The organism is Secundilactobacillus odoratitofui DSM 19909 = JCM 15043, assembly GCF_001434895.1.
In the GTDB taxonomy this organism is placed as follows: Bacteria; Bacillota; Bacilli; order Lactobacillales; family Lactobacillaceae; genus Secundilactobacillus; species Secundilactobacillus odoratitofui.
The window spans coordinates 150,844-245,250 of sequence record NZ_AZEE01000027.1; the positions used below are offsets into that span (position 1 = coordinate 150,844).

The 94,407-nt window shown below is 44.9% G+C and carries 69 protein-coding genes (1 of these 69 only partly in view); 23 read left to right on the forward strand and 46 right to left on the reverse strand.

The window, feature by feature from the left end; translation table 11 throughout:
• Nucleotides 1-736: the 3' portion of an undecaprenyl-diphosphate phosphatase gene (locus tag FD04_RS03180; protein ID WP_054699456.1), read on the forward strand. Its footprint begins 95 nt before the window's first position; the window shows 736 of its 831 coding nt (coding positions 96-831); the start codon falls outside the window, past its left edge; its stop codon occupies nt 734-736.
• Nucleotides 737-1,107: 371 nt separating this feature from the next.
• Nucleotides 1,108-2,115, forward strand: coding sequence for an aspartate--ammonia ligase (gene asnA / locus FD04_RS03185; protein ID WP_056946940.1), 1,008 nt, complete (start codon nt 1,108-1,110; stop codon nt 2,113-2,115).
• A gap of 224 nt (nt 2,116-2,339) precedes the next feature.
• Here the strand turns inward: asnA and FD04_RS03190 are convergent, their stop codons facing one another.
• The gene (locus FD04_RS03190; protein WP_082603099.1) at nt 2,340-3,167 is read right to left on the reverse strand and encodes an alpha/beta hydrolase; all 828 of its coding nucleotides are present in this window, start codon (nt 3,165-3,167) and stop codon (nt 2,340-2,342) included.
• A 477-nt stretch (nt 3,168-3,644) separates the two neighbouring features.
• Here FD04_RS03190 and FD04_RS03195 point away from each other — a divergent pair, with 477 nt between their 5' ends.
• The 5 genes from FD04_RS03195 (at nt 3,645) to FD04_RS03215 (ending at nt 7,374) form a co-directional block, all read left to right on the forward strand.
• Entirely contained in the window at nt 3,645-4,523 is an 879-nt protein-coding gene (locus FD04_RS03195) for a hypothetical protein (RefSeq protein WP_056946943.1), read from the forward strand.
• Between the two features lie 173 nt (nt 4,524-4,696).
• The gene (locus FD04_RS03200) at nt 4,697-6,082 is read left to right on the forward strand and encodes an MFS transporter (protein ID WP_056946945.1); all 1,386 of its coding nucleotides are present in this window, start codon (nt 4,697-4,699) and stop codon (nt 6,080-6,082) included.
• Between the two features lie 4 nt (nt 6,083-6,086).
• Nucleotides 6,087-6,524, forward strand: a complete 438-nt coding sequence (locus tag FD04_RS03205; protein ID WP_054699443.1) for a MarR family winged helix-turn-helix transcriptional regulator — start codon at nt 6,087-6,089, stop codon at nt 6,522-6,524.
• Nucleotides 6,525-6,553: 29 nt separating this feature from the next.
• Nucleotides 6,554-7,141: a hypothetical protein gene (locus FD04_RS03210; protein WP_056946948.1), complete on the forward strand. Its 588-nt coding sequence runs from the start codon at nt 6,554-6,556 to the stop codon at nt 7,139-7,141.
• Between the two features lie 11 nt (nt 7,142-7,152).
• Entirely contained in the window at nt 7,153-7,374 is a 222-nt protein-coding gene (locus FD04_RS03215) for a hypothetical protein (protein WP_054699442.1), read from the forward strand.
• A gap of 115 nt (nt 7,375-7,489) precedes the next feature.
• Here the strand turns inward: FD04_RS03215 and FD04_RS03220 are convergent, their stop codons facing one another.
• Together FD04_RS03220 and murI are read right to left on the reverse strand one after the other, a co-directional pair.
• A complete protein-coding gene (locus tag FD04_RS03220) occupies nt 7,490-8,272 on the reverse strand; it encodes an SDR family NAD(P)-dependent oxidoreductase (RefSeq protein WP_235805635.1) in 783 nt (260 codons plus the stop codon).
• 136 nt (nt 8,273-8,408) lie between these two features.
• Nucleotides 8,409-9,176: a glutamate racemase gene (murI, locus tag FD04_RS03225; protein WP_054699441.1), complete on the reverse strand. Its 768-nt coding sequence runs from the start codon at nt 9,174-9,176 to the stop codon at nt 8,409-8,411.
• 158 nt (nt 9,177-9,334) lie between these two features.
• Between murI and FD04_RS03230 the strand changes: the two genes are divergently transcribed.
• Nucleotides 9,335-10,051, forward strand: a complete 717-nt coding sequence (locus FD04_RS03230) for a DUF2087 domain-containing protein (RefSeq protein WP_054699440.1) — start codon at nt 9,335-9,337, stop codon at nt 10,049-10,051.
• A gap of 20 nt (nt 10,052-10,071) precedes the next feature.
• The gene (locus tag FD04_RS03235; protein WP_054699439.1) at nt 10,072-10,731 is read left to right on the forward strand and encodes a chloramphenicol acetyltransferase; all 660 of its coding nucleotides are present in this window, start codon (nt 10,072-10,074) and stop codon (nt 10,729-10,731) included.
• A 412-nt stretch (nt 10,732-11,143) separates the two neighbouring features.
• Here FD04_RS03235 and FD04_RS03240 read toward each other — a convergent pair whose 3' ends face one another.
• Nucleotides 11,144-13,240, reverse strand: a complete 2,097-nt coding sequence (locus FD04_RS03240; protein WP_056946954.1) for an ABC transporter ATP-binding protein — start codon at nt 13,238-13,240, stop codon at nt 11,144-11,146.
• Complete coding sequence (locus tag FD04_RS03245; RefSeq protein ID WP_056946956.1) at nt 13,241-14,980, reverse strand: ABC transporter ATP-binding protein; 1,740 nt, start codon at nt 14,978-14,980, stop codon at nt 13,241-13,243. It abuts the gene before it with no gap.
• Between the two features lie 522 nt (nt 14,981-15,502).
• On the opposite strand from FD04_RS03245, the gene FD04_RS03250 reads away from it, so the two are divergent.
• Nucleotides 15,503-16,543: a zinc-binding dehydrogenase gene (locus FD04_RS03250; protein WP_054699438.1), complete on the forward strand. Its 1,041-nt coding sequence runs from the start codon at nt 15,503-15,505 to the stop codon at nt 16,541-16,543.
• 108 nt (nt 16,544-16,651) lie between these two features.
• On the opposite strand, the gene FD04_RS03255 is transcribed toward FD04_RS03250, so the two are convergent.
• The 12 genes from FD04_RS03255 to FD04_RS03310 form a co-directional block, all read right to left on the reverse strand.
• A complete protein-coding gene (locus FD04_RS03255; RefSeq protein ID WP_056946958.1) occupies nt 16,652-18,043 on the reverse strand; it encodes an MFS transporter in 1,392 nt (463 codons plus the stop codon).
• A 227-nt stretch (nt 18,044-18,270) separates the two neighbouring features.
• The gene (locus tag FD04_RS03260; protein WP_056946961.1) at nt 18,271-18,915 is read right to left on the reverse strand and encodes a TetR/AcrR family transcriptional regulator; all 645 of its coding nucleotides are present in this window, start codon (nt 18,913-18,915) and stop codon (nt 18,271-18,273) included.
• A 13-nt stretch (nt 18,916-18,928) separates the two neighbouring features.
• A complete protein-coding gene (locus FD04_RS03265; RefSeq protein WP_056946964.1) occupies nt 18,929-20,074 on the reverse strand; it encodes an ABC transporter permease in 1,146 nt (381 codons plus the stop codon).
• On the reverse strand, nt 20,071-20,796 hold the full coding sequence (locus FD04_RS03270; protein WP_056946966.1) for an ABC transporter ATP-binding protein: 726 nt from the start codon (nt 20,794-20,796) through the stop codon (nt 20,071-20,073). The genes FD04_RS03265 and FD04_RS03270 overlap by 4 nt, the downstream gene beginning before the upstream one ends.
• 146 nt (nt 20,797-20,942) lie before the next feature.
• Nucleotides 20,943-23,186: a ribonucleoside-triphosphate reductase, adenosylcobalamin-dependent gene (gene nrdJ, locus FD04_RS03275; RefSeq protein ID WP_054699433.1), complete on the reverse strand. Its 2,244-nt coding sequence runs from the start codon at nt 23,184-23,186 to the stop codon at nt 20,943-20,945.
• A 351-nt stretch (nt 23,187-23,537) separates the two neighbouring features.
• Nucleotides 23,538-24,260: an ECF transporter S component gene (locus tag FD04_RS03280; RefSeq protein ID WP_235805636.1), complete on the reverse strand. Its 723-nt coding sequence runs from the start codon at nt 24,258-24,260 to the stop codon at nt 23,538-23,540.
• Entirely contained in the window at nt 24,253-25,905 is a 1,653-nt protein-coding gene (locus FD04_RS03285; protein WP_191981747.1) for an ABC transporter ATP-binding protein, read from the reverse strand. The genes FD04_RS03280 and FD04_RS03285 overlap by 8 nt, the downstream gene beginning before the upstream one ends.
• Nucleotides 25,875-26,804, reverse strand: a complete 930-nt coding sequence (locus FD04_RS03290; RefSeq protein WP_235805637.1) for an energy-coupling factor transporter transmembrane component T — start codon at nt 26,802-26,804, stop codon at nt 25,875-25,877. Before FD04_RS03290 ends, FD04_RS03285 begins: the two co-directional genes overlap by 31 nt.
• Nucleotides 26,771-27,550 carry a DUF4430 domain-containing protein gene (locus FD04_RS03295; protein ID WP_056946969.1) on the reverse strand — a complete coding sequence of 260 codons (780 nt, stop codon included), beginning with the start codon at nt 27,548-27,550 and terminating at the stop codon, nt 26,771-26,773. The genes FD04_RS03290 and FD04_RS03295 overlap by 34 nt, the downstream gene beginning before the upstream one ends.
• 21 nt (nt 27,551-27,571) lie before the next feature.
• Nucleotides 27,572-28,537: a hypothetical protein gene (locus FD04_RS03300; RefSeq protein ID WP_056946972.1), complete on the reverse strand. Its 966-nt coding sequence runs from the start codon at nt 28,535-28,537 to the stop codon at nt 27,572-27,574.
• 74 nt (nt 28,538-28,611) lie between these two features.
• A complete protein-coding gene (locus FD04_RS03305; RefSeq protein WP_056946974.1) occupies nt 28,612-29,355 on the reverse strand; it encodes a DUF4430 domain-containing protein in 744 nt (247 codons plus the stop codon).
• Between the two features lie 22 nt (nt 29,356-29,377).
• Nucleotides 29,378-31,495, reverse strand: coding sequence for a DUF5776 domain-containing protein (locus tag FD04_RS03310; protein ID WP_056946977.1), 2,118 nt, complete (start codon nt 31,493-31,495; stop codon nt 29,378-29,380).
• Nucleotides 31,496-31,912: 417 nt separating this feature from the next.
• Between FD04_RS03310 and FD04_RS03315 the strand changes: the two genes are divergently transcribed.
• Nucleotides 31,913-32,491, forward strand: a complete 579-nt coding sequence (locus FD04_RS03315) for a cob(I)yrinic acid a,c-diamide adenosyltransferase (RefSeq protein WP_056946980.1) — start codon at nt 31,913-31,915, stop codon at nt 32,489-32,491.
• 171 nt (nt 32,492-32,662) lie between these two features.
• Complete coding sequence (locus tag FD04_RS03320) at nt 32,663-33,892, forward strand: MFS transporter (protein WP_235805638.1); 1,230 nt, start codon at nt 32,663-32,665, stop codon at nt 33,890-33,892.
• On the opposite strand, the gene FD04_RS03325 is transcribed toward FD04_RS03320, so the two are convergent.
• Nucleotides 33,889-35,292, reverse strand: coding sequence for an MFS transporter (locus tag FD04_RS03325; protein ID WP_054699412.1), 1,404 nt, complete (start codon nt 35,290-35,292; stop codon nt 33,889-33,891). The genes FD04_RS03320 and FD04_RS03325 overlap by 4 nt on opposite strands.
• Before the next feature lie 128 nt (nt 35,293-35,420).
• Between FD04_RS03325 and FD04_RS03330 the strand changes: the two genes are divergently transcribed.
• Nucleotides 35,421-36,089 (forward strand): type 1 glutamine amidotransferase, encoded by a 669-nt coding sequence (locus FD04_RS03330; protein ID WP_054699410.1) that lies wholly within the window; start codon nt 35,421-35,423, stop codon nt 36,087-36,089.
• A 56-nt stretch (nt 36,090-36,145) separates the two neighbouring features.
• Here FD04_RS03330 and FD04_RS03335 read toward each other — a convergent pair whose 3' ends face one another.
• Nucleotides 36,146-36,574, reverse strand: a complete 429-nt coding sequence (locus FD04_RS03335; protein WP_082603101.1) for a winged helix-turn-helix transcriptional regulator — start codon at nt 36,572-36,574, stop codon at nt 36,146-36,148.
• A 128-nt stretch (nt 36,575-36,702) separates the two neighbouring features.
• Between FD04_RS03335 and FD04_RS03340 the strand changes: the two genes are divergently transcribed.
• On the forward strand, nt 36,703-37,875 hold the full coding sequence (locus FD04_RS03340) for an NADH-dependent flavin oxidoreductase (protein ID WP_056946982.1): 1,173 nt from the start codon (nt 36,703-36,705) through the stop codon (nt 37,873-37,875).
• A 521-nt stretch (nt 37,876-38,396) separates the two neighbouring features.
• Here the strand turns inward: FD04_RS03340 and FD04_RS03345 are convergent.
• Entirely contained in the window at nt 38,397-40,856 is a 2,460-nt protein-coding gene (locus FD04_RS03345) for a phosphoketolase family protein (protein ID WP_056946985.1), read from the reverse strand.
• Between the two features lie 48 nt (nt 40,857-40,904).
• A complete protein-coding gene (locus FD04_RS12765) occupies nt 40,905-41,138 on the reverse strand; it encodes a hypothetical protein (protein ID WP_054699407.1) in 234 nt (77 codons plus the stop codon).
• Nucleotides 41,139-41,256: 118 nt separating this feature from the next.
• Between FD04_RS12765 and FD04_RS03350 the strand changes: the two genes are divergently transcribed.
• Nucleotides 41,257-42,765 (forward strand): CPBP family intramembrane glutamic endopeptidase, encoded by a 1,509-nt coding sequence (locus FD04_RS03350; RefSeq protein WP_056946987.1) that lies wholly within the window; start codon nt 41,257-41,259, stop codon nt 42,763-42,765.
• 110 nt (nt 42,766-42,875) lie between these two features.
• Here FD04_RS03350 and FD04_RS03355 read toward each other — a convergent pair whose 3' ends face one another.
• Together FD04_RS03355 and FD04_RS03360 are read right to left on the reverse strand one after the other, a co-directional pair.
• The gene (locus FD04_RS03355; RefSeq protein WP_054699400.1) at nt 42,876-43,478 is read right to left on the reverse strand and encodes a PepSY domain-containing protein; all 603 of its coding nucleotides are present in this window, start codon (nt 43,476-43,478) and stop codon (nt 42,876-42,878) included.
• 207 nt (nt 43,479-43,685) lie between these two features.
• Entirely contained in the window at nt 43,686-44,003 is a 318-nt protein-coding gene (locus tag FD04_RS03360) for a HesB/YadR/YfhF family protein (protein ID WP_054699398.1), read from the reverse strand.
• A gap of 360 nt (nt 44,004-44,363) precedes the next feature.
• On the opposite strand from FD04_RS03360, the gene FD04_RS03365 reads away from it, so the two are divergent.
• Nucleotides 44,364-45,677, forward strand: coding sequence for an MFS transporter (locus FD04_RS03365; RefSeq protein ID WP_056946991.1), 1,314 nt, complete (start codon nt 44,364-44,366; stop codon nt 45,675-45,677).
• 93 nt (nt 45,678-45,770) lie between these two features.
• On the opposite strand, the gene FD04_RS03370 is transcribed toward FD04_RS03365, so the two are convergent.
• The 3 genes from FD04_RS03370 to FD04_RS03380 form a co-directional block, all read right to left on the reverse strand.
• Entirely contained in the window at nt 45,771-53,657 is a 7,887-nt protein-coding gene (locus FD04_RS03370; RefSeq protein WP_056946994.1) for a mucin-binding protein, read from the reverse strand.
• Nucleotides 53,658-54,215: 558 nt separating this feature from the next.
• Nucleotides 54,216-54,854 (reverse strand): FusB/FusC family EF-G-binding protein, encoded by a 639-nt coding sequence (locus FD04_RS03375; RefSeq protein ID WP_056946997.1) that lies wholly within the window; start codon nt 54,852-54,854, stop codon nt 54,216-54,218.
• A gap of 188 nt (nt 54,855-55,042) precedes the next feature.
• Complete coding sequence (locus FD04_RS03380) at nt 55,043-55,606, reverse strand: TetR/AcrR family transcriptional regulator (protein WP_056947000.1); 564 nt, start codon at nt 55,604-55,606, stop codon at nt 55,043-55,045.
• 111 nt (nt 55,607-55,717) lie between these two features.
• On the opposite strand from FD04_RS03380, the gene FD04_RS03385 reads away from it, so the two are divergent.
• The 3 genes from FD04_RS03385 to FD04_RS03395 all read left to right on the forward strand — a co-directional run bounded on the left by FD04_RS03385 (nt 55,718) and on the right by FD04_RS03395 (nt 58,676).
• Nucleotides 55,718-56,746, forward strand: coding sequence for an SDR family oxidoreductase (locus FD04_RS03385; RefSeq protein WP_056947003.1), 1,029 nt, complete (start codon nt 55,718-55,720; stop codon nt 56,744-56,746).
• A gap of 90 nt (nt 56,747-56,836) precedes the next feature.
• The gene (locus FD04_RS03390) at nt 56,837-57,265 is read left to right on the forward strand and encodes a MarR family winged helix-turn-helix transcriptional regulator (RefSeq protein WP_054699388.1); all 429 of its coding nucleotides are present in this window, start codon (nt 56,837-56,839) and stop codon (nt 57,263-57,265) included.
• A gap of 61 nt (nt 57,266-57,326) precedes the next feature.
• Nucleotides 57,327-58,676, forward strand: coding sequence for a dihydrolipoyl dehydrogenase family protein (locus tag FD04_RS03395; protein ID WP_056947006.1), 1,350 nt, complete (start codon nt 57,327-57,329; stop codon nt 58,674-58,676).
• Nucleotides 58,677-58,810: 134 nt separating this feature from the next.
• Here the strand turns inward: FD04_RS03395 and FD04_RS03400 are convergent, their stop codons facing one another.
• On the reverse strand, nt 58,811-62,413 hold the full coding sequence (locus FD04_RS03400; protein WP_056947009.1) for a hypothetical protein: 3,603 nt from the start codon (nt 62,411-62,413) through the stop codon (nt 58,811-58,813).
• Nucleotides 62,414-63,091: 678 nt separating this feature from the next.
• On the reverse strand, nt 63,092-66,949 hold the full coding sequence (locus tag FD04_RS03405) for a mucin-binding protein (RefSeq protein ID WP_056947012.1): 3,858 nt from the start codon (nt 66,947-66,949) through the stop codon (nt 63,092-63,094).
• Nucleotides 66,950-67,288: 339 nt separating this feature from the next.
• Here FD04_RS03405 and FD04_RS03410 point away from each other — a divergent pair, with 339 nt between their 5' ends.
• Entirely contained in the window at nt 67,289-67,903 is a 615-nt protein-coding gene (locus tag FD04_RS03410; protein ID WP_056947015.1) for a pentapeptide repeat-containing protein, read from the forward strand.
• A gap of 73 nt (nt 67,904-67,976) precedes the next feature.
• Here the strand turns inward: FD04_RS03410 and FD04_RS03415 are convergent, their stop codons facing one another.
• From FD04_RS03415 to FD04_RS03430, 4 genes are all read right to left on the reverse strand, one after another.
• Nucleotides 67,977-68,798, reverse strand: a complete 822-nt coding sequence (locus FD04_RS03415) for a Cof-type HAD-IIB family hydrolase (protein WP_056947018.1) — start codon at nt 68,796-68,798, stop codon at nt 67,977-67,979.
• 89 nt (nt 68,799-68,887) lie between these two features.
• Nucleotides 68,888-70,429, reverse strand: a complete 1,542-nt coding sequence (locus FD04_RS03420; RefSeq protein WP_056947020.1) for an FGGY-family carbohydrate kinase — start codon at nt 70,427-70,429, stop codon at nt 68,888-68,890.
• Nucleotides 70,430-70,473: 44 nt separating this feature from the next.
• Nucleotides 70,474-71,250: an SDR family oxidoreductase gene (locus tag FD04_RS03425; protein ID WP_054699371.1), complete on the reverse strand. Its 777-nt coding sequence runs from the start codon at nt 71,248-71,250 to the stop codon at nt 70,474-70,476.
• A 125-nt stretch (nt 71,251-71,375) separates the two neighbouring features.
• Nucleotides 71,376-72,815: a glycoside-pentoside-hexuronide (GPH):cation symporter gene (locus FD04_RS03430; RefSeq protein WP_054699367.1), complete on the reverse strand. Its 1,440-nt coding sequence runs from the start codon at nt 72,813-72,815 to the stop codon at nt 71,376-71,378.
• 368 nt (nt 72,816-73,183) lie between these two features.
• Here FD04_RS03430 and FD04_RS03435 point away from each other — a divergent pair, with 368 nt between their 5' ends.
• A complete protein-coding gene (locus tag FD04_RS03435) occupies nt 73,184-74,302 on the forward strand; it encodes an ROK family transcriptional regulator (protein WP_191981748.1) in 1,119 nt (372 codons plus the stop codon).
• Between the two features lie 448 nt (nt 74,303-74,750).
• On the opposite strand, the gene FD04_RS03440 is transcribed toward FD04_RS03435, so the two are convergent.
• From FD04_RS03440 to FD04_RS03450, 3 genes are all read right to left on the reverse strand, one after another.
• Nucleotides 74,751-79,073 (reverse strand): mucin-binding protein, encoded by a 4,323-nt coding sequence (locus tag FD04_RS03440; protein WP_056947024.1) that lies wholly within the window; start codon nt 79,071-79,073, stop codon nt 74,751-74,753.
• Nucleotides 79,074-79,461: 388 nt separating this feature from the next.
• Complete coding sequence (locus FD04_RS03445) at nt 79,462-79,935, reverse strand: MerR family transcriptional regulator (RefSeq protein ID WP_056947028.1); 474 nt, start codon at nt 79,933-79,935, stop codon at nt 79,462-79,464.
• Nucleotides 79,936-79,949: 14 nt separating this feature from the next.
• Complete coding sequence (locus FD04_RS03450) at nt 79,950-81,101, reverse strand: MFS transporter (protein WP_056947032.1); 1,152 nt, start codon at nt 81,099-81,101, stop codon at nt 79,950-79,952.
• A 166-nt stretch (nt 81,102-81,267) separates the two neighbouring features.
• Between FD04_RS03450 and FD04_RS03455 the strand changes: the two genes are divergently transcribed.
• A complete protein-coding gene (locus FD04_RS03455; protein WP_056947035.1) occupies nt 81,268-82,080 on the forward strand; it encodes a Cof-type HAD-IIB family hydrolase in 813 nt (270 codons plus the stop codon).
• A gap of 56 nt (nt 82,081-82,136) precedes the next feature.
• Here the strand turns inward: FD04_RS03455 and FD04_RS03460 are convergent, their stop codons facing one another.
• From FD04_RS03460 to FD04_RS03480, 5 genes are all read right to left on the reverse strand, one after another.
• On the reverse strand, nt 82,137-85,430 hold the full coding sequence (locus FD04_RS03460) for a MucBP domain-containing protein (RefSeq protein WP_056947039.1): 3,294 nt from the start codon (nt 85,428-85,430) through the stop codon (nt 82,137-82,139).
• 262 nt (nt 85,431-85,692) lie between these two features.
• Nucleotides 85,693-86,664, reverse strand: a complete 972-nt coding sequence (locus tag FD04_RS03465; protein WP_082603105.1) for a nucleoid-associated protein — start codon at nt 86,662-86,664, stop codon at nt 85,693-85,695.
• 94 nt (nt 86,665-86,758) lie between these two features.
• A complete protein-coding gene (locus FD04_RS03470) occupies nt 86,759-87,376 on the reverse strand; it encodes a sugar O-acetyltransferase (RefSeq protein WP_054699352.1) in 618 nt (205 codons plus the stop codon).
• Between the two features lie 146 nt (nt 87,377-87,522).
• On the reverse strand, nt 87,523-88,569 hold the full coding sequence (locus tag FD04_RS03475; RefSeq protein WP_056947044.1) for a DNA/RNA non-specific endonuclease: 1,047 nt from the start codon (nt 88,567-88,569) through the stop codon (nt 87,523-87,525).
• Between the two features lie 320 nt (nt 88,570-88,889).
• Nucleotides 88,890-89,480: an NAD(P)H-dependent oxidoreductase gene (locus tag FD04_RS03480; protein WP_054699347.1), complete on the reverse strand. Its 591-nt coding sequence runs from the start codon at nt 89,478-89,480 to the stop codon at nt 88,890-88,892.
• Nucleotides 89,481-89,592: 112 nt separating this feature from the next.
• Between FD04_RS03480 and FD04_RS03485 the strand changes: the two genes are divergently transcribed.
• The gene (locus FD04_RS03485; RefSeq protein WP_054699345.1) at nt 89,593-90,156 is read left to right on the forward strand and encodes a Crp/Fnr family transcriptional regulator; all 564 of its coding nucleotides are present in this window, start codon (nt 89,593-89,595) and stop codon (nt 90,154-90,156) included.
• A gap of 154 nt (nt 90,157-90,310) precedes the next feature.
• Here FD04_RS03485 and FD04_RS03490 read toward each other — a convergent pair whose 3' ends face one another.
• From FD04_RS03490 to FD04_RS03515, 6 genes are all read right to left on the reverse strand, one after another.
• On the reverse strand, nt 90,311-90,955 hold the full coding sequence (locus FD04_RS03490) for a hypothetical protein (RefSeq protein ID WP_056947048.1): 645 nt from the start codon (nt 90,953-90,955) through the stop codon (nt 90,311-90,313).
• A complete protein-coding gene (locus FD04_RS03495) occupies nt 90,952-91,224 on the reverse strand; it encodes a hypothetical protein (protein WP_054699340.1) in 273 nt (90 codons plus the stop codon). Before FD04_RS03495 ends, FD04_RS03490 begins: the two co-directional genes overlap by 4 nt.
• A 21-nt stretch (nt 91,225-91,245) precedes the next feature.
• On the reverse strand, nt 91,246-91,851 hold the full coding sequence (locus tag FD04_RS12910; protein ID WP_054699338.1) for a CatB-related O-acetyltransferase: 606 nt from the start codon (nt 91,849-91,851) through the stop codon (nt 91,246-91,248).
• A 16-nt stretch (nt 91,852-91,867) separates the two neighbouring features.
• Nucleotides 91,868-92,383, reverse strand: coding sequence for a hypothetical protein (locus FD04_RS03505; RefSeq protein ID WP_054699336.1), 516 nt, complete (start codon nt 92,381-92,383; stop codon nt 91,868-91,870).
• A 92-nt stretch (nt 92,384-92,475) separates the two neighbouring features.
• Nucleotides 92,476-93,540 (reverse strand): HAMP domain-containing sensor histidine kinase, encoded by a 1,065-nt coding sequence (locus FD04_RS03510; RefSeq protein ID WP_056947051.1) that lies wholly within the window; start codon nt 93,538-93,540, stop codon nt 92,476-92,478.
• Nucleotides 93,537-94,208 carry a response regulator transcription factor gene (locus tag FD04_RS03515; RefSeq protein ID WP_054699332.1) on the reverse strand — a complete coding sequence of 224 codons (672 nt, stop codon included), beginning with the start codon at nt 94,206-94,208 and terminating at the stop codon, nt 93,537-93,539. Before FD04_RS03515 ends, FD04_RS03510 begins: the two co-directional genes overlap by 4 nt.
• Nucleotides 94,209-94,407: the final 199 nt, after the last annotated feature.

Here is a 94,407-nt window from a genome sequence, read left to right on the forward strand (position 1 = left end):
TGAATTTATTCACTTGCATGAATCCACGGCGTTTATCAATATGTTCATGGTCGTTATTCAACTGGGTGCCATTCTTGCCGTTGTCGTGTTGTACTTCCATAAATTAAATCCTTGGTCACCAAGTAAGGCGCGCATTGAACGGCGTCAGACTTGGCAACTCTGGGGGAAAGTCATTATTGCCGTCCTACCATCCGTCGTCATCGGCCTCCCCGCTAACGACTGGATGGACGCACACTTAACCAGTTGGCAAGTCATCGCCACTACCCTAATTGTGTATGGCGTCCTGTTCATTGTGATTGAACATTTCAATCAGGGACGGCGGGCTCGTTTTACTGATTTAAATCAGATGCCCATCAAAATCGCCATTGCGATTGGCCTCTTCCAAATTTTATCGTTAGTACCCGGTACCTCTCGCTCAGGCGCTACCATTCTGGGCGCAATTTTAATTGGCACCTCTCGCTACGTTGCCACTGAGTTTTCATTTTTCTTAGCAATTCCAACAATGTTTGGTGCTTCGCTGCTTAAGATTACTAAATACTTCTTACACGGCAACACCTTCTCTTACACACAGGTAGTGGTTTTAATTACCGGCGTCGTCATCTCGTTTCTAATCGCCTATTTAGCCATCAAATTCTTACTGGATTACATCAAACGAAACGATTTTAAACTTTTTGGTTGGTATCGAATTGTGCTTGGAATCGTTGTGGTGCTTTACTTTGGCTTCGCTCAAAAGTAGCTCGACAAAAATTATTTTTCATTTTCAGTTTACAAATTATGAAAAAATGGTAAGATACTGCTTAGAGATTAAAAACGGAGGAAAGACGAGTACGATTTGTCGACCTGTCAGTGAGTTGGGACTTGGTGTGAACCCAATCAGTGTACGACTTATCCGAATAACACTTTCTTAGTTGCGGGCTGAACCCTTGGGTAGTAGGCTTCGCCGTCACCGAAACGTTACCATCGGAGCGTATGTTAGTACGCGTGTGAGGTGGCCTGTCTATGGATGGGCAACTTGGGTGGTACCGCGAAATGAAGTCTTTCGTCCCTTGATTCTGGGATGGAAGACTTCTTTTTTTGTCCCAAATCTAATTTTAAGGAGCAGTACCTATGCATTTAATTGTACCTAAGTCATACGAACCAAAATTGTCTGTGCGTGAAACACAGGACGCCATTCGTTACATCCGTGAAACTTTCCAGGATGAATTCGGCAAGCAATTGAACCTCTCTCGTCTTTCAGCCCCAATGTTTGTTGAAAAGAAGACTGGTTTAAACGATAACTTGAACGGTATCGAGAAGCCCGTTTCATTCACGATGAAGGATATGGGCGATTCAACCATCGAAATCGTCCACTCACTTGCAAAGTGGAAGCGTGTGGCTTTGAAGCGGTACGGCTTCAAACTTGGTGAAGGCCTCTACACTAACATGAACGCCATCCGTAAAGATGAAGATTTGGACAACTACCACTCAGCCTACGTCGACCAATGGGACTGGGAAAAGGTCATTCGCAAAGAAGACCGTAACCTTGAAACTTTGAAGGCCACTGTTAAGCAAATTTTCAAAGTCATCAAACACATGGAACACGAAGTTTGGTACAAGTTCCCACAATCTGTTCACCATTTACCTGACGAAATTCACTTTGTGACGACCCAAGAGTTGGAGGATCGTTGGCCTGATATGACACCACGTGAACGTGAAAATGCCATTACTAAAGAATTGGGCTGTGTCTTCTTAATGAAGATTGGCGGTGCCATGAAGAGTGGCAAGCGTCATGATGGCCGTGCCCCTGACTACGATGACTGGGACTTAAACGGTGATATCATGTTCTGGTATGAACCACTTGATCAAGCTATTGAAATTTCAAGCATGGGGATTCGGGTTGATTCAGAATCATTACAACGTCAACTGAAGATTGCCGACGCTGAAGACCGCTTGAGCTTGCCTTATCACCAAATGGTCTTAAACGAAGAAGTACCGTTCACCATTGGTGGCGGGATCGGTCAATCTCGTTTATGCATGTTGTTACTTGGTAAGGCCCACGTTGGCGAAGTTCAAGCCGCTCTATGGCCACAAGAAATGATTGACCAGTGTGAAGCACACAACATTCACTTGCTTTAATCGTTGACCGTTGATTTAACGTTAAAAAACCGGTAGCCGTCCTTGTGAGGATGGGCTGCCGGTTTTTGTTTACAGTCAGTGAATTAGCTATTACCCTGTGGAAACATGCGTCACAAAACTGAAAGCTGCACATAAGTGAGTTCCCCCGCACAAAGTCGAAAATTCACGACTTCATGCGAGGGGACTCACTTATGCGACGCTTTTAAACCGTTTTGTTCCGCACTCTACCAAATGAACTCATTCACCGCCCTTGCCACGTTTGGGTTCGTTCTTAACCTCGTGTGCTCTGCGTCCCAGCCGGTAAAGCGGCGCTCACGGTAACTCTTCACTCGGTTACGAACCAGGTAACCTAGTGAGCGTGAACTAGGATTTAGAATTTTCCCATCAAAGTGAACATGTCGGTTTAACCGACCATAGATGTTTAAAATACGTGCTTGCCTGATCCTCAAGTTTTGACGATGTGCCAGTGCCCAGCGATACTTTGGTGCGAGCCACTTAGGCCGACCACTGGTCAGTAATTGATTGGGATGCTGATCCTTGTGTACACCTGGTACACCATCAAAGTTACCAGCAATCGCAACGTACTTTTTCAATTGTGGCAGTTTTTTATCACGACTAAATTTTAATTCATCAAACAAAACTGCAGCATTTCCAAGCGAATGCGCCACCACGTTAAACTTTTTAAAGCCATATTTGTGTTTTAAAGCTATCAATACATTTCTAAACCAATGACTGATTTTATAGTAGCTGTGAGTGCGATTATTTTTGAAAACTACGTTCACTAACGGCCGTTTAGTGTGTGCCGGCCAATGCCCCTTTAGCGTCACCTTACCATTATTAGCAACGAAAGCCGTCACACCCGTATGAGCGTGTTTTTCGAAAACTGCGCTTTCCATAAGAGGTGCCATCGATTTGGGATTACCTCGATGACCATGTAGGTATAACGTCACAGTCTGAGATTTACGCGTCGCTGCAGCTTCAGTGTGCGTTGGTATTGAACTAATAGTCATGAAACACAGAACCAACCCCACCACTGCTAGTAATTTACGCAACACGATTCCCCCTCTCAACCGATTGATTTATCCAGTTTATAGCAAGTTATTTCTGGCGTCACCTCATTTTTAAAAAATTTAGCATGAGAAATTATCATTTTGGGCGCCGTAACTTGATAAGCTCGATTTTGAGTAATTATGGTATAAGAGCTATGTTCGATAAACTATCTAATTTTTCGTACCCTTCAACATGATTAACATTGTCAGTATCTCTGTTATCTAGCCTAAACGTGGCAAAAAAAGCAGTTCCCGGCCATCTAAGCGGCACACCCCCAAAAGCCAGAAATGGGCTTTTGCTTCATTACTGTTATCTAGCCTAAACGTGGCAAAAAAAAACAGTTCCCGGCCATCTAAGCGGCACACCCCCAAAAGCCAAGGGCGGGCTTTTGGGGGTGTGCCGCTTAGATTCTGGGACCTACCCGCTTTTTTTGCCACTCTGCTACTTCATGGTATAATTTCCCTACAGGGGGAAACACTATGTCAAAATTATCCATTAGTCTCGCGCTATCAGTTTGTCTGGCTGCAATGATTACCTTTGCGCCATCAACTACGGCTGATTCTGCCAGTCATCCACACCGAACCACTGTTAATACTGATACATATGGTGCAAACGATGGTGGCTTTTCAACCAACTGGTATCGTTTAAATCACGCGACTACCGTGACTGTCACTTATTCGTCGGTCACAAACTCACACGCTATCAAAAAACAACTCCGCTTACCCAAAGGCACCGTTCTTGGTGCACAACGTTACCACCATGGCGCAGCGGCTCAAAAACTGGCCTACACCAACGGTTATATGACGCCAAATATCAGTTATCATTTAAAATCAAAACTGGTTAACGATCACGTATACGGTTTCGGTGCTGTTTCGTTCAAGCTTTCACCCAAGTCAGTCACTCAAATTGTCCGGCCTGCATATGGTTTACCTTATGGGAGTGGCACCCTCTACGCCGGTGGCTTGAACTCGATTAAAACACTTAACCGCAACGTCAACGCCATCAAGTTAACCTCGGACGGCTACGTTGAGACCTACCGTAATCAACCTGAAGATTACCCTAGCTTTTGGGGAACGTTGGAAAGTCACTACGACTCAAAACCAAACAATGCGCAAAAAATTAATCTATCAGTTAAAAACGGCAACACAGTTGAACTCTACTATCAGCACCATCTAAAGGGCGTCCATGATACGCAAGTTCGTAAAACTGGCAACACCCAGTACCGGTTAACCATCAAGAACCAGCATACCCCCTATCAATATACCGATTCAGCTTATGCAGGCAATAAAGCTGTCGCCAGCATTTATGCTGTTGGTGGCGTCAACTACTTTACCGTCATTGGCTCTGGCTGGAAGTAACCTTATCCGTTTAAAAGTGATATCAACCGATCATCTCAATTAATGAGGCGAGCGGTTTTTTTTAGTTACCGTTGGCTGCCTTCAGTCACAATAAAAACTGATTGATTCTTTTTGTTTGCGCAAGCAAATAAATAAATGCTATACTCTCTTTGCATTTGAAAGGAGGTGGCGTGATGGGGCGACTTCGACGATGGTTATGTCTCATTGTTCTGGGGTTATTTTTCTTCATGATTATTGTCGATGGCAGCATTGTGACGATTGCAATTCCAGTTCTCGCACAGGCTTTTCAAATTGGCACCTCACAAGCCAATTTAATCATTGGCATCTATCTGATCATCATCAGCGCGTTGCTCTTGCCATTTGGTCAACTAGGCAATCGATTCGGTAGAACCCGCCTATTTCAAATCGGTATGATTGTCTTCCTAGTGGGCTCTTGGTTTGCGGGTGCTGCCCAACAACTGCTTATAATTTTGCTGGCTCGTGGTTGCCAAGCAATCGGTGCCAGCATGGTCATGGCAAATAGCTACGCCATCGTCACTGATCTATTCCCGCCGACTGAACTCGGTCGAGCCTTTGGCGTTGAGAGTATATTTATTTCAATTGGTGGGCTGGCGGGACCAGGATTAGGTGGTCTGCTCATTCACTATTGGGGTTGGCGCTACATCTTTTGGTGCAACTTACCAATTGGCATCATTTGTGTTGGACTAGCTTGGTGGCTGTTCAATCAACCCCATCAAGTGACGTCCACTGGTCCGTTCGATTGGGGTGGCCTGTTTCTATTACTCGCAATGGCCACATCGTTTTACAGCATGTCGAGTCTGATGATGAATCGACCTCAATTGGCTGGCAGTTTGTTGGGTATTTTTATCATCGGTTTCGCCTTATTCTGGCAACACGAACAACGCGTTGCCGTACCACTTTTAAACGTCTCGCTTTTGAAGGAACCCGTTCTTCGTTTACCAACTTTAGCGGCATTTTTCAGTTTTATTGCAGCCTACTTTTTTACCCTACTGGCACCAATTTATTTACAACTTGTGGTGGCTTTACCGAGCCAGCTCACCGGACTAATACTAATGATAGCGCCGATCATTGCGATTTTCGCCAATCCGCTGGCGGGAATACTAACCGATCACTTTTCCCGGATCAACGTGATGCGCTCAGGCATGCTCATCTTGGTGATTGCCGGCGCTGGTCTCTTAACCCTTAACGGTAATCATGAACCGTGGGCCGTCTTAGGTTGGTCGGGGTTATCCGCCATTGGCACCGCACTTTTTTCAACTGCCAATAACACCTTTATTATGTCGAGTGCTACCGCCGAACAGCGTGGCATGATTGGTGCTATCACGTCACTGGTTCGAGAATTCGGTCTCGTGCTTGGCACATCACTGGTCGGTCTCACGTTTTACGGCAAATTATCGCTACTAAAAGGTACCCTGGTTGCCAATGCAATCAATCAGCCGAGACCCGCATTAGTTGACGCCCAACACTTTGCCTATGCGCTGGCCCTAGTATTACTCCTAATTGCATTCAGATACATTAAACAACTCGAAAGGAAGTGAGACAGTGGTTTTAGAAGATAAGGATGCCATCGATTTAATGAGTGCCACCCTAAATAGCACTTCGCGACAAGCGATTGCCTACCTTGATAAAGTCTTGGCACCACTACATCTAACCGCCAGTAATTACTATTTTATTTTAAAAATTGACCGTGCAACAACCCTCACGCAAGAGCAACTGTTCAAGCAAATTCAACTTAGTCACAGTAACGTCACCCGGCGGTTAGATCAACTTATTAATCAAGGCTTGATTGAAAAACGGCGCGATCCAAACGACGGTCGCGGTTGGTTACTCAACTTAACTGAGGCTGGTCGAACTCTGCCAGCTCAAATTGAACAGGTTTTGACCAGTGCCAACAGTGTGATGTTTGCCAATGTTACACCTGAACAACAGTCACAGTTAGTCTTGACCCTACAGCAAATTAGTCAGAATTTAATGGCCTAACAACTTCACTTTAACTGGAGGATGATGACATGTTAAAAGCACTCACAATCAACGGTGTAAACCAACCCAACTTGATGCTACCAGAAGATTTTAAGCAAGTGACCAGTGAGACACACATTCGCAATGGCGAAGATGTCCTTGTGACACGTTACCAAAATAGTGACATCGTTGTGCCGAATCATGAACACGCCGTTCTCGTTTGGGGACAAGACCATCGTCTGCTCAGCTTTAACAGTTTCTTGTCAGCCGAGCACCCAGGCAGATTGCCACGTCAGCTGCAGGCCAGAAAGATTGCCATGGCAACCATGACTGCGTTGGATGAGTCATATGCCCGCGGACTCGTTTACATGCGAACCGATACACTGTCACGCACTTTTTTGAATGAGGATGGCGATGAAATCTCTATCCCAATTCTGTGGGTCAAATTTGCTCATGCCAATGGCAGCTACAACTGGGTATCCGTTGGCGCTGACGGCCGCGTTGTTGAAATGGAACGGGAATCCTACTGGGATTACTTCCGCAACCGCCGAGCCACCGAAGAATGGAATTACGATGACTGGGTTCTCGCCTACGAAGGTAAGGGACCACAACCGGCCGCACCAGAAGCACTCGCATAGGAGGATCCGTCATGAATAACGAAGTCCAACTTGATCAGCTCGTGACGCAGCTAGGTCAGGTCAACACCAGTATCGAACGCTTAGAAAACGTGGACTATATGACAGCGATGTATAAGGGATACAGTGCTGCCGGCGAAACCGTGGATGAAATTGTTGGTGAAATTGATGACTTGCGGGAACAAGCCTCACTGATTGAGGCTCAGATTAACGAACTGGAAGACAGTTTGTATTAGAATTTTGCCCGACGAAACACAAAAACGACTTACCATTAATTTGGTGAGTCGTTTTTTAGATTATTTAACTGCTTATCCACAGTATAGTTATGGCTTAGTCCAAAGATTCTACTCATTATCGCAACAAGTACCCACCATCAACGGGAACCGTGATCCCGGTCACGTAATTAGACGCAGCGCTGGCTAGAAAGACAAGCGTGCCCATCAGCTCTTGTGGCTGTGCCCAGTGACCGGCTGGAATATGGTCTAAAATCTCGACGCTACGAACAGGATCTTCCTGCAGTGCCTTAGTCATTAGCGTATCAATGTAACCAGGCGCTAATGCGTTGACCTGAATGTTGTGCGGGGCGAGCGCCTCTGCATATGCCTTCGTTAGACCCACGATGCCGTGTTTGGCCGCAGCATATGGAAAAATGTATTTACCCGGCAAAAATGACTGCATTGAACCAATGTTGATAATCTTGCCGCCGTCATGTTCAGTCATAACCTCGGCAACTGCGTGAGAGAGGTAATACGCTGCGTTTAAGTTCACATCGATCACCTTGCGCCAGTCTGCATCCTTGAAATCCTGCCATTCGTTGCGAATTTGTATACCCGCATTGTTCACCAAAATATCGATGGTCCCATACTCAGCGACAGCTCGTTCAGCAATTGCCTGTGCAGAACCATCCGCCGTGATATCCTGTTGATAAAACGCCACCAGGTATTTTCCGGCAGTCGCAAAGTCTTGAATGGTTTCCCACCCCTTCTTTGAGCGACTGACAACCAACACCGAAGCCCCTGATGATAACAACGCCTTGGTATAATAAGCACCTAATCCAGATGCACCACCGGTGACGATTGCCACACGACCGTCAAGTCGAAACGTCGTGTTGGTGAAATTTTCTAGCTCATTCACGCTATGACCTCCCATAAAACGATTTTATTACGTTAATATTATAGTTTAATCAACCAGAAATTAAACCATAATCAGAAAAAAGCCCGTCATACAAGCAACTATGCTGTTTGTATCAGGGGCTTAAATATTTTCCATTTTATTGTAACCGATTATACAGCGTCTGATAATAGTCGAGCGATCCGGGCTGACTGCTCAACCACTCAATCGTTTGACCACCAGTCTCATCAGTTAGCAAATCATGCGCGTTCAGCACTCGTTGCAATTGATGGGCGACACCTAAATAACCAGTGTAAACCGGCGTCCCTTTCGGAAACAGTGATTGGATCTGAGCTTTGACAAATGGATAATGAGTACACCCAAGTACGATACCATCGACTGGTCGGTCTAAGTAATCCGCTAACAGCTGATGTAGCAGTGTCATGAGTGCCTTGTTATCCGTCATCCCACCTTCGATATAGTCAGCCAAACCTGGGCAAGCCACACCATAAATACGGTGCGTATTCTGGTATTTTTCCACCATCGACTGGAACTTTGGCAGGTGAACTGTCAGCTTCGTCCCCATTACTAAGATGTCATGGTGACCAGCATCGATTGCTTCTTTTAGCGCGGGTTCAATTCCCACAATTGGCAGATCAGGATAATCGGCCATTAAGCGGGTTTTGGCTGCACTAGTGGCCGTGTTGCAAGCAATCACCAGCGCCTTAATGTGATGGGTCAACAATTCCTCCACCACGCGTTTGGCACACTGATAGACTTCTTCAGCGCTCTTGCTACCATACGGCGCGTATTTAGTATCACCATAAAAAATAAATTGTTCGTCAGGGAACTGCTTGGTCAAGGTCGCCAGCGTGCTAATACCGCCGACACCAGAATCAAACACCCCAATTGGATTGCGACTTGACATGTCTAAACCTTCTTCAATCTCTTAATAAGCACAAGTTCTATTATGCCACGCTAAAGATGAGATGCCAAAAAATGCCACCAATTTATTATCAAAACAAGAAAATGTTGACAAATATTGTAAACATTTATACACTGTTAATCTGAAAGGGGGCTCATCTTTTGCTCGATCTAACCCAATTATCAATTGCCGAACTCACGCAAGGATTCCACCAACAGCAACAATTACTTTGCTGTAACTACTGTCAGATCACCTTCCCAATCACAGATCAGGCCTTGATGACGTCACATTTAGTTACTGCCCACGGCGGTGCCAAACACGCACTTCTCACTCTAGCGACTAAATATAACGGCTTAACTGAGACTCAATTGACGTTACTACAGGCCTTTTCAACGGCAGATAAAGATCAGGCAGTCGCAGATTCTCTCGACGTGAGTGCCTCAACCATTCGCCACCAGAAGTTTACGTTTCGCGAAAAGGCCAAGTCGGCCAAACTTTATCTTGCACAGTACCAAGCGGTGTTTGGCGAAATTCCGGTTAAAGCTAAACAGTATTTACCGGTACCACCGGGTGTTTCACAATCCGATGATCAATTTAAACTAACGGAGGCTGACTATGTTGCCAACGTTCAGAAGTTTTTTACTCAAACCGGTCAGCAACTACAGTTAACCAGTTGGCCCAAGGGTGAAAAAAAGCGGTTCGCCATCACAATGCGGGTTAGTCAACTATTTGAATTCAATCGTACTTACACCTTAGCTGAAATTGACACACAACTTAAAGCTATTTCTGCTGACTTCACCTGGCTCAAACGATATTTGATTGACGATGGCTTTTTCGACCGTACCCCAGATGGTCGCTCATACTGGCGACTATTTTAAACTCACAAAGGAGCACCTTTATGACCACTCAATTTACACCAATCGATATGAAGACCTGGCAGCGCCGGGACTACTTTTACTATTTCACAAAAATGATGCCAACCGGTTTTAACGTTAACGTCGACGTTGATATTACGAAAACTTATCATGCCGTTAAAGACGGCGGCTACCACTTCTTTGCTGCCTACCTCTTTTTGGCCACCAAAGTCATCAGCCAACATCCGGAATTCATGATTGTTTCTCAAAACGATCAACTTGGCTATTTGGACCACTTGATCCCTTCATACTCCCTCTTCCACGAAGATGATAAGAGCATCTCCGGGATGTGGACCGAATATACCGATGATTTCAAAGTTTTTCATACTGCCTACCAAGCCGACGTTGAAACTTATCAACATCAACATGGCGCGGTCGTTAAGCCTAACCAACCGCAAAATGCCTACATGATCAACATGATGCCGTGGCTACACTTTAACAGCTATACGCCATTGACTTTCAATGGCTTACCAAATTATTTACCAACCATTGAAGCTGGTCAGTATCAGGAAAAAGATGGTCGTTTCACCATGCCGGTCTCGTTTACCATCCACCACGCCGTTGCTGACGGCTACCACGTCAGCTCATTCTTCAAAGATTTTCAAGCCGCATTGAACCATCCTGAAGAGTGGTTGGAAATCTAAAGTTTTTATATCACCAGATAAGTAAATTCCGATTACTTTGAATTTAGATGCGTCATCTCACCACTACATCAGCCGTAGCGCCAGAAGCAGACTGGTTGGTGGGTGGTGGCAGTGATAAATGATGTTAGGGTGAAGTGACGCAAGAAGTGAACTGCTTCTTGGGTTGCTTCACCCTTACATCATTGGACGAATCAGAGACCAGCCTTTTGGGCTCTGGTTCGAGGGTGAAAACGCAAAGCGGTTGAACCCGGTCCCACAGCGACCACCCACCAACCAGTCTGCCGGCGGCCGAAGGCGGACAAAAGCGCACTAAATAATTTTATGACTTACTAAAAAACAGCACCCAGAGAGCTTAAATCTAACCGCTCTGGGTGCTATTTTAGGTGTGTAAAAATCTGCGCATCAACAATATTTATTCAAAAACAAACTGATTATGATAGAGCTCAGAGTAGAACCCACCAGCTTCAACTAACTCATGGTGGTTACCTTCTTCAATCACTTGACCGTCCTTAAGCACAACAATCTTGTCGGCGTTAAGGATCGTCTTCAACCGGTGCGCAATCACAAAGGCCGTCCGACCAGCAATTGCAGCATCCATAGCTTGTTGAATCTGTTGTTCAGTCACCGTATCCACGTTCGACGTTGCTTCATCCAAAATCAAAATTTCCGGATCCGTCAAAATCGTCCGTGCAATCGATACTTGTTGCTTTTGACCAACTGAAAAGACATCGTTACCCTCATCAACGTGAGTATCATAGCCATCTGGCAAACTTTCGATAAATTCATGGATGTGGGTCGTTTTGGCAACCGCGATAACCTCATCCATCGTGGCATCTGGTTTACCAAAGCGAATATTATCCGCAATGGTCCCATCAAATAAGACGGATTCCTGTAACACAATTCCCACCTTTGAACGTAACTGATCCAAATCATACTCACGGATATCGACCCCATTGTATTTAATATGGCCATTATCCACGTCGTAGAACCGGTTCATCAAGTTCATCACGGTTGTTTTCCCTGAACCGGTTGGTCCAACAAGTGCCACCATCTCCCCCTTTTCGACGCTAATGTTAACGTCTTTGAGAATTTGACGCTCAGGTAAGTAACCAAAATCGACGTGTTCAATCTCAATTCCTGAACCGACATGCTCAAATGGTTGACCATCTTTAGGCCGAACTTCTTCTGGTTCATCAAACATCACGTTTAATCGCGTTGCACCAGTGACGGCAAGTTGCAATTGACCGAAGGAAGATGAGATTTGCATGATTGGGTTGTAGTATTGTTGCGCGTATTGAATAAAGGTCACGACTACCCCTAAGGCAACAGCGGTTGTCATGGACGAGTCATGCAAGACGATTTTGGTCCCCAAGAAAATCACCAACGCGGTCGTCAGCAAGGAAAAACCGTTCATCACTGGCATAATCATCCCTGACCAAGCCTGAGCAGCGAAGGTAGACTTTTGAACCTTTTCGTTTCGTTCAACAAAACCTTCAATTGTTTCGGCCTGTTGACCTTCAACGATGATTGCTTTTTGACCAGAAATTTTTTCATCCATGTATGCATTCAAGACACTGACTTCGGCTTGTTGACGGTCGGTGTACTTCTTGGCTTGAATGATAATAATGATTGCGCATAACACCGCAACTGGTGTGGTCGAAACGGTGACCCATGCCATGCTGACGTTTTGCTTAAAAATCATAATTAACACGCCGATGAACAACGCGATATTAGTCGTCACGTTAACTGCAGCTTGATTCAAGGTGTTTTGGATGTTATCTAGGTCAGAAGTGAACCGGGCTAAAATGTCACCATCTTCATGCCGGTCAAAGTAAGCAATCGTCATCCGTTCCAACTTACCAAACAAGCCCTTACGCATCCGGTTAGTAGAGTGCGCCACGATTCGGGTAAACAAAATCGTGTAGAGCAATTGCGCAACACCCGTCATCACGTAGAAGCCAAACAGCAACCACATTGATTTGAAGAAGGTTGCTTTGCTAGCAGCGCTTGAAACGGCCACTGTGTGTAAGCTGTGAATCGTCGTCCCATGTGGTAGCGATGACAAGATTGAAGCTGGCACGTTGGCATTCGTCAAATTACGCCAGTTATCAGGCATGGCTGCCAGCTGTTGCATACTATGAATCGTCGTGCCCTTAGGCAAGCTAGCGAGCACTTGTTGTGGCACGTTGTTATCCGTCAGCGTTTGCCAAGCAATCGTATGACCAGATGCTTGACTCAACTTGGTAGCAATACCTTGCAGGGCGTCCTGAGAAGCAACACCCGCACTGGCAATCTTCTTCAAAGCTTTAATTGCTTCAGGCGCATGTTGATGGGTAAAAAAGTCACCAACGTAAGTGGTCAGATGGGTAATGGCATCTCCCATGATCACTGGCGCCTTTACTTGCAGATACGTCGCCGCAATAACAAAGACCACAATCACGGCAAACTGTAACTTATACTTTTTAAAATACAGGTAGAAGAATTTTATAGCTCGAGCAGTATCATTCATCTATTCGTCCTCCTGTGCTTTTTGCGTGTCATAAATCTTACGGTAAACTGGTGAGTTCTCAACCAGTTCGTGGTGATTACCCTGGGCCACCAATTTGCCTTCGTCCAACACTAAAATCGTGTCAGCATGGACGACAGATGAAATCTTTTGGGCAATAATCACCGTGGTAGTTCCTTTAAGTTCACGGTTAAAGGCGTCTTGAACCAGTTTTTCAGAACGGGCATCAAGAGCTGACGTTGCATCATCTAAAATCAACACCTTAGGCTGCTTGATGACGCCACGTGTGATGGAGAGTCGTTGCTTTTGACCACCAGAGAAGTTGTTGGCCCGTTCTTCAACCTGAGCATCATAACGTTCCGGTAAACGATCAATAAACTCTGCAGCCTGAGCAATCGTGGCCGCTCTATCCATATCCTCATCAGAAGCATTTTGCTTGCCCTGTTTCAAGTTTCCAGCAATTGTGCCTGAGAATAAAATGGCCTTTTGCAACACAATTGATACCGTCTGTTTCAAGGTAAGCTGTGAAACTTGTTTTAAGTCCTTACCACCAATTTTGACGGTTCCTTCTGTGGGATCAAACAACCGCGGAATCAGTTGTGCCAAGGTTGATTTACCGGCACCGGTGGCACCCACAACCCCGACCATCTGACCAGGTTGAATCTTGAAGCTAATGTCTTTAAGCGTTGGTTCAGCGTCATTCGGGTATGAGAATGACACGTGGTCGAATTCAACTGAACCGGCTAAGTCTTCAGCATCCGTTGTAACATAGTGCATCGATGTTTCGGTATTAAGCACTTCTGAAATTCGGCCAATTGAAATCATCCCACGGGAAGCAAACATCGACACCATCCCACCCATGATGATGGCAAACATAATTTGCATCATGTATTGGATAAACGTCATAATACCGCCCAATTGATCCTGGGCAAACGATGCGGACTGGGTAATGTTAGTTGAAACCAACCAAATGGCAACGAAAATCGCTAACTGTGAAATTACTGTAAAGGCAGGAATCATAGTCGAGAAAGTATAACCAACTGCCAAGTTGTGGCCCAACAGTTCGTCTGATTCCTTGTCGAACTTTGCGGCCTGGCTATCTTCTTGCACAAAGGACTTGACCACCCGCGCACCACGTAGATTATCCTTGGCGATTGAATTAATCTTATCCATTAACCGTTGGAAGGCACCAAAGTGTGGGCCCATGTTCCGCATTGATAAACCAGTGACCAATACAATCAAAACCACCATCACGACGATGATCCACCATAGTTGTGGCATGGTGATGATTGATAAGATGAACGCGCCAATAAATAATAGCGGTACTCGAATTAAAATTTGGAACGTCATCATTAATAATGTTTGAATTTGGGTAATATCATTTGTCATTCGAACGACTAAGTTATCCGCCTTATATTTTTCAACGTCTTCATATGAGAACTGTTGAATCTTACGGAAAGTCTGTTCACGCAAATCAGCGGAAACGGACTGCGCTAACTTCGCGGCAGTGATTGTGTTTAAGACTGACCCAATGAGGCCGACTACCGCAATCACAATCAGTGCAACACCATAGCCACTCACCTGATTGATTTTACTATCAGTCGATAGTGACATATCTGCCATCACACTTAAAATATTTTTCATAAAACTAGGCTGCCAAAGTGCAGCACCAACTTGTAGCAGCATCGTTAACAACGCTGCGGTAACCAGCAATTTATACTTGCCGATTGCTTTTAATAACATTGGTTATCCTCCCTTGTCGTGGTTGTCCACGCTGACTTGCAACAATCCCCCAAAGTGGTCAATACCATGACACACAAATGGCGATAGCGTCATAAAGCATGAGTAAGCTTTACAACTCTACCATATAATACGTAACCAAATTGACTCACCGGTCACACAAAGCAAGCAGTATTATCCTCTTATAAAATAAAAAAGTAAAGACCCAATCACTTTGACGATTTAAAGCCTTACAAGTCAACGTTTTAAAGTCATTCAACTCTACTAGTAAACCGGATTTCTAAGTCGCAGTAAACCACTTTGACCTAAGTGGTATAAACTCCTAACCAAGTGGTGCGGTTATTAGCGTTAGTCAGTACCGTCACATACCTGACCGCTATACTAACCATACAAACAAAGTATTAACCGAGCAAAAGCGTTTTGCCTAGCGGGTTTTAGTGTCCATACCTTGATTTGGCAACTTTACAGCCTGATTGAAAACACTTAAAGTAAAGTAAATACAACCTTTAAGGAGTGTTATCTTTTATGAAATCGACTATGTTTATGAAACCTGGTAAAGTTGCCGTTGAAGACATCGATAAGCCAACGATTCAAGCTGATGATGATGTGATTATCCACGTCGTTCGCACCTGCGTTTGTGGTTCAGACCTTTGGGCATACCGCGATCTGGAAGAAAAAGCCCCCCATTCACAAAATTCCGGTCATGAAGCCATTGGCATCGTCGAATCAGTTGGTGATGCCATTACCTCAGTTGTTCCTGGCGACTTCGTGATTGCGCCGTTCACCCACGGCTGTGGTCACTGTGCTGCTTGCCGCGCCGGCTTTGACGGTGACTGCCAAGCGCACACTGACAACTTCAGTAACGGTGTGCAAGCTGAATACATCCGCTTTGCTCACGCTAACTGGGCACTGGTCAAAATTCCTGGTCAACCAAGCGATTACAGTGATGAAATGCTGAATTCTCTACTAAGTTTGGCTGACGTCATGGCCACTGGCTACCACGCCGCTCGAGTTGCCAACGTTTCCACCGGTGACACTGTCGTTGTCGTTGGTGACGGTGCCGTGGGCTTGTGTGGTGTCATTGCAGCCCAAATGCGTGGTGCTAAGCGAATTATTGCCATGAGTCGTCACGAAGACCGTCAAAAATTGGCGCTTGAATTTGGTGCCACTGACATTGTCGCTGAACGTGGCGATGAAGCCATTACCAAAGTTATGGCACTAACCAACGGTGCTGGCGCTGACGCCGTACTTGAATGCGTTGGGACTGAACTCTCTGTCGAAACTGCCATGAAGGTCGGCCGTCCTGGTGCCATTGTTGGTCGAGTGGGTCTCCCTCACGAACCTAAGATGGATATGTCAGCTTCCTTCTACAACAACACGATTATCGCTGGTGGTCCTGCATCCGTAACCACCTACGATAAACAAGTCTTATTGAAGGCCGTTTTAGATGGCGATATCCATCCAGGTAAAGTCTTCACTAAGCGTTACGCCCTTGATGATATCGATGACGCCTATCAAGCAATGACTAATCGTGAAGCCATTAAGGCCTTGGTTACGATCGATTAAAGCATTAAGCATTTAAAGCAATTACAAAAAAACTCAGTCACTCGAATTGTAAAAATCGAATGACTGAGTTTTTTTCTATCATACATATTAGCCCTGAAACTGTTTTATTTAATCAACCGCACTCACCTTTTGTTTCGTGAGGATACAAACAATGATCAGTTCGGCAACAATAAGAACCGTGAGTACCAAAAAAGCGTGTTCTGAGCCAATTGCTGTCCCGATTGCTTGGGTATGCGCCGTAGCTTGCGCAGCGGCAACCATTGCAGAGGCAATACTGGTCCCCAACGCTGCCATGAACTGCTGTGCCGTGTTAAAAATAGCATTGCCATCACTGTTTTGAGTCTGAGTCAGTTGCTTCAACCCGTTAGTCATCAAATTACCATAGTGGGTCCCCACGCCAAGCATGAAGAAGGTGTATAAACATAAAATACCCCAAACATTGAGGTGGCTACCCCAAATGCTAAGCCCCACCATGCCAATAAGTGAAAGGATACTACCCACTCGCAATGGCACGCGGGCACCACGACTATCATAAAGCTGACCACCTAGTGGTGACATGACAGCACCTAAAGCAGCTCCAGGTAAAACAATTAATCCAGCTGCTAAGGCACTCTGGCCGTTAACCAGTTGAATGTAGTTCGGTAGCAAGAATGAGAGGCCTAAAGAGGTAATTTGAATGAGTGAAAAGGCCAGTAAGTTGGAACTGAACCCTCGATTTTTTAATAAACTTAAATCCAACACCGGATGTGGCAACTGACGACTACGCCAAATAAATAGGCCAAGTCCGATAAGACCAATCAACAAGGCGCCAACAACGTTAATGCTCCAAAAAGCACTACTACCAAAGTTACTAATGCCAAAAATTAGGCCGCAAAATGTCAATACAATCAAAATAACACTTAGCTGGTCAACAGACGCTGCACTGGTCGGTGTTTTTTGTTGAATACACGTTATTCCGAGAACCAGCGCAATCACCAGTAGTGGCAGTAAGAACGCAAAGATGTAACGCCAGCCCATTGTTGCTACCACAATGCCGCCAAAGGTTGGTCCGACTGCAGGTGCCACCCCCGTAATTAGGGTACCGATGCCCATCATCGTACCTCGCCTAGACATCGGGACTTGTTCAAGAATAATGTTAAACATCAAGGGTAATGCAATCCCAGTCCCGAGGCCTTGAATCGCTCGGCCAAGTAATAAGACACCAAACACAGGCGCTAAGCCGTCCGTGATAACGCCGATGATAAATAAGCTGATGGCAACTAGAAAAAGTGACTTCATTTTAAAGCGACGTTTTAAAGTTGCCGAAAGTGGTACCAAAGCTGCCACTACCAGCAGATAAATTGTGGTCATCCACTGAACCAGATTAGTTGGTACGTTAAATTCTTTCATTAAAGTTGGGAAAGTAATGTTCATGGCCGTTTCAATCACGACACCACTAAACGACATCAATCCCGTAGCAATGATCGCCCCAATCACTTTCGGGGAGATTTTTTGATCCATTAATAGCACATCCTCTTCAATAATTCAGTTATTACAATAAATTGTTAGTAAGCTAACATTTATCCATTCTACCACACAATTTTTTGAATGCAACTCAACAACCGTCTGAATGAGTTCACTTTTAATTACTAAATCCATAAACGTAAAAAACGTGGACTCCCCAAATCGGGAATCCACGTTTTTCAACTGCTACACTGGTTAAGCATTCGTGCCACTATCACCAACATTTATTCAGCTGCTATGGTCTTCGTAACGAGCTCAATAATCAAATTCAGGTCCGCTTCTTTGTCCACTGGTAATTGCGGGGCAATTTTATGCGTCTGGAGAAAATAGGTTAACAGTTGTCCACCAATCGTGCGCAGCATGACGAGTGGTGTGACCGATGGGCTCATTTCTCCGGTCCGCTTAAACCGATCAAAGATATTATTAACGAAATCTTTTTCGCTCTCAGTGATAAACCCAATAAACAAGTCTTTGCTTTCACCGCCCGTTAAGACCTGCGAAAGAAAAATCATAATCACGTCCGAGTTAGCTTCCAAAAAATGGTAACGGTCACGGACTAGAAACGCAACGTTTTCCTTTAGCGTCGGTTTATCAGGTAACGAATCCAAAAATTCAGTTTTATAATTTGGTAACAAATTCTGAACAATGGGACGTAAAATTTCTTTTAGCAAATCTTGTTTGGTTTTAAAGTACTTAAAGATAGTTGCCTGGCTAATTCCCGCGTGTTTGGCAATCGCCATCGTCGAAGTCCCATCATAGCCTTGCTTTGAAAATAGCTCTAGCGCTGAAAGGATGGCCGACCGCTTGCCGTTTGGCATCTCTTGGTTGGCAACCCAATCCTTATAACTAGCAAAAATCTGTTCTTTCACCCTTGGTCACTCCCTATACTTTCCGGTAACGTCTGAGTCCAACGATATTCAAAATCGTTAGAACCACGAGGAAGATGAGCAGGACTGTGATATCTAAGCCGAATGAACTCAAGTTCTTACCTTGCATCATGATACCAGTAACCGCGTCACCTGCATACTTAATCGGAATAATATATGAAATATCTTGAATCCAGTGTGCCATTGAGTCCATCGGAATGATTCCTGAGAAGAAGACCTGAGGAATCACGACGATTGGAATAAACTGCATCATCTGGAATTCGGAAGCAGCAAAGGTCGATAATAAAATACCAAAGGCCAACGCCACTAGGGCTAAAATCAGATTAATAACAATGATGTTGATGACTGAGCCCACAACCTCAGCACCAAGCAACCAAATCGTCGTGTAAACGATAATCACTGTTTGCAAAATGGCGAGCAGTCCATAACCAAGCATATAACCAAAGACCACGTCTGATCGCTTCACTGGCGTTGCCAATAAGCGCGATAACGTCCCACTGGACCGTTCTTTCAACAACGCCATGCCTGAAATCAGGAAGACGAAGAAGAATACAAAGAAGCCCATTAAGATTGGTAGCATTTTAGCAAAGAAACCTGTGTTTGAATCACCATAGACGTAATGGTTATGAATCGTTGGCGTTACAGCCTTCTTTTGGGCACCAGTCATGGCTTGTAGCTGCTTTTGCTGGGCTACTGGTAAGGTCTGCTCCAACTTTGCAATCGTACCCTTGGCTAACTTCAACTGTGACTTCATCGTGTTCACATTAGTTACCGTCAAAGCGCTCTTGAACGCCATTTTAACGGCCGAAGTTTTACTTGAATCCGTATTAGCGTAAGTGATGCTGTAATCATCGCCAGTTTTCTTAACGTACGCGTCAATTTTGTCGTCCTTCAAAGCCTGCTTGACGGCCTTTTGCGTATCATACTTGTGCACGCTGACGTGCTTAATATCGTCCATGTTGGTCGTCAAGCTGGACTGTAACCCGACCGTTCCAATTTTAACGTTGGTGGTCGAATTAGCATTAAAAATCACACTCATTAACCACAGCACTAGAATTGGTGCTAAGAACATCATCGCCAACGTTCGTGGATCACGGAAAAGTTCCTTTAGAACCCGTCTTGCAATTGCAATTATTCTCATTTGAGGTCACCTTCTGCTTTCAAGAATACGTCTTCAATCGTGTTCACCTTATACTGTGATTTCAAGACTACCGGTTCATCAAAGGCCATTACCTTACCACCCAGTAATAGTGCCACCTTGTCAACCAGCTCAGCTTCGTCCATCACGTGGGTCGTAATCAAAATGGCCCGACCTTCATCGCGAATAGCATTTAACTCGGCCCAAATCTGACGCCGCAGCGCGGGATCAATCCCGACAGTCGGCTCATCTAACACCAGTAACTCCGGATTACCAAGCAACGCGATTGCTAGTGATAAACGTCGCTGCATCCCGCCAGAATAACCACTAACCCGTTTGTCCAAATCAGCTTTCAGATCAACCACTCCGGCAACGTGGTCCATCGCTTGGTTGAGCTCAGCACCAGAAATTCCCTTCATTTGACCAAAAAACTTCAAATTCTCTCGGCCCGATAAAGTATCATACAGTGCATCCGTTTGGGCCATGTAGCCAATGCGTGCCAGTAACATTCGGTTTGGCATGGTTTCACCAAAAACAGTAGCGCTACCACCATCTGTAACTTCCATTCCCAAAGTCGTCTTAATCACGGTGGACTTCCCAGCTCCAGATGGTCCAATTAACCCCACAATTTCACCAGGTTGAACAGTTAAATTGATATCTTTTAAAACGGTTTGTTTGCCGAATCGTTTTACTAAATGCTTTAAATCAATAATTGCATCGGTCATTTCGATTCCTCCCTTAAAGGTAAGTAATTGATTACTCACCAGTGAGTATACACTCACTTTTTTAATTGTGCAAGCCAATAACAAAAAAGCCTTAGGATGAAATATCCTTTCACCCTAAGACTTCAAATAATCTAATCATCCTGACACTATCTAATTGGACAAGCGCCCCCAGCACAATCACTTTGGTCAACTAGCTCAACGTCTTTTTGATCATCATTCATGGCTTCGAAAATGGCCTTCACATCACCAGTGATCTGTGACCGACGTTGCTCGAAGGTATCCTTGGTAATGGGTTCCTTTGGTGCCTGTTCGAAGGCGTCACCCGCATATGGTAACAATGACGTTGACTTCGTGGTAAACCGGTACTGTTTCAGTAAACTAGCGATTTGATCAGCTTCATCTGGCTGGAACGTCACCGTACAGCTCACTGCATTATCTGACCAGTACGTTTGCAAGAAAGCTTGGGTAGCAAACTGTTCAGCAATTGGCACATTACCGGCGGACGCAAAGGCCTTGCTATCGGCATGAGCAGCGCGAACCGGGAATTCCACACAAATGGTGTTCTTAGTGTAAATATCTGGCTCCATCTTGTAACCGGCTTGCTTCAACGCTGGCAGGAGTGGATCGGAATCTTGGAAACGAATCCGTTGAATCAAGTATCCCGCGTAGTGGAAGTGCATGCCTTCAGAAACGCCAGCCAGTTTGGCAACCGTCCCAGACGGCTTCACCGTGGTGTGCTTGATGGAAGTCTGGCAATCTAATTCGTCAGAATAGGCTTGATCTGCGGCGTTAATTGACTGATAAAGTTGATCGACCCGCGTACTGATTTGTTCATCATACACTGGTACCTTGATTGGTTCGCCCGTCACGCGGTCTGTACTATCCTTAAACCCTTTAACGACTCGTGTACCAAAGTCGTTTAAGAACCAATCTTGAATGCCAGACATTGAGATGCCGATTCGTCGGTTTTGGTTGATCACACGTCTGGAAACTTCCCAGTCATAGTGACTAAAGGTGACGCGCTTTGAAAAACGAGTGCCAAGACGAAAGGCATCTTCAAGTCGCCAACCCTGTTCAGTCGCCACTGACGGGAATACTTCAAATAAGTTACATGGTTCACCATTAGCAAGGGAAATCTCACCACAGGGGTTAGTCCCTTCAACGTTACCATCAACGTTTTCCTGATAACCATCGATCGTACGACCCATGTGCCGTGATAACTCTAGGTTCACAATGCCCGGCTCACCATTGTGGGTAATTGAATCAGCGATGTCATCGTAAGTGACCTTGCTAGAATTAATTGCAACACTGTTATTGGAAGCCCAACGATGATGGTACAACTTGGCTTGGTCTTGTTTCATGGTGATAAACTCACTGTCATCATCAGATCCAAGTGCCAGTTCAGCTGAACGACGTACGTTACCGGCTACCACAGTTTTACCGATTAGGTTTCCCATATCGGTACAATCAACTGCTGATAGCTTACTGCCAGCTCGCTGATTCAAAACCTGGTTAATATCAAACAGCATTTCAACCAAGGGCATCGGTCCTGAAGCAGTACCGCCGAAACCGTGAATCTTAGCACCCTTAGGCCGAATATTGCTGATATCTAAAACTAGGTGTTGTTTACCCTCGGGATTCAGCGCATTAAAGTGCATATCGATCATCCGTGCGTTTGCGAGGACCCATCCCTCACGAGTATCCGGTAATGTCTCATAAATGACATCATCAAGGCTGTGGTTAGCGACCCAATCTTCTTTATCCACAGCACCTAACTTAATTGATGCATCGTGTGACGCACTCTCACGACTAACGACAACTGTCAGGTCAATCGCCTGATCAACGGCCGGCATTTGGTCAATATTACTGGTGACAACGGAAAAGCCAACGCCGCCACCCTTCATCAATTGATCAAATAGGAAGGAAAATGGCATTGAAACGGCCTTTTGATCAGCATCTAGGTAAGCCGGCACAATATGACTGTCACCATAGGGTTGTGGCCGCATGGCAATAAACCAACAGTTGTTCAGGGCGTCGCCATTACGATGCTGATAGTCCGTACCGGCAATCCATAGGTTACGACCAGATGGTGTAGCACCTAACCCATAGACCAGTTTGAATAAATCTTGGGCTTCCTGAGTTAATTCAGTGATAACCTTTTCCGTCAATTTCCCGTTATGTAAACGCGGATCCAAGTTAATGTTACCTTCAACGACCCGCTTCACCGTTTCATCCCAGTTCTCAGTTCGTTGCTTGTCATCTAACCAACGTGCATAAGTCCGCTTATAGGTCACCCAACCAAGGTCACCCCAGTGTGGCGTCACCGTTTGTTTAATTTGATTAATAAAATCGTCAGAAAGGACGATGGTACTCTGTAATTTAGTCTGCATGGCGGGTCTCCTTTTTTGAAAATATGAGTGTGAAAAATAGCGGTTAGTACCCAGAGTGTAAGCCATCAATCCAGATGACCTGATCTTGGTCATTTGGATTGATGGCTTACGCGGCCGGGTACTGCTATTTTTTACACGTTACGGCCACCCAACACTAATACTGACAGCCGCCTCAAACAGCATTCAACACTATATATAGTATCCTGGTTGAAACCAATTATCAATATATAGTATCGAGACGGATATTTAATAACACCCAGCCAACCCGTGCTCCAACAAGATTTACCATCGAGAAAAATTTTTTGGCCAATCACAATTCGGGTCATCTCACACCACAAATTCAAAACGGACTTAAAAAGACGACCGCTCCAATTCCTCACGCGCGTCCATCAAACCATACTTATACTTATACCGCGTAATAATGCGATACCAACTCTTGTAGAAACAAAAGAGTAAAACGGCCGTGGTCACGCCATGGACCAAATCAAAGTAAAAACTAGCTGCGAAAGCCGCCACAAACGTTTTAGCGTTCAACGGCTGAACGTATACCAGCGCATACCAAAGGTCCATGATCCAACCAAACAAAAAACCGTAGATAATACCCAGGGTAGCCAACCAGCCACGCTGATGGGCCCACTTCAAGTTTCTTAACAATCCAGCCGTAACGCCCATCATGCCCCAAGCAAACATTTGCCAAGGCGTCCAGGGCCCCTGTCCTAAGAAGAGATTAGAGACAATTGCGGCTGTTGAGCCAACGATGAATCCAGATTCCGGTCCTAACGCTAACGCCGTTACGATCACGATAAAACTAGTCGGCTTGACATCAGGAAAGGCCGCCATGGCAACCCGGCCCATTGCCGCCATAGTCGCCAAGACCGCTAAAAACACAATTTCACGGGCCTCTGACCGCTTCATTTCGAAGTGCCAGTAGAATGGTAGCATGCTAAAAACCAGGCATAGCAGACTCAAAATCAAGTAATGCTGATCGCCATTAAAATACGTAATCCACACTAAACAGAGCACCATTAGACTAATCGAAATCAGGTATCCGCCCCGTTGTTTTAATTTACTCAACGACGGCGACCTCCTCTCGTGTGATCAAATTAGGCACAAGGTCACGCATCAATCGGTTAGTTGCAGTGGTGTAAAAGAAATTTTCGGCAAAAAATTGGTGTGGCTCAGCTTGCGAGACAATTTGCCCGTCGAATAATAAGGTGCAGTGATCGGCAAAGCGGGCACTAAACGCCATGTCGTGACTGACCATCACAATGGTGACACCCCGTTCTTGCTGTAATCGTTTGAGGATCTTGCCCAGTCGCTGACGCCGCACCGGATCAAGGCCTTTAGTTGGCTCGTCAAGTAATAGTACGCTGGGCGCCGATAGTAATAATATGCCCAAAGCAATCAATTGTTGTTCGCCGCCACTGGCGTCATGAGGGTTCTGGTTCGCCAATGACACTAAGTCGAGTCGGGTGAGCATCTCCTGAGCAGCCTGCTTTGGATCCGTAAGTCCTAGCTGCTCAGCTCTTGCGACAAATTCCGCCATTACCGTGTCATAGCTAAAATAGTCACTGGGGGTTTGAGATAGGAAACTGACCTGTTGATACAGTGATTGTTGGTGCCATGAATTAACGCGTTTACCAAGTAATTTGGCGGTGCCACGCCTTGGAGTCAACAAGCCCATCATGACTTTTAGCAGCGTCGTCTTGCCGGTGCCGTTTTTGCCAATAATGGCGAGCCAATCGTTTTCCGGCACCTTCAAATTTAAGTCATCGAGGACGTAATTACCGTTACGGTCGTATTCAAATGCCACGTGAGTGAGATTGACTGCCCAGTTACGCCTTACCGGTTCCTTGGCTGTCGCAATGACGGGCCGTTTAAATTTTGCCTTGCCCTCACGTAATTCTCGTCGTCCTGCCACAACGGTCAATGGCAGCCCACTGGTCTGAGTTAACTGATTATTCAAAAAAACATAGGGCACATCTGGCACAAACAGACGGGCGTCAGGTTGTTGCCACAGATGGCCTAAAGTGTCACTCACTGTGTTAGTGTCAGTTATTTCACCTGCTCGGATAAACCAAAGCTGATCAGCCAGTGGCAACACATCGTCAAGAACGTGTTCAGTCATGACGATCGTAATGCCCAATTCTTCGTGAATTCGCTGCAACAACGACATAAACGACTTGGTGGCAATTGGGTCAAGTTGAGCTGTCGGTTCATCTAATAAAAGTAACTTGGGACGCAAAATCAACACTGACGCCAAATTAACTAATTGCTTTTGACCACCAGATAGGTTCGTCACATCTTCATACAGCAAATCTTGGAGCCCCAAAAAACTGGCTAATTCAGCGATTCGTCTCTGGATATCACCGGATGACATGCCCACGTTCTCCAGTGAAAACGCTAATTCTTGAATCACATTATCCATCACTAATTGATCATCGGGGCTTTGAAAGACCATGCCAATGCTTTGGGCACTGACGACCGTACCTAATTCATTGATTGGGTGACCATTAAAAAGAATTTCACCCGTCCGTTTACCGACCGGTTGGAGCTCTGGCTTCAACTGCCGAAGGAGTGTCGTCTTACCGCTACCAGAAGGACCGGCAATCACAATGAACGCACCGGCTTCAACTGATAAAGTCACATCCGAAAGACTTTTGTGGTCTGATAACGCATATTCAAAGTTTAAATGCCGTGTTTCAACAAGTGCCACCATCCCCACTCCCATCCTTCTAAGATCATTGGAAAACTCACCAAAATTGCGACCTCTAACAATACCAGCCATCCTTCAACGGATAAACCCATCTGCCCCAATGATGGGTAAATGACCAACCTTCCAATTCCTTGACTGGCCTCAAAGAAGCAACTACCGCTCAACAAAAGCAACCAGAGCAGCCAGACCAAATCACGTTGCGTAAAGCGATAACGCTGAAAACTAGTGCGTTTATGACTAGCGTACCCACGGGCACTCATGGCATCCGCAGTTTGTAGCGCTCGGTCAAAGGAATCTTCTAGCAGCACGGCCATTAACTTAACTAGACTAATACTGCGTTGCCGAAAGCCACCCTGTTCTACCTCGATACCGCGCAACGACTGTGCTTGAATAATGCCTTTGAAGCGTTTGATAAATAATGGCACAAATCTTAAGGTCATCATGGTCAGTAACGTTAACTTAGGCGAAAACCGTGAAAATAAATACATGAACTTTTGACTCGTTAGGTATTGATTATACGAAATGAACGTCAACAACACGATTACCAGCGATAATGCCATGAGTAAGCCATACATCACGGCTTCAACCGTGATCAAAACGCCACCGAACGTCCAAATGACATGCGCACCACGATTATTGACCAGTGGGTTAAGGACCATAATGAACGCCACCATAAAGACGCTGCCCTCTAACGTCATCAAGACTCGATGACCGCTTCTGCCGACCAAGTTCACGCCAACCATTAAAATCAACATCGTGCCCAAAAAAACGGGGTGAATAAAAACCATGGCACAGCCAACCACCGCGACGTAATAGGTTAATAGAACCCACGGATTGAGCTGTTCAATCACTAAATGTCGGGGGTGTCTTATCGGTCGCCCAGTGTTTGCGTCCATAGCCATTGTACGATATCGCCGTCCTTCACCTTATAAGTGCCTGCACTGTAATTTGGGATAACACCGTTCACACTGTATAGCCACCCACCATTGGCACCGCCCGAACCTGCGCTCATACCATCGATTCCGCTAACGTAAAGAGAACCACCAGTGCCAGTGTAACTGAGTGGCACACCTAATTTTTGCAATACTGTAAAGGCCGTATCGCCATCAGTAATCGTCACCGTGCCGGAGGCTAAAACTTTATTGCCCTGCAAAACGGGACCAAAGACCTGTACTTGAACCTGCTCAGCCTGCGACGTTGCGTTACTGGTAGCTGTATTCGTTGTTTCAGTACCGACTAAAGCGGTAATTGGTGCCTTAGGTGTCACAACTGAATGACGTTGTTTCAAATAACCGTGCCAAATCCACCCGTTAACTTTACCGTTTTTTGACTTAACGTGGTCATAAATCGCGTGTTTACCGTTAGCACGAGTAACTGTCGCCTGTGTATAGGTATAAAAAGTAGTGTGCGGATAATTTTTGGCATAATGAGTTACTTTTTTTAGATAACTCGTCTGGTAGAAGTTCCCCTTAGCTACTGAGTAACTATTTTTGGCGAGCTTTTTATACGTCACTTTGACGACCCGTGTTGATTTAGTCTTAGCCTGTGCAGTTGCCGGATATCCAGCGATGTTTGTGCTGCCGAGCGCCAAGCCAAGGCTCAGCAAGGCAATGCCAGTTAATGTTTTAGTAATTGTTTTAAACGTCATTGCGATTCTCCTTACCCACTTTTAGAATTTGAAAATCGAGCCCTTATTTAATCGGTAATATCGATACTGTTCCATCGCATAAGCGGCTTGTTGCGTCGACATATGCAAGGCACCAGTATTACGACCAAATAACCAGCGAAACTGACCGGTCGTTTTTTGAAACTTAATCAGTCGCCTGATGGGCGTTAGGCTACCTTTACCCTTAAAAGTGGTTTCCGGATTAATGCCAGCTGCTGATAGCCCGGCAATTGCCAGTGCGTTGGAATTAGCATTCGCCTGATTTGTAAAAGCATTTTTTATAATAAAATCACCGGTACTTGGGTGATACGCTTGTTTTTTTAACATTGACTCCGCGCGTTTGATCGCGGTTTTCACACCAGGGTAAGTTTTATGCATCCCCAGCGCCATCAATGCCATTCCTGTTACATCCACGTCACTTACCGAACCACTGATTGCCCAACCACCCTGTGTATTTTGAGCTTTGACAATTTGCGCAATCAAAGTTTTGACCGTCTTAGTGCTGGTCTTGCCGTAATTAGCGGTACTCAGCGCAATGGCGCCCCAAATCTTACCATTGATGCCAGCGTTTGATTTGGGCGCGGTCTTAATAATACCTGTTACCAGATTCTTACCTTCATACTTAGTCGGCTTCACACCAACAGACACTGCGCCAATCAGACTTCTTTCGTAATCAACAGCTGCGTAATGACCATCCAGGCTTTTAAACTTTGCTGCCAATCGCTTCTTAAACACTTTCTTAGCAGCTGAACTCATGCCCTTTGGCGACCGCTTCACAGCCAGTGCATCCCAGGCATCTAAGTCGTTCTTGCTGGTTTTAGTTTTAATGTAACTCACTGCTTGATTGATTGATTTGTCATAATACGGGGTTGCCGCTTGTGCTTGTAACGACGTGGTGACGGTTAGCAAAGTAACGGCAGCAAGTACAATTAAACTGATTTTTTTGATTAAACCCACTTTTGGTTCCATTTAAATACCCCTTATTTTCGCTATTTTAACCTTGATTTTGACTTTTTCATCGCTCGAATTTGCAACAATCACGCTTATCTTTGTGACACCCGCGGTGCATCCCTATCTTTACCTAAATTAGCCGTATAGAGCCACTGAATTTTGTCGCCTTTTTTTACTCGGTATTTTCCGCTAGAATAGCCCGGAAATTTGCCATTTACAGCGTATAACCAACCGCTGCCTGACCCTTTATCAAATTCGAACAGTCCCGCAATTCCTCTGACATATAGCGTCGTACCATTTCCTTGGTACGAAACCGCCACGTGACTCGCTTTGGCGACGCGAATCAAAACTTTACCCACGGTATCACCACTGTGAATTGTGATGGCTGACTTACTCAACAAAACATGATTACCACTTTTTATTGGGCCACGGACAACTAACGAACAAGTAGCAGTTTGCTTCGCCGTATCAGTTGATCGATTAGATTTAGATCGAACCGCCTTAATTTTATTTGAAGTACCTGACCGCGCCGTGTCTGCTTGAGCTGTTTTGCTTTGCTTGACGTTGCCCGTCAGCGCTTTAACCTGTTCATCTGAATGACGGGTACCAGCCTTCGAATTATTGCTCTGCTCAACTGCTTGCTCGCTGGCGGTTGCACCACTTGCCTCAGAGCTCATACTAGCGCTTGCCGAAGATGCTGACCCCGATTGTTTTTTGGTCGAATAAATATTGCTTGCCTGGCTAACGGTATGATTCATAGCTCGATAACCTGCAAACCCTAATCCAAATATCACAGCCAAACTCACAATGAGTGCTATTAGTCGTTTTCTTGACATTCCGATAAAGCCTCCCTACACGTTAATACTTTGTTGCCAATACCAATTTTTTATTGGCAGAAACGTAGTGACCATTCGTAAGTTCAAATCGACTTGTCAGGCCAAGTTTGATCAGCTTTTTTACTCGCAACGTCCGCCCTTTGCTGACTGCCATTTTCTTTCCGGTTAACTGCTTGGATTGATACTGGTTGATTCCCTTAGTAGCTATGACTTTAATCGTTTTAGGCGTTGTTTGATAGTAAGCATTCACAACGGACTGACGACTTGCCGTTAAATAACCTGTTTGACCACTACGGATTGCTTTAACAGCAAAAACTGACTGACCATCTGAATTTTGGGTCTTCTTGACGACCTTAAACATTGGTCGCTTAGTTCGTTTTTGTTTGGCATAGGTTGCCACTACCGACCCAGTCAGAGATGCGTGTTTGTAAAGTTTAACCTTACCGATTGCATAAACGATTTTCGTTGATTGGTCTGCCTTAATAGAATCTGTCGACGACGCCTTGGCGGAAACACTGAAGGCATTCACAGCTGATTGACCGCTTGCTTGAATGGCGGTCATCTCAGCTAGTGTAGTTGCGCGCCTAAGCTGATTTTCATAGTTGGTTACCAACTTATCAACTGCAGCGTATGCGGCCACTTTTAGATTTGCTGCTACGTTTTGATCATCTTGAATCCCAACCTTTTTGCGGTTTCCAGTCGTAATGACAGCGTTGATGGCTGCATTAATCTGATCAGTGGTTAAGCCGCCCTCTGTTGATGTCGTTGCTGTGGCAGCTGCCGTGTGCATGGCTTGAGTTGCCTGAATCGTTGAGATGGCAGCCTTTTTGATGGTCGTTAAAACTTGAACCGTCGTGGTTGCCATGTTGGCATTACTCGTATATTTGGTAACTTGTGCGTCGATGGTTGCCTTTGCCGTCAATTTTTGAGCGGTTGACGCCAAATCATCTTGATCAATGACTTGTTTTTGGGCAGTTGCTGCCGCTTGAATTTCGGCTAGGGTACTGGCCAGCTCATCGCTGGTAGGTTTAAGTGTTTTCAATGCCGTCAAGGCCGACTGTCCTGTCGACATGACGCTATTGATTGCAGTTGAAGTTTGGGCCTGACCGATCTGCGACTCGTACGTTGCTAATTTTTGGGACAGTTGTTGTTTTGCGACTGCAACATCCGTGTCGTAACCCGTAATTTGATTTAACGCTGCCAAAACCGACTCGTAAGTTGCTTGCAGTTGTGCTATCGCAGTGCTGCGGTCTGAATCACTGGCTTGGTTGTATGTGGTAACCGGAATAATTGCTGCGTATTCTGAATAAAACCCCTTCACTAAACTAATCAAACCAGTCTTCGTTAATGTTTTATCAGCAAGTTTAGCTTTATCATTAGCTAAACTTTGGGTTACCATTGCTAGGGCTGTTTGCTTTGAAGCATCGGTGCCAACCGCCTGTTGCTTAATTTGGGTTTGTCTCATCGTAGCCAGCTGTGTCAACATAAAGTTCGCAAAGGTACGCTGATCGTCATGGAGAGTGGTGTCGCCGGTATCGGTGTCGGTATCGACACTGGTTTGAAGTAACGCATTAACTAGATTGTTCCAAAGCATACTAAGCCCCGTTTTCGAGCGCATCAGTGTATTCTTTGAAATCGTCGTGGCGTCTGTATACTTCTGATACTTGGCGATATTCGTACTCAGGGCTGACTGATCAATGCCAGATTGGCTGATTTCTGTCTGACGTTCCTGCAATAAAGCCGCAACTAAATTCGCTTCAGCTTGCCAGTCGACTGGCGTTGCTAAATTAATCAGTGACGTTTCAATATTTTTAACGGCCGTCAAGAACTGACTACGTGACAGCTTTCCGGCTTCGTACGCTGTAATTTGAGTCTCAATAGTATTGACCGTTGATAAATGCGTGTCATACGTTTGTACCAATGGCGATTGAGAAGTTGCGTCGTCTGTCATATTTGGTGACAATGTCTTTACCAAAGTTTGAACTTCATCACGCGCCTGACTAATATCGGCTATCATCGTGCTAGAGACGTCAGTGTCTGCGTAAGCAACTTGCTGCGTAAATTGATCTTGCACGGGTACACTGACCCCTAAAATTGTGGAAAACAATAATACACTGGTTGTAACCCGCTGTAACTTCATCCAATTCCCTCCGTGCCTAACTAAAGTTCACCGCCAGCCACAATGAGCCATTATGTAAATAAATCGGTGTTGATTTTTTTGAATTTCGGTCATAAATTAATTCATTCAGAAATCAACATAGTGTATGCCTTTTGAAAATATCGCTCAAAAATTCGGCTATCTTGTGGGTGACGGTTATTTTTGACTACGCTATCTAATTTACACACTATTCGAAATAAACTCAAATCAAATTGGGACGTAAAATTTATTTTTGAGCCACTTTTGTGCGTACCTTTAAACATATTATGCCCATCTCGACGGTTTTTTTAAGTGATGTTACCGCTAAAATATTTGTAGAATAATATTTTTCTGACTGATCACCAAGTTGACTTTCAAATCATTCTGGTTTATTAATTAAAAAACAAACGGAGGTCAATTATGAAAATTTACACACGACATGGCGATAAGGGCAAAACTCAAATCATTGGTTCGACGATGGTCGATAAAGATGACACGCGAGTTGAGGCTTACGGTACCGTTGACGAACTTAATTCTTGGATTGGTTACACCGCTGCTAACCTAAACCAAGCGACAGCCAATCTACAATCAGAGCTAGAAGAAATTCAACAACTTCTATTTGATGTTGGTCGTGATCTTGCAACGCCAGCAACTGATCAAAAGCACGATTACGTGTTCACGACGGCCATTGCTGATCAACAAACGAAGTGGTTAGAAGATCGTATTGACGCCTACGTTGCGGCAACTCCCACCATCAACCGCTTTATCTTACCCGGTGGGTCGCCACAAGCAGCCGCTTTACACGTGGCTCGGACCATCACCCGTCGTGCCGAACGTTGTATCGTGGCGCTTCAGGGTCAGGCCGCCATCAATCCCAACACACTCGTTTTTATCAACCGCTTATCAGACTACTTCTTTGCGGCAGCTCGTTATGCTAATGTGCAAAATGGGGAAACTGATATTTTTTACCGAAATGGTAATCCGGTGTTTAAGAACTAGTGCCCACTCGTTTGGAAACTTGAAATGATACTAAAATGGCATCAGCTACCCCTCTTGAGTAGCTGATGCCATTTTAGTTTAAGCATTATGGTGCTTGGCCAATTCATGATTCTTAATCAAATTACCCGTAAACTCAGGCTAGGTTAATCCATCAAAACGAGTTAACATTAATTGAGGTCTAAACGAAAGGAAGTTTTTATTATTAATCAGCGAAGTAAGGGCGTATCTCTATTAGTTGTCATCTTATTAATTGGTTTTATTATGAGATCACCCATCACCACCCCGCCGTTATTGCTTGGTCACTTAGCAAACCAGTTACAGGTTCATCAGAGTCAACTTGGCATATTAACCACCCTGCCACTCGTGATGTTCATGCTATTTTCCAATTTTGCCGCAAAACCAATCATGCGTTTTGGCCTAAAACGGGCCCTCTTGTATGCGCTACTGGCAATCGTTTTAGGCTCAGCACTCCGGATGGTTATGACAATGCCAACCATGATCCTGGGCACCATTTTTATCGGTATCGGCATCGCACACTTGAACGTTTTCATGCCGTCACTGGTTTCTGCCTATTTTCCAAATAAAATCGGCCTGTACACCACACTATACTCATTTGCGATGATTTTCGGCAACATGCTGTTTAACCTGATCACCGCACCGATCAGTAACCAATTCGGCTGGCAAACAATTATTCTCATTTTGTTACTCATTCCAATAATTAGCTGCCTCAGTTGGTTACTCATCAGTCGCGTAATTCCCGAAAAAATCGCACCTGGTAAACCAACAACCGGTGATCAAGGTCCCCAACCTAAATTACGATTATGGACTAATCCGAAAGCCTGGCCCTTCTTACTCACATTTGGTGGTCAAGCAACTTTAAGCTACACCGTCACCGCTTGGATGCCAGCTCTCATGGAATACCATCACGTTAGCGCTGGTCATGCTGGTATCGTCATGGCAATCTACGCATTCATTGGGCTGCCAGTTTCAATTATTTTACCTAATATTTTAACTAACCTCTCTCAACGTTACATAAAGTTACTCACAATTGGAGCTGGGCTGGTTGCGTTAGTCGCCAGCGGGTTGCTATTTTTCCAACACACTCGTTCGATGTTCTACTGGTCATCCGAGGCCTTTTTAATTGGTTTATCCATTGGCTTCTTCTTCATTACGATTATGACCATGTTTGTAATGAAAACCAAAACGCCCTATGAAACTGCTCAACTATCTGGTATGGCTCAAGCCGGCGGTTACTGTATGTCAGCGTTTGGCCCATCACTTTACGGGCTGGCCTTCGCCGCTAACCCCGCGGGTGATATTCAAAATATCTGTTACCTCATCTTGGCCTTAATCATGTTTCTAGCCTGTTGGCGAGTCGTCAAAACTGAAACGCTTGATTAGCGTTGCTCGACTTGGCGTTGTTTCGAATACCGTCTTGCTACCAAAACGGTTGTCAGGCTAATCAATGCCAAAATGACTAAAATGCCATAATCCATTCGACTGCCCGCAATCGTTAATTGTGCCAGACTGCCCTTTGCATTTTGATGCGCAGCAATGACTGCTGACAGTACGCTGGTCCCAAACGAACCGGCGTACTGTTGAAACGTGTTAAAGAGTGAGTTGAGATCGGCGTTTTGTTCAAGGTTGATCTGCATACTAGCATCAGACATGGAATTACTAAATCCCATATTGAAGCCACCACGCAAAAAGACGTAAATTAAGGTCATGACAATGGCCGATGTTGCAGATGAAGTTAAAAAGAACAGTAACGTGCCAACCAACATGGCACTGCTCGATATCAATAAGGGCATAAATGCACCATGCGTGTCGAACAATCGACCGGCGGCTGGTGATAAAGCTGCACCAAACAACGCGCCGGGTAGTAGAATCAACCCTGCCACAAAGGCGCTGACGTGTAAGACGTCCTCGGCAAAAATTGGAATGACAAACGAGATTCCAATATTAATAAATTGCAAAATAAAGAAATTTAACCAACGCAATCCAATTAGGGGGTGTAACAGCAATCGAAAATTCAAAATCCGCCGTGTTGATCGGTGAAGATGAATCGTTAAGAGTCCCGTTGCAATTACGAAAACTAATAGCAACTCACCAAAATCAGCGCTTAAGAAGCCGTGGTTACCTGCGTTGGCAAAGGCAGTACTCAAGCTGCCGAAAGTTAAAGCCAATAATACGACGCCCACCCAGTCAAATTTGTCGTGAGTGCCTTCTGCTTTCAATCGAATGGTCCGTTCACCAATCATGGCAACTACTAATAATATTGGAATCGCAATGATAAAAATACCACGCCACGACCAAAATGCAGCTAAGGTGCCACCATAAGTTGGTCCTAAGGCTGGTGCAAAGGAAATAATCATAGCAGCCGTACCCATGTAAACACCGCGTTTACTTTGCGGAATCAGCGATAACACCATGTGAAACATTAATGGTGTGGCAATACCAGTTGAAACGGCCTGAAACATCCGACCGAGTAACAAGATGCTAAACGATGATGCAGATGCACACAGTAAGGTCCCAATTAAATTGAAAAGAATTGCGGTCCGAAACAAGGTACGCGCATCAAATCTTTGGTTTAAAAAACCAGTGGTACTCATGATAATCGTCACCATTAGTAAGTATCCTGAAGTTACCCACTGCATGGTACCAAGTGATACTGAGAATGTCTGGGTAAGCCTTGGAAACGTCACATTCAGTGAGGTTTCCACTAAAATACCCATAAATGACAGAAGCGCAGCTGCCGAAATTGACAGCTTAGTCTGCCAACTGACAGGTTGATCTTCCATAAACGTGATACCCCTTTCTAATCTGACACTCATTTTAACACTTGATTAAAAATTGCGGGCATTTAATCACACTCTCCATAATGGTGGTAAGATGACTAAAACGAATTGATTGGAAAGCGAGGTAGCGCATGCGAATTAACGTCTTACAACACACGCCCAACGAGGGTCCTGGTGCTATTCAGGCCTGGGCAGAACAACATCACCATGAACTCTATATTTACCATCCCTATCAGTTTGGTGTACTCCCCAATGCTGACGAAACCGATATGCTAGTTATTCTTGGTGGTCCAATGAGTCCTAACGATTCACTGCGCTGGATCATTCGGGAACGTCAGCTGATCTTAACCTTATTAGATCAGCAAAAACCTATCTTCGGTGCTTGCTTTGGCGCACAGCAAATTACCAAAGCGCTTGGTTACCCAGTGACAAAAGCGCCAGCCAAGGAAGTTGGTTGGGCCCCGGTACACCTGCAAAGCCACCTCATAACTGATTTACCTGAAACACTAAAGGTTCTGCATTGGCACGAAGAAATGTTTGCCATTCCCGATGATGCCACCCTACTCTTTTCAAGTGACTTAGTTGAGAATCAAGGATTTATCTTAAATCATCACGTTGTTGGGCTTCAGTTTCACGTTGAGCCACTGCCGACCAACGTCCGCGAAATCATCATCAACGATCAAGCCTACATTACGGGTTCTCGGCTCAATCAAGATGCCGAAACAATCTTAGCAACCCCAGTACCACCTGAAAATGAAACTGCGTTGTTTAGTATTCTTGATTACATTACCGAACCCTAAAAAAACGGTCAAACCGCCTTCATCTTGAAAGCAGTTTGACCGTTATTCGTATACCACTATGATTCAGTTGCAAACTTGACCAACGTCTCCACGTTGAGATTAGAATAATTCGCCTCAGGCATAATTTCTTTGTAAGTATGGGTGATGTGAATCGTTCGGCCCATCTCGTTAAATTTTTCGGCCTTTTTCTCCCCAATCTTTGACAACGTCACCAATACTTTGCGAAGCTCGCGACCATCTTCAGTCAATGAATAAACAACTTTGGGCGGCACCGTTCCATAACTGGTTCGCTGGATAATACCATCATCTTCGAGTTCTCGCAATTGCTGGGTCAACACTTTTTGCGAAATGCCATGCATGAGTCGAAGCAATTCGCCATTTCGCAATGGCTTTATGCCCACCCAGCAGATAATCGAAGTCTTCCATTTACCATCGATGATGCTCAACGTCAAATCAATACCCAAATTGTAAATCACATCAGCCATGCCTGACACACTCCATTTCTAACCTTGAGGTAACTACCTTACTTAAAAGTACGTACTTTATTTTTCCAATATAGCCATTATACTGAATTTGTAATGAACTTCACAATATTTTGTTTGGAGGTATCCTCATGACCAATTATCAATTTTTAAAACCATATACTTTTGCAAACGGTGCCACTGTTAAAAATCGTGTCGTTATTCCACCAATGACCGAACAATCCAGCCTGGAAGATGGTTCTGTTTCCCGCGACGAATTATACTATGCTGGGTTACGAGCTGGCGGCGTGGGTATGTTCATCAGTCCAGTTGCAAACGTGACTGCTAACGGCAAAGGCTTCGAAGGTCAGCTATCAGCAGCTGACGATAAATTCATTCCCAGCCTAGCAAAACTGGCAACGGCCATGAAGGGTACCGGTCACGGCTCCAAGGCCATTCTCCAAATCTTTCATGCTGGTCGGATGTCGATGAGTACCATTCTGCGTGGTACTCAACCTGAGAGTGCCAGTGCAGTCGCCGCACCGCGTGAAGGCATGGAGACCCCAAGAGAACTAACTGACGCCGAAGTTCAAGACATCGTAACCGCCTTTGGTGAAGCCACGCGGCGGGCAATTCTGGCTGGTTTTGACGGTGTCGAAATTCATGGCGCCAACACTTACCTCATCCAGCAGTTTTTCTCACCACACTCAAACCGCAGAACCGACAAATGGGGCGGTTCAGTCGAAAAGCGCATGACTTTTGGGCTTGAAATCATTAAAGCAGCGAAGGCTGCCATTGACCAATACGCAACCTCACCATTCATTTTAGGTTACCGAATCAGTCCGGAAGAAATCGAAGAACCTGGTATTCGAATTCCTGATACGCTACAGTTCATCGATAAATTAGCTGATGAACCGTTAGATTACCTGCACATCTCAATGGGTAACGCCTGGCGTAAATCATTGAATGACAAATCAGAAACTGAACCGACGATTTTACGAATCAAGAAAACGGTCAATAACCGAGTACCACTCATCTCCGTCGGCGCGATTCAAACACCTGCCGATGCTGAAAAAGTCATGGACGCTGGGATTGATTTTGTCGCCATTGGTCGTGAATATCTTCGTGAACCACATTGGATTCAAAAGGTCGAAGCTGGTCTTGAAGACACAATTCGTTATCGCGTTAATCGGACTGAATTGGATGATTTAGGTCTTAACCCTGCTTTGATGGAATTTCTTGGCCTATTAGGTACTGACCTTGGTTTTGAAGGTGAAGCAGATACCGGAGTTGTCAGTCCTTACGACGTTGTCCTCAATAAATAATTAATCTAAAAGACGTGTCGAACCTGAAATATGGGCACGACACGTCTTTTTAGATATCATCAGATAAAATTCTCTAAACGTGATTAACTGACACCCCCCGGCTCCCGGGAAGGGTGGTGACCCGCAATGGGGGCGGTCCGAGCCAAAAGGCGGTCTTGTACCTCGCAGATGAACCGTGTCAAAGATCATGCACGTTTCAACTGCGTCCCCGGCTGGTTTCCAGTCGTTTCACTGCAGGTCACCACCCTTCCCGTCCGCACTACGGCTGATATTGAATATAACACCGTTCTTACTCTACTAACGATTAACTATCAAACATTAAAACAGATCGAATCCTAACGCCATCGAAGATACTGAACCTATTTTATAATAGGCACTGTATCCAGTGACAAGTTAATCACTTCAATCAATCTCCGTTACTAATCATTTATGTTACCGTAAGCCTACCGCACGCAAAAAAACGACCACACCATTTCTGATGTGGTCGTTTTTTAAATGTTCATGCTAACGAATGAAGAAAATTACTTCTTCAATGGTGTCCATGCCCACTTAGTGAACTCTTCGATATCGCGACCTTCGTCACGAGTGATCTTAAAGTGCTTAGCTAAGATGTCATCCATCTTCTTGTCAAAGGCTGCGGCTGCATCAGCATCCACAACACCCTTAGCAACCAAGGTGTTAACAGCGTCCTTAGCTTGGTGGAAACGGTCTAATTCTGAGTAGACACGCATATCGTAAGCAGTGGTGATATCACCATCTTCACGATAACCGTGAACACGAAGACCTAAGTGTTGACGTTCGTAGAAGAATGATTCGATCAAATCTTCGTAACCGTGGAAACCAAAGACAACTGGAGTGCCTGATTCGCCAAAGAATGAAGTGAATTCGTCATCAGTCAAAGCACGGTCATCGTTCAATGGGCCGTTCTTCTTTTGTAGGCGTTCCAATTCAACAACGTTGACGTAACGCATCTTAACAGCTGGGAAGGCTTCGTTTACTAAGTGTAAAGCAGCCAAAGTTTCGATGGTTGGTTCAACACCGGCACTGGCAAACACGATGTCAGCATCTGCACCTTCAGCAACAGTAGATGCCCAGTCGATAGTCTTCAAACCTGTGTTAGCAAGTTCGTCGGCTTCGTCGATTGAGAACCATTGTTGACGAGGTTGCTTAGAAGCAACAATGTGGTTAACCTTTTGACGGTCGTTAAATGCCCGGTTGAAGACAGCTAACAAGGTGTTAGCATCTGCTGGTAGGTATTGACGGATGAAGTCAGACTTCTTTTCTGACAAGTGAGTCAACATACCAGGATCTTGGTGGGTATAACCGTTGTGGTCTTGTTGGAATACAGTTGAAGTTGAGATCAAGTTCAATGATGGGTAATCGTTACGCCATGGTTGATCTGCAGCTTGACGGATCCACTTGAAGTGTTGCGTCGTCATTGAGTCAACAACACGCAAGAATGATTCGTATGAAGCGAAGATACCATAACGACCAGTTAAGGTGTAACCTTCAAGCCAACCTTCAGCTTGGTGTTCAGATAATTGAGCATCCAAGATACGGCCTTCTGGTGCTTCGTATTGGTCGTTAGGTTCCTTAACTTGTTCCATCCATTGACGGTTAGTGATCTTGAACATATCCCAGAGACGGTTTGACATTGTTTCGTCAGGGCCGAATACACGGAATGTGTTAGGGTTCTTTGTGGCAACGCCAGCAAAGAAGCTTGACAATACGTTCATATCCATGTTGCGGTTACCATCAGGTAATTGCGTCCCACGGTTTGATTCGTTAATGTCGTTAGCAAGTGACTTCCAGTCTGGTAAGTCAAGCATAGCTGGCTTTTCGCCACGTGCACGACCACCATTAGCAACTGGGTTAGCTGCCATACGCTTGTCACCCTTAGGTGCAAAGTCAGCAACTTCGGCCTTCAATGAACCATCAGTGTTAAATAATTCTTCTGGCTTGTATGAGTTCATCCAAGCTTCGAATTCTGGTAATTCAGCAAGGTTCTTTTGGCTCAAACCAAGTGGCACTTGGTGCGCACGGAATGAGTTTTCGATTGGTTCGCCGGCTGGGTTGTGAGTAGGACCGCCCCAACCCTTTGGTAAACGAGCAATAACAACTGGCCATGGTGCAATTTCGCCGTCAGCGTACTTGCCGTTTTCGCGAGCATCTTTTTGGATTTGCTTGATGTCAGCAATTGCTTGATCAAACAACTTAGCTGCCTTTTCGTGGTATGCCATGTAATCATGGATATCATCGTTTTCAAGGAAGCGTGGTGACCAACCTAAACCTTCGAAGAACTTAGTGATTTCTTCATCACTCATCCGACTGAAGATAGTTGGGTTAGAAATCTTGAAACCGTTCAAGTCTAAGATAGGAAGAACTGCACCGTCGTTCTTAGGGTTCAAGAACTTGATTGAGTTCCAAGCAGTCATAGCTGGACCAGTTTCAACTTCACCATCACCAACAACCGTAAATGCGATTTGGTCTGGGTTGTCTAAGACAGCACCAGTAGCATGTGATAGTGAGTAACCAAGTTCGCCACCTTCGTGGAGAGAACCTGGTGTTTGCGCAGTCATGTGAGAACCAATCCCACCTGGGAATGAGAAGCGCTTGTATAAACGTGACATACCTTCGAGATCTTGAGTGATTTCTGGATATGCATCAGTGTAAGTACCGTCCAAGTAAGAGTTAGTAACCATTACTTGGCCACCGTGACCTGGGCCACCGATATAGAACATGTTCAAGCCGTACTTGTTGATCAAACGGTTAGCGTGAGCATACAAGAACGTTTGGCCTGAAATGGTACCCCAGTGTCCGATAGGCTTAACTTTAACGTCATCGGCCTTAATTGGTGTGTTGGTAACTGAGAACAATGGGTTGCTCTTCAGGAAGATCATACCACCTGAAAGATAGGTTGTAGCGCGCCACCAGGCGTCAACTTTTTCCAAGTATGACTTGGAATCATAATCTACTGCCATGAATTATTACACTCCTTCATATATAAGTAACAAAATCCAAAATCAACATCAAAAATCAGAGGTTAATTTGTATGCTCTTATCATACCAATTTTAAAAATAAAGTCAACTACTTTTATAATTGATACGGTCCAATTTTTAAATAAACCGGTTTCTTCCAAAAACCAGCCACTTTTGAGCACCCAAAAAGGACTAGTAACAGTATGCCCTAGTCCTTTCAAGATTACTATAACCTTTACAGTTTTTTCATAATTAAGTTGTGAGCTTGCAACACTTTGACTCAAGTGCGATAAAAATTAACTCGTTTTAATTGCTCAAACAACGACCCGTTTGTTCGACAGTACCGCCAAATACGGAAAACTGGTATTATAAAATCAACTAAACCTTATAGGAGGCGTTCTTGTGAGAAAGCACTGGCCCGTATTTTATCTGTTGTCATTATTTTTATTTATCGTTTTTGCCAGCGTTGCACAAATCATCGTTAATTTAGTCGGCAACTTGGGCTTCCATCAGTTTGCTCGTTCAGCAGCCGGGAAAACTTGGGGATCACTTTTTGCCGAAATTATTGCGTTACTAATTTGGTGGTTATTTAACCGCTATTATCTTAAAGGTAAAATTGGGTGGCATGGCGAAGCTCGCGACTGGCTACTATTACTACCAGTCATTGTGATTTTAATTGGTGATTCATTTTTAGGTACCAACTTCAATTTTGCTCCCAGTAACATGATCTACGCAGTGTTATTCGGCTTAGCAGTTGGTGCCTGTGAAGAATATCTGTTCCGTGGTATTCTCGTCAGTTATTTGTTGCAGCATTTCCGTTTGAGTGCATTACTGACCGCATGTTTGAGTGGCGTTGGCTTTGGCCTGATCCATCTGATTAATGGGTTCAGCAGTGGCAACTGGACAAACACCTTTGCCCAAGCGTTAATGGCGATTGGTGTCGGCTTCTTTCTCGCCGCAGTCTACTTGCTAACCAATAACCTATGGCTGCCAATTATTTTTCATGCCGTGGTCGATGCGTTTGATCAACTGGCCTTTGGCACCCTCAGTAATTCTGCGGGCACTAGTATGATCAACGCCATCGTATATTTCATTGTTCTCGGTGGACTTGGATTCTGGCTGTTAAATCGTGGTCCAGTTGTAATGGCCCAATCAGTTGACTTCAGTAGTCCCCGTCAACAATCGCAACGCGACATCACTTTTTCTGAACCAACGACTGCTGTACCGGTAAATCCACTCAAATCAGTACTCGCTGTGGCCTTGATTCTGATTGAATTCATCCTTGGAAGTACCATCGTTCACCCTGGTCAAAGTCAGCTTGTCAAAACGACGATTGTGTTTCTACTTGGACTCTTGGTAATGCTAGGTGCCATCTGGCTCTATCACGAGGTTCTCTCGGCTAACTGGCGGGCTTATCGTCGTCACTTCTGGCGTAACGTTGCCATGGACTTTGGCTTTATGATTGGGGTCTACATCCTGCTTGCCATCGTTCGACTCGGCCTAAAATTAATCACTGGCAGTCACACCGCTCTGGGTGTCACTGACATGCTTAGTTTTCAATCAGTCGGTAGCGCAAGTCTGACCTTGATTTCTAGTTCCGTCGTCATCATGGCGCCCTTTACTGAAGAAATTATCTTTAGACACGTCCTGTTTTATCAATGGCGGTCAAAAAAATGGCTAGCCGTCATCATGTTCTTTGTGTCATCCATTGCCTTTGGCCTGGTCCACTGGAATAACTTTCAGGGTGATATCATGCAAATGATCCCTTATATGTTTATTGGCGCCTTTTTCGCGACAATCTACTATTTCACGCGCAATATTTGGCAAAACATCATCACCCACTTTATGTTTAATTTTCTTCAGTTTGGCGCAGCAATTTTCTTACTCATTGTGGCGATTATTCAACGTTAGCAATGTCAAAATAAAATGGTCTGAATTCCCTACTTTCGAATTCAGACCATTTTTTAATTTTTTGAGCAATCATATCCGTAGTTACTTAAATTAAGCCTTGAACACCTAACTTAATCATCGACTTCAGTTGTTAGCACTTTACCAGTTTGAGCGTTCAGCTTTACTTCAGTCTCTTGTCCATGTTGCTCAAACTGAATTTTCCAGACTGTTTGACCATTTTCTTGATCCAATTTAGCCTCAGTAGCGCCAGTCACTTCAGCAGATTGCTGCGCAATTTTAACCGCACGACTTAGACTAATAAAATTGGTTAACTTCAAGGCTTCTTGTCTGGCGACCCCATCGGCTTCATCAGCATCAAGTTGTTCACTGTGTTTATTGATAACTGAACTAGTCATCGCGTTTAACGTCAATTGATGTTCCCGCTGGTCGTCGACACCCTCAACCTCATATTGAAATTGATTGCCAACTTTTTCCAATGAAATACTCGTAATATCGGTCTGCGCAAACGTCTTTTGATAAGTGGTTATGGCTTCGTTCACGGTTACCTTTACCTGTAAGATATCGCTGGTCGTTGCTTGCTTCGCCTCAGATGACTGAGACTGACTGCTACTAGCCGATTGGCTGCTTGTCCCCGAATCTTTGGTTGTCTGTTTGGCTGAACAACCTGCTAATACCAACGCCAATAATACTGCTGTAAGGACTTTGATTTTCATTTGGTAATCTCCTTTCCCCATCAAGGGGTCATCAAATGTGATCCAGTCTTACTAATCTCCTTATACCTCCTATTTTACAGAAATTCAGTTTTGCAGACAACGATTGGCATCTTACCAATTACGATCAACAGCAAAATACTCCCAAATTCGGCCAAATTAAAACGCCCATAGCCACAGCCATGGACGTTCACCGATTAAGATTGTTTGTTAAAGTTCGCCGTTCTCCTGCCACTCATATTGCAGTACGTTGGCGTCTTTTTCTTGGTCGTAATCAACTTTTAAATCATACCCTTTAAAGAACCAGTTATCACCCTGTTCGATGTAGTAGGTAACACCGTCCTTCTTCAAATTTACCCCGACTTGGTGTGGATCAAGCACTCGAGCCAGCCCCAACGAAAAGCCCTGGTGAACTTTAGTTTTGCCATAAAGCTTGCCGTAAAAACGAATTGCGGCAGTCTGATTGCCACCTACTGCCATTTCGTCCTCGAACCACTGACTCGCTGCATCCGTAATCATTAATTTCATTATTAAGGCCTCCTGAGCACCTAATCTAAAGGGATTATCAACACTTAAAGGGTATCATGAATACAATCAATTGTCCACAATTTAAACATACACAATCGTCACACGAATCAAGCATCAATAACAAAATAATTAGTTTTCTAACCATTTTGCCATTTACTTTTCATTTTCACTCTGATATAGTTTCATTAACCTAATTGATCAGGCCCAGTTTAGTTGGACCATTTCATTGACCACCCGTGCTTAGAACCACGAGGCGCTTTGTTTTGACTCATTTTGAGCTTGGTCGTTAGGATAATCTTAAGAAAGGCAATTGAAGCATTACATAAATCACATTAATTTTTAAGAAATGGAAGTGTACATATGGAAAATACCACATCAACTTTAACCGCGAGTAAGACAATCGAACGTGACCCGATTAAAACTGTTATCTTAGCTTCAATGATTGGTACTGCAATTGAATTCTTCGACTTTTACGCTTATGGTACCGCAGCCGCCACTTATTTCCCCAAGGTTTTCTTCCCAGAGGTTACACCCACCATTGCCATGATTTTAAGTTTGTTAACCTTCGGGGTAGCTTTCGTTGCCCGACCACTTGGCTCACTGATTTTCGGTCACTTTGGTGATAAATTAGGTCGAAAACGCTCACTGGTTGTTTCTTTATTATTAATGGGTGTTTCAACGGTCTTGATTGGTGTCTTACCAGGCTATGCAGCCTTAGGAATGGGTTCAATCGTCTTACTTTGTCTTTGCCGTTTCATTCAAGGTATCGGCCTTGGCGGTGAATGGTCAGGTGCCGTTTTAGTCGCAACTGAAAACGCGCCAAAGAACAAGCGTGCTTTGTTCGGCGCCTTCCCAGAACTTGGCGCACCAATTGGTTTCTTCCTTTGTAACGGACTTTACTACATACTTGAATCATCTTTCACACCAGCCCAAATGGCTAGTTTCGGCTGGCGGATTCCTTTCTTAGCCTCAGCTGTACTCGTTGTGGTTGGCCTCTGGGTTCGCCGTCGGATGCAAGAAACACCACTTTTCCGCATGGCACAACAGAACGAAAAAACCACTAAAGCACCTTTAGTAGAAGTTTTCCGCAAGAGCTGGCGTCAAGTGCTCCAAGGCACATTAACCATGGCTGTTTCTTACACGTTCTTCTTCCTACTCTCAACTTGGTCACTTAGCTACGCCACAACCGCATTAGGTTTCTCAAACAAGGAATGGTTGCTCTTATTGATGGGCTCCATCATCATCTTTGGTGGTATGATTCTTTATTCGTCCATCATGGCTGATAAATACGGTCGTCGTAAAGTATTGATGACCGGTACTGGCTTAATCGTTTTATTTGCCCTCATCTTCCCATTCTTTTTGAATGGCCAACATAACGTGGCCGGTAGTTTATTCTTCCTGCTCGCTGGGTTCCTTGCAATGGGCGTGGTTTACGGTCCGGTTGCAGCACTCCTGCCTGAACTATTCCCAACCAGCACCCGTTACTCTGGCGCTGGCATCGCCTACAACGCAAGTGCTATCATCGGTGCAGCCTTTGCGCCAACCTTAGCTTCATGGTTAGTTGGTCAATGGGGCATCCACGCAGTTGGTTTCTACCTCGCCATCATGGCGGTCGTTTCCTTCATTGCTTTAGCAACGACTAAAGAGACTAAAGAAATGGATTATACTAAGTAACTATTATATAACCTCGCAAAAAAGCGTCCTGAACAAAAGTTCAGAACGCTTTTTATGTTTAGTTAACTAATTGCTAAGCCAAATAAGTTGTCATTAGTCTTCTCGCTTACGCTTCTTACCTAATCCAACAAGACCAAGCATTGATAAACCTAGCAAGCCAATCAATGAAGCAGTTTCAGTTTGACTTTCACTTGTTTGTGGTAATTTCTTGGCACTAGTCTCATCAACTGACTGTTCAGCAGTTGATTGTAGCTGCTGGCCATTGCTTGTTGCAGTGGCAGTCTTAAGATAGGCCTTCTCAGATGTTGCCGATTTCAGTGGCGTATTTTCGACTGAAGTCGTGGCCTTTTTACCGTTCATCGGCTTACCCATCGGAGTCGTTGCCGGCGTTTCGTCTGGGGTGACGGATTCTCCGACTACTGGCGTTGACGGCGTCACTTCTTGTGCCGCAGTTGGTTCAGGTTCAGGCGTTGGCGTTTCAACTACTGGATTAGCAGTGTAGTAAACCGTTGCCGTTACAGGTGCTGGGTTCATCTCAGCTAAAGCTGGTACTTCAACTTGATCCGGCGTCATACCGGCCACGTTGGCGCTCTTCACTGCAGGGAACGTGCTACCGGTTTCAACAGATGGTGTCCACGCTGTGTATGTGATGACGGGCTTGCCATCAGTTGTATAGCTCACGTGAGCAGTTCGAACAAACTTCAGAGTTTGCTTAATGCTTGGTGCGACCGTCTTCCCTGTCGTCTTATCAATGAAACGAACCGTTTCGGTCACGATTCGATTTAAGTCAGTGGTCGAGATACCAACTGGGTAAGTCAAGCCATCTGGACCATCGGGATCCATTGGAGTCCCTTCATCTTTAGGACCAATTGGGTCGTTTGGTGACGCGGGTTCGTTAGGTCCCACCGTATACTCTGGATAATACGTGACCACGTATTTCACAGGTGCTGGCTGCGTTTCAGTCAGTGCATCAATGCTGGCCGTTTCAGTGACCATGTTTTCAATGTCCGGCGTCACTTGTTTGAAGAATGTGTCCCCGGTATCCTTTGAGGCCACCCAAGCTGAATACGTCACCTGTGGTGTCCCGTTAACATCGTAACTCACCGAAGCTGATCGACTAAAGCGCAGCGTCTGCTTAGAGGCACTAGCCACTTTTTGCCCCGTTACACCATCGACATAGTAAATTGTTCGAGTGGCAGTTGCATTCAGGTTTTGATCTTGAAGACCTTCAGGCACTTCAGGACTACCTGGAATAGCAGGCTTAGCCGGTGTTTCACCATCAGCTGGTGTCCCAGGATCAATTGAAGCCGCTGGCGCAACTGGTTGATCTGGGGTCACTGTGTAATCTTGATAATAGTACACCGTCAAACTAACTGGTACTGGCCAAGTTTCCGTGACGGCATCAACAGTCGGCATATTGCTCGTGTAACCGTCAATTTCAGGTGATTTAACGGCACGAAAAGTATCGCTCTCAACTGGTAACCAATCACTGTAAACGACAGTTCCTTGCCCATTTTTATCAAACGAAACGTTAGCCGTACGGTAGAACTTAAGCGTTTGCGTTACGGATTCATGGACTGGTTCGCCTGTTTTACTATCAATGTAGTTGATGGTTTCAACTGCCGTAGTCGTTAAGTCCGCTTCCGTCACACCGGCAGGATAAACAGGTGTGTGATCATCTGGGGTATGCTTACCATCCGTTGGGACTAATTGATCACCCGGATTCTTCGGTGAAACTGAAGGATCACTCGGATCAGTCGGCGTAATTGGTGTCACAGTGACGTTCGTAGGATAGTAGTTCACAGTTAAATGTAATGAGATCGGTGTTTTCACCGTCATTTGATCAACGACTGGCGTTGTCGTATACATCTGGTCGACATCAGGACTGGTAACGGCATCAAAAGTAACCGGTGTCCATGCATCATAACTAACAGCTGGCTTATGATCGATAACTGAATATGACACATGTGCGTTTCGGGTCATGTTCACCGTTACGTTCTTAGTTAACGGTTGACCTGCCGCATCAGTTAGAACATCTCCGGTGACACCATTCACATAGGTAATCGTCTCAGTGACCTGACGCGTCAAATATTCTGACGTTAACCCTTCTGGTGCATTTGGGACGTTTTCATCACCAGTTACTGAAGGGACTAACGAATCTCCAGGGTTAAGTGGTCCCTGAACTTGACTTGGATCATCTGGATCGACTGGTGTGCCAGGGGTTACGGTATATTCAGCTGGATAGTAGTACACCGTCTCTGATACGTCAGTTGGTACTGTCTCAGTAATTTCACTGTTGCTTTCAGTTGTTGTAAACATTCCATCAACAACCGGTGTATTTAACTCATGATAAATGTTGCTATCCAGATCTGCTGGTGTCCAGTTATCATAAGTTACTTTAGGTGAACCGTCTTGGTTGTAACTCAAATGACCAACTCTGTTGAAGTAGATCGTTTGAATACCCGTTTTAGCGACTGAGGTTTGCTTGTCGATACCACTCAAATATTGAATCGTTCGCGTCGAAGTCTGGTTTAAATCAGTGGCAGTCAAGCCAGTACCATCTGGATTATCCGGTGAAGTCGTGTTTTCAGGATAAAGCGGACTGTTAGGGTCATCCGGATTAATTGGCGTGCCTGGTGTCACAGGTTGATCTGGCTGTATGGTAATATCGCCGTAGTAGTAGACCGTGGCAGTCACGTCGATTGGGAAAGTTTCCGTCATGGCATCAACCTGTTTCAAATCAGCAAGTTTACCATCAATCACTTGTGGCACGGTTACCGATTCAAATTGTTGATCAGCCGTCGTTTTAGGCGTCCACTTGCCGTAAGTGACTGCGGTGCTGCCATCTTGGTTCCAGACAACGTGGGCATTCCGAACAAAGTGCAACGTGTTACCTGTGGTTGGTGCTTGCAGCGTTGCATTTGTCATGCCATCAACGTAACGAATTGTTTCAGTAGCAGTTGTATTGAGGTCATCGGCACTGACGCCCGCAGGATAAACTCGTGGATCATTAGGATCAGTTGGTGTAACGTTATTCCCCTCGCCCGCTGGATTCTCCGGGGTAATGTCAACTGAATTAGGATAGTAGGTCACAACAACCGGCTTATCACTTGCCAAAGTCACGGTACCATCCGCGGCAGTGGTTGAAGTTGCATAGGCAGCCACCGACTTATCTTTGGTGATCAAGCAAGCAATAACCGGATTCGTGACAGCGGAGATGGTTGAGCTTACTACGGCGCCATCTTTGCCTGGTGCAACTGTCCACTGGCCTGGCGTTGCAGTTGAAGTGCCATCCAGATTGAAGTTTACCGTGTAGCTACGTTGGTAGTTCACCGTGATCGTCTTCGTAGGCGCCACCGTGTTGCCGTTTTGGTCAACATAACTAATCGTTTCAGTAACGGCCTGATGCATATCTTCGTTAGTAATGCCACTAGCCGGGAAAAGTGGACCAGCTGGATTGCTTGGATCAAGTGGTTCGTTAGGGTCCTTAGGGCTATCTGGATTATCAGGTGTTAACGTCACCGTTTCTGGGTAATAGTAAACATCATAATTCAAATCATCCGACGTCCCATTAACCGTTTGAGCTGGGATATTCGTCGTCATCGTGAAGAACTTGGTGCCTGCAGGAATTACTAAACCAGTCTTACTCGTTTCATCTGCATCGCTTGTTACTTCAACTGGTACATCGATTGCGACCAAGTTCTCAACCGACCAATCGCCGTACACAACTTGTTTATCATCCGGTGCATCCGGGTTGATATTGACTTGTGCTCCACGTGTAGAGGTAACCGAAACTTGTTCACCACTGATTGCCAATGGTTGACCAGTAGCACCATCAATATAATGAATGGTTTCTGTGATCACCCGTTCCAGTGGCTCAACGGTTACACCTTCTGGAATATTGCCATTTGGAATTAGATTCTGAATAGAACTCTTATAAACGACCGTATCGACGTAGCTACCAGAAGTAGCATCAAGTGTTGGATCAGTGGCAACGGCGCCATATTGACCATTAGTGATGGTCCCTTGAGTTGTCGTGTTCGCAGTATCATAAACCTTATCAGTAAATACTGGAATACTAAAAGCTGGATAATCTGCATTTTGACCGTCCGCTAATTCCCAGTTGCCGTAGCTGACCGTTGGATTAGCGGGATCAACACTGTAGTCGACCGTGGCGTTGCGTTGGTAATGTACCGTTGCAACCTTATCATCCGTAACCTGCTTGCCATCACCATCAACAAAGTGGATCGTTTCCGTAAAGGTTTTATTCAAATCAGTTGCAGTCACCCCTGCTGGGTAAACTGGACTATCGGGATCATCTGGCACCACTGGTTCATTAGGATTCTTAGGACCTTGTGGGTCATGTGGATTGACCGTAACTTTAGTATTGTAGTATTTAACCGTCACATCGGCCGGTGCACTGTCTGGTGTAACACCATTCACTGCGGGAACGGTCTTCGTCACAGTAAACATATCAGTAACATCCGGACTCGTCACTGCCGCAATTGCTTGCGTACTTGGAGTCCAATTTGAATAAGTGACTGTGCCATCTGCGTTATTGGTACGGCTTCGGGTAAAGGTCACGCTTGGCGTTGCATCATCTGCAACTGTCTTGCCATCAATACCACTAATATAATGGACTGTTTCCGTTACCGTCTTGGTTAATTCATCCGCGTAGGCACCTGGATGCTGTGTCGTGAAAACGTTTCGCGTATAAGTCACTGGCACAACTTCATTAGTTGGTAAAGTAGTAACTGGCGACGTAGTGATGCTTTCGGCTGCAACAGTGGCAACATCAGGTACGAATTGTGCGATAACTGGTGAGGTGACTGCTGAATATGCAGAGTCTTGTGTGTACGTGATGTAATCTGCTGGTGTTGCGCCATCTTGCGCCGCCTTATAAACGTCAATATCTTCTGTCCAGTTAGCAGTCTGAGTCTGAGTTGGTGCTGCCGTAGTACCTTCTGTAGTATCGGCATAAGTGTAATTGATTGTTCGAGTGGTGGTAACCGGCAATTGTTCATGGGCATGGTGGACTTCGATCACGTAAGTTTGGCCGGGGGCACCGGTAAACGTTTCGATTGCTTCGTTCTCAGTCCCACTGATTGATCCATTTTCCGCTTTTAATGCGGTTGGTGTTTGAACGACTTCCAACGCAAATAGTTCGTTATTTGTCTCTGGATCAGTAACTAACGTCGTAAAGTCAGTTGATCGAGTGCTAAATGAGGTGCCCACAGTCGAAATTGTCCCAACAACCTTGTTGTTATCATCAACATCAACGTATTGAACGTGAATCATGATGTCCGTGTAATCAATGTGACGAACCACTGCCGTGTTGGCAGCGGTCACAATGCTGGTATCAGCGACAGCTGTTCCATCAATTGTAGTTGTCACCTTCGCACTATAACCGCCCGGTGTCTTACGGCCATTCATTGGTAAAACAGTCAGTGATTTACTCTGATCATCCGTCCCAGCTGTGACACCCGTGGCGTTGGTTGTCCATGTGCCAGGGGTCACCTCGCCAGTCACGTTATCAACGGTTGCCGTTCGATAGAACATGATCGATGGTTCGGTCGTTTGGGTGTTCACCGGATCACCAAAAATGTTCGTAACCGTAACAGCATGCGTCAGATCGGTAGCAGTCGTGCCAACAGCAGTACCTGGTGTCGTTGGCGTATAAGTCGTCGTGCTGTGGGTCAAATGAATATCAAAGGTTTGAGAAACCTTTGATGTCGAGTCGGCGACCGTATCAAAAATCTTACTTGCATCACCAGCGGTTGCATAGCCGTCTGAAACTAAAACATAACCGGCATCTGTATAGGCTTTGATTGCCGCAGCTGAATCATAGACCATCGCATCACCGGCAATTCCCTTAATGGCGTCCGTTTTTAGCGTTGTTTTGGTGGTATCATCGATAAAGTTAACCGCCGCCTGTTCGTTATCAACCGCATATACGATCGCCGTATCCTTAACGGCACTAGTAGGTGTCGGTGCTTTGTAACCCTGAGTTGCATCGGCAGCGTTAACTGGCGTTAATGCAGTACCGTTGACGGTTGCTACGTAGCCTTTAACGTAGGGAATGACTTGTTGGCTTTCATCAACTTTAGTTGGATCGGTGGTACTGTTCGTGTAACTAATTGGTGCTACCTGAGTAGTTGTCCCACTAAAAGTATACTTAGCAACCGGCGTGTATGTGACCGTAACTGTTGCAGATGTTGGCAAAACAACTGAGGCTGCTGGTGTTGCAGCGGTTTGTGCTGCTACAGTCGCTTTATCAGCGACGTATCCCGTTTCAATCGGTGTGGTGACAGCCGCAAATGCAGCATTAGATGACGTCCAAGCACCGTAAGTAACGGCCGGTTTAGCGACGGTACCAGCCGACGTTGCATTTCGCTTATAGTTCGCTGTTTGTGTTTTACCAGCTGGCGCGGCAGTACCGTCAGCCATGACGTACTTGATAACCCGACTAACAGAGGTTTGTTGCAGCGCAGCAGCGATACCTGGCGTATCACCGAGTGAGTTGTTTTCGATAGCAACCACGTTAGCTGACCCAGCAAATTTAGCTGATTGAGCCGCCGTAAGTTGCCAAGTTCCAGCTGCGGTTACAGTGGTTGCAACACTCACACTGCCATCCACAGTGCGCACCGTGATCGTATCGCCAGCGGCTGTACCCGTCCCACCAATTAAGGTCGTGGTGTTATTGGCAAGGTTAACGCTTCGTGTATTAATAACTGGTTTCAGGACCTGGGCCTTACCAACTGCTAAGTCACCTAACTGAATTCGTAACTTAACGTAATTCACGCCTAAATCACCTGCAGCTGCGCCTCGAATGGCGATGTCTTGCATGATGACCATGCTACCGTTGATAGCAAGATTCCCTGAGGAAACGTTCGCACCAACATGTAACCCAGCGGCATCCATGTAGGCATAGTTATTGGTAGGACCATCGTAATTTTGTGCCCGGCCATTATTTGTCCCCGTAGACGTTTGATTATTGATCAACACGAGGCCATAAGTTTGCAACCGACCGGCCATGGCAGGTCCATTATTCACTTGGAACAATTGAATCGTAGAACCCGTCACAAGTTTAACAACGGAGTTCTTAGTTAACGCAATTTGGCCGTTGACCATCCGTGTATTGGTAGCTTGAACAGTGTAGTTGCGCAACTGCCAAGGATCGTAATTAAAGGAATTTAAGACATCATTCGTTGCACTCGCATTACCAACCTGTAGCGTACTGATGTACACCCCATTTTTCAACACAAAATTAGTCCCACCATCACCTGATACCGTCAAGTGAGTGGTGTTTGTCATCGTTGACTTAGACAGTGCCGTCACATCAACGAAATTAGGGTTGACTGCCGAAACAGTGGCGGTGGTTGTCCCGGCCCGGTTAGTGACGGCCAAGCCATTAATGGTTTTTGCGCTACCGGTTGCATTCGTATCAGTAGTCGTTTTGTCGGTTATCGCTTCCGCCGAGTTATTTGTCGCAGTACTCTTGTCATCGGTTGAAGTCGTTGCATCAACGTTATTTTCGCTAGTAGTCTGAGTTGGTTGAGCAGTTTCAGGCTGAGTGGTGTCCGTTGCTGCTTCTGGAACAGTTTCGTTATTCACTGCACTGTCACTATTATCGGTCTGAGTATCCGAAGTAGTGTTTGATTCAGGTGTCGTTTCTGTCGCTGTGGCCTGTGAAGTTGCCTTTGCTGCACTTTCTGCGTCACTGGTACTCGACGTTAAAGTCGTCGTGGGTGCCGTTAAGTTACTGCTGTCCGTAACTGCACTAGTGTCCGCAGTTTGGTTGTCGTCGCTGGCGTGAGCCGTAGTTGGTGCCACGTAAGTCGTCAAGCCAATCGCAAATGCAACCGTAGTTACACCAGCAACAACCCAATGACTCCCAGCTTTATATAGTTTGTAGCGATTCGTTGTCGTTTTTGTATCTTGCGCAAGGCGCTCCCGTTTCTTGTTAATCTGGTCTCCCATTGTTGTCAGCCATCCTATGATTTATTATAGCCGCAACTTTTTAGTTTACTGCGCCAATTGAGTTCCCATTAAACCTGACCGGACTCCCCAGTACAATCAGATTGCTCAATCAGCAAAACCAAGTTCTATTTTTCCAAAATAAAACCTGTTTTTCTCCAAATAAAATCAATATTACTCATACCTGCTTCTTAATCAGGTGATAATATACCATTCAGATTTTGGGACGACAACGCTTATTTTGAATCTTGTATTTAAAACTGATTGTGAAACACCTAAAATCGTTGATATATCAAGCCATTCACTTTCATTCCCAATTTTTTTGAAAAAATCTAAAAAAATGGAATTGCTATTTTACATTTTTATGCCTTTATCAACAAGTTTATAATACCGTCATATCAGTGTTTTTCTAATCTTTTCTTAATTATATTTAAAAATGAAAGCAATTAGTTAAATACTCATTTACAAAAAAATCATACAACTAAAAAAGCCCTTAATTGACCATATCGGCTCAACTAAAGGCTTAGCTTTCTTTGCTTATTTCAATTTAATCAACACTTATTACTTCAAATCGGCCAGAAATTGGTCAAATCCTTCACGACGATATAATTGTTGATTACAACGTATACTATCATGACAGATATAGTTACCTTTTTTAGTGTAACGGCCCTCACTGCCCTTTTTGCTGATTGCAGTGAACAGCGAGACGTTTGATTCTTGATGACAAATCGTACAGAACCCCTTGATCACAGAAACTGATAAATCGCCGTATACACCCGCCAGTTTGTTGTCATCGTAATACAACATATACTTGCGCTGTGTAGCAATATCGTTCCAGCCGATAAAAGTCTGTTCACTCAGCTCAAGCGCATTGAAGTTAGGCTGCTTGAGTTTTTTAACTTTACGAAAGACCTTTTCAACTTGTTTGCTGGTTGGTACCGCAAACGGCACCACATTATCCTTAAACGTGGCCCAGAACTTATTGGCTGCTTCTCGACGGAGCTGATGGTTAAGGGCCACACCAAGTAAGCGGTCAGCTTCAGGCTGATCCGCTGGGATAATCTGGTGAATCCGTTCGACTGCAAGCGACTGGACAGCATCCACTGTTCGCGGATCGTTTACCGACTTATAATTATCAATCAGATTGTTCACAATGTGTCGTAGTTCCATGTACTGATATGGTTGTAAATTTAATGTCATTAGAATTCCTCTTTTTCTAAGCGTGAATCACCAAGAAAGAGAATTCTCAATTAGTGATTCGGTTATCGGCCAACAACCGAATCTACAGAAGATACGTGACGTACCATTCTATCACCCCCTGTGTGCTGAGGTAGTATAGCAAAAAAACGAATCTGTGGCAATCTTGTGGCTATGATGGCCCAAAGAATTTAATTGCTTTCCTTTAACGCCAACATAGTTGATGACTGAAATTTGCCAACGATATCATGAATAGCCATTAAATTTTCCGACTCTCGATTCAACAACCACTCGCGCCAAATCGCATAAACGCCGGCACTCATAAAGGCAATCCAATAACGTTGCTGTGTCTTAGGTAACTGTTGCCAAACTTGATTTTGATCATAATAACGCCGCATACCGTCGTTAAAGAGTTGTTGAATTAAATATTCATAATGTCTGTCAACTGCCAGTTTAAGCTCATGCGACAATGTTTCGAAAAAATGGTCAATTTCGGTTAATTTTTCTTCAGTTGGTACTTGGTTGATCACATCATCAAAAACCTGATTGATTTTAGACGCAAAATACTTTAAGATCACATCCGCTGTTGTTTCGAAGTTTCGATAAAACGCCATGCGACTAACCCCAGCTCGCTTCACCAGAGCTGTTACTGTGATTTCACCCAAATCCTTTGTCTCCAACAATTGAAATAATGCCGTTGTGATATAGGCTTGGGAATCTTCTTTAATTTGTTGCGCGTGCTTCGTCGCTGACATAGCAATTTCTCCAATCTGTCACAGATGCTCTGAATTAGCTTGTGTGTGCTTTTGAGTTATTGTACGATACTGCCACTGGTGTTACAAGTGTCACACAAAAAGGAGAATATTATGTCAAAAACACAAGTAGTTGTCACCGGCGGCAGTGGTTTCATTGCAATTCACATTATTTTACAGTTACTTCAACAAGGCTATGCTGTTAAGACAACTGTTCGAAATCTCAAAAAAACTGAACTCGTTAAACGCATGCTCAAAAATGGCGGTTGGGATGATTTTACCGATTTGTCCTTTGCAGTTGCGGACCTGACTACCGATGCTCACTGGGACGAAGTTATGACCGGCGCCACTTACGCGATTCATCCAGCGTCCCCAACCCCAACATTAAACTTTAAAAACGAAGCTGAAATGATCAATCCAGCAATCAATGGTGTACTTCGCGTTTTAAAAGCCGCTAGTGCCGCTCACCTCAAACGCGTCGTGCTCACTTCGGCTTACGGTGCCATATTTGCCGGTCACCGTGATCAAACAACACCTTTCACTGAGGAGGATTGGTCGGATCTATCCGTCAAGGGCATTCATCCTTACCAAAAATCTAAAACATTGTCAGAACGTGCAGCTTGGGACTTCATCGACAATGATAATAGTGGTTTAGAACTCGCAACCGTCAACCCCGTTGCCGTGATGGGACCTGTATTAGCCGATGACTATTCTCACTCAAACATTCAAATTCAAGAAATGTTAACCGGTAAGACTAAAGTGCTTGCACCAGTTGATTCTGGTTACGTCGATGTTCGCGACGTTGCAAGCTTACATTTGCTGGCAATGACTAGTCCAAAGGCTGCAGGTCAACGATTTTTAGCCACCACGGGTGAAACGTACTCTATGAAAGATGTGGCAGATATTTTGCGTGATAATTTCCCGCAATTTGCAAAGAATATCCCATCAAAAGTTGTCCCAACTGCAATCATCAAGGCGGCAGCGGTTGCCAACCCGATGTTGAGAATGGTGGCTTCCGTGGCTGGCACTTACGCCGAAACAAGTAACGCAAAGGCCACTAAGCTATTGGGATGGCAGCCTCGTTCAGCTAAAACCGCGATCTTAGCAACTGCACAGTCGATGATTGATTTAAAAATTGTCTAGCTATATTAATTAGTGATTGGTCATTGTATTCTTCAATTAAAACGAGTACACTAAATATCAGTCGTACACGATTGATTATGGAGGAACATCATGACAACTCATGTTCACTTAGCAGATCAGCTCTGTTTTAGCGTCTATAACGTTAATCGCCTATTTAATAAGTTCTATCAAGAAGCGCTTGAACCGTACCGCCTCACATACCCACAGTATCTCTTGTTAACCACTTTATGGGAACAAGACCACCGTGAATTACGCGACTTGGGTCAGACGCTTCACCTTAACTCTAATACGTTAACGCCCATGGTTCGACGCTTAGAGGAACGCGGTTGGGTAACTCGCACGCATCCTGAAAATGACAAACGACGATTAGTCGTCAGTCTCACCAAGATGGCGCGAGACAATGAAGCACCGATTCATGATGCCTTAGCAACGTGTTTAGCGCGTTATCAACTTACCATTGAAGACTACGAACAAGCCTTAGCACTTAATCAAAAATTACAAACCGCTTTCAGTGAATAAGCGGTTTTAATTTTAATTAATTAGTCGTGCACGATTATTTAAAATACTTGGAGGTTACACAATGACAATGGATTACGATGTACTATTTATTGGTTCCGGCCACGCCGCTTGGCACGCAGCCGTCACACTACAACAGGCCGGCAAAAAAGTGGCCATTGTTGAACGAGATTTAGTTGGCGGGACTTGTACGAATTATGGCTGTGATGCCAAAATTGCGCTGGACGGTCCCTTCCAATTAATTGAACAGCTTCAACGATTCCAGGGGCAAGGCATCACCCAAATGCCAACGCTTGACTGGCCCGCACTCATGGCCTACAAGCATCAAGTCATTGATCCGTTAGCACCCACGATGACACAGCTTTTCAACCAATTAGGTTTGACCATGATTACTGGCAGCGCAGCTTTAGTCGATGCCCATTCTGTACAAGTTCGCGATCAGATTTATACCAGTCAAAACATCGTTTTAGGCACCGGTCAACGTCCAATTACCTTAAACATCCCTGGTAATCAATACATTCATGACAGTCGGGAGTTTTTGGACTTGCCCGACATGCCACAACGATTGGTCTTCATTGGCGCCGGTGTTATTGCGATGGAATTCGCTTCGATGGCCGCAACTATGGGTAGAGAAGTTCACATTGTGGAATATGGCGATCAGGCGCTTAAAGCCTTTGATCAAAACTACGTTCAACGGCTTTTGAAAAAACTAGCAAATCAAGGTGTCCAGTTCCACTTTAATGAAGCCGTTGTTGGCATTGAAAACACAGACGATGGCTTCGTCGTTAACACCAAGAGTGGCCTGACAATTGAAACTGACTATCTCTTAGGCGCAACTGGTAGAACGGCAAATGTCGAAGACCTGGGTCTCGAAAAATTGGGCATTGAAGCATCACCACGTGGCATCAAAGTTAACGATCACCTCCAAACGACCGTGCCAAATATTTATGCGAGTGGCGACGTGCTCGATAAACAACAGCCGAAGCTCACACCAACCGCAACTTTTGAATCAAACTACATTGCCAGAACCATTTTAGGTGGTGCTGCACCAATTCAATACCCGGCAATTCCAAGCGTTGTCTTCACCATGCCAAGGCTTGCGCAAGTCGGCGTTAGTGTCGCAACCGCACAGTCTGAACCAGATCGTTATCACACGCAAGTTGTCCCATTTGGTCAACAATTAGCTTTTGAATATAAGCGTGCGTTAGACGCTGAGCTGACCGTAGTGCTTGATCAAGACGGCTTCATTGTGGGTGCGAGCCTGTACGCCGATGACAGTGATGACCTCATCAACCTATTGACCTTCATCATTAATGGTCGCTTCACTGCAACCCAACTTCAACAACAAATCTTTGCCTTTCCAAGTGCAACCAGCGGCTTGATTGACCTGCTAAGTACCATCTTGCCACAGTAGCCGATTCCGATTTTTAAAAGTCAAAGAGATTAAAGCAAATAAGCGATCCGGAATTTTTGATAAATTCTGGACCGCTTATTTTTTTGTATGATTATCGTTACGACTAATGCCGTGTTAGCCACTACAAAACTTTATTAATGTCGATATCGTTTTCTTAACACTGAATGACCACCGAGAATGCTAATTGCAGCTACCATGAGAAGGCCGATTAATGTACCAGTTGACGTGCGTTCACGCGTTTGTGGTAACTGTCGTTTCGTTTTGTGTTGTGATTGACTGGTGACAGTTGCTGAATGATTAACAACGTGAGCAGCTTGGACTGATTTTATCGTTGCATTGTTTGAATGCTTAGCTTTAGCAAGCGAATGCTTGGTGGTCTTCGATTGAACGGCCGAGGCCTCCTGCGTGAGTGCGGAACGGCTATCCGATTCAGTTTCCAACAATTCCGTAACTTGCTTAACTACTTCTGGTGACGATTCAATTGGTGCCGGCACTGTCACTAAACTATCGGAATCCGGAACGATTACTGTTTCTAATTGCGTAGCCGGTATTGGCATCGTGGTCGGTTCAGTAGTTGGTGCCGTGGTTTTCTCCGTGGTTGAAGGGTCAGGCACGGGTGTTTCTGTTGTCGTGGTGCCGCCAGGTTGTTGGTTGGGCGTCAAATTATTGTAATACTGATCTGCTGTAACGTGGGGCGCTTCATTGGGCACCTGCGTTCGTACAAGCACCGGCATCACGACAGTTACAGGTGCCGTCAAGCCCATGATTGGCAGTAACTGGTTAGCCGCTACTTGATACTGAACGCCCGTTACTTGCCCAATTCGACAAGTGGCATCCACGAGTACTCGAAGTAAAATCTGCTGGGCACTACCAACCAAATAACTACTAGCATCATCGTAACTGATTTTAAAGCCTGTCACCCGGGTAAAATTAGCCACTTCAGTTGCATCATGCCAATCACTTGTGGTTGATGGGTTTTGTGCTGTCGTATATTGAACAACCACACGTCCTCGCCAACTGACTGGCAAAGTAACCGACTCTGTTAAATGCAAACCGGGTTCCAGTGTCCCAACTAAATTCAGCTGAGTTAGAGCGGGCGTTGAATCAGCCGCAAAATCAATTGCAATCGTACCAGTCTGCCCAGCGGCAATCTCGTTGGTGACCTGATTCATTTTAATCTGTGAGCCCTGCTCCGTCATCTGGATACTGCCACGCTTAGTGACTGCAAAGGCAACCTGATTGGGATTCAAGAAGGTATATTGTGACGGCAAGACCGGCAAAGCAACATCAGCCGCTGAGGAGTCCGTTAACGTCGCTCCTTGATTGCCATCGGCGCTGGTGTAAAGGCTTGTCACTAGCTGACTTAAATTTAGACTTGGCTCAATCCAAACCGGAACAGTAAGTCGATTTTGTTGTCCCGGAGTAATCGCAGTATTTTGCCAGTTAATTTTCAGCAGTGTCTGTCCAGCCTGTTCAAAATCGGTCGTCAGCACCTGAATTTGTTGCTCATCGCCAGTATAAACTACGCCCTTCGGCAATATCAGATAACTCGTCACACCGGTCAAATAATCGGTGGCCACACTGCTATTTCCAACGGTGACGATCAGCTGATTATCACCAGCAATCGCGAGCTGACCAACTTGTTTGGCAACGTTAACGTCTTCGTTCAACATCGCTGAACTTTTCTGCGGTTTTACAATTTCAGCAGTCCGAGGCGCCATCGCCTGCTTTAAAATTGGAATGTTGTCCGGATAATCCGCAAAGTATATTGCACCATAATCTTCACCAGGGGTTAGGTATCCGCCTGGACCTTCACCATCGGGACCAACTACGATTGCACCATCAGGACCGTATAATAGGTCCACCCAATTTCTACCAAAAACATATCCAGCTTCCTCGACTAACAATGTGTTCGTCACTGTACCATAATATCCCCGCTTTGGTGTCATCACAAACGCCAAGCCATCATCGTAGTCCAACCCATTGGGAATTTGCGTAAACCGGAGTTGAATTTTATCTACCCCACGCGAATTATCTAAATACTGATTAAGATCAATCTCACCAGCTGTATACCTCGTTAAAGCCGTTTTTTCATAGTCGGTTTCGTCCTCATACTTCACGTATAAGTCAAACTTGGGTTGTTCTTGGGAAATGACTTGTTGTCCCAATATCCAAGTGGTTGGTTGTTTTAACATTAAGCCATCTGCATTTAAATGTGGATCCACATCGTAGGTTACCACGTACTTGTTGATGGCACGGGTCCCCTCGCCGACTTCTGTGTAATCTCGATCAGGCGCGCTCATAAAAGCTGGCCCGATTCTCATGACAAACTGAAGTTCACCATCCGGCGTAATCTGTGGTGTGCTAGGATCAAAAGTTTGAAAGTAATGAACGCCACCATCTTGTGGTTCTAAGACGTTGCTACCCACGCCTTCCGCCACCATAATTTGGTTACCCAACAGTTGTGACGCAACACTCTTTCCGGCAACTGTGGTGCCACCACCTTGTGCAACCGTCGTAATTGTTGTACCTGGCGCGACAGTTGGCAAAATTTCGGCCGCAAACTGAAAGCTCTCAGCAAAAACGTAATCTGGGTTAGCCATTTGTTCAGCGATGCTTGGTGCTGCAACTACAAACTGATAATAACTGCGGTTCTGTGCATCACCATCACTGCTTAATTGAGTAGCGACCGGTGTGCCAGCAATATTTGACGCGTACGCCAATTCCGGTGGCAACGCGACGTTAACTAACACAGCTGTTCCCGGAGCCAAGTAGGCCTGTCCCAGCTTTTTAGGCATCAACACTGTCACAGAGTAAACCACGAAATCACCTGGTGCGCCAGTGATCAACTTCGGATTGATGACGATGTTGCCCTGATCATCCGTTGTCGGACCGCCAGCAGCATTGGCCTCGATCACACCAAGCATTTGATTGTAGATTGACATTGAGGCCTTCGTTTCAACCGTGACACTCTGTTGCGCACTGGCCACAACCTGTTGATCTAGCATTAAAGTTGCAGCGATTGTTAACTTAGTATCATTAATGAGTGGCTGATCGTTAGTTTTGAACGTAAATGTTTTGGTTAACGAAGTCGCCGTCAATCCTTGTTCAAAGTCATAAGTTAAAGTCGCCTTTTGCTTATCGTAGGTGGGTGTTTTACCACCGATAGTCAAATCGGTACTATCGCTCAGTGGAAATGTTGTTGGTAACTGTACAATCAACTTTTGATCTGCACTTTGGTCGACATTCCCCGCCATACTTACTGATAAGGTCGCATTAACGTCGGTTCCTGATGCCACTACCTCATGATCAGTCGCCAGTGTCAGCGAGCCAGTTGACTCATGAATTGCTTCACTTTCTTGGGAAGATGCTGTCATATCAGCTGAATTAGTTTGTGCAAACGACACCACCGTTTGTGATGACGCATTTGTCTGATTATCAGAACTGGATGCAGTATTTTCATCGGTGTCTGGTTCACTAGCAGCATTACGACTATTTTCTGTGGCGGATTGCTGGTTCGAACCATTTGTATCCGAATTTACACTAACATTTTTTGACTCAGATTGGGGCCCAATATTTACTGGCTTAGCTGCATTCACCGATGCCGTAGTGACGGTTGTTTGCGCAGAAGTAGTCTGCGTTGTAGCGTGTCCCTGGATTGGTGCACAGACGACGATTCCTAATAAAACTGAATGACACAGCATGATTTTCATCAATAATCGATTAGAATCTCGCATGTTTTTCACCTCTAATATTTAAAAAGACACAATTGAACGGGCCGCTTCGTCATTTTGTACGAAGCACCCTCTTTTATGGTAAAAATATGATGTTAAAAAATGAAACGTCAATAATTTAACCCTTACCGGAAAATAAAATAGACTTCATTCTCATATTGGTATTCTTAACGTAGATGCATCCCAACAAAATTTTATAAACACTATTATATCAGCATGTAAGCGGTTGTTTCATTAAAGTGTACTCATAAAGTTTTGATTATGCAATTATATTTGGGCAATAATTTCAATTCGTAATTAAACTGTAATGTAAATTTACAATCCAATTCAGCCTAAAATTGGTTGTTTTATGACCTATACTATTTTGTGAAATGGGCTTAGGTCATGTTTTAACTACTTTACTGGTCAAAAACAAGACACGCTGACTTAAAAGAGTTGTTAATCCTGTATTACATCAGCATGATTGGCCTTTCACGGGGTATATTCAGTATTTCATAATTTACATCTTGCTAATTACCCATTTTAGAGTCAGACATATTAAGAGCACAGTTTACGATAACTCAAATTTCCGTTCACCCGATAAATTTACGCAAAAAGGCGACACGATTCAAATCGAATCGTATCGCCTTTACTAACGGCAAAACGTTAGTCATCTCGAACTATTTGCTGCTAGTTAATCTTTTAATCTTCCCGACGTGACTTCTTGGCCAAGCCAAGGACACTGAGAAGACCCAATAATGACAACCCAATTACCGAGCCAGTTTGAGCTGTGGTTTCACTTGTCTGTGGTAACCGCTTGGCCGCAAGATTCTGCTTAGCTGCTGGTTGTTCAGTTGTCGACTCAGTTGAGTCCAACTCTTTAACCGCCTGCGTTGGTTGACTAGTCGTGTGGATAGTCTCTTCGCCATTACCACCATTGGTAGCGCCAGCATCGACTGAATCAGGATTAAATGATCCCTCAGGTGGCACAATACCAGGGTCATCCCACCCAGGTGTCACCGTTGCGCCATCGGTACCGGTTGAAGTGCCACCGTTATCTGGCGTCGTTGTACCGCCATTGTCTGGTGTCGTAGTGCCACCGTTATCTGGCGTCGTTGTACCGCCATCATCCGGCTTAGTAGTCCCACCCTCATCAGGTTTAGTGGCATTCTTCGTATAGGTGATTGTCACCGTTGTGTTCTCAGGTGCGGTGGTTGTAGCGCCCACTGTCGCCTGAGCAACCGTAGTCTGACTTGCGGTGTAGCCAGTCAAAGTAGGCACTTGATATTCATAATAAGCACCCTGTGGCGTATAAACTGTTTCACCCGTTGCATCATTCGTCACTGTCTTATAGGTGATTGTCTGTACAACTGGCGCTGTCTTATTGGTGGTACCATCAGCGTTAACAAAATTAATTGTCCGTGTAGAAGTTGCTGTACCGTATGAATACGTTGGTGTGTAGTTAACCGTTACCGTGGTATCAGTCGGTAAGACGTTAGTTGCGCTAACAGCTACTTGGGCAATAACCGTTTTATCGGCAACATACCCCTTTTGTGTTGGTACTTTAACTTCGTAGTAGGCACCTTGTGGGGTATAAATGGTTTCACCTGTAGCAGCATTTGTCACAGTCTTGTAGGTAATCGTCTGAACAATTGGCGCCGTTGGGTTGATCGTACCATCTACGTTGACGAAGTTGATTGTGCGAGTTGAGGTCACAGTACCATATGTTGAAGTTGGATTATACGTTACCGTCACTGACGTATCAGTCGGTGCAGTTGTCGTTGCCCCAACAGCAACTTGGGCAACCGTGGCTTGCTCTGGCGTGTAATTTGCTTGAGTTGGCACCTTAACCTCGTAGTAGGCACCGGTTGGCGTATAAACAGTTTCACCTGTAGCATCATTCGTAACTGTCTTATAGGTCACAGTTTGAACGATTGGTGCCACACTGGCGGTACCATCGCTATTCACAAAGTTAATGGTCCGCGTTGAGGTTGCCATTCCATATGAATAGGTTGGGTTATAAGTGACAACGACCTCTGAATCAGTTGGTGCTACGTTTGTTGCGGCAAGTCCTTGTTGTGCAATGACTGCTTGATCTGGTTTGTAGCCTTTGATAGCTGGTGATTTAACTTCATAATACCCATTTTGTGGCGTATAAATTGTTTCACCAGTTAATGAGTCTGTTGTTGTTTTATACGTTACGGTTTGTACGATCGGATCATTGCCATTAGTCGTACCATCAACATTCACGTAGCTGATGGTACGAGTTGTGGTTGCAGTCCCGTACAGGATTGTTGGTTCTACCGTGACAGTCGCTTTTTTGGTTACCGTCACAGAATTTGAAATTGCTATGCTATAAGTGATAGTGTACTGACCGGCTTTTTGCACGGTGTATGTGCCGTCGCCATTGTCTTTGAGGACACCGGTTGGGTCATCAAGTGTTGCCTTCACGTCACTGTCATCTGCCGTATAGTACGTAGAAGCACTCACACCATCAAAATTATCTTTAAGGTTAACAGTTGTATCCTTCGTTGCTTGAATCGTTGAATCATGAGTGTTGAGAACTTTGATAACCGGCACACCGCCATCAGAGTTCGTTGCGCTGTAATTCCACTGAGCAGAACCGTCATCAGCGTCTTTCATAGTAACATCTTTAAATGTTGAATTATAAGAATAATATTGATATGCATCACCATTTTGATTGAGTTGGACAGTGTAGCCATTAGCAACTAAAATATTTTGGATATCTGTCAACGAAATTGCGTAACTTCCGCCCTGATATAGTGGTGTATTAGCTGCATTTTGATCTGGTGACCATGGCGTATTATTCGAAATCATGATCTGTGATTTATCAATTGTTGGCAGTAATTTTTGAACATCTTCATCCGCCAATGTTAATGAATTATCGGCGTTGATCTGATAAGCGAAATAAGGACCATCAAGGTTTAAATCTACTTCCTTAGTAAGGGAAAGATTGCTTTGAATGTCACCAAGTATATCTCCGATTTGATTAAAAGCCAAAACGCCAGCAGATGCATTAATAGTGCCAACATTCAGGTCCGTTTGATTTTGGTTAACGTAGGTCAGAGGCAAGTTTACTGAGTAAGAGGTTTGACCATTCAGTGTTCCAATAAATTGAACTGCAATCAGTTGATTCCAAGTGAAGTTGGGATGGGTTGCGAGCATTGTTGCCATGTTCAAATATTCGCCTTGTTCAATCGAATAGCGAATGATTAAATTGCTTGGAAATGCGCTGGTAAAAGTACTTTCGTTAACTTTACTTGCGTCAATTGAATAATTGGAAATCATATTCATATACGTATTACTATAGTAATTGGGTAATAGGATGACGTAATTTGTGTACATATAATCATCAGTGTCGTTAGACAAGGTAAAGGTGGCAGAAACGCTATTAGGATCATTTTTTTCAACATCAAATGGTGCAACACTCGATACAGTAGGGCCATTCAAATCATCTGCAAATTGATTTGTTGTTGCGGATGCCTGGCCATTCCCAATGGTTGCAGAAACTGTAACATTGCCATCTTTAACTGGCATCGTCTGCTCAGCCACACTCATATAAGCATTAGCCGAAGGTTGAATTGCACCACTATCACTTAAATACTGTGTGTGCGTATCAGCATGTCGGGTATCATCCCCTGCACCAATCAAAGTTTGATTCCAAGTTACATTATAATTTTGACCTGCAGCAATGGTACCTTTTAGTTGAACTGCAACCAAAGTAGCTACTTGATCATCAGTTAATTGATCTGCGGCAATATTGTAAAGCCCGCCTTTATTTGAAAAAGTTGCTGTAAAACCAGTTGGTAAGCTGGCCAAAATATCGGCTGCCGTCATATTCGTTTCAAAGTGAGGATCATCGTTACCGTCTGCTTTATCAGAGATATAATCTCCGTAAGGCGTAATCAAGTCTACTTGTCCCTCAGTAATATCAGTGTCACTCGTGTTGCCAAATGTAAAATGTGATTGAATATTTTGGGCTGAAGCTGATAACGTCGAGTTAGATTGGTCATTGCCATTTTCACTAACGGTTTGTGTCACATCGCCATCACTATTTTCAGCAGTCCAGTATGCCCCAACAGTTACCCCATTACTACCAGAGTTGGTGGCTATTGACCCATCAGTAGCCTTAGTGGGATTTCCAGAGGCCTTATCAATAATTGCTGGCTGTGACTGTGCATTAGCTACGTACTTGGTGGCTGAATCAGCAGCCACCGGTGCAGCTGCTGGTGCAGGTGTTGGTGCGGTAGTCGTTGATGGTGCTGGATCAGCCGCCTCAGTTGTTGCCGCTGCCCCAGTGCCAGCAGTAGAACCATCAACATTAGTCGTATCAGGTGAACTAGAATCTATCACCGCCGTTGGCTCTGACGTTGAGTCAGTAGCACCAGTTGCCGTTGAACTTGTCGGATCCGTCGCAGCGTGTGCTGTCACACCGGTTCCTGTCATAATTCCTAACCCCAAGGTTGCGACAGTTATCGCCGCAAAAACCCAGGTACGCCCATCCTTATACATCTTGTAGTGTACTTTTTCATTTGTCATATGAATGCTCCCCTTACGCATTATTTATAGAAAGAATCCTCCAAAGATTCGTACATGATGTTTGACACATCGTGGTTATTTCAAACATAACACTTTTAATGTAACTATAAAACCTTTTTGCAGGGTTCCCGTCTCCTTTCTTTTTAAGGTACAACTAACTTTAGTTGCGTCAAGCAAGTAACTTACACTAATCTGGTTTGTACATACTCATAATCTGAGGTATTTATGCTAAACTGTTATACAAACTGCTTAATTAATACGAAATAACTAATATCATTTGAAATAATTAAAACCTGTTTTTATATGATAATTAAGTGCCGATTCACAAGGAGGACCACCATGCCAGCTAACTCTGAATACCCCATCGTCAAAGATCAGACAATGCCGTTCGATGACTTAGAGCCCGAACACCACTATCTAAACTGTGAGATCACGTTCGCCCATGACGCATTGAAATTATCTGACGTCATTTTAGATCACTGCACCTTTCAACAAGCTAACTTTTCTGCCGGTGAATGGTTAGATTGTACGATTAAACGGTGTCGTTTTTTAAACGCCGATTTTCGAAATTGTCAATTCTACCGCTGCACCATGATTGGTAATCAACTGATTGGTGCAGATTTCACCGGTAGTCATCTCAAGGCTGTCACACTAAATGATAATCAAGCTGATTATGCGAACTTTTCCGAAACGACTTTAGACCAGGTAAGTTTTAATTCAACTCACCTTCAAGAATCAGCCTTCCAGGCAGTGAGCATCAAGCATAGCCTTAGCTTCAAACAGTGCACCTTAACCAGTGCAGACTTTAGTGACACACCGTTAAAATTGGTGGATTTGCGGACAAGCGAGATTGCTGACCTACGTTTCTCACCTCAATTAGCTGTTGGCTGTACGATTGATTCGTTTCAAGCCATCACGTTTGCCTTAGCACTTGGCGTTCGAATTGAGGATTAACTCATAACCAGAAAAAAGGAAATTAAAATCGCATTCACGATTTTAATTTCCTTTTTTCTACTATAATACCGTTTCATTTCACAGCAAATCGATTCAACGTTTCCGCTACCCCAGTTTCAAAATTAGCCTGCGTCACATAATCGGCAATCTGTTGAATCGCCGGAATGCCGTTGCTCACTGACACCGGCAAGCCAACAGCTTTAAGCATCGCTAAATCATTCGAATTATCGCCAATGGCAATCATCTCCTGTGGTTCAACGCCAAGCTTCCGCCCTAGTGCAAGCACAGCTGAACCCTTATCTACGCCAAAATGATTGGTTTCGATATACATTCCCGATGAAAAGGTACAATTAATTTTACCGTCAAAGCGAGTCCGCAAGGCCTGTTGAATCGCCTGTCGAACTGCGATATCTGGATTCATGGCAATGACTTTTAAAACTGCCTGCTGCATAAACTGATCCACTTGCCCCGGTTTCATCAACTGCGCAAACTGAACACCCCGCGTTTTTAAGTAGGCTTGATCATCTGATCTTGGCCGGTAAATGTAAAGCTGGTCAAGCGTATAAATATGGATGGCAACGTCGAATTGTTGCATCACCGAAAACACACCTGCTACTTCTTCATAAGGCATGCCGCGGGTCATTAAGAGCTGACGGTCAACATTTTGGGTAATTACCGCGCCGTTATTGGTAATCGTATACTGATTCGACATGGTGGCTAAGCCCAACTTTCTCAACAGCGGTACGACACTATCAAAGCTTCGACCCGTGTTAGGTACAAAGTAACCACCGGCCGCCACAAAGGTTTTAATGGCGCGAACATTCTCCTCTGAAACACTGCCGTCTGCTCGCAATAACGTTTCGTCTAAGTCACTGGTCATTAATCGATAAGTCATCATTGACACTCCTAAACTATCCTAAAATTTACAAAAAAGTCCGGGTGGTCAGCAATCGGCCAGGCGGACTTTATTGGTAGTTGTTTATTCTATGACTCTGAAATACCAGAGATCACGGAAAGGTCGTGCATATTTCTGCCGAGATCTTGATAAAGATTACGGTAAATCTGGTAATACTTGTTGTAGACCTCGTGTTGATCGGCACGTGGTTCAACTTTGTCGCCAAGTACTTGCCACTTTTGAACGCCGTCAACGGTAAGGGTGTCAGTAGCTAAACCAGCTAGCATGACGTCACCCAAGTTGGCTTCGGCGTCATCCAATGGGGTGCGCACCGCATAACCAGTCACATCCGCAAACATTTGAACCCAGTCCTTAGAATGCGTCACACCACCGGCGATGACGATGTAGTCACCGAGGTCACGACCAGTGCTTTCGATACTGTGGCGTAAGGCGTAGCAAACCCCTTCTTGGAAGGCGTGGAACAAGTCCGCTTTAGTGTGAACCAGTGATAGGCCGAAAATCGTACCCTTGGCATCCGAGTTCCAGATTGGTGCACGCTCACCCATGAAATAAGGTAAAACGACAAGGCCACGACTACCCGCGGGAACGTGCTTGGCTTCATCACCTAGCGAAACGTAGGCGTTTTTACCACCCGCATTTTGAACGGCAACCTCTGGCGCACCAAAGTTATCGCGGAACCACTTCGTAATGGCACCAGCTGTGGCAGAACCACTAAAGTTATAAACTAATTCCTTTGATTTGTATGGGTAAGGCCAAACGATTAAGCCTTTGCCTTTAATTGGCTTCTCACTCACTAACGCCGCGTTCATGGACGAACCAATGGCAGCTACATAGCGACCGGGTTCAAAGACACCCATGCCGATGTTGGCAGCCCCAACATCAACACCACCAGCAATCACAGGTGTTCCAGCAGTTAAGCCAAGATTTTCAGCCACGTCAGCTGTTAAACGACCCGCAATCTCCGTTGCATCGACGAACTTCTGTGGCATTTTATCCATCGGTACACCCATAGCGTCCATCATTTCTTTCGACCATGTGCCGGTGTTAATGTCAAAGAATCCACCAATGTTACCAGCTGCTGAGTAGTCGATTGAAACTTCACCAGTTAATTGATAGATGGCGTAGTTGTTCGGTGGTAAGAACAGCTTGGTCTTCTTCCAATTTTCTGGTTCGTGGTTCTTGATCCACAGTACCTTGGTGTAACCGTAATATGGATCCACAACGTCATTCCCAGTGATTTCAGACAACCGATCCAGGTCAACGTTTTCCTTAACCCACTTGGTTTCTTCAGCCGCCCGACGATCCATCCAAATGAGGTCTGGCCGAACTGGCTTCATGTCAGCGTCAACAGGAATTCCGGAGCCGCCATACAAACCACTCAGGCCAATTCCCTTAATCTCGGCTGGATCAACGCCACTCTGTTTAACCACTTCACGAATCGAATCTTTAACACCTTGTACCCAAACGTCTGGCCATTGTTCAGCCCAAAGTGGTTTTGGTGTCAAAACATCATATTCTTGCAGGTTTTGGGCTAACAGTTTACCATCAGTATCCATCAAAATACTCTTGGTACCTGAAGTCCCAATATCAGTTCCAATTAAATAGGTCATTACTTATCTCTCCCTTGAGTACGCACTTCATTAACGCGTTCGGTTTACCATGCGGTGAAGGCACCATCGATCAGGTAATCATCACCAGTTGAGAAGCTGCTTGCATCACCAGCTAAGTAGACGGCCATGCCTTGTAATTCTTCAGGTGTCCCCAAACGGCCAAGTGGTGCCCAGTCGTTCCAAGTTTTGATCAATGGCTTCAAGTCTGGTGAACTCAAGGTTAAGTCAGTTCCCATGTAACCAGGACTCATCGTGTTAACTCGAACACCCTTCTTAGCCCATTCAATGGCAAGTGACTTAGACAATTGAATGACGCCAGCTTTAGTCGCGTTGTATGAACATTGTGGTTGTGGCCGGTTAACGATGTGCGCTGACATTGAAGCGGTGTTCACGATTGAACCCTTACCTTGTTTGATCATGTAACGACCAGCAGCTTGTGAGCAAAGGAAGACTGAGTTGAGGTTCAAACTAACAACCTTGTTCCATTCTTCAAAAGTCATTTCTTCAGCAGGAATGTTCAAGCAAATACCAGCGTTGTTAAAGGCGGCATCAAGGCCACCCAACTTATCAACAACTGTGTCGACCATGTTTTGAACTTGGTCTGGATCCGTGACATCGGCTGTGACGGCAATTGCTTTTTGACCCGTTGCCTTTGCAATTTCATCAGCAGCTGATTGAGCCTTTTCACCGTTGATATCAACGATGGCGATATCAGCACCTGCTTCGGCTAAGCCAGTTGCCATGGCCTTACCTAACCCTTGTGCACCACCAGTGACATAAATCTTTTTGTTATCCAAACGCATCCGATCTAAAATACCCATGATTGAAGCCTCCGTTTTATTTTGTCATTTTATAAAATAACTTTATTTAATTCGATTACTACGTTAGAACCCTTTTTAAAATCTGTCAAGGATTTTTTGATAGCGTTTTCAAATTATTTTAAAAACTAGTTCGTTTCGCCCGCCAGATCAGCATCGTCTGCTTCAACGTTCTGACCATTTGCTAGTCGTTTCTCTAATTCTCGCACGATTTCATCATGTTTCTTCTCAGTCAACGTGACTTTAACCCAGAAAATAATGGCTGCGATGACCAATAAAACGATGGGAATATAAAACATCACCATGTTAAATTGTGACACACCAGTTGCTGAAATATCACTTGGTTTGGCGTTACCAGTCATCCCAACCATCACAGCGACGATCCCAACGATCCCATTAGACGCTGCCCCGGCTAATTTATCAATCAGTGGTCGCACTGACAGCGTAACCGACTCATTTCGCGTCCCATTGATCAGCTGGCCATACTCGACACTGTCGGTAATGGTCATCAGAGTAGCCAAGAAAATTAGTGGATATGGGAAGAAGTAAAACGCTACAGCCAGCAGCACTAATCCAAGGCTCTGACCAGCCAACAGAAAAATGACGTAACCAATAATCATGAAGAAGATACCACCGATGTAAATGGCCTTTCGGTGAATCAACATCTCAAGTGCGGGGAAGAGCCCAACCGAAATGACACCGAGCACACAGGTAATCACACCAACCCAGGTATAGGCCCCAGCGTTACCGAGACGATAACGGAAGTAATACATCAAAAGTGAATTCGTCACCACGTAACTAAAAGCAAATAAGAAGTATGAAGCGGCAACCCACAGCAATTGCTTATTGCCGATAATGGCGCGGAAAATGTCACCCAACGTCGTGTGCTTGACGTTATCACGAATCACGTTTTGCTGTTCCTTCAAGTTCAAGCAGGTGATGAGTGCACCACCAGAACACAGTAACGCCACAATCAACACGTAACCAGTCCAGCCAGCACGGGTCTGAGTCCCAAATGGTACCTTAGAGAACCAGTGTGAAAACAGCATAATGGCTGGTGTGATAATAATAATAACCACCTGTGCGCCTAATGTGGACCCAATCCGAGAAGCAGTCCCAAAGCGCGTCCGCGTCTTACTATCCAACCCCACTGCTGGCAGCATTGACCAAATGGCAATGTCACTGAACGAATAGAACACGTCAATAACCAAGAACGTAATCGTCAACAGGATCAGATAAAACACTGGGTTACTCCAGGCTAACCCAAAGTAGTCTGAAAACAGGAACAATAATCCAATCGATGCGACTACCGACCCAATCATGATCCAAGGTCGGAACTTACCCCAACGCGTCTTGGTGTTATCAACAACTCCACCAATCATGGGGTCAAACATAATTTCGCCAACCCGAATCACCACGACCATGGTCGTTACAATGCCGACCATTTTTTCATCGCCAGCGTTGGTAAAAAGTTGACTGGTTAGGAACATCATGAAGTAAATGCTCAGTGTGTTATAAAAAGCATCATGTCCAAATGTTCCGAATGCGTAAGCCAAATATTTTCGCACAACAATCTCACCTCATCAATCTAATTGATTATTTTGTAAAACCATTTTACAAAACATCTTTTCGATTGCTATTCTAAATGTAATCGGTTACAGTTTCAATAGCATTTCAGCTAATTATTTATTTCACAGAAGGTATACTTGAACGATATGATTAATCAAATTGAGGTAGATTGTTAATGAATTATTGCTTTTAGGTGGTGATTTCGTGATGCTCGATACAACCACAACTCGCACAAAATAGGCTCACTTTGTGATTTATTTCTCATCTTTTATCCAGCTGTTCCCTTGATAAGCAATAGTTAATCAAAACTCATTTCATAAAATGTGCTACACTAAAATCAACAATTATTTGGAAGGGAGGCCTTTACTTGGGCAATAGTAATATGCAAACGATTCAGCACTCCAACTACTCGCAGATTTACCATCTGCTTTATCAAAATGAGCAGTTGTCAAAGCAAGGTATTGCCGACCAACTCAAACTGAGTTTGCCAACTGTCAGTGCCAATCTGGAGAAATTGTTGGACCAAAAACTGATTCTAAAGCAGGGACAGCTTAAATCAACGATTGGGCGCCGCGCCACGGCTTACGCAATTGATCCCGATGTCGCGTTAAGTGTCGGTATTGAGATTTTTCGTAACCAAGCCACCGTTAGTATTTTGAACTTAGTGAACACGCCCATTGTGACCGAGACACTTAACCTGACCTTTGACAATGATGATGCGTACTTCCAGTCACTGTCTGAACGGCTACTTGCGATTATTGATCAGCACAAGATCGATCATGCACAGATCATCGGTGTTGGCGTTGGGGTTCAAGGACTCGTATCTAACGATGGAACCACTGTTCTCTACGGCAAAATTCTGAACTGTACTGGCATGACCACGAAAAACTTTAGCGATTACTTGCCGTTCCCCGTCACCTTCTACCACGATGCAGATTGTGTGGCAGCAGCTGAGTACGCGAAGAAACCAACAGACGGTATTTACCTTTCTGTCAGCGAACACTTAGGCACCGCTGTCATCTTGAACGGCAAAACGTTGGAAACTAAAAGTGGACGGAGTGGCACCATGGAACACATTACGTTAGATGGTGTCAATGGGCCTCGCTGCTACTGTGGTCGTCGCGGTTGCATCGAAACTTATTGTTCACTCAGCTCCCTACTCAATGAGGATGAGGCGGCAACGGACTTCTTCGCGCAGCAACAAGCTGGTGATGCCGAAGTGACACAGCGGTTTAACGTTTATCTGTCCAACTTGGCGCGCTCACTCTATAACTTGCATATGTTCATCGATATTCCGATTATTATTGCGGGTGATCTTGCAAAATACCTCCTGCCTGAGCACCTTGATGTGTTGAAGGCTGAGTTAACAAAGCTATCGGTGTTTCCAGAGCGTGATGACTACCTTGAAATCGGTCAAGTTGTCGATCATGCGGTGGCTAGTGGTGCTGCTATTCCGGCAATTAATGCGTATTTGAATCAGATTTAATTGTTCTTGATGTAAATTTAGTAGTCAAAAAAGTCCCTGGATTTTCTCCAGGGACTTTTTTAGCAATTCATCTTAAAAGATGATGTTCACTGCCACTACCACTGCAGGTAACGGTCGCTTTCAACTGCTGTGGGACCAGCTTCAGCCACGAAAACCACGTGTCTTACGCTTCGTCTGTGAGCCTTCAAAATTCGAAGTCTCACAAACGTCCAGTTCGAGTAAGCGCTAAAGCGCAAACTCGAACTTGTCACTGCAGCCGAAAGCGGCCGTTACCTTCCGTTCTCGTTGCCAAACTATGTGATATCATCTTATCCACCTTATACGTGCTCACTTCAAAAAAATATCATCCCCACCACGGCAAAAGGTCGTCAATTCCCGAGTACGGAATTGACGACCTTTTTAATCATGCATTATAAATCTGGTCTAAATCGTTAATCTGAACCTCAAATTATTCTTCATCACGTTTCTTACGTCCTAAACCGACCAATCCAAGCATCGTGGCCAACATAACACCTATGAATCCAGCGGGTGACGATTGCTCATCCGTCTGTGGCAATTTCTTAGCTGTTGTTGCTGTTTCATTTGACTTAGACAACGTCAACTGGTCAGCCTCCGACTTAACGGTACCGTTGGCGTCCACTTCGCTAGTTTGAGTTGTACCAGTCTTGGTCTGAGTTGGTTTCGATGCGGGTACCTTATTTTCTTGCTTATCGGTCGTCGTATCGTCATCTGGCTTATCTGGTGTTGTTGGCTCAACTGGCGTCGTTGGTGTGACTGGTTCTACCGGTGTAGTTGGTGTAACCGGGGTTGTCGGCTCAGTCGGACCAGTTGGATCAGTTGGTGTAACTGTTTGTTTTTCATAGTAAACATTCACAACACTGTTTTGACCAGCTGGTGTAACGGTCAGTGCCGCCACACTTGCTTGATCTGGTGCTTGATAACCTTTAGCACTCAAATCAGGTGAAGTTTGAACATCAAATTGACCCGAAGCCGGTGTCCAAGCACCATTGGTTTTAGCGTGGTTAACCATGTCTTCAGTATTCGTCCTGGTAAAGACGACTTGCTGCGTCTTGGCATCCGCAAGCACTGCGTTAGTATCCTTATCCAAGTAGTTGATTGTCCGCGTCACCGTCTTAGCTTCCGTGGTGGTCTTAATTTGATGTGCGTAGGTTACTGTAACCGTCGTATTCGTCGTATCATCACCAATTGTGACAGCGTCGGCGTTGCCACTGGCGGTGTCATAACCATCAGCTGCGAGATTCGGTGACTTAACGGCTGTCCAACCACCATTGGTCAGCGTCCAATCACCATACACTAATTCGCCCGTTGTAGGATTCTTGGTGATATTTTGTTTAACCGTTGCCGTTTGCGTCACACTCGGTGCGATAACAGCGTTGGTTTCAGCATCACGATAGTCAATCGTCCGCGTCACCGTCTTAGTTCTGACCCAAATACCACTGCCGGGTTGGCCATCTGGTCCTAAGTCGATCAATAAGCCACCCTTTGTTCCTTCAGTCGCGGTCAAACCGTTGGCACTGACTTGATAACTGATGTAGGCGGCTTGATCGAGTAAGGCGTTCTTAGCGATCTTAACTGGGACAACCAATTGACTCGCATCACTGGCCGGCAGATAATCATCGCCATTCGTCGTGATCTTGAAACCGACGACCTGACTGAAATCAGTAACTGCCGAAGCATCAACGTAAGCGGTTGGATCCGACTTTAGTGCGTAGGTTACGGTGGCCAGACTTGCCCAGCTAGCCGGTAAAATAATTGGGCCACTCATGGTCACTGCTGCAGTCGTCCCACGGGCATCATCAGGATTAGTAATCGACGTATCGTCGGCCACTGGTAAGGTGCCAATGATGGTTACATCACCTAAGCCACCGTCAGAAGCATCGGTAAAGAGCAATCCAAACTGAGCATTTTGACCAGCCTGTGCTGTCACTTCAGAACCAGTTTGGTTAGCAGCGTTCGTAGCGGTCGCCTTAATATGAATTTGGTGTGACGCCACGTCCATGACGTAAGTTTTAGTGTTTTGGAAGACCGTTGTTGTATCGGGATTACCATCAATGTCAGCAGTATCGTCCACCATTTGGACATCAGTTTGAAGGTCTGGATCAATGACGCCTGGCACCACCGTATCCTTTTCAGCAACGGTTGAATACAAGGTAACATTCATTGAATTTACTCTAGCCTTAGCGTCAATAGTCACACTGAGATTAAGACGATTTTGTTGGTTTGGAGCCAGTGCTGTTGCTGCCCAATCAATCGTCAGTTTGGTCGTGCCATCCGCCAGCTTTTCGGCCGTTACATTGGCGTCATTGCCCGTGTAAGTCACGTTCTTAGGTAAAATGACGTAACTCTTTAACCTGGAGAACGATTGAACCGAAGCTTGGTTGTTTTCAACCATAACTTGAAGTACGTTGTCGCCCGGCGTCACTAATCCGTTTGTCTGGTTCACAAATCCAGTTGATTCATTGATGACACGTGGGGTGTTTTCAGCTGGTTTGATGATTTCGGCGGTTTGAGGTTGCATGTATTGATCCACGAGCGTCTTAAGCGTTGTATCATCCGGCACATATTTACCAATCTCATCATAAAGGTGGATATCTGTGCCGATTCGATCAGTTCGTTGATGGTTGACGTTGATTGAATATTGTACAATCGCACCATCTTTACTGATCAAAACCTCTTCCCAATCGTCAGCGTCAAAGCCCGCAATTCTCAACGTAAAATCATTGGACACCGTGCCATAGTAACCCGCCTTCGGTGACATATTAAAGTAGGTGTACGTAATCAGGCCCTGTGGGTGGACCTTGTAAACAAATTCAAGTTGGGCTACACCCCGAGCGTTATCCACATATTGTGACATATCCGTCCAACCCAAAGTGGTAATATCCGTCAAGATTGGAGTTGCTTCAAAATCAGACTCATCTTGATATCTAACATAGATATCGCAAACCGGATTTTCAGCCAACGGCACAACGGTCCCATTAACTTCTGATGCCGGCGTATAAATCATCATTTGATCAACATTTAGATGTGGATCAACGTTATAGGTCGCGATGTACTTTGTGATTGAGTAATCGCCATAAGGACTATTTTGACCGATTGGATCCGAGTAGTTAAATGCATCCGGCCCCGTCATCATAATAAATCTCAACGTTGCATTCGGATAAACTTGGGGATCATCATGGTCCCCGGCATGATCCGAAGCATTGCCGTTGCCATCCTTTGGTCCCCAGTTATAGTTCATGTAGTCGTTACCTTCAGTCGGAATCGTTTGGTGTCTAAAATCAAACGCAGTCTGAATTTTACTGGTGGCAATCTGTGAGGTTACCTGATTTTGATTAATTGAATTAGCCACAATCTGAGCCTGGGTTGTTAAAGTGGTTAACGCTGGTGTAGAGGCGTTAATTTGGAATACGACATCAAAGTAGCCACTAAACAGGTTGTCTTTGGCGGCCTGTTGTTCTGCTAAGCTAGGTGCTGGAATGTTCCAAGTCAGCATGGTTTGTCCATTACTGGTCTGAATCGTTGGTTCACCGTATTTGGCTAAAGTAGTATTGTCAGTCTTCCAGTAAGTCATCCCAGCTGGCGCCAAGAAGATGAGCTTGATGATTGAACCAGGTGCAAAGTATGCTTGCCCTAATGTACTCTTTGGTGCTGAAATTCCCAATTGATAGACCAGGTAATCGCCAGCAATCCCAGTCAATTGAGTGCTGTTGACAGTGGCATTACCATCTGCATCCAGCTTAGGCGTCCCGTCGTCATTTAGCACTAGAACACCAACCATTCGGTCAGTGACCCCATAGACCGCTTTAGAAGTAATCGTGACGACTTGCTCATCGGTTGCTTGAAGCTGGGTATCACCATCAAAATACTGCGCCGCCATACTCATGGTCGTCCCATTTACGGCACCATAATTACTGGTGTTAAAGACGTACCGCTTCGAAATAGATAACCCGTTAATTGGTGTCATGAACGCATAAGTTAACTGTGTACCATCCGTACTTAACGTTGGTGTCACACCATCAATTGTCAGGTCCTGGTCGTCAGTTAACTTAAAGCCAACTGGTAGATCAATAACTAGACGCTGTTCGTTCATCGTCTGGTTGATCCCACTCACTGAGAGTTTTAAGTTGAAAGTAGCGGTCTCACCGGCCTGAATCGTTGCCTTTTCGGCAGATAGGTCTAACTTTGCGGTTACAACTGTGGCGGCAATGTTGGCCTTGGCTTCCTTAAAGACGCTCATCCGCGACATGGTGTTTGCACTCAAAGTCGCCGGCTGTGCTACTTGGACAACTTGCTCGGCAGAATTCGTTGCGGGAACGTCACTTGGAGTCCTGTCTGTCGCATCAGCATTACTGTTGCTTGTGGTATTAGTTACAGAACTTGTTTCTGCACTGTCAGAATTACTTTCTTTGGTTGCGCTTTCATTATTCTGTTCCGACTCTGGTGCTGACGACTCAGTAGACGTCGAATCAGCGTTAGTATCACCCGTGGCATTGCCAGTAGAATCAGTGTTTTGGTCACTGTTCTCCCCACTTGTATACACATTACTTTCATTGCTAACTGATGAAGATTGCAGTGTTACATTTTTCCCCGATGTAACACTCGTACTACCCGTAAGCGACGATGACGACGCATCGTTGTTCGTCGCTTCTTGCCCAGTGGTTGCCTGAGCTTGCACTGCTCCTGTAATCAACAAACTACTTAGAACTGCTCCTGAAACAAGCGCGTACTTCAAAATGTTACCTTGTTTCATCGTAATTCCCCCCTATTCAATTTTGGGTATCCTCCAAAGATACGGCTTCCTACATCTAACATGTAGTGGCTACCTAAAACATAACACTTTTAATGTTGCTATAAAACTAATTTGTCACAAACTCGTCTCCTTTATTTTTTAGGTATGCTGAACTTTCGATATTTTATTTAAATTGAAAACTAAAATGGACCCAACCAACGTTGTCATGGTTGATCACAAATTCACTGTATGCCGGCCTTTTAAACCAAAAAAACATTACCGAATGTCTTATCCCACATTCAGTAATGTTCGTCATAATTATATAAAATTATTTATTACAAAATTATCTATAGTTATCCATTAAAGTGTGTCGTAACACCGCTTCACCCACTATCTGGGCCTGATAATGCTAATCCACAAAGTCGGCAAACGCACCTGCGTCTGGATGGTGTTCGAGATATTCACGCTTAGTTGCTGGATCAAAATCTCGCGTCCCTGGTATAAAATGAATAGCTTCAGTTCCCGCCTCAATCGCAGTTTGATAATACCATTGTTTGAATTTTAGGAACGCCATTTGCTTGTTTAACTCCGCTATTTTAGCAGCTAACGTTTGCTCAGTGTTTTTCAAATAGTCGTACCTGGCCGTTAAAGTCGTATCCCCGGCCATGCATAGCGCGATGAATTCAGCAATGGTATCCACCGGCACCCCACTTTTTTTCAGAACGGTAATCACGTCCAAGTAATTCATATCATTTTCGGAAAATTGCCGAATGCCATTTTCGTCCCGTTTTACAAAGGGTAATAATCCATGCTTATCGTAAAACCGAATCGTTGATGTTGATACGCCCAGGCGCTTAGCCACCTGACCAATCGTATATGTCATCAAAATCCCCCCAATCAAGCTTGCAAGTAGCGAATCACCACCAATAGTGCCACACCGGCAATCACTGCGGTGACCCATGGGAGTAGTATCGCACCACCCGCTTGAACAAGCAAGCCGCCGAGTGCACCGGCAAGCGCAATGGAAACATTCCATACGGTCGCGTTCAGTGACATTACAATATCCAGTGCCGCATCGGAGACCCGCTGCCCGAGCGCCGTCTGTAACAAAGTTGCCGCCCCACCAAACGAAAGTCCCCATAAGCCAATCCAGATTATTGGTGTAGAAGTTAGGCCGAGCAGCACTGCACTAATTACAAATAGGACTAAACTTCCAATTGCCAATCGTCGCAAGTGTCGATCAATCAACACACCAGTTAAGAAAATACTCATCAAAGCAGCAATCCCAAAAACAAGTAAACTGACATCAACATTTGCCGTATGTTTTGCTTGTAAAAACGGTGCAATGTAAGTGTAAAAACTGTTGTGGGCACCTAACCAAAGTAAAGTAACCAACAATAGTGGTCGGACGCCAGGCGTTTGCCAAACTGTTCGATAACTAACCGCTTCACGTCCGCGAGTGCCCGGAAAGTCGGGTAAGGCCCTTATAACGAACACCAGTAAAACGGCCGCAAAAATTGACATGATGCCAAACACCAGTCGCCACCCTAATTGACTACCCAACCAAGTACCAGCTGGTACCCCGAAAGATAATGCGATTGGGGTGCCAACTAACGCAATTGCCATCGCACGACCGGCTAGATCATCTGAAACCATCCGTCGAGCGTACCCAGCTAGCATTCCCCAAACAACCCCAGCTGCAACACCAACAGCAAACCGCGCGAGAAGTGCCATCCAATAATTCACGGCAACAGCGGTAAGTGTGTTAAAAACCAAGAAACCACCAATCGCGGTTAAAAATAAATGTTTGCGCGTCCATGACCGAGTCGCAGCAATTACGGGAATCGCTGCTAAAATTGATCCCATCGCATACAGCGTCACCAGTTGACCAGCCGACCCCGTAGTAATGTGTAACCCAGCCGCAATCTCGGGCAGTAACCCTGCCGGTAAGGTCTCCGTCATAATTGCTAAAAAACCAGACAACGCGAGCGCAATTAAGCCAGCTAATGGAAAGTGAGTTGCCGTTTCTTTTTGTTTTGTGATTTGCATTTGTTAAACTCCTTTAAGTTAATTGATGACACTTACTTTAAGGGTTCAACACGTGTTTAAGGCAAGGGGAAAGTTTTGGTTTATGGAAAATTTTCTTAAATACTATCAAAAGATAGTACTCACTCGTATGCTAAAATAAAACAAAACCCTCAAACCGGAGTAACCAATGACCACTCAAAAACTCATCGCCCTCGACTTAGATGGCACAACACTCAACCAAAACGGCGTACTGACGCCTCGGACAACTCAGACACTCCGTACAGCCAGCCAAGCTGGCCATCTCGTTGTGTTGACGACCGGCCGACCTGATGCCATTTCCGTTCAATTCTATGACCAAATCGGCCTCAAAACACCGATGATCAATTTCAATGGCGCTTTAATTCATGTGCCACACCGCAACTGGCAGTATGAACATGCGGATACAATTCAAATTCCGACTGCGCTAGCGCTACGTGACTTAAAACGGCAGTTTGACATTAACTTAATGGTGGCTGAAGGCAAACAGCTGATGGTAGCTGATCACGGTTTTCAAAACGTACCTTTTTTGCCTGATATGCTCAATCCAACATTCCTGCTGGACGAACGCGGCCTCACCACTTCCCCCATTTCGGTCACCATGTTCATTTCGGAAACAACTTTGTCCCCACTCCAACATGCAGTGTCACTGCGATATCCGACGCTAACACCAAAAACTTGGGGCTCTTGGAGTGGTGAACATGCGGCACTAGAAGTGACCGCTGGTAACACCAGTAAGTCACGTTCACTGGCGTACGTTGCTGACCGCTACAATATTTCACGTCAAAATATTATTGCCATCGGTGATGATCTGAACGACTTAGACATGTTGACTTACGCCGGTGAAGGTGTGGCGATGAAAAACGCCAAGCCAGAAATTCTTGAGGCTGCTAACACCGTTACAAGGTTTGATAATAACGATGACGGGGTCGCTGACTATCTCGAAACCCGACTCGCAATTTAATCAACTAAAAATACACCATTCCGGAAATTTGGAATGGTGTATTTTTAAACGTTAAATTAATCTTGTCGACGCTTTTTATTGACGAAACCAAAACTGCTTAGTAAGCCTAACAATCCTAAACCAATTAACGAAACTAGATTAGTTTGTTCACTAGTTTGCGGTAACTTTTGGTCACCAGCCGTTGCTAGAGCATTACTTGTAGTGATCGCCTCTGGCGATGATACGTTACTCTTCTGATGATTTGTCGTATCGCTATCCACTTCAGTCGTTCCCGGGTGTGTATCAGTTGTCACACCGGTTGTAGGAGCCGTTTCTGAACTCGGTGTCGTCTCGGTGTTTTCAGTTTCCGGCGTCAAATTAGGCTGAGTTTCAGTCGGCGTCTTATCAGTTGTCTTATCGTCTTCTGGAACACTGGCCGTAACCTTTTGATAAACGAAGGTCAGTTGCATTTGATTACCCTGATATTGACCTGTAACGGTATCTTGCGCAACTACGGCATAACCCGGCACAGTGACGGCATGAACGGTGAAGTCAATGCCAGTTAACCCAGTTTGCGTGGTATCCGGACTAATCAAATGACCGGCCGTATCGATGTAGTGAATCACTAAATTAGTCTGAGTATTAACTGCAACTTGGCCGAGTTGCTGGTAAACAAACGTTGCCGTCATTGTATCACCATGATACGTTCCAGTAATCGTTGGTTGGCTGAGTAACCGGTAATTGGCTATATTAGGCGCTTTAGCAGTGAATGCCTCACCTTGATTGCCAGTCTGGGTCAAATCAGGTTGGATAGCATGACCAGCTTCGTCAACGTAGCGTGTGACCAATTGACTCGTCATCTTATTCGTCAAGGTACCAAGTTGACGGTAAGTAAACGTCACAACCATCTGGTCACCTTGATAGTTTCCTGCAACGTGGTCGTTACTCAATAACTGATACCCATCGATGCTTTGGGCAGTTGCTGTAAACGGCGCCCCAATCTCGCCCTTTTCAATTGTATCGTCGTGAATCGTTTTGCCCGCCTCATCGACATAATGGACAACTAGCTGGCTAGCAGAATTGGTTGGCAGCTGGCCGAGTTGCTGGTAAACAAACGTGACAATCATCCGATTACCCTTGAACGTACCACTAACAGATGACTGACTCTTCAAGCGATAGCCATCGATGCTTGGTGCTTCAGTGGTAAATGCCTCACCAGCCTTGCCTAATATGGTAGTTGCATCCTTAATTTGTTGTCCATCTTGATCAACAAACTTGTTAACAAGTTGACTGGCAGGGTTGATGGCAACGTCATATTTTTGATAAATAAACGTGACGGCCATGTGATTGCCGCGATAGGTGTCAACAACCGCTGGCTGGCTCCCCGCCTTTAGCCGGTAACCAGCAATAGTCGGTGCCTTAATAGTGAAGGATTCACCAACCTTGCCTGTTTGACTGACGTCCGGTGCAATTGTTTGGTTTGCTTGATCAACGTAGTGTATATCAAGTGTCGTTGTTGTGTTTTCTGGCAGCTCGCCGTACTTTTGATATGTCAGTGTTACTGACATTGCGTTACCGTGATAAGTATCATTTATCGGTGCAGTGTTGATCCAGTAACCTTCAATTTGTGGTGGTGTAATGGTGAATGACGTATCACTTTCGCCAGTTTGTGTGGTAGCGGTTTGGAGTGAATGACCTTTCTCATCCACATAGTGAACGGTTAAGGCTGTCTTCCCACTAACAGTTGGTGTTGGATAATAACTAACCATTAGACTTTCATCAGCTGGATCGGTGGTGATTGCGGTTAAATTCCAAGTTGCGGTTTGCGGTGAAACGCTGTAACCATCAATTACGGGTGACGCAACGCTAATGGTTGACTGATCAGGTGTCCACGTGTAGCTGTCAGTGGTTGCATCATAACTGCCAGTCCAAGTGATAGGGGTGGGAACTGCGGTTGGTGTTGCTGTGCCAGCACCTTGGTAGTTAACGGTATTCTTGGTGGTGACTTGGATGGTTGTTGGGGTGTATTCTGCAGTCTCAATCTTTTTGACTGGTGAATCTGGCACTACGATTGAAAAGGCAATGCCGCCGATGAATTGAACTGGTTTCAAATTTTCTGTAGTACCATCAGATTTAACTTGACCATAAAAAGTGTAATCTGTTTCGCTAGCATTCTTTTGCAATGCCCAAACTTGACCGACAGCCATCCAAGATTCTACACCTGCAGTATTGGTAGACCGATTAACACCATTTTGGTCCACAGCAATTTGAGATCCCCTCAAAATAGTAGAGTAGTCATTATCGATTGAAATTCCTTGTAGCGCATCAAGATCACCAAAACCAACGATAGTATCAATATTAGCGGCTTCATCTGTGCCCGCATAATAATATTTAATACTTGCACTCACGTCTTGAATATTGTGTGGATTGAATCCAATATTATTGGTATAAATTTCAATATATTGATCCGCTAATACCTGTCCCTTTGCATCTTTCGCAGCAACATATCCCGTGATGGTTTCAACAGCATCAATCCATTTCCCAGTTGCTGGATCAAGGAAAACACTATTATACTTCCATGACGGTGAAGCGTTATCGGAAAAATGAATAACCTGGTTCATCTTAACTGGATTACCATTCTCATCCGTAACAACCGTGCCAGCTTTTACATTAATTTGGGCAGCTTTCTTGGCTTCATCAGAAGCAGCAAGCAGATCTGCATCCGTGACGTCATCTGCAACAGCATTTGTCACATCAGTTTTGTCATTTGCACCCTTTCCAGTAAGTAGCTTTACTAACTGAGCGTCAGTCCAGCCTCCATCTGCTGTCGATTTAATTTCAACCTGATTGCTATCATACGCCGCCTTAGCATTATCATACGCATCGTTATTCGCGGTCTGCGTATCCGTGGCCGTCTGTATAGCAGCCGCTTGCTGATCATAATCGGCCTTCACACTGGCGACCGTATCCGCTAACTCATCAGGTGTGGTCGTCACCGTCTTGGCTGGATTCGTTGTAACAGCTACCCCCGTACTCTTAGCTGTATCAACAGTTGACTGGATCTCTGATGACGTGTCTTTAAGCGCTGCCGTGTTTACGTCACTGGCCGTATCAGTCGTCGTAGTGGCCGGTTTTGCTGATTCCGTCTCTCCAGCCGCAATGGCCGCTGTAGACGTCGATGTCACAGCAGTTGTCCCAGCTTCACCCGTAGTGGCCGCGTACGATTTCAGCTCTGACTGAAAGAATAATCCAGAACCGATCGCGAAACTAGCGATACAGGCCACTACCCAGTGTTTTCCAACTTTATAAGATTTATAACGAACCTTCGAATTCATCCGCTGTACTTGTTGATGCTTACTTTGACTTACCATTTTGTCCCCTCCCAAAATAAAGATAAGTAGTTAATACCCTAAACTATATAAAAAACAATCCTAACTAATCATTCGATTAATCGCTTTCATTTTGCCACAAGTTGATATATATGTACATTGGTTTGTAGAAAGGTGGATAAGTTCAGCTACTAAAAAGTGGAATAAAGGCTGCTACAACGCGACTTTTATCCCACTTTTACTAACATTTCATTTTGATGACAAATGCTTATGGTTTCATAACCAGATTAGTTGACTTCTCTAGTTATTCTCGTTCGACATTCTTAACGATAACTGACATCGTCCCATCTGGATTAGTTCGAAATTCCACGACGTCCTTGTTCTTTAAAACATCGACTGGTACGGTCATTTCAATGCCGTTGCCTAACTTGATTTTTTGTTTCTGATACTTCTTCTCAAAAATGGGTGCATTGGGCACTCGCACCGTTTCGGAAACCCCACGCTCTTTGAGTTTTTCTCTGAATGCGACCTTAGCCTCTGGGTTATCTTGGAAGACCTTCTCCGCAACGTACTCGCTATCGATCTGCTCGTCTTTTTTGATACTTTCATACACGGCTTTATGCGTTTCTGGTACCGTCAACACATCGTTTTCCGTGTATTTTTTAGCGGTTTCCTTCACCGTCCGTTCGATGACCTTAATCTCCTCCGAGACCTTTTTCACCACCGGTATTTGCAGAATATTTTGCGCGAACGTCCAGTCTTCACCATTATTATCGTACTTCTTGGACTGAATCCGAATCGTATCACCCATCACCAGGAAGCCGTCTTTAACGGTCGTAACGGGCGCTGGCAAAATCGTTTTATTTTGAATGATGGTGTTGACCAACAAGTCCTCATCGTACTCGATTGAGTGGAGATACTTAGCGTTGTAATCGAGTTTGATCATCCCCGTCATATCCACTAAATCATCATTTTGGGCACGGAAGAACAACAAATCACCGCCATTGATCTTAGTGGCGCCCTTAATCGCGTCAAAGAAATCTAAACTGATTTGCGCCGAATTGGCAACAAAATCAGCCGGATGATTGACTAAGTTAGCAACAACCCGACAATCCGCCAGATTGGCCTCCGTATATTCCGTCTTCATTAACTTCTCAATCGCTTTTTGCAGGTACTCTTCCATGACCACGTCACTGGGATCAACCGCCTTGTGCGAAACCACAACGTTGCCTGAATCTTTGTCCATCACGTGGACGACTGCTTCTACTATTCTCATGGTGACCACCTTTATCTGCTTAGTTCCATACAATCATACAAAATTGATGGTGTGGTGGCAACTGACGGATAATTGAACAGGTGACAGTTATCAGTTATCGTTCCGCCAAGGTATCCGCCTCAGTAATTGGCCGAATTACGCGACAGGGATTACCAACCGCCAATGAATTTACCGGAATGTCTTTGGTGACAACACTGCCAGCACCAATCACGCAGCCGTCACCAATTGTGACCCCGCCAATGACCGTGACATTACTAGCCAGCCAGCAGTTATTACCAATCGTGATTGGTTCAGCGTGCTCATAGCTGTAATTTAAATGACCATGCTCATCCGCCCGCATATTGCGTTGCTGATATCTTAAAGGATGTAAAGCCGTCATCAACGATACATTGGGTCCACACATGACGTTATCGCCAATTGTAATCGGCGCTTCGTCCAACACCGTAAAATTGAAATTAGCATAAAAGTTCACCCCCACTGACGTGAACTGACCATAGTCAAATTGAATCGGCCCCTGTAAATAAGTACCCTCACCGTGATTTGGCAACAATTGTTCAGTGATGGCTTGACGCTGCTCTTCTTCGGTCTCCAGTAGTTGATTGTACTCAGCACAAAGCTTATGTGCGACTCCCCGCAATTTTATTAACTCAGGGTCCATTGAATTATACATATCACCCGTCAGCATCCTTTGTTTCTCAGTGCGTTCAACCATTTCGATGTCCTCCTTGAAATTGTTACCTGCAATCTTACCATAGTTAACGTTTTTAACAACAACACTTCAAACGTAAAAAAAGCACCGCTAACCCAGCTTACGGGTTTGCGATGCCAGTTTAATTGATGACTTACTCAACATTCAATCTAAGGTTGGGCATAGCCGTTTCCGCGAACAGCCTTCCGGGCACCACCATGAATCGCTGCTGATCTTGACTCATAGGTGTAGTTACCAGGGTTTTTCACCTTAGTGTAATAAATGTTGCTGTTGGAAACGAAGACTTTACCTGAAGCAGCCACCGTCCACTTGCCTGACTTATGGGTCTTGGATGACTTCTTAGACGTCCGTTTAACCGTCTTTTTGACAGTTTTCTTAGTTGATTTTTTAGTTGTTTTCTTAGTGGTCGACTTGGATTTAGTAACCGTCTTCTTGGCAGTCGCCTTCCCAGTTGAATAATTGATCTTAACGCCTTCATCTGAGTTCAAGACGACAACTTCAGTGTTCAACTTGTTATCAGACGATTTGATGTCGACGATTGAACCACGGGGAATGACTTCATTACCGTGATATACCGGCGTAGTCTCATACTTAACCGTCCGCTTGGTCCCTGGATGACTAGCCCAGTAATGTTCAACCTTTTCTTCAGCGTAACGCATGCCACCGTTTTGATCCGCCCCAACGTTTTGTGAGCGAGTCCCAGTCGTAAAGTTTGCGCTAGAAGTATAAGATTTTTTACCTAAAAGACTATCGCCAATTGAATGACTTCGATTCCACAGATAGCCATGGTAAGTGTGGTGCGTCAGTGAATAAGTCACCGCCACGATTGGATTACTGCTAGGCCACTTATAAGGATCACGCGGCGTGCCTTGGCGACTGCCCTTCGATGACTTGTACTCGCCGTAAGTCAGTACCGCCCGCGCTGTTGCTGAACGATGGTGACTGTCACTAGCGAAGTGCGTGCCACCCGTTTTAATACCGGCAAATGAACCAAACCGAGCTTTGCCATTGGTATAATAGTAGTCCTTAGTTGGCCCCGCTGATTTTGCCTTGGTGTAACTATTCAGCTTGCTGACAATGGTTGCCGTCGACTGTGTCTTGGCTGCCGCTGTCTGCGCTTGAACCAACTGTTCGCCGCCGAGCAACGCGCCGGCTAGCAGTACGAGTGATAATGATTTCTTGAAATAATGAGTCATGGTTGCCCCTTCCACTTCTGTATCTACCACCGTTAATTAGCAGTAAATAATATTGATATATGATACACCCTTTAATATCATTCATCATATCGCCTGTGGACGTATGAAGCAATCACTAATTGAGGAATTAGATGGTTAATTTGAAGATTCTGATTGCAGCATTCCTCAAAAAAATAGTCATTCTATTACCTAACGTCCTACCAATAAAGTGGTGTAACGATTATTTATAAAATCGTTGCACCGCTTTTTAAGTATGATGTTATTTTGTTTAACCCTTAGAATAATATATCTACTTGTTCGTCCATCAAATGGATGACAGACTACACCTTAAACTTCCGAATCATCTCTTGACGTTGCGCCAACGACTTCTTCTCAACTTGCGAGAAACCGTACCACTTGAAATGAAATAGGCGCGTTTTGAGGAACGTGCCGCGGAAGAGTGCCTTTAGCAACGGTGCCCCAAACACCCAACGGTAAAGCCAACTTGGCGTGCTCATGGTGGTGATCACCTTAATCTGCGGTTGCTTCACCAACTTGGTCTGCATTGAACCAGCCTCATACAAGCAACCTTTTGAATAAACCTTGTCCAGAAAGCCCTTAGTCATCGCGGGCATCACTTCCCACCAAATCGGAAACATCAAAATAATTTGGTCAGCATCAAGCAGTCGGGCCTGATAATCCGCAATTTGGTCGTTGATTGGCACACCACGTCGCCAGTTGGCCAGGTCTTGGGCTGACATGACGGGATCAAAATGATCAGCGTGGAGGTCGATTAAGTCTACTTCGCCATGCTCGGCGGTTAATTGCGTCTGCACTTGCTTATAAACGGCTGCTAAAAATGAGCGTTGGTGTGGAACATTCTCACTGGCGTTACTCGTGTAAGGATGGTCGAAGATAATCACTGTTTTCATATTAATGTTGCCTCACTTTTCTTATATAATGAGGTTAGTATAGTAACTTCCGTTCTTTCGCGCCTTAACTTATGTTAATTGCCCAAACAAATACCAGAAAGGTCAATTACCCATGAAATTACCACAGTTAATTGGTAGTAAGTTTCCCGAACTCGCAGACCATTGGGATGAATGTCAGCAATTACTAACACCATTGAGCGTCCCAGCTCATACGCAATTGTTGATGGAGGGCGATGTTAGCCAAACCATCTACATCGTTGTTAAAGGTGCACTGCGCCTATGGCAAGCTGGTGACCGTCAAGAGATCACCTTCCAGTTTTTCTTTGAAAATGAAATTGTGAGTTCGTTTGAAAGCTTTTATTTAGCACAACCCAGCGATTGCTCACTGGAAACCCTCGAAGACAGCCAGTTACTCAAATTAAGTAAAACTGATTTTGAAACGCTCTGTCAGCGTTACCCAAGTTTGGAACAATCAATGAGCCGCTGGATCAGCCAGCGTTTTATCACGTATCGAAGCCGAATGCTGCGACAACTACAAAACACGCCCATCGAACGGTATCAAGCCTTACTCGAAGATGAACCTGAGTTGATTGACCGAGTACCGCTCAATGAACTGGCGTCATATATTGGTATCACACCAGTGTCGCTAAGTCGCATTCGGAAGCGGTTGTCGTAAGGCAAAAGTTCATTAAATATCGAATAGGCACAGTAACCGTACAACTTCTCGATTACCGTGCCTATTTGGCTGTGCCTTTTTGCTTGTGCCTATTTGAATTACTCATAAATTATTTTACTTTGGCACCGTGATCATTCAGTTAAGACCACTTGCATCAATTACGCCGTAACATCAATCGAACACCGACCAACATCAAGATGCACCCAACTGCCATTCCAAATAATCCAGTGGAACTACTTGCCGAAGCAGACCGTTGCATTTCCAATAGCGCATACTGAGTTAATACGATAGCAACGGCACCATTGGCCACGTTGAAGGCTTTTAATAGTCTAACCCAAGCGTTGTCAATGTGACGAGTCCGGATGAGTCCAACGACAGCGCTAATAAATTTAACAAATCCAATCGTTGCAATCAGTAACGTCACATTTTTAGTGTAATGGACGTCAACGCCGCTCCGATAGAGCCAAGCACAGATTCCGGTAAACACCGCACTGAGTAAAAAATAGCTAATACCGCCAATTCGTTGGCCCAAGAGCAAATGTCGTTTTAGTTGTAAAGTTGAAAGACGTTCCAATCGTTCTAAACTATACCGTTGTAGCAAAAACGCTTTGGCAAGAACAAGCACTAAATAGTAACCGCCAAATAGTAGCAACCACGCAGAACCAAAGGCGATCCCCAAAACTAACTTAACTAAGGCCACCAATAAACCGAATGGCAAACTAACTGCACTGAACAGCGCCATACGGTCGATTGTGTTTTCATAATGTCTGGCAAACTGTGTTTCTCGAAACCACTTCATATCGAGAACCAACTTTTACCGGTAAATAAGACAACTATTGTTAAAACGATGCCACCAACCGCAGCAGGAATAACGCTACAGCCAACAAACTGAGGTCCATAACTCACAAACTGAGTTGCCGATATGGCACCTAGTACGCCCATTGCAATACCAAGTACTTCAGTTCTGCGCTGCCACACTCGATTTGAAGGCCGCTTGACGATATTCAGCAACCAACTTGTTACTAACCCAACAACCACACCAATTATTACTTCAATGTAGACAATCATCCGTTATCGCTCCTCTTTCCCTTAACTCGCAAGCTGGTGTTCTCGCGCAAACCGCCGAAGTCCCATCAATGCACGTTCCTGATTGACATCACTAACGTACGGAATCACTAGTGGTAATAACTCATCAGACAATTGCCACCACTGGAATCGTTCCAAAAATGCCACCATAGTTTCATCAAATCGCGTTCGAATGACGTGAGCGGGATTACCGCCAACAATGGTATATGGCGCGACATCTTTTGTGACAAGACTGTACGCCCCAATCACTGCACCGTCACCGATGTGAACACCCGGCATAATAACTGCGCCACGACCAATCCAGACATCATTACCAATCACCGTATCGCCCTTCACAGGCATATCAGCCTTGGTCATGCCTAATCGTTGCCCCCAGTCTGAGTTTACAACCCCGAATGCGTAAGTAGAGAAGCTATTCATAGAGTGGTTTGAAGCCCCCATCATAAACTGCACATTCGCAGCAATACTGCAGAAACTTCCAATTTTCAAATTTCCGTGGCCCGGCACGTTATACCGCACACAGTCGGTTTCAAAATCACTGCCATCATAGAACGTGTACCGACCAACAAACAGGTTATCGGCCTTAAATGATTGTGTTAAAACGGTCATTCAATCAACTCCTTAATTAGTGACTTAACGTGAATGCACTCTGGCAAGTTGCAGCGGTTTGATCTAGCCGTTCTTCAATGCTAGGCTGCATCCTTGTCGTAATTCGTCGTTGGTACCAACGGTAGACAAAGTAACTTGCGCCCCACAACAGAAATCCTGGTACGGCGACTACGATGGACAGCACTAAGAATGCAGCTAAGTATGCAAAAACCGAAACACCCATGAACACCGTTCCTAGAAGGCCTACTGTAATTGCAATGACAGTAGGAATCGCGACCTGTTGACGATTTAGTTGTACGACCTCAGCCATTTGTTCATCAAATTGGCGTTGCAGCCGGTTCAATTCGACCTTGTTATCAATTCGTCGATCACGCTTAAATTGTAGGTGAACTGATTTCTGATTTAACGCTACACTGCGTTTATCAAGTTGCCAGCCGAAGTTCTCGTAGCCATCAGTAAAAGCAGCTTCAAAGGCTACTGGTACCGTTTGTTGTAAGTATTCGTATGCGATGAAATCTTGATTGTTTGTCATAATAAAAAGCTCCTTGTATTCATTTGATGAGTTTAGAATACAGGGCGCTTATTAATTTAATGTTGTCGAAATGTTGCTGAATTGTTAATTCATTATTTTTCTTGAGTTAGTGGCAACGTCACGGTAAAGGTGCTCCCCTGATCAATCGCACTAGTCACCTGAATCTCTCCGTTCACCAGGTGGAGGATCTGTGCAACCATAGCCATCCCCAGTCCGTTACCTTCTGAGGCATGAGAACTGTCGCCTTGGTAAAATTTATCAAATAAGTGCCGTTGGGTTTCAGCAGACATTCCTTCACCGGTATCTTGAAAACTGACGACAACGGCTGTTTTAGTCTGAACTGCTTTCAAGCTGATTTGGCCGTGCACCGAGGTAAACTTAATCGCGTTCCTTAGCAAGTTTTGCCAAACCACTCGAAGTAGTGCCGCATCAGAGGTCAGCTCAAGCTTTTCTGGTAATTCAATAGCCATCTCTAGCGACTTAGCTTCCAACATTGCATCATGATCCAGAACAACCCGCGTCAACTGAGTATTTAGATCAAATAGCTCAAGTTGTGGTTTGATTGTCTGATTTTGTAGCTTACTAAGTCGCAAAACATTTGTCACCAAGCTAGATAATTGTTGTGTTGCCTGAATGATGGTCGTGGTGTACTGCAACCGATCTTTCTCACTTAAATTCGGTAACTGCAACGCCTGCGCATAGCCTTCTATATTTGCTAGCGGCCGCTTAAACTCGTGTGACACGTTGGCAACAAAGTCATCACTCAGCGTTTCAATTGAACCTAGTTCCGCCACCATCGTGTTAAAGTTCGCAAACATCGCATCTAGATAATCATAGTTCGCCGGACTGTGTAATGGCTGTAAATAAACCGAAAAATCACCACTGGCCACTCGCTCGGCGGCGTCACTAAGCTCCCGTAACGGTCGGTCCATACTTCGATACCGTTGCCAAGCGGTGAAGCCAACGAACACTAGCGCAACAATCACCCAATATAGTGCATACCAAAGCGAATAAACACTGAACACCACGTGCCAGTTATGCTGACCATACAATAATCCCGGTACTGCTGCCACTAAACTCATCACTAAGAAGCTCAAAAACACTTCAAACCATGAAAAGTGACTTACATGCACGGCAACCCTTTTTTTGGCTTTCATTTTAGCACCGCCTTATAACCCAATCCATGAACGGTCTTCAGTTCAAATCCGTTAGCCGCTGCAAACTTGTCGCGCAGTTTGGACAAATACACGTCAACCGCCCGTAAATTTGTGTCGCCATCAAGGTCCCAAAACTCATTAATCAGCTCGGCCCGTGAAAAAGCGTGGTTGGGGTACGATAACAGTTTGTATAGAATGTTAAACTCCCGCACCGTCACGTTAACTTCACTGCCGGCAATCATCGCACTCACCGCTTCCGCATCTAATGTCAAGTTACCAATCGTCAACACGTTATCTTGATTGATTTGAGACCGACGAAGTAATGCGTTCACACGCAGAATCAATCCTTCAAAGTTAATGGGCTTAACCATGTAGTCATCAATACCTGAATTAAAGCCCTTTTCCTTGGAGGCAATATCATCTCGGGCGGTGATGAACAGAATCGGCAGTGCTGGATCAGTGTGTCGGATTGTTTGTGCAAATTCATACCCATCAACGTTGGGCATCATAATATCGGATAACACGAGATCAAACCGGTGATCATACATCTGATCATACGCCTCGTTTGGCTCCATCGCCGTTGTCACTTCATGTCCGTGCTGCTTTAAGATAACTTGGAGGATTTGATTGAACTGAACGTCGTCTTCAACAACTAAAATTTTGGCCATTGTACGCACCCCTTCTCAATGTGTTTGCTTATTTATAGTTATTATGACGCGATTAAGTTTAGAATGATACAGCGAGTTATTAATAATAATAATTAAGGCCGAGAGATTATGACGGTGGTCCAGAAAAAGTCGGGCCATCAAAAAAGAGGCTGGGAAAAAAGTCCATATTGGTAAGTATCGAATTAATTTCTTAATTCGA

Coding starts and splice junctions, on each gene's coding strand:
- FD04_RS03510 (WP_056947051.1), bottom strand. CDS start 93,540: ATGAAAGCCAAAAAAAGGGTTGCCGTGCATGTAAGTCACTTTTCATGG.
- FD04_RS03385 (WP_056947003.1), top strand. CDS start 55,718: ATGTCAAAAACACAAGTAGTTGTCACCGGCGGCAGTGGTTTCATTGCA.
- FD04_RS03300 (WP_056946972.1), bottom strand. CDS start 28,537: ATGGAACCAAAAGTGGGTTTAATCAAAAAAATCAGTTTAATTGTACTT.
- asnA (WP_056946940.1), top strand. CDS start 1,108: ATGCATTTAATTGTACCTAAGTCATACGAACCAAAATTGTCTGTGCGT.
- FD04_RS03515 (WP_054699332.1), bottom strand. CDS start 94,208: ATGGCCAAAATTTTAGTTGTTGAAGACGACGTTCAGTTCAATCAAATC.
- FD04_RS03245 (WP_056946956.1), bottom strand. CDS start 14,980: ATGTTATTAAAAGCAATCGGCAAGTATAAATTGCTGGTTACCGCAGCG.
- FD04_RS03240 (WP_056946954.1), bottom strand. CDS start 13,240: ATGAATGATACTGCTCGAGCTATAAAATTCTTCTACCTGTATTTTAAA.
- FD04_RS03470 (WP_054699352.1), bottom strand. CDS start 87,376: ATGGTTGAACGCACTGAGAAACAAAGGATGCTGACGGGTGATATGTAT.
- FD04_RS03210 (WP_056946948.1), top strand. CDS start 6,554: ATGTTAAAAGCACTCACAATCAACGGTGTAAACCAACCCAACTTGATG.
- FD04_RS03465 (WP_082603105.1), bottom strand. CDS start 86,664: ATGAGAATAGTAGAAGCAGTCGTCCACGTGATGGACAAAGATTCAGGC.
- FD04_RS03335 (WP_082603101.1), bottom strand. CDS start 36,574: ATGGCTGATGTGATTTACAATTTGGGTATTGATTTGACGTTGAGCATC.
- FD04_RS03295 (WP_056946969.1), bottom strand. CDS start 27,550: ATGACGTTTAAAACAATTACTAAAACATTAACTGGCATTGCCTTGCTG.
- FD04_RS03485 (WP_054699345.1), top strand. CDS start 89,593: ATGAAATTACCACAGTTAATTGGTAGTAAGTTTCCCGAACTCGCAGAC.
- FD04_RS03215 (WP_054699442.1), top strand. CDS start 7,153: ATGAATAACGAAGTCCAACTTGATCAGCTCGTGACGCAGCTAGGTCAG.
- FD04_RS03235 (WP_054699439.1), top strand. CDS start 10,072: ATGACCACTCAATTTACACCAATCGATATGAAGACCTGGCAGCGCCGG.
- FD04_RS03360 (WP_054699398.1), bottom strand. CDS start 44,003: ATGAAATTAATGATTACGGATGCAGCGAGTCAGTGGTTCGAGGACGAA.
- FD04_RS03415 (WP_056947018.1), bottom strand. CDS start 68,798: ATGACTTATCGATTAATGACCAGTGACTTAGACGAAACGTTATTGCGA.
- FD04_RS03270 (WP_056946966.1), bottom strand. CDS start 20,796: ATGACCGATGCAATTATTGATTTAAAGCATTTAGTAAAACGATTCGGC.
- murI (WP_054699441.1), bottom strand. CDS start 9,176: ATGTCAAGTCGCAATCCAATTGGGGTGTTTGATTCTGGTGTCGGCGGT.
- FD04_RS03355 (WP_054699400.1), bottom strand. CDS start 43,478: ATGAAAATCAAAGTCCTTACAGCAGTATTATTGGCGTTGGTATTAGCA.
- FD04_RS03450 (WP_056947032.1), bottom strand. CDS start 81,101: ATGCAAATCACAAAACAAAAAGAAACGGCAACTCACTTTCCATTAGCT.
- FD04_RS03310 (WP_056946977.1), bottom strand. CDS start 31,495: ATGAAGTTACAGCGGGTTACAACCAGTGTATTATTGTTTTCCACAATT.
- FD04_RS03315 (WP_056946980.1), top strand. CDS start 31,913: ATGAAAATTTACACACGACATGGCGATAAGGGCAAAACTCAAATCATT.
- FD04_RS03395 (WP_056947006.1), top strand. CDS start 57,327: ATGACAATGGATTACGATGTACTATTTATTGGTTCCGGCCACGCCGCT.
- FD04_RS03340 (WP_056946982.1), top strand. CDS start 36,703: ATGACCAATTATCAATTTTTAAAACCATATACTTTTGCAAACGGTGCC.
- FD04_RS03455 (WP_056947035.1), top strand. CDS start 81,268: ATGACCACTCAAAAACTCATCGCCCTCGACTTAGATGGCACAACACTC.
- FD04_RS12910 (WP_054699338.1), bottom strand. CDS start 91,851: ATGACCGTTTTAACACAATCATTTAAGGCCGATAACCTGTTTGTTGGT.
- FD04_RS03475 (WP_056947044.1), bottom strand. CDS start 88,569: ATGACTCATTATTTCAAGAAATCATTATCACTCGTACTGCTAGCCGGC.
- FD04_RS03345 (WP_056946985.1), bottom strand. CDS start 40,856: ATGGCAGTAGATTATGATTCCAAGTCATACTTGGAAAAAGTTGACGCC.
- FD04_RS03460 (WP_056947039.1), bottom strand. CDS start 85,430: ATGGTAAGTCAAAGTAAGCATCAACAAGTACAGCGGATGAATTCGAAG.
- FD04_RS03375 (WP_056946997.1), bottom strand. CDS start 54,854: ATGACATTAAATTTACAACCATATCAGTACATGGAACTACGACACATT.
- FD04_RS03290 (WP_235805637.1), bottom strand. CDS start 26,804: ATGGCTATGGACGCAAACACTGGGCGACCGATAAGACACCCCCGACAT.
- FD04_RS03365 (WP_056946991.1), top strand. CDS start 44,364: ATGGAAAATACCACATCAACTTTAACCGCGAGTAAGACAATCGAACGT.
- FD04_RS03285 (WP_191981747.1), bottom strand. CDS start 25,905: ATGGTGGCACTTGTTGAAACACGGCATTTAAACTTTGAATATGCGTTA.
- FD04_RS03405 (WP_056947012.1), bottom strand. CDS start 66,949: ATGACAAATGAAAAAGTACACTACAAGATGTATAAGGATGGGCGTACC.
- FD04_RS03380 (WP_056947000.1), bottom strand. CDS start 55,606: ATGTCAGCGACGAAGCACGCGCAACAAATTAAAGAAGATTCCCAAGCC.
- FD04_RS03200 (WP_056946945.1), top strand. CDS start 4,697: ATGGGGCGACTTCGACGATGGTTATGTCTCATTGTTCTGGGGTTATTT.
- FD04_RS03195 (WP_056946943.1), top strand. CDS start 3,645: ATGTCAAAATTATCCATTAGTCTCGCGCTATCAGTTTGTCTGGCTGCA.
- FD04_RS03305 (WP_056946974.1), bottom strand. CDS start 29,355: ATGTCAAGAAAACGACTAATAGCACTCATTGTGAGTTTGGCTGTGATA.
- FD04_RS03410 (WP_056947015.1), top strand. CDS start 67,289: ATGCCAGCTAACTCTGAATACCCCATCGTCAAAGATCAGACAATGCCG.
- FD04_RS03265 (WP_056946964.1), bottom strand. CDS start 20,074: ATGAGAATAATTGCAATTGCAAGACGGGTTCTAAAGGAACTTTTCCGT.
- FD04_RS03400 (WP_056947009.1), bottom strand. CDS start 62,413: ATGCGAGATTCTAATCGATTATTGATGAAAATCATGCTGTGTCATTCA.
- FD04_RS03420 (WP_056947020.1), bottom strand. CDS start 70,429: ATGACCTATTTAATTGGAACTGATATTGGGACTTCAGGTACCAAGAGT.
- FD04_RS03390 (WP_054699388.1), top strand. CDS start 56,837: ATGACAACTCATGTTCACTTAGCAGATCAGCTCTGTTTTAGCGTCTAT.
- FD04_RS03330 (WP_054699410.1), top strand. CDS start 35,421: ATGCGAATTAACGTCTTACAACACACGCCCAACGAGGGTCCTGGTGCT.
- FD04_RS03480 (WP_054699347.1), bottom strand. CDS start 89,480: ATGAAAACAGTGATTATCTTCGACCATCCTTACACGAGTAACGCCAGT.
- FD04_RS03440 (WP_056947024.1), bottom strand. CDS start 79,073: ATGAAACAAGGTAACATTTTGAAGTACGCGCTTGTTTCAGGAGCAGTT.
- FD04_RS03495 (WP_054699340.1), bottom strand. CDS start 91,224: ATGATTGTCTACATTGAAGTAATAATTGGTGTGGTTGTTGGGTTAGTA.
- nrdJ (WP_054699433.1), bottom strand. CDS start 23,186: ATGCAGACTAAATTACAGAGTACCATCGTCCTTTCTGACGATTTTATT.
- FD04_RS03255 (WP_056946958.1), bottom strand. CDS start 18,043: ATGGATCAAAAAATCTCCCCGAAAGTGATTGGGGCGATCATTGCTACG.
- FD04_RS03445 (WP_056947028.1), bottom strand. CDS start 79,935: ATGACATATACGATTGGTCAGGTGGCTAAGCGCCTGGGCGTATCAACA.
- FD04_RS03250 (WP_054699438.1), top strand. CDS start 15,503: ATGAAATCGACTATGTTTATGAAACCTGGTAAAGTTGCCGTTGAAGAC.
- FD04_RS03505 (WP_054699336.1), bottom strand. CDS start 92,383: ATGACAAACAATCAAGATTTCATCGCATACGAATACTTACAACAAACG.
- FD04_RS03370 (WP_056946994.1), bottom strand. CDS start 53,657: ATGGGAGACCAGATTAACAAGAAACGGGAGCGCCTTGCGCAAGATACA.
- FD04_RS03490 (WP_056947048.1), bottom strand. CDS start 90,955: ATGAAGTGGTTTCGAGAAACACAGTTTGCCAGACATTATGAAAACACA.
- FD04_RS03325 (WP_054699412.1), bottom strand. CDS start 35,292: ATGGAAGATCAACCTGTCAGTTGGCAGACTAAGCTGTCAATTTCGGCA.
- FD04_RS03425 (WP_054699371.1), bottom strand. CDS start 71,250: ATGGGTATTTTAGATCGGATGCGTTTGGATAACAAAAAGATTTATGTC.